Here is a 111,007-nt window from a genome sequence, read left to right on the forward strand (position 1 = left end):
GGTGTAGGGGTCGTCGGCTCGTACGGGCGTCAGGTCGTCGTAGACGAAGCGCTCGTCGGCGATCATCGCGTGCACGTCGGCGTGGGCCGCGACCTCGTGCTCCAGCCAGGCGGTCATCGTGGGCCACGGCGATCCCTGCGGATCCCGGTCCGGCGTCCGCAGCCACGCCGACTGCAGGCCGTGTCGCGGCGGCAGCGGGGAACGTGGGGGCACTGCCTGATTCTAGGCGTGACACCCCGGCGGTCACCGATTCCCTGAGGACAGCGCCGCCAGCTCGCGGTTTGAACCGACGACGCCTAGGACCAACGGTGGCTGCAGCGCAGTAGTTGTCCCTACCCCTGTGTACCCGGCTGCCTCGCTCCGAATCACCCCGCCCCCGATCGTGGAAGAATCGCAGCATGGTGAGTGACTTCTCCGGCGACCAGTACAACGTCATCGCCCGGTCCCTCAGCGCGGCGCTCGGGGCGACCGCGACGATCGAGGAGGCCACCGCGACGGCGCTGGCGATCGTCACCAACTGCGATCACGCGGGGATCGCGGTCGTGTCGAAGGGTCGCAAGATCGAGACGGTGGCGCCGACGGACAAGACGGTGATCCGCGCCGATCAGCTGCAGTACGACGTCAACGACGGCCCGTGCCTGCAGAGCATTCGTGAGCAGGAGACGGTCTACTCCGACGACCTGCGCGTCGACACGCGGTGGCCCCGGTGGGCTGCTGAGGCGACGACCGAGCTCGGTATCCGCAGCATTCTCTCGCTCCAGCTCTTCGTCGGACCCGACTCGATGGGCTCGTTGAACCTGTACTCCCAGAGCCCTCAGGCGTTCGGGACCGTCGACCGGGTGTCCGCCCTCGCGCTGGCATCGCACATCGCCGTGGCGATGACTGCGGCGAAGGACAAGGACAACTTCGAGTCCGCGCTGACGCACCGCACCGTGATCGGTCAGGCCGAGGGGATGCTGATGCAGGCCCTGCAGATCACGCCCGCCCAGGCGTTCGCCGCGCTCGTGCGGGTGTCCCAGAGCAAGAACATCAAACTGCACGTGGTGGCCAGCGACATCGTCAGTCGCGGTATCCGGGCCGAGTTGTTCGACTGAGGAACGCGTGGCACCCCGGTACGGTGACCGCCATGCCTCAGGTCACAGCGGAAGTGTGGGTCCCGGTCGAGCCCGACGTGGCGTTCGCCGTCTCGCAGACCACGGGTGAGGTCCGGATGCGGTGGGACCCGTTCATCCGTGAGCAGCACCTGATCGACGCCGACGTGCCGGCGAAGGGCGTCCGGACACACACCCGGGCTCGGGTCGGGCCGCGGATGGTGTCGGAGTACGTCTCCTACCGGCCGCCGACGTCCGTGGGCATGACGATGGTGACCGGGCCGTGGTTCTTCGCGTCGTTCGGCGGCGGTTGGCGCTTCGTCCCCGCGGAGAAGGACGGTCGCGCCGGCACTCGCGCGGTCTGGAAGTACACGTACTCCGTGCGCCCGTCGTGGCTGAAGTTCATCGCCGAGCCGATCGGACAGTGGCTGCTGGGCCGCGAGATCCGGGCGCGAATCGCCGCGTGGGCGCGCGCCTGCGAGGACCCTGTCGTCCTCGACTCGCTCTGAGCGCGTGGATCCTCAGTCGCCGAGATCTGGACCCTCCACCTCCCACCGCAGGGCCTGTCGGATCGCTCCGGGCCGGGCGTACGCTCCGAGAATGAGTGCCGATGAGCTGTTGCCGCCGTTCCCGGCCGACGCGTTCGAGCGTGTCCTGTGCGTCGTGGCCCACCCCGACGACGTCGAGTACGGCACGTCGGCCGCGGTGGCGCGCTGGACCTCCGACGGCATCGAGGTCGGCTACCTACTGCTGACCCGCGGCGAAGCCGGGATGGACGCCCTGTCGCCGGACGAGGCGGCACCGCTGCGCCGGCGTGAGCAGCTGGCGGCGGCGGAGGTCGTGGGCGTCTCGTCGGTCGAGTTCCTGGAATACCCCGACGGGGTGCTGGAGTACTCGCTGGGAATGCGTCGCGACATCGCCGTGGCCATCCGCCGGTTCCGGCCGGACGCCGTGGTGGTCGGGTCGTGGGAGATGGAGTTCGCCGGGGGCATGCTGAACCACGCCGATCACCGCGTGGCGGGTCTCGCCACGGTCGACTCACTGCGCGATGCAGGGAACCGATGGGTCTTCCCCGAGCTGGTGGCCGAGGGCCTCGAGCCCTGCTCGCCCCGGTGGCTGTTGGTGGCCGGGGACGAGGCGCCCACGCACGGCGTCGACGTGACAGGCGCGCCGCTGGAGCGGGGGATCGCCTCGCTCGAGGCGCACGAGCAGTACCTGGCGGGACTGCCGTGGCATCCGCCGCCGCGTGCGCTGATCCCGCGCTTCACCGCCGAGGAGGGACGACGCATGGGCGTGGAGCATGCCCAGCTCTTCCGCGCCTTCGACTTCCAGGCCCCGATGGGAGCGAGCACCGAATGAGCCCACGCGCACTCGTCGTCGGCGAGGCGCTGGTGGACGTGACCCGCACGCCGGACGGCGCCGTCGCCGAGCACCCCGGCGGCTCACCCCTGAACGTCGCCGTGACCATGGGGCGACAGGGCATCGACACCACGTTGGCCGCCCAGGTGGGCGACGACCACTTCGGTGCGCTCATCCGTGACCACCTCGATCGCAGCGGCGTGACGCTCCTGGACGTCGGGCCATCGGGGTCGACGGCCTCGGCGACCGCCATGATCGACGCCGGCGGGGCGGCCACGTACGAGTTCGACCTCCACTGGGAGCCTGATCACCTGCCCGATCCGGCCGACTTCGACCTCGTCCACGTCGGCTCGATCGGCGCGTGGATGGAGCCCGGGGCGAACGCGGTCGCCGACCTGGTGCGCCGGGCGCACGCGCAGGGCCAGGCAGTCGGCTTCGATCCCAACATCCGTCCCACGCTGGGCCCGCCGGTCCCGGTGTTGCGCCAGCGCGTCTTCGACCTCGCGGCGAGCAGCCGCTTCGTGAAGCTCAGCGACGAGGACGCGTCGGTCCTCGCGGACGGCTCCGGCGACCCGGAGTCGGTGCTCGGGAGCTTGGCCACTGCGGGCCCCGCGCTCGCCGCGATGACCCGAGGTGACGACTCGGTCGTGCTCTGCTCGGGAGATCACGAGGTGGAGGTGCCGGTGCCGACGGTCTCGGTCGCCGACACCATCGGGGCGGGGGACACCTGGATGGGAACCCTGCTGGCCGAGTTGGTGCGGCAGGGCTGGGTGGACCGCACCGAGTTCAGTGCCGACGAATTGCGTGAGCTGGGGGAGGCGGCTGTCCGGGCCTCCGCCATCACGGTCTCGCGGCCCGGCGCCGACCCGCCGTGGCGCCGCGAGTTGCTCTGAGGCTGAACCGCTGTACACGGATGCCGCGAGCGGATCGTCGGGCGATGTCCCCTTCGGACTGGTCGGTGTGCTGGGGATCAGGCAGCCCGAGCACCCGTGGGTCAGCGACGGCCCTTCACGAAGTACGCCAGCGGTCCGACCGGTTGGACGAAGGCCCCGACCGCCCAGGCGAGCTTCGGCCCGCGGACGCGCTCCGCCGGGCGCCGCGAGAGGTCCCACAGGACGGCTGTGGTCATGACCGCCTCGGCCGCTCCGGCCAGCCAGATCGCGCGTCGCTGTCCGGTCGTGAGATCCGACCACTTCGTCTTCGACATGTGCCCGATGCTAATCCGGCCCCACTGTTGAAAGTTGGCAAATGGTTGAACGTCGACCTGGGCGCGGTGGTCGTGGCGTGGCACGATGACCGGCACGTCCGTCAGCGGTCGAGAGGAGCGTGTCGTGCGGAAGCGCCGGTGGGCCATGGTGGCGATCCTCGTAGTCTCGACGTGCGGGTGCTCTGGTGCCAGCGAGGAGCCCGAGCGCGGTGGGGAGACCCAGTCGGCGGCGCGGACGGTCGCCTATCTGTCCGACGCCGAGCAGGACGCTCTGGTCCGGCAGGTGCAGCCGATCGTTCCCGGGCTCGTCATCGCATCGGACCGGGTCGCCGAGGCCATGCGGTCGACGTGCATCGCCATTCTCGACAAGGTTCCCCATGTCGAGCTCATGGCGGGGAACCACCTCGTGGCGGGTCTGCAGACCGATCTGAACGAGGCTCAGATCGTCGAGCTGATACGCCTGGCCACCGCGCAGGAGTGGTGCCGGCGCTGACGAGCGATCGACCGCACGGCCGGGGGCGGTGGGTCAGTCGAAGAGCTCGCCCAGCCAGTGGCTCTTCTTCTTGCCCCGGTAACCTCCACGGTCGTCGTACCGGCGGTCGCGATCGTCGTAGGAGGGCCGCGACGCGTACCGGTCGTCGCGCGGCGGGGCGGGCGTGGGAGCGGCGGTGCGAGATGCCTCGACCTCGGCGCGCTCGAGGATCTTGTCCAGCTCGCCACGGTCGAGCCACACGCCTCGGCACTCGGGGCAGTAGTCGATCTCGACGCCGGCGCGCTCACTCATGACCAAGGTCGTCGAATCGTTGGGGCACTTCATGGGTCCTCCTCGGCTGGACAGATTGCGCCCAGCGTAGGACCCCGGTCCGAGCTCGTGCCTAGCATGTGCACGTGCGCGTGCGATCCATTCTCGGGGTTCTGGCTGTCACGGCGATGCTCACCGCTTGCGGAGCAGGCGGCGAACCGGCGGCCGACCGTCCGACATCATCTGGTCCGACAACACCGACTCCGACGGCGTCAACTCCCGCGAGGTTCGAGCCGGCGGAGGCCGATCGCGCCACCGCCGCGGCGGCGGAGGCCCAGCTCAACGCGGCGCTCGACCGGCTGATGGATCGCCCGTTCACCTTCGCGGGCATGGCACCGATCGGCCTCGGCACCGTGAGCACGCAAGGTCAGGTCGACGCCGCCCGCAAGGACTCCGCCACCTCGGTCGTGGTGCCGACGACCGGGCAGGCGTCGGCGGCCACCCTTCCTCCTGCCGAGATCAACCTGGAGTCGCGATTCATCGCCGGCCGTGGCTACGTCGGCGTCCCGAACGTGCCCGGGCAGGGATGTTGGTTCGATGCGGCCAGCCTCCCCGGCGCCGAGGTCGGTGAGCAGTCGTGGATCCCGTACGCGCTGGCCGCGCTCGGGACCGCGTCCGCGCAGGGTTTCGCGGGGGAGAAGCGGGACGTCGTCGTGGTCGAGTCCGATGCCACCAACCTCACGGGCGTCATCCTGGCCAAGGCGGCACGGACCTTGTACGTCGAGGACAGGGTCCCCGTCACCGCGGAGGTGACCCTCGAGGAGGGTCGGATCACCGGGCTGTCCTATGAGCTCCGGGACGCGGTGGAGGCACTCCTCGATGCCGGCGCGTCGCTGCCGGACGACCTGGACCGAGCGGCCCTGCTCGACACGGCCACGGGGAAGGTGGACGTGAGGTTCGCGCCGGGCGTGTCCGCCCCGGTCAAGGCGCCGAAGAAGTCGGAGCTGGTCGACATGAGCAAACCCGACGCCGCCTCGGAGACCTGCCGCGCCGGCTGACCGAGGGCACCGCGCCATCGATTGCCCGGCGCAGCCATTGCTGGCAGCCTGCGGGGATGACCTCCTTCGTCTCGCACACCACGGTCGACTGCACCGACGCCTACGAGCTCTCGCAGTGGTGGAAGCAACTGCTCGGCTACGTCGACATCGAGGACGACCCGAACGAGCCGGGCGACGAGGAGTGCGCGATCCGTGACCCGGACTCCGGTCACGAGATCCTGTTCATCGAGGTGCCCGAGTCGAAGACCGTGAAGAACCGGGTCCACTTCGACCTGCGACCGCGCTCGGGTGATCGCGACGCCGAGATCGAGCGCGTGCTGGGGCTGGGTGCGCGCGAGGTCGAGGACCATCGGGGGATCCACGGACCCGGGACGGGGTGGCTGGTGCTGGCCGATCCGGAGGGCAACGAGTTCTGCATCCTGCGCTCGCAGGCCGAGGTGGCGGCCGCCGCCGACTGAGCCTGATTCCAGCAGTTTTCGAGGGTCGAGGGGTGTTCCGGCGGCGCCCGGCAGGCTTACCGTCGGAGCATGTGCCGAAACATCCGCGTGCTCCACAACTTCGAGCCGGCGACCACCGATGACGAGGTCCGCGAGGCCGCCCTGCAGTTCGTCCGGAAGGTGAGCGGCTCGACGCGCCCGTCGCAGGCGAACGCCGAGGCCTTCGACCGCGCGGTCGACGAGATCGCGCATGCGACCCGCCACCTCCTCGACGACCTCGTGACGAAGGCGCCGCCGAAGACCCGTGAGAACGAGGCTTTGAAGGGGCGCGAGCGGCACGAGAAGCGGATGGAGCGCGAGGTCCGCAACCGGACCGCCTCCGCCTGACTCCTTCCGTCTCCCGCTTGCCGACCACGCGAACGGGCGGACGATGGAGGAGAAGGAGTTGATCCGCCATGACGGTCACGCCCGAAGGTCCGCGCGCGCCGGAGGAGACGGTGACTGCTCCGCCGGCTGCCTCCTCCTACTACCCGGTCCACGTCGAGGGTGACCTCGATCCGCGCCTCAGCCGCGGACTGTGGATCGTCAAGTGGATCCTGCTGATCCCGCACTACATCGTCCTGGCGTTCCTGTGGATGGCCTTCTGGATCACGACGGTCCTGGCGTTCTTCGCGATCCTCATCACCGGACGCTTCCCGCGGTCGTTGTTCGACTTCAACGTCGGCGTCCTGCGCTGGTCGTGGCGCGTGGCCTTCTACGGCTTCCACGCCCTCGGCACCGACCGCTATCCGCCGTTCACCCTGGCCGAGCGGCCCGACTATCCCGCCCGGCTCTGGGTCGACTACCCCGAGCGACTGTCGCGGGGGCTCGTGCTGGTGAAGTGGTGGCTGCTGGCGATCCCGCACTTCGTCGTCGTGGCCCTCCTCCAGGGCACGTGGGGCGGCACCACCCTCGGCGGCGATCGGTATCCGCTCATCGGCCTGGGCCTGATCGGCCTCCTGGTCCTGGTCGCGGCGTTCGTGCTGCTGTTCAAGGGGCACTACCCCCGGCGACTGTTCGACCTCGTCGTGGGCTTGGATCGCTGGCTCTACCGCGTCGCCGGATATGTGTGCCTCATGACCGACCGCTATCCGCCCTTCGCGCTGGACCAGGGGGGACGGGAGCCGGCTCCCACGAACGACCCGACGCCCACCGGCGAGCCCGTGCCGGTGCACACGCGCGCCCGCTGGTCGGCGGGCCGGGCGATTCCGCTCGTCGTGGGCTCCGTGCTGGTGATGACCTCTCTCGTCATCGCCTCGGTCGCCTTGGTGATCACGGTGTTCGACGTGGCCGCGGAGGACGAGGACGGGTTCTGGATGACCCAGCACGAACCGCTGCGGAGCAACTCCTTCGCGATCGCCTCGGAGAGCCTGCGGCTGCACCTGGACGGCGAGGCCGCGCAACTGCCGGAGGCGATCACCGGAGACGTCCGGCTCAACGCCGACAGCGTCACCGGCCGCCCGATCTTCGTCGGCATCGGGCCCTCCGCCGACGTCGATCGTTACCTCGCCGGCGTCGGCCACGACACGCTGGTGGGGTTGGACGACCAGGACGATGAGGCGAAGTACCGCGTCACGACCGGCGGCCCGCCGCAGAGGTCACCTCTGGGCGAGCGGTTCTGGGACGTGCAGGACGCGGGTGTCCAAGACGTGCAGATCACCTGGGCTCCGAAGGACGGTGACTGGACCGTCGTCGTGATGAACGCGGACGGCGCACCGGTGGTCGACACCCGCATCGCCGCCGGCGCCGAGTTCCCGATCGTGGCGGCCTCGGCCGTCGCCCTGTGGGTCACCGCCGGGCTCGCCCTGCTGCTCGGCATAGTGTTGATCGCGGTGTCCATCTGGATCGTGGCCCGAGACCTCGGACGCCAGCCTGACGAGAGGAGCACGACATGAGCGCACTGGTGATCTACGAGTCCTGGTGGGGCAACACCCGCGCCATCGCCGAGGCGGTGGCCGAGGGCATCGGGCCCGACGTGCCGGTCGTCGACGTCATCGACGCGCCCGAGCCCCTGCCGCCGGAGCTGGAACTGCTGGTGCTCGGCGGCCCGACCCATGCCTTCTCGATGAGCCGCGAGGCGACGCGCAAGGACGCGGTCGAGCAGGGTGCGCCCCCGGGCCACGTCACCCGGGGGATCCGCGAGTGGCTCGACGACCAGGAGGGGCGTGACGACCTCGACGTGGCCACGTTCGACACCCGCATCGCCAAGATGCGCAAGCTGCCCGGGTCCGCGGCGAAGGCGGCCGCCCGGTCGGTCAAGAGGCACCACCTGGGGCGGCTGATCGACGAGGAGAGCTTCTTCGTCGACGCCGTGGAGGGGCCGCTCCTCGACGGCGAGGTCGACCGGGCTCGCGACTGGGGCGCCTCCATCCTGAGCCGGCACGGAGGACTGTCGCCGGGGGTGTGACGAAGCGCATCCCTCCTGGGTGGAACGCCTGGGGCTGTTGGGACGTTCTTGCTGGTGTGAGCGATCTGTTGAAACTGACCCCCGAAGCCCAGGACCTGCTGTTCCGTCAGGCCCGCACCGCCAACACCTTCACCGACGAGCCGGTGAGTGACGAGCAGGTCGAGGCGATCCAGGACCTCGTCAAGTACGGCCCCACGGCGATGAACTGCCAGCCGCTGCGTGTCATCCTCGTTCGCAGCGACGACGCGCGCGCCCGGTTGCTCAAACACATGTCCGAGGGCAACCGTGAGAAGACCGCCACCGCTCCGCTCGTGGCCGTCCTGGCCGCCGACACGAACTTCAACGAGAACCTGCCCCAGGTCTTCCCTCACGCCGAGGGGGCGAAGGACTGGTTCCCGGACCCCGAGGCCCGGGAGGCCATGGCGCGCCTCAACGCCGGCCTGCAGATCGGCTACTTCCTGATGGGCGTGCGCGCCGCGGGACTGGCCGCCGGCCCGATGACCGGCTTCGACGCCGCCGGCATCGACGAGGACCTGCTGGCCGGCACCGGCTTCACGTCGATGGTCGTCGTCAACATCGGCCACCCCGGCGAGAACGCCTGGTTCGACCGCCTGCCGCGCCTCGAGCACGAGCAGGTCGTCACCACCCTCTGAGTCCCGGACTCAGGACAGCGGGGGAGCATCCACCGCGTCAGGACCGTGCCCGCGCCGGGTGACCTCGGCGCGGGCGCGGTCGATGCCGCCGTGCTCGAGCGCGGCGACGTCGGACTCGCCCTCCCAGACGACGACACCGCGACGCCGGACCGTGACGCGCATGTGGGCACCGAGGTGCTCGATCGCGCCGGGCACGTTGCGTCGTTCGAACGGCAGCGGCACGGGGAGGACGTGAGCGTGGGCGAGACTGCCCGACCCCTCGACGTCGATGCTCCACTGGGCGCTGCGCCCGTGCAGTGACCAGCGCTCGTCCGTCACGTCGGCGTGCACCGGCGAGACGACCGGATCGCCGAGCCGGACGAGTCGCCCGCCGGGTAGCAGGACGACGAGCGCGGTCACGGTCGTGCGCAGCGGCCCCGCCGTGACCTCGCCACCCGCGAACGCGACGCACACCGCCGGGTCCCCGAAGCCCTGCGCCTGGCCCCACCACCACGAGTCGGGGAAGCCGCCCTTGCCCCAGTTCTTCTCGGCGTAGACCGACCATCCGTCCAGCTCCCAGATGTCGTTCCCGACGGTGACCTCACCGCGCGCCGAGCCGCCCAGGAGCCACGGGTGCCAGTACTGGTTCAGACCCGGGACGGATTGGAAGACGCTGGAGCCACCGACGCTGCGGCGGGGCCACGGCACGGGGTCGTGGATCGCCACGTCGACGCGGGCATCGGGGCCCAGATCGACGTGCAGGCGGTCCGAGGAGCCGCGGAACGCCGTCCCGGAGACGACGCCCAGCCGGCCCTCGTCGGCGTGACCCTCGGGGTGCACCGTCGTGCGCAGGAAACCGCTCGGGTGTGCCGCGAGCCCTAGCGTCGACCACGTCCCGTCGGCCGCCCGGTTCACGCCGTCCAGCGCGATGACCACGCGACCGGTCGCCGGATCGGTGAACCGCCAGAAGTAACCCTCCATCGCGACGCCGTGCGCGGGCAGGGGGTCGCCGAAGGGACGATCGGCGCCGCTCGCCCGGTACGCGCGACGCAGTGAGGTCAGGGTGTCTCGGGCCAGCGGGATCATGTCAGCACTGTGGCAGCCCGTCGCCGGGGGCGCATCGTGGCGCCGGTTCGACACGGGTGGTCCTCGCGCTCTCGCTCCTGCTCCTCTAGGCTCCGGGGAATCCAGTGCGACCAGAGGACGATCGATGAGCGCACTGCGCCGAGCCCGACAGCTGCAGCCCGGCTCCGTCGTGCGCTGGGACAGGCTTGAGCGCGACGCGTTCTCGGCACACCCCGAGGTGCTCGCCGGGCCGAAGGCTGGCAGCTCGGGCCCGCCCAAGCCCCGGGAGTGGCTGTTGCTCGCCCCACTGGGACTCCTCGCCGCGGTGGTGGCCGGCGCCCCCATCTGGGGATACGTGGCGATCGCCGCTGACGGCAGCCGGTTCGCCACCGCAGCACCCGACTCGGACCCCTCGGTGACGATCGCCGTGGCGGGATCCTTCTATGCCTGTGCCCTCGTCGTGGTGCTGTCACACATCGTCATCTGGCTCCGGAACGGACGCCCGAAGGCGCGCATGGACCTGGGATACGTGGGGATCACCGCGGTGCTCGGTGCGATGACGACGCTGTCGGTGTGGCGCCGAGGCACCGCGGGCGGGGTCGAGACGTGGGACCGGTGGATCATCCCCGTCGTCCTCGCCACCGTGGTGAGCGGTGTCCACGCACTCGTCCTGCTCGTGATCAGGCTCCGGCACCAGGCGTCCAGCGCCCTGTCCCTCGAGGCCAGTGACGACCTCGACGCGCGCACCGCCCGGGCGGCCGAGCTCGACGACGCCGAACAGGCGACGATCCGAGCAGATCTCGACGCCGCGATCGCGGACCTCGAGCAGCGCGGGATCATCACCGCCGCCGTCGCCGAACGGGCTCGAGGGGTGGACCTCGGCGCCCTGGCGCTGACGATGAGGACCAGGATCAGGGTCTGAGGCGACCCGCTCCCGCCGCCGCGGCGAAGTGCGCTCGCAACCGCCTCTGACGGTGGGCGAAGAAGGCGCCGATCACGCGTGCCAGCACCGATTCGAGCCCGGGCACCGGCAGCCGGGCCTCGAACGTGACCCGGTCCTGCACACGGGCGCCGCCCGGGACGGGAGTCAGCGTTCGTTCGTGCTCCCACCGACGCATGCTCAGCATCGTGGACCGCTCCAGGAACCGCCGGCCCGATTCCACCTCGACGACCGTCAGGTGGTCGAAGTCGAAGGGGATCACGCCGAAGAGCCGAAGCCAGGCGCGGCCCACGGGCCGACCCAGGGGGATCGTCTCGATCGTCGCGCCGGCGGCACCTCGCGGCATGGTCATCGTCATCCAGGGGCGCATCTCGTGGTTGATGCCGGCGGGCTGGACGACGCGCTCCCACACCGCTGCGGCACCGGCCGGGACGTCCACCTCGTGCTCCACGGTCTGCACGGTGAGGCCTCCACGCCGTCGGGATCGATGTGCTGGTCGGATCCTCGCATGCGTCGTCCGGTGCGAACATGAGGGATGACCAGGCCGACCCCTCGCGTGCTCGCGCGGAGCCTGCTGGTCTTGGTGCTGGTCGTCGGAACGGGGGTCGCCGTGCTCTGGGCGTTGCAACGTCAGCTGATCTACTTCCCGGACGCGTCACCCGTGCCCGCGGCGGCCGACGCCGTGGCGGGTGGGCGTGACGTCACGCTGAGCACCGAGGACGGGCTCGAGCTGGCTGCCTGGTTCGTGCCGCCCGTCGGTGGGGACACGGAGATGGCCGTGCTCTTCGCGCCCGGCAACGGCGGCAACCGCGCCGGCCGGGCCGAGCTGGCCCAGGAGCTGAGCCGGCGCGGACTGGCCGTCCTGCTGATGGACTACCGCGGGTACGGCGGCAATCCCGGCACGCCGGGGGAGGAGGGCCTGGCCGCCGACGCCGACGCGGCGGTGGAGGCGCTCCGGGACCTGGGCTACCCGCCGGCGCGGACGATCTTCTTCGGCGAGTCCCTCGGCACCGGTGTCGTCGCCGCCCTGCAGGCCCGGACCACGCCGGCGGGCGTGGTGCTCCGCTCGCCGTTCACCGAGCTCGCCGACGTCGGCGCCCACCACTACCCGTGGCTGCCCGTGCGGTGGCTGTTGCGGGACCGCTTCCCGGTCGTCGAGCACCTCGCCGCGAGCGACGTCCCGGTCACCGTGATCCACGGCGATCGCGACTCCGTCGTGCCGACGAGCCTCAGCGTGCGGGTGGCCGACGAGACCCGCGTGCTGGCGGAACGACTCGTGCTGACCGGCGACCACAACGATCCCGTGATGTTCGGACCCGAGGTCGCGGACGCGGTCCTGCGCCTGGCCGAGCGCGTGGGGTGAGGGCTCAGCCCATCTTGTCGACCCAGTGGGTCAGCCGGCCGTCCTCGCCGACCTCGTGGAACGCCGGGGGACCGGGCACCGGGTCCTCGCGCAACGCCGCGATGACCTCGTCGGGTCCGTGCAGACGCTCCTCGACCGCGGTCACCCAGACGACGTCGGGGGAGAGGGACGCGGCGAGGCGGTCCCAGTCCCGCCGCTCGATGAGGCTCAGGATGTTCCCGACCGCGGGGACGAACTCAGCCATCACGCACTCCTGCTCGGTCGTGGAGGTGGGCCGGGCGGACCGCCGACTGCACGAACGGTCGCAGAGGGTGGGTCGTCGCGGCAACCGGTCTGGCGCGACTTAGGCCGTGAGCAGTCCGATGCCCAGCGTGGCCAGGCTGACGGCGAGCAGCAGCGCGCCGAGCAGCACGAGCGCGATCCAGCGGTTCGGCTCGGTGCGGCCTCGGCCCATGGATGCGAAGAAGAACCCGCCCGGCATCAGCAGCGCCGAGACGGCGACCCCGCTGCGGGCCAGCCAGGCCCACCCGCCGGTCAGGTCGGTCGCATCGACGAAGGGCTGGCACACGAGAGCCAGGATGAGGAGCACCCCGGCGTGGGCGTGCCCGGCGCGGGCGAACTTCTCCTGGAACGGCGTGACCGACTCGCGGCCGCTGACGATGCGCAGGAGGTAGAGACCGCCGGTTTCGACGGTGACGAGCGCCAGGAGCAGGATCCCGGCCAGGTCGCGGGACTCGGAGGACAGGAACGGCTCCATGTCGATCACCAGTTTCAGATAGTTGTGCTCTCCCATTTATTGGAGACCTTGGCTATCCCATCTGTCAAGATGTCGGTATGCGTCTTGCCGAACTCTCGTCGCGCAGCGGCCTGCCCACCGCCACGATCAAGTACTACCTGCGGTCCGGACTCGTCCCGCCGGGAGAGACCGAGGGCAGCACCTGGGCCCGCTACGACGACACGCACCTGCGCCGTCTGCGCCTGGTCCGCGCGCTGACCGAGGTCGCCGGTCTGTCGCTCGACGAGGTCCGCGTGGTGGTCGCGGCGCTGGACGCCGCGGGCTCGGAGCACGACGCCCGGGGTGCGGCGCAGTGGCCGCTCTCCGCACCCGGTCCGGACGAGCCGACCCCGGAGGCGCTCGACCAGGTCCATGCGCTCATCGCTCGGCACGGCTGGAACATCGAACCCGACAGCCCGCACCGCCGGGTCCTCGCCGCCGCGCTGGACACCGTGGGCGAGCTCGGCATGCCGGCGACGGACGAGATCCTGGACGCCTATGCCGAGGCCGTCGACATCGTGGCGGCCGTCGACGTCCCGTCGGTGATGGCCGAGACCGACCCGATCGTCGCCGCCGAGAAGCTGGTCGTCGGAACGCTCTTGTACGAGCCCGTCCTGACGACGCTGCGCCGGATGGCACACGAGGCGGTGTCGGCAGAGCCGTCGTGACTCAGGTCAGACGCGCGGCCAGCACGGGGACGCCCGCGCCGTCGAGGTCGTCGAGCGCGACCGTGCGCCCCGAGAGCGCAAGAAGCACCGACAGCGCCGGACCGCTCACGACGGGACCGTCGCCCAACTCGAGCTCGGCGTCGGTGGCGGCGACACTGACGGCCGACAGATGGTCCTTGGCCCCACCGAGGGATCCCGGCGTGCGCACCTGCGAGCCGATGGCGCGCAGCACCGCCTCCTGCGGGTAGACGTGCTCGATGCCCAGCGGCCGGCGGATGTCCTCGCCGTGGACGACCTCCTCGACGAGCCGGCTGTCCAGCGGCGCCGGCGGTGTCGCGGTGTTGTCGGCGGCGGCACGAAGCCTGTCGAGGGTCTCGGTCGGCGTCCGGCCCCGGCGCCGCTGGACGCCGCGCTCGTTGAGACGGTGGAAGTCGAACCGGGCACGGACCAGGGCCACGGCGAATCCCCGGCGCGTCGTGAGCGCGCTGTCGACGAGGTGCGCGGCCACGTCGTGGACGGTCCACCCCGGGCAGAGCGAGGGCGTGTCCCACGCCGCGGGCGACACCTGCTCCAGATCGGCGATCAGGGCTCGGCGCTGCTCGTGGACCAGCGGCCACACGTCGGTCATCTGCACTCCTGCGTCTCGGGGGAGGAACATGCCTCACGCTAGACGTCGCCGGGGACGCCTGCGCACGACCAGGTCGCGGGAGTCCCGCAGGGTGCCACGCGGGTGCCAGAGTGGGAGCCATGGCCGACGGTTCCCCTGCGCCCCTCGAGCTCGCTTACCCCTTCGACGGTCGCTGGCAGGCGCGCAACAGCCCGGCGCGACGCGTGCCGAGCCACGGCACCCACCTCATGGGCACGACCTACGCGATCGACTTCGTCGCCGTGGACGAGCAGGGCCGGTCGGCGCCATGGTCGTGGCGGGCGGCGGTGGCCACCGAACCGCCCGAGGCGTTCGTGGGGTTCGGCGCGCCGATCCTGGCGCCCTGTCCGGGCCGGGTGGTGGTGGCCCACGACGGCGAGCCCGACCACGAGGCGCGGCGATCCGCACCGTTCCTGCTGGGCTACGCGCTCACGCAGGCGCGGCGCGTGCGGGCCGGTGCGGCGTCCATCGCGGGCAACCACGTGGTGATCGCGACGGGGGAGGGTGGCCCGTTCGTCCTGCTCGCCCACCTGCGGCGCGGTTCGGTGCGGGTCGCCGTCGGTGACGAGGTGGCCGAGGGCCACGTCGTGGGCGCCTGCGGCAACTCGGGCAACAGCACCGAGCCGCACGTGCACCTCCAGGTGACCGACAGCCTCGCGTGGGACACCGCACGGGGCCTCCCGCTGAGATTCCGCGGCCCGGACGGCCCCACCCTCCCGGCCGAGTCCGAGATCGTCCGGGTCCGCGCGGGAGCGTGACCCGGGGCGTGGCCCGGTCAGTCCTCGGGGAGCCCGGCGAACGACTTCTTCATGTCGTTGTACCAACCGAGCGACTTCTTGGGGTGGCGCCAACGGCCCTTCATCGCGTCGCGCGCCTCCTGATGGGTCGCGTCGCCGGCCTTCTCGGCGTCCTTGAGGTGCTGGTCCTGGGCGGCGATGACGTCGTCGGCGGTCTCGCCGCGGTGCGCGAGCTCGCAGGGGCCGCCGAGCTGGCGACAGGTCATGGTCTTCATGGCTTCTCCTCTTTCCGGTGCCGTGCTGTGTCCTGATGACGATCGGGGTGGGTGAAGTGTGACCGGCCTCAGCCGCGCGGGTCCGCTCCGTCGCGGCGGACGACGTGGGCGAGCACGTCGGGCTCGGCGCGGAACGTGATCGCCGTGACCTGCCCGTCCTCGACGGTGAAGTCGAAGACGACCCTGGCCTGGCCGAGGTGGAACCAGGCCGTGGCGGGCCGGTCCTCGACGAACACCGGGAGGGCGGCGTGGGCGCTGCCGTTGAAGAAGGTCGCCACCTCGTCGCGGCCCTCGATGTGCTCCGGAGTGCCCACGAGGATGGCCGCGCGGTCGGCGGTCACGGTGGCGTCCGGCGCCAGCAGCTGCAGCAGCCGCTCGAACTCCCCGTTCTTCGCCGCGGCCATGAACGCGTCGACCACCTCCCAGTCGGCCAGGCGGTCCTCGGGGGAGGGCTGGCGGACCTTCGCCCGGGCGCGGGACGCCAGCTTGCGCGCGGCCGCGGGGGTCGTGTCCAGCAGCTCCGCGATCGTCGTGAACTCGTAGCCGAACGAGTCGTGCAGCACGAACGCCACGCGCTCGCCGGGACTGAGCCGATCCAGGACGACACTCAGCGCGGCCCCGACGGTGTCGGCCAGGGTCACGTCGTCCGCGGGGTCGCCGACGGTCTCACCGGGATCGAGGTCGTCGACCGGCACCGGGGTGCGCGACCGCAGCCGGTCCAGGCACAGCCGCGTCGTGACGGTCGTCAGCCAGCCGGGCAGGTTCTCGATCTCGGCATCGGTCCCGTGCCAGCGCAGCCACGCCTGCTGCACGATGTCCTGGGCCTCGCTCGCGTCGCCGAGCATCCGGCTCGCGATCCTCACCAGACGCGGCCGCTCGGCCTCGAACCATTCGTCCTGCTGCATGGTCCTCACCCTTCCACGTCCCTTGGTCCTCCCTCTGACGATCGGGACGGCCCTGGTGTGACCGGACGCCGCCGTCGCGGTGAACTTTCGCAAGGCCCCGCACGGGAGCACAGTGGAACCAGGGGGAGGGGGAGAAGGTCATGACGAATCTTCTTCGCTGGGCTGTGGTGGCGATCCTCGTGCTGCACGGGTTCGTTCATCTGCTGGCTGCGGCCCAGCGGTTCGGGTGGGTCGACGACCCCATGCTCGCGCGGTCCCCGGGCCTCGGCGTCCTGTGGCTGGCCGCGGCGATCCTGTTGCTGGCGGCCGCCCTGCTCGCCGCCCTCGGCGCCCCCACCTGGTGGTGGCTGCTGGCGATTGTCGCCGCCGTGACGTCCGAGGCGGCGATCATGACGTCCTGGAGCGTCTCGAAGTCGGGCACCCTGGTGAACGTCCTGCTGATCTTCGTCGCGGTGTACTCGCTGCTGCTGCGCGGGCCGCCCAGCTTCCGGGCCCAGTGGCGGCGGCGGTCCAAGGAGGCGCTCGCCTCGGTGGCGCCCGATCCGAGGCCCTTGACCGAGGACGAGCTGGCCGGGCTGCCCGAGCCGCTGGCGGCGTACATCCGCCGCTCGCTGCGGCACGGGGAGCCGCGGGAGGCGACCCTCCACGCCCGGTTCCACGGCCGGATCCGCAGCGACCCGGACGGCGAGTGGATGCCGTTCCGGGGCCGGCAGGTGAACACGTTCGGCGACCACCCGACACGCACGTTCCTCATGATCGCGTCCCGCTCGGGCGTGCCCGTCACGGTCCTGCACTGCTTCGCGGACGGGCGGGCCACGATGCGGGCCAAGGTGCTGTCCCTGGTCACGGTGACCGACGCGGCCGGGCCGGAGATGGACCGCGCGGAGACGGTCACCGTCTTCAACGACCTCGTGGTCCTCGCGCCGGGCGCCATCGTCGACGCTCCCATCACGTGGACCTCCGTCGGCAAGCGGCAGGTCCGCGGTGTGTTCACCCTGGGAACCCAGAGCGTGTCGGCCGTCCTGACGTTCGACGAGCGCGACGACCTCGTCGACTTCGTCTCGGACGACCGGTCGCGGGCCTCGGCCGACGGCCGCTCCTTCACCCCGCAGACCTGGTCCACCCCGTTGCGCACCCACCGGGACGTGGAGGGCCTGCGGGTGCTGACCCGGGGAGCCGCGCGCTGGCTGGGGCCGGACGGATGGTTCACCTACATCGAGCTCGAGTACGACGAGATCACCTACAACGTGCACGAGGTGGAGACCGGCGCCGCCGCCGGTCCCGCGCTCCAAGGGCTGACGCCGGAGCGCGTCAGTCGGTCCGGGGAGACCGCGCACCGACGGCCGCGACGAGCAAGGTGATGAGCGCCGCGGCCAGGAGTCCGGCGCCCAGATGCCACGTCAGCAGGGCTGCCCCGGTTCCGGCGCCGGCCAGGATGAGCAGCACGGCCGCGGACCGGCGACCGCTGTCGGCACCCGTGCCGCCGCCCAGCACCGAGTCGGCCGCCAGTCCCGTCAGCGTCGAGGTGATCACGACGGTGGTCACGTCCTTGACCCCGATCAGGCGTGCCGTGGCGGCCTGCACCCCCATCGCGGTGCCGAGCAGGGTGCTGAGCGTCAACGCCACGGGCCGGGTGGGCTCGGGGTCGAGGAAGATCGCCACCGACAGTCCCATGATCACCACGCCGACCAGCACCAACAGCACGGTGGTGCGCCTTGACCAGCCCTTGGCTGCGCCCTTGAGCACGCGCCCACCGAATGCCGCGCCGACGAGGAAGCCGATCAGCGCGAGCGCTGGGCCGAGCACCGGCAGGTCCTCGGCGCCCGCGAGGCCCATGCCCAGGATGACCACGTTGCCGGTCATGTTCCCGGTGAACACCCGATCGAGTCCGAGGTATCCGACGGCGTCGATCATGCCGGTCGAGAACGTCAGCGCCAGCATGAGGATGAGGTGCTGGCGCTCGGCGGGCAGGCGTCGGATCACCTCTCGATCATGGTCCACATCGGCGACCGGAGTGTCATCGACGCGTCACGGCGGCGTTACACGACCTGCCTACGCTCGCGGGATGACCGTCCTGCACACCGGCGTCGGCCTGACGGGCAGGACGACCTACCTGCCCGCCTCCCTCGACCATGTCCTGTGGGGTCGGCTGCCGTGCGCGGCCGACCGGCCGGTGCTGACCGTCGATCCGGGTGACACGGTCGTGTTCGACACGATCAGCCACGAGGGGATCCTCGAGGACCAGGGCCGGGACCCTCGCGCGTTCTTCGAGCGGCACGGCGTGGACGTGCTCGACGACGCCGTGGCGCTGGCCCGCGCCGACGTCCCGCGGACCTTCGGGGTGGACGGCCCGCACGTCGTGACCGGACCGGTGGCCGTCCGCGGCGCCCGGGTGGGCGACCTGCTGGCGATGACCGTCGTCGGCGCGGTGCCCCGCGTGCCGTACGGGGTCGTCTCGAACCGTCACGGACGGGGGGCGCTGCCGGGGGAGTACCCCGCCACGGGCGACGTGATGAGCGTGTTCGCCCGCGCCGAGGACGGGTACGGGCACATCGCCTACGGGCCGGACGACGCCCGCACCGTGCGGTTCCCGCTGGCGCCGTTCCTGGGGATCATGGGGGTGGCGGTCGCCGGGGACGCGCGGCCGCACAGCGTCCCGCCGGGGCCGCACGGGGGCAACATCGACATCAACCTGCTGACCGCGGGATCGACGCTCTACCTGCCGGTCCAGGTCGACGGCGCACTCGCGTACGTGGGCGATCCCCACTTCGCGCAGGGCGACGGAGAAGTGGCGTTGACGGCGATGGAGGCCTCGCTGCGGGCCACGATCCGGTTCGACGTCGTCGCTCGCGAGGACGCGCTGCGCGAGTTCGGGGAGGTGGCTGGCCCGCTGGCCCGGACCAGCGAGTTCCTCGTGCCCACCGGCATGGACCCCGATCTCGACGTCGCGGTGCAGAACTGCGTGCGGGCCGCGATCGGCCTGCTGGTTGCGCGGTACGGGATGGATCCGGCGCACGCCTACGCGTACCTGAGCGCCGCGACGGACTTCAACATCAGCCAGGTGGTGGATCTCGTGAAAGGCGTGCACGCACGGATCCGGCTGGAGGACTTCCGATGACCCACGTACTCGGCGATCCCGCGCCGGACGGGTTGCTCGACGCCTTCTGGGCCTATGAGCGCGCCCTGATGTCCGACGACCTCGCGATGCTCGACCGGCTCTTCGCGCAGGGACACGACACCCTGCGCGGCGACGCGGCCGGGCTGCTCGTCGGTCACGACCAGATCAGCCGGTTCCGCGGCGGACGCGGCGGCGCACCGGCCCGCTCGGTGCTGCAGGTGCACGTCCGGTCGCTGAGTCCTGCGCATGCGCTCGTCGTCGCGATCACCGAACTGGAACGCGGGGGCCGCGGTCAGCAGACCCAGGTCTGGCGACGCGGCGTCGACGGGTGGCGGGTCATGGCCGCCCACGTGGCCGTGCCCGCCCCGGCATTCGACTCGCGCGTCTGGCGCGTCGTCGGCGACCCGCTGGCGCGGCCCACGGGCTCGGGGCCGCTCGACGGCGAGACCGTCGCCGTCAAGGACCTCTTCGCCGTCGCGGGACACCCGGTCGGCGCGGGGAACCCGGCGTGGCTGGACCAGGCCCGGGTCGAGCCGTCGGACGCGTGGGCGGTGCGCATGCTGACCGGAGGAGGCGCCGCGGTGCGCGGCATCGCGCGCACCGACGAGTTCGCCTACAGCCTGGCCGGCACCAACGCGCACCACGGCACGCCGCCCAACCCGCGCGCACCGGGGCGGATCGGCGGAGGATCGAGCTCCGGCTCGGCGAGCGCGGTCTCGCTGGGGCACGCGACGATCGGCCTGGGCACGGACACCGGTGGCTCGATCCGCGTGCCGGCGGCCTATCAGGGGCTGTACGGGCTGCGGACGACCCACGGGGCCGTCCCGACGGCAGGGGCCATGGCGCTGGCGCCCGCCTTCGACGCGGTCGGCTGGCTCACGCGGGACGCGGAGCTGCTCGCACGGGTCGGTGGAGTGCTGCTGCCCGACACGGCTCCGCGGCCGGTGCGCGAGGTCGTCGCCGTCCCCGAGCTCTGGGCCCTGGCCGAGCCGGACGTGGCCGACGCCGTCGCGGCGTTCGCCGAGGGCGAGTCGGCCCGGCAGGAGTCGTGGGACCTGACCGATCTGGAGTCCTGGCGCGAGGCGTTCCGCGTGCACCAGGCGGCGCAGGCGTGGGCCACGCACGGGTCGTGGCTGCGGAACCGGCTCGACGTGCTGGGACCCGACGTGCGGAGTCGGTTCGAGGCCGCCGCGCAGGTCACTCCCGACGAGGCGTCCGCCGCCGCCACCGGGGTGGCCGAGGCGCGACAGGCGATCCGCGACCTGGTCGGCGACCGGGTCGTCGTCCTACCCTCGGCGTCCTCGGTCGCCCCGGTCCTGGGCTCGGATCCGGGCCGGGTGCGCGATGCGACGATGCGCCTGACCTGCCTGGCAGGACTCGGGGGCCTTCCCGCGATCAGCATCCCGACCACCACGCAGGAAGGGCTGCCGTGCGGGGTGAGCCTGATCGCCGCGCCGGGCCGCGACCGCGACCTGCTGGCGTTCGCCGTCGATCACGCACAACGTTTACGCCCCTGAAACGATCGTTGCAGCTCGCGTAACACCGCCCACCTAGCGTCAGGGCGCATGGACCTCACCCGCTTCGACGAGGCCGACCCGGCCGCCGCCTCAGCGCTCGTTCGCGCGTGCGCCGCCGTCGAGTCGTGGGTCGACGCCGTCGTCGCGGGCCGACCGTACGGAAGCCTCGACGCCTTGCTCGACCGGGCGGACGCGCTGAGCGCCCGGTGGGGCGCGGCCGAGGTGGAGGAGGCCCTGGCGGACCACCCCCGCATCGGCGAGCGCCACCCCGGCTCGGGTGCCGGCGCCGGCCTGTCGCAGCAGGAGCAGTCGGGCGTCGACCGCTCGACGGACACGGTGGCGCGACTGGCCGAGGGCAATCGACGCTACGAGGACCGCTTCGGCCGCATCTTCCTGGTCCGGGCCGCCGGCCGTGACGCCGAGGAGATCCTCGAGCAGCTCGAGCGCCGGCTGGGCAACGACCCCGACACCGAGCTGGCGGTCACCGCCGGTCAGCTCCGCGAGATCGCCGCGCTGCGGCTGAAGGGATCGTTCTCATGACCACCCTGTCCACCCACGTCCTGGACTCCGCCCGCGGCCGGCCCGCCGCCGCGATCACGGTCACGCTCGACGGCGCCCGGACCCTCGAGACGGACGCCGACGGCCGGATCGCCTTCGACGGCGATCTCGCCGCGGGAGCCCACACGCTCGAGTACGCCACGGGGGACTGGTTCGCCGGTCAGTACCGCGACACGTTCTTCCCGTCGGTCCAGCTGACGTTCGAGGTCGAGCCCGATCGTCCCCACCTGCACGTGGCCCTGCTGCTCGGCCCGTTCTCCTACACCGCCTACCGAGGGAGCTGAGCATGGCGCACGGCGACATCGTCCTGGGACCCAACCAGTACGGCAAGGCGGAGGTCCGGCTGGTCCGGGTCACGCGCGACACCGACGTCCACCGCGTCGAGGACCTCAACGTCACGACCCAGCTGCGCGGCGACTTCGCCGACTGCCACACGGCGGGCGACAACAGTCACGTCGTGGCCACCGACACCCAGAAGAACACGGTCTACGCCTTCGCCCGCGAGCACGGGATCGGCTCGCCCGAGCAGTTCCTGACGACGCTGGGCCGGCACTTCGTCGACGGCTTCGAGCAGGTGACCGGCGGCCGCTGGGAGTCCCAGCTGTACGCCTGGGACCGGATCGCGGTCGACGGTCGGCCCCACGACCACGCCTTCCTGCGTGAGGGACGCGAGGTCCGCACGACGCTCGTGCAGACGGACGGCGCCGACACGTGGGTGCTCGCCGGGTTCGCCGACTGCACGGTCATGAAGACGACGGGCTCGGAGTTCCACGGCTTCCCACGCGACCGGTACACGACCCTGGCCGAGACCGACGACCGGATCCTGGCCACCTCGGTGACGGCGTGGTGGCGGTACACCTCGGCCGACCTCGGTGACTGGAACGAGCGTTACGCGGCGATCCGCGACGCCATGCTCGAGACCTTCGCGGGACTGCACTCGCTGGCCCTGCAGCAGACCATCTTCGCGATGGGTCGTGCGGTGCTCGAGCAGTTCCCGGAGGTCGCCGAGGTCAAGCTCTCGTGCCCCAACAAGCACCACTTCCTCGTCGACCTGGCGCCGTTCGGCCTGGACAACCCGAACGAGGTGTTCTTCGCCGCCGACCGCCCCTACGGACTGATCGAGGCGACCGTCCAGCGCGAGGGCGCCCCGGAGGCGCCCCGGGCCTGGGCCACCGTGGCGGGGTTCTGCTGAGCATGCGGCTCGATGCCATCCGTGGCCGCCAGGTGCTGGTCGACGGTGAGTTCCGGGCGGCGACGCTGCTGCTGCGCGACGGCCGGATCGCGGCGGTCCAGCCGTTCGGCGAGGTGGTCGACGGGGCCGTGCTGGACGCTCCGGACGGCACGTTCGTCCTGCCCGGCGTCGTCGACACGCACGTCCACGTCAACGAGCCGGGTCGCACCGAGTGGGAGGGGTTCCGGTCCGCCACCGAGGCGGCCGCCCGGGGTGGTGTGACGACGCTCGTCGACATGCCGTTGAACGCGATCCCGCCCACCACGACGGTCGAGAGCCTCGAGCTCAAGCGCGGGGCGGCGCAGGGGCAGTCGATCGTGGACGTCGGCTTCTGGGGCGGTGCGGTGCCCGGCAACGTGGCCGACCTCGAGCCGATGTGGGAGGCGGGCGTCTTCGGCTTCAAGTGCTTCCTGTCGCCGTCCGGTGTCGAGGAGTTCCCGCCGCTGGACCGCGACGAGTTCCTGGCCGCGCTGCGCGAGGTCGCCCGGTTCGACGGGCTGATGATCGTGCACGCGGAGGACGCCGCGATCCTCGCGCAGACGCCAGCCCTCTCCAGCCGGTCCTACCGCGACTTCGTGGCCTCGCGCCCGGACGCCTCCGAGGTCGCGGCGATCCGGCAGGTGATCGACGGCGCGCGCGAGACCGGGGCGCGGGTGCACGTGCTGCACCTGTCGAGCGCCCGGGCGCTCGATGTCATCGCCGACGCCAGGGCCGAAGGGCTGCGGCTCACGGTCGAGACCTGCCCGCACTACCTGTGCTTCAGCGCCGAGGAGATCCCGGACGCGGCCCCGGAGTTCGCGTGCTGCCCGCCGATCCGCGACAGCGGGAACCGCGACGCACTGTGGCAGGCGCTGGACGAGGGCCTGATCGACTGCGTCGTCAGCGACCACTCACCCTCGACGGCGGCCGAGAAGAGCCGCGGCGACGGCGACCTGCAGCAGGCGTGGGGTGGCGTCTCGGGGTTGCAGGTCGGGTTCGGCGCGGTCGCCCACGAGGCGGCGCGGCGTGGCATCGGCCCGGACCGGGTCAGCCGGTGGATGTCGCGGAACACCGCCGACCTGGTGGGCCTCGACCGCAAGGGTCGTCTGGAGGTGGGCGCCGATGCCGACGTGGCGATCCACGACCCGGCCGCGACCTGGCACGTCGACGCCGAGCGACTGGCGCACCGCAACCCCATCTCGGCCTATGACGGGATGCGCCTGGACGGCCGGGTCACCAGCACCGTCCTGCGCGGCCGCCTCGTCGCGGGGCACGACCTCGATCCCACGTTCGGGCGCCTGGTGTCCCGACCCGACCTCGGAGACGACCGATGACCAGCCTGCCCGTGAATCCGCCGCCGCGACTGCTGATGGGGCCTGGCCCGATCACGGCGGACCCACGCGTGCTGCGCGCGATGTCGGCCCAGCTGGTCGGCCAGTACGACCCCGCGATGACGGCGTACATGAACGAGACGATGGAGCTCTACCGGCGGGTCTACCGCACCCAGAACAAGCAGACCTTCCTCGTCGACGGCACGTCGCGCGCCGGCATCGAGGCCGCGCTGGTCTCCCTGCTCGAGCCCGGTGACCGAGTGCTCGTTCCGGTGTTCGGGCGGTTCGGTCACCTGCTGGCGGAGATCGGCCGGCGCTGCGGTGCCGAGGTCCACACGATCGAGACGCCCTGGGGCACGGTGTTCACGCCCGAGCTGATCGAGGAGGCCGTGGCGGCGGTGCGCCCGAAGGTGGTGGCCGTGGTCCACGGCGACACCGCCACCACGATGTGCCAGCCGCTCGACGACCTGGGCGAGATCTGCCGGCGCCACGACGCCCTGCTGTACTGCGATGCCACGGCGACCCTGGGGGGCAATCGGTTCGAGGTCGACGCGTGGGGGGTCGACGTCGCGACGGCGGGGTTGCAGAAGTGCCTCGGCGGGCCGGCGGGCAGCGCGCCGATCACGATCGGCGAGCGTGCCGTCCGGGTCATCGAGGGACGGCGTCACGTCGAGGCCGGGATCGCGGAGCCCGAGGACGTCGGGCACGGTGTGCCGATCGCCTCGAACTACCTCGATCTCGCCCAGATCATGGACTACTGGGGCCCGCGCCGGCTGAACCACCACACCGAGGCGACCACGATGCTCTACGGGGCTCGCGAGTGCGCACGGCTGCTGGTCGACGAGGGTCTCGACGTGGCGGTGGAGCGGCACCGCCTGCACGGTGCCGCCATGCTGGCCGGCGTCCGGGGACTGGGCCTGGAGGTGTTCGGCGACGTCGCGCACAAGATGCACAACGTCGTCGCGGTGCACATCCCCGAGGGAGTCGACGGCGACGGCGCCCGCGCGGCGTTGCTGCAGGACTTCGGGATCGAGATCGGGACCTCGTTCGGACCGCTCCACGGCAAGGTCTGGCGGATCGGCACCATGGGCCACAACGCCCGCAAGGACGCCGTGCTGGTCACCCTGGCCGCGCTCGAGCAGGTGCTGCGGGCGGCGGGGGTCCCGGTGACGGCCGGTGGCGGCGTCGGTGCGGCGCAGGAGGTCTACGCATGACGACCGCCGCCGAGGTCCTGGCCCGTTGTGCCGAGCTGGACCAGCACTCCGCACATCCCACGCACCTCGAGCGCGTGCACCTGACGCCCGAGCACGCGGCGGCCAACGCGCTCGTGGCCGGGTGGATGACCCGGGCCGGGCTGACCACGTGGCAGGACGCGGCCGGGAACCAGTACGGCCGGCGCGAGGGCCGTGCGCCGGGGTTGCCCGCGCTGCTGCTGGGCTCGCATCTCGACACGGTGCCGGACGCGGGCTCCTACGACGGGATGCTCGGGGTGGTTCTGGCCGTCGCCGTGGCCGAGCGACTGGGCGATCGGGTCGGGGACCTGCCCTTCGCGCTCGAGGTGGTCGGGTTCGGCGACGAGGAGGGAGCCCGGTTCGGCAAGGCCCTGCTGGGCAGCTGCGCCGTGGCGGGCACGTGGGATCCCGCCTGGTGGCGGCTGCGGGACGCGGACGGCACCACCCTGCGGCGGGCCTTCGCCGACTTCGGGCTCGACCCCGATCGCGTCGGCGAGGCGGCCCGTCGCCCCGAGGAGCTGGTCGGCTACCTCGAGGCGCACATCGAGCAGGGCCCGTACCTGGAGGAGGCGGACGCCTCGCTGGGCTACGTCACCGCGATCGCGGGCGCGCGGCGATTCGTGATCAGCGTCCTGGGCCAGGCCCGGCACGCCGGCGGCACGCCCTACGAGCGACGCAAGGACGCCCTGGTGGGTGCCGCCGAGTGCATCACCGCGGTCGAGCGGCTGGTGCGTCCCTCGGGGTGCATCGCGACCGTGGGCCGGATCGAGGCGCACCCCGGGGCGGTCAACGTCATCGCGGGCCGCGCCGACTTCACCCTGGACCTGCGGGCCGCGACCGACGAGGACCGCGACGCGATGTGGAAGCGACTGGAGGTCGAGCTGCAGGGGATCTGCGACGCGCGCGGTCTCGGACTGACGGTCGTCGAGACCCATCGCGCCCCCGCGATGCCCTGTGCGCCGTGGTTGACCGACGCCATCGTCGAGGGCATCGCCGCGGCGGCCGACCCCGACCCGATGGGGCTGTGGAGCCGGGCCGGCCACGACGCCATGGCGATCGGCGCGGTCACGGACGTGGCGATGCTCTTCGTCCGCTGCCACGACGGGATCAGCCACCACCCGGACGAGGACGTGCGCGAGATCGACGTCGCGCGGGCCCTCGACGCCCTGGAGCGGGCCGTGCTCGCGGTGGCCGAGCGGGTGGAGGGATGATGACCGACACGTCGGACGTGCGCCCCATCGAGTCGCGGATCGCGGAGCGCTACCCGACGCTCTCGCCCCAGGAGCGCCGGGCGGCCGATGCCCTGCTGGACCACCTGGACGACCTGGCGATCTATCGCGCGGCCGAGCTGGCCGAGCTGGCCGGCGTCTCCAAGGCGACGATGAGCCGGCTCTTCCGCCGGCTCGACTACGACGACTTCACGCAGGTGCGCGAGCAGCTGCGCACGATGCGCAGCTCGGGCGTGCCGGTCACGGTCGACGGTGCTCCCTCGGTCGAGCACCACGTCAGGGCCGAGACCGAGCACCTGCAACGGGTGCTGCACACGGCCGAGCCGGCCATCGAGCGCGCGGCGGAGCTGCTGGCGGCCAGCGCGTCGGTCACCGTCGTCGGGCTGCGCAACAGCTACCCGGTCGCGCTCCACCTGGCCCAGCAACTGGGCCAGGCACGCGCGCGCGTGCGTGTCTCGCCGGCGCCGGGTCAGTCGCTGTCCGACGATCTCGTGGGTCTCGGGCCGGAACACGCCGCCGTGGTGGTCGCGTTCCGGCGGCGGCCCCCGCAGGTGCCCGGGCTGCTGCGGCTGCTGCGCGAGGAGGGCACACCGGTCGTGCTGCTCGGCGACCCGTCCGGGCGACGGCTGGCGCGCCACGGCGACGTCTGGATCGAGTGCGGGGCGTCGACCCAGACCGCGTTCGACAGCTACGCGGCGGCGATGAGCGTCGTGGCGGCCCTGTCGGCGCGCGTGCTGGACCGGGTGGGCCCCGATGCCACGGCACGGGCGGCGGCGATCGACGCGTCCTACCGCCTCGTCGGCGAGATCGAGGCCGGGTGACCTGATGGACCTGCACACCGTCGAGACGTTCCGGGCGGCCGGGACCGACCTGCGCCTGGCTCCGGGCGAGACGTGGGTGGCCGGCGGCACCTGGCTGTTCTCCGAGCCGCAGCCCGGTGTGCGCGGCCTGGTCGACCTGACGGCTCTGGGCTGGCCGGCATGGGAGGAGCAACCCACCGGGGTGTCGATCGCGGCCACCTGCACCGTCGCCGAGCTGGTCGAGCGCGCGGAGACGTCCGACCTGCCGGCGTGGGCGGTCGCGCGCCCGTGCGCCGAGTCGCTCGTGATGTCGACCAAGATCTGGGGCGCGGCGACGGTGGGCGGAAATGTCTGCCTCGCGCTGCCGGCCGGTGCGATGACGTCGCTGCTGGCGGGACTGGGTGCCACGGCGGTCGTGCTCGGGACGGCGGGGGAGCGCCGCGAACCGGTGGCCGACCTGGTGCGCGGGGTGCGGCGGACCTCCCTGGCCCCCGGCGAGGTGGTGCGGTCCTTCGAGATCGACCGCGAGGTGCTCGCCCGTCCGGCCGCCTTCCGGCGCTTCGCGCTCACCGACATGGGCCGGTCCGGCGGTGTCGTCATCGGCCGGTCCGTGGGCGACCGCGTCCTCGTGACGATCACCGGCGCGACCCGGCGCCCGTGGGTCCTCGACGTCGATCGCGGTTCCGTCGACGAGGTCCTGGGCCTGGTCGGCCGGTGGTACGACGACCCCCACGGTGCCCCGGACTGGCGCCGGGCCCAGACCCGCCGGTGCGTGCACGAGATCCTCGAGGAGCTGTCATGACCCGCATCAACGGGACCCCCGTCGACACGTCGCCCCGGCCGGGCCAGTGCCTGCGCACGTTCCTGCGCGAGCACGGGGGAACCGAGGTCAAGAAGGGCTGCGACGCCGGGGACTGCGGCGCCTGCACGGTGCTGTTGGACGGGAAGGCCGTGCACTCGTGCGTGACGCCGGCCGTGCGAGCCGTGGGTCACGAGGTCACCACGGTCGCGGGCCTCGGTGCGCCGGATGCGCTGCACGACGTCCAGCGCCGGTTCGTCGACGCGGCCGGGTTCCAGTGCGGGTTCTGCACCGCCGGCATGGTCGTCACGGCCGCGGCCCTCGACGAGGGTCTGGAGGACCGCGAGCCCCGGTGCCGGGCGATGAAGGGCAATCTGTGCCGTTGCACGGGATACCGCGCGATCCACGATGCCCTCGTGGGGAACGTCAACGTGCAGACCCCGCAGGACGGGCAGGCCTTCGGCACGTCGACGCGGTCGCCCGCGGCGGAGCGGATCGTCAGCGGACAGGAGCCGTACACGCTCGACCTCCCGGCCCCCGAGGGCCTGTTGCACGTGGCGGTGCTGGGCAGTCCGCACGCCCACGCCCGCATCGTGAGCATCGACGCGCGCCGCGCGGCCGCGCTCGACGGCGTGCACCTCGTGCTGACGCACCACGACGTCCCGGGCGTCCTGTACTCCACCGGTCGTCACGAGAACCGGCTCGACGACCCGGACGACACGCGGATCCTCGACCCGGTGCTGCGCTTCCACGGGCAGCGGGTCGCGGTCGCGGTGGCCGAGACCGTCGCGCTGGCGCAGGCCGCACTGGCGCTGGTCGAGGTCGAGTACGAGCCGCTGCCGGCCGTCTTCGACCCTGAGGAGGCGCGACGTCCCGGCGCCCCCGTGCTGCACGGTGACAAGGACCCGGCCGAGTCCCGCGTCGCCGACCCGTCCCGCAACGTCGTCGCCCAGTTGCACGACGAGCACGGGGACGTCGAGACGGCACTGGCCTCGGCGCACGCGACGGTGTCGGGCACGTGGCGGACCGGACGGGTCTCGCACGCCCAGTTGGAGACCCACGGCGGCCTGGGTTGGCTGGACGACGACGGCACGCTCGTGGTGCGCACCAGCACGCAGGTGCCGTTCCTGGTGCGGGCCGAGCTGGCCCGGTTGTTCGACCTGCCGGCCGAGCGGGTGCGGGTCATCGCCGCCCGCGTCGGGGGCGGCTTCGGCGGCAAGCAGGAGCTGCTCGTCGAGGACCTGATCGCGCTGGCGGTGCTGCGCACCGGGCGTCCGGTCCAGTACGAGCTCAGCCGTGAGGACCAGTTCACGATCGTGCCGTGCCGACACCCGATGCGGGTCGAGGTCGCGCTGGGCGCGGACGCCGACGGCCACCTGGTCGCGATGAAGCTCGACGTCCTGACCGACACCGGTGCGTACGGCAACCACGCGATCGGCGTGATGTTCCACGGCTGTCACGAGTCGGTGGCGCAGTACCGCTGCCCGAACAAGCGGGTGGACGCCGAGGCGGTCTACACGAACCAGCTGCCCTCAGGTGCGTTCCGCGGTTACGGGCTGGGTCAGGTGATGTTCGGACTCGAGTCGGCGATGGACGAGTTGGCGCGCGAGCTGGGGATCGACCCGCTCGAGCTCCGTCGCCGCAACGCCGTCGTGCCCGGCGATCCCTTCGTCGTGACGTCGGCCGAGCAGGGCGACCTGCAGTACGGGGGCTCGTACGGCCTGGACCAGTGCATCGACCTCGTGGACGAGGCGTTGGCGTCCGGACGAGGCCTCCCGGCGCCCGCGGGATGGCCCACCGGCCGCGGCGTCGCCATGGCGATGATCGCGACGATCCCGCCGCGCGGGCACTTCTCGCACGTCACCGTCTCGGTCGACCCGTACGGCGTCTACACGGTGGCGGTGGGCACGGCCGAGTTCGGCAACGGCACCACGACGGTGCACGTCCAGCTCGTCGCGACCGAGCTGGGCACGACGCCCGACCGCGTCCGGGTGCTGCAGAGCGACACCGCGTCCTCCGGCTACGACACGGGCGCGTTCGGGTCCACGGGCTCGGTGGTCGCGGGTCGCGCCGTGCAGACCGCGGCCGAGCGCCTGCACGCGGAGCTCCTGACCCTCGCGGCACGGGCCGCGGGCGTCGACAGCGGCCACTGCGCGATCCGTCGAGACGGAGTCCTGCTGCCGGACGGGACGCTCGTGCCGTTCGCGCGGATCGCGCCCGAAGGGCTGACTGCCGACGGCAGCCACGACGGCACGCCGCGGTCGGTCGCGTTCAACGTGCACGGCTTCCGGGTCGCCGTCGACCCGGCCACGGGCGAGGTCCGGATCCTGCAGTCGGTGCACGCCGCCGACGCGGGTGTGGTCATCAACCCCGAGCAGCTGCGCGGCCAGATCGAGGGCGGCGTGGCGCAGGGGATCGGCTCGGCGCTGCAGGAGGAGATCGTGGTGGACGACGGGATCGTGGTCACCCGGACCTTCCGCAACTACCGCGTCCCGCAGATGGCCGACGTCCCGCACACCGAGGTGCTCCTGGCCCAGACCGTCGACGCACTCGGCCCGCGAGGGGCGAAGTCGATGAGCGAGGCGCCCTACAACCCTGTGGCCCCCGCGCTGGCGAACGCGATCACCGAGGCGATCGGCGTGCGGCCGAGGGAGCTGCCGATGACCCGGGACCGGGTGTGGCGACTGGCGCAGCAGGTCAGCGGTGCAGGGGACCGCCGGTCCGACTGAGCGGGAGACCGGTCGCCCCGTGCTGGACGGCGAGGACCTCGGCGAGGATGGCCACGGCCGTGTGCTCGGGCGTCGAGCCGCCGAGGTCGAGCCCGATCGGCGAGCGCAGCCGCGCGATCTCGGCGGTCGTGGCCCCCAGCTCGCGGAGCGCCTCGACCCGGCGCTCGTGCGTGGCGCGCGAGCCCATCGCGCCGACGTACCCCGCGCCGGCACGCAGTGCGGCGAGGATCGCGGGGGTGTCGTGCCCGAGGTCGTGCCCCAGGACGCAGATCGCGTCGTCGGGCGCCCAGCCCCGCTCGGCGATCCACGCGCCGGGAGGGCCGACGACGACCGCGGTCGCGTCGGGGAAGCGCTCCTTCGTCGCGAACGTGGCGCGGTGGTCCAGGACGGTCACGGCGAAGCCGGTGCGCGCGGCCAGGGCGCCCAGTGCCACACCGAACTCGACCGCGCCGACGACGACGAGGTGGCGTGGCCGGCGCACGGAGAGCGTCACCACCGGGTCGTCGGCGCAGCCCCGGCCGAGGGCGTCCAGCGACAGGGTCGCGTCCAACCCGGCGGCGGCGCGCTCGACCTGGTGCCAGGCCGCGTCGTCGAGCGCGGCGACGTCGCTGATGAGGACCTCGACGGTGCCCCCGCACATCAGGCCCGGCTCCAGCCAGTCGCCCACGCCGTAGCGGCGCCGTCGGGCCGGTCCGCCCGCGAGGACCTGCTCGCACTCCGCCACCAGGTCGGCCTCGACGCACCCGCCCGAGACGCTGCCGGCGACGCGACCGGTGTCGTCGACGGCCAGGGCGGCGCCGACGCCCCGCGGGGCGCTGCCGTCCACGGCGACCAGGGTGGCCACCGCGACCCGGCGGCCCTCGGCCGACCAGGCTCGAAGGGTGGTGGCGATCTGCAGCATGGGGCGACACTAAGAGACGCGTGTTTCATGCGGGGGACGGCGACGAAACGGACAGGAAACACCCGCTTGCGACGATGACCGTCCGCCCCGTCCCGAAGGAGCTCCATGACGCGACAGCACGACATCCGGTGGTTGGGGACGGCGATCGACCTCGCCGTCGAGAACGTCGACGCCGGCGGCGGGCCCTTCGCCGCCCTGGTCGTCCGCGGGGACGAGCTGATCGCGACGGGCCGGAACCGGGTCACCCCGGACGTCGACCCCAGCGCCCACGCCGAGGTGGTCGCGATCCGTGCCGCGTGCCGCGAGATCGGCGATTTCTCGCTGGCAGGACTGACCTTGTACACGTCGTGCGAGCCGTGTCCGATGTGCCTGGCGACCTCGCTGTGGGCCCGGGTCGACCGGGTCGTCTACGCCGCCGACCGTGACGACGCGGCGCGCGGCGGCTTCGACGATCGCGAGTTCTACGACCTGTTCGCCCGGGATCGGTCGACGTGGCCGACGGCGGTGGTGGAGGCCCGTCCGGCCGACGCCGAGCGACCGTTCACCACGTGGCTGTCCAAGGCCGACCGCGTCCCTTACTGACCGCCGAGGATTAACGCCCACGTAATCGGCTGCGTCGAGACGTGAAACGAACCGCTCATAGCGTCACGGCCTGACACGGGGGTTTCGTCGCAGCGGTCGAACAGGTCGCTCGGACTAGGGAGTTCACACCATGAAGATGTCGTTCCGTCGAGGTCATGGCGCGCGGTGGGCCGTCGCGCTGTCGGCCGCAGCACTCACTCTGGCCGCGTGCGGCTCCGACTCCGAGGACTCGGGTTCGGGTTCGGGTGGAGAGGCCGACTTCGGCGCGCTGACCGTGCAGCTGTCGTGGGTCAAGAACGCCGAGTTCGCGGGTGAGTTCATGGCCGACTCCAAGGGCTACTTCGCCGACGCCGGCTTCTCCAGCGTGAAGCTCAACGCCGGCCCGGGCGCGACCGAGAACCTGGTGGCGTCGGGCAAGGCCGACTTCGGCCTGACGAACGCCGTGACCGCCGCCCAGGTGATCACGCAGGAGGACGCGCCGCTGAAGATCATCGGCACGACCTACCAGAAGAACCCCTTCACGATCCTGTCGCGCAAGGACACGGGCAACATCGCGACCCCCGCCGACCTCAAGGGCAAGAAGATCGGCGTGCAGGCCGGCGGCAACGAGATCCTGTTCAAGGCGCTGCTGTCCGCGAACGACATCAAGGAGGACGAGGTCACGATCGTCCCCGTCGAGTACGACCCGGCGCCGCTGGTCAACAAGGAGGTCGACGGGTTCGTCGCGTACCTGACCAACGAGTCGATTCTGGTCGCGTCGCAGGGCATCGAGGTCACCAACCTGCCCTTCGCCGACAACGGGCTGCCGTTCGTCGCCGAGTCGATCATCGCGACCGACCAGACCATCGAGGAGGAGCCCGAGATGGTCAAGGCGTTCCTCGAGGCCGAGATCAAGGGCTGGAAGGACGCGTGCGCGGACCTCGAGGCCGGCGCGAAGCTCGCCGTCGACGAGTACGGCAAGGACCTCAAGCTCGAGCTGCCCAAGGAGATCGAGCAGAACACCGTGCAGTGCGAGGACCTCATCAACACCGACGAGACCGCGACGAACGGCATCTTCACGATCAGCGACGAGTTGCTGGCCGAGAACCTGAAGTCGCTGGCCGGTGCCGGCATCGACGTCGAGGCCGACGAGGTCTTCGACCTGTCGCTGCTGGACGAGCTCTACGAGGAGAAGCCCGACCTCAAGGGCTGACGGATCGATGAGCACGCCCGAAGTGCTGGCCGCGTCCGGTGCCGTGGGAGCCGATGGCTCCCTCGGCACCGGCGTCCGCCTGCAGAACCTGACCAAGACGTTCACGATGGGGCGCAAGAGCGTCACCGCGTTGGACGACGCCACCCTCTTCACCGACCGGGGCAGCTTCCTGTCGCTGCTGGGACCGTCGGGCTGCGGCAAGTCCACGATCCTGCGCATCCTGGCGGGTCTGGAGAAGCCGACCAGCGGCACGGCGCTCGTCGACGGGAAGTCGCCGCTGGAGCTGCGTCGCAACCACGAGCTGGGCATCGCCTTCCAGGACTCGGCGCTCCTGCCGTGGCGCAGCGTGCTGTCGAACGTCCGGCTGCCGTTCGAGGTCTCGGGCCGCACGGCCGACGAGGCGCTCGTGGCCGAGCTGATCAAGCTGGTCGGGCTCGAGGGGTTCGAGAAGGCCAAGCCGGCGCAGCTCTCGGGCGGCATGCGCCAGCGCGTCTCGATCGCCCGGGCGCTCGTGGTCAAGCCCTCGGTGCTGCTGCTGGACGAGCCGTTCGGTGCGCTCGACGACATGACACGCCAGCGGCTCAACATCGAGCTGCTGCGGATCTGGACCGAGAAGCCCGCGACGACGCTCATGGTCACGCACGGCATCTCCGAGGCGATCTTCCTGTCCGACCAGGTCGCGGTGATGAGCGCGCGCCCCGGACGGGTCGTCGAGGTCATCGACGTCGACCTGCCCCGCCCGCGCGTGCCGGAGATGATGCGCACGCCCGAGTTCCACGCGCTGCACGACCGGGCCTCGGAGCTGCTGTTCGGAGCGCACGGAGTGGCCGCCGATGGCCAGTGAGTCCCGGACGAGGACCGTCCTCACCGGCTCGATCGGTCTCGGGGCGATCGTGCTGGTGTGGGCCGTGGCCGCCGCGACGGTGTTCGCGGACAAGGCGATCCCGACGCCGTGGGGCGTGATCACCGGGTTCGCCGACGACGGCTTCGAGTTCTACCGGAGCAACTTCACCGGCACGGTGACCGAGGCGGCCATCGGCTTCTTCTGGGGCAACCTGATCGCCTTGGCGCTCGCGGCCGTGGTGCTGCTGGTGCCGCTCTTCGAGAAGGTCGTCACGCAGATCGCGGTGATCAGCTATTGCGTCCCGGTCGTGGCGGTCGTCCCGATCCTCTACATCATCCTGGGGCCGCCGGAGACGCCCACCGATCCGTCGCCCACGGCGGTCGTCCTCGCGGGTGTCTCGGTGTTCTTCACGACCGTCGTCGGGGCGGTGCTCGGCTTCCGGTCCGCCGACCCGACGAGCCTCGACGTCGTCAGCGTGTACGGCGGCGGACGCTGGAAGCAGATGACGAAGGTGCAGCTCATGTCGGCGGTGCCGGCGATCATCTCGGCGCTGCAGGTCGCTGCGCCGGCGGCGTTCCTCGGCGCGATCCTGGGCGAGTACATCGGCGGCCTCGACCGCGGCGTCGGGCCGGCGTTGGTCAACGCCCAGCAGAGCCTCGACGTCGAGCGCGCCTGGGGGATCATGTTCGTCTGCGCGCTGGTCGCGGGTCTGGCCTACGCGATCCTGGGCCTGGTCGGCCGGATCTTCGCCTCGTGGTCGGCGGGGACGTCGATCCCGGGTTCCTCGTGGCTCCGGGGAGGGACGGCGTGAGCGCGGCGGCTCCGGTCCGCGAGAGCGTCGCGCTGACGATCGGTCGCGGGGTGGCCCGCGCTCTCGGCAACGCCCTGCTGGTCGTCGTCATGGTCTACCTGCTGTGGATCCTGGTCGTGGGGCTGGTCGACAACCCCTTCGTGGCGAAGGGTCCCGGCGACGTCGCCGAGTACCTGATCACCGGCGACGACGCCGCCCAGCACCGCTCCGAGGTGATGGAGCAGCTGATGGTGACGCTGCGCGACGCGGCGATCGGATTCACCGCGGGCATGCTCGCGGCAATCCTGCTGGCCGGCGCGATCGTGCTGTCGCGTGGCGTCGAGTCCACGGTCATGCCGGTCGCGATGATCCTGCGCGCGGTGCCGCTGATCGCCCTCGCGCCCGTGATCCGGCTGATCTTCGGCCGGGGGATCTCGACGGTGGCGGTGATGAGCGGCATCGTCGTGCTGTTCCCGGCGCTCGTCGGCATCGTGTTCGGGCTGCGCTCGTCGAGCAAGCAGATGCACGACGTCGTGCAGGTCTACGGCGGCAGTGAGCGCGACGTCCTGTTCAAGGTCTCGTTCCCGTCGGCACTGCCCTCGCTCTTCGCGGCGATCCGGATCTCGGTGCCGGGCGCCATCACCGGCGCTCTGATCGCCGAGTGGCTCGCCACCGGGAAGGGCATCGGGTACGCCGTGGTGTCCGCGGCCGGGCAGTCCAAGAACAACGAGGTCTGGGCGCTGGTCATCGTCGTGACGCTCGTGTCGCTGCTGCTCTACACGCTTGCGCAGGTGCTGGAGACGTTCGTGCTGGCGCGGTACGGCAAGGACGCGGGCCGTGCCTGACCGGTCGGTCGGCATCGTGCTGGCCGCGGGGGAGGGGCGCCGGTACGGCATGCCCAAGGCGCTCGCCCGAGCGTCCGACGGGAGGCCGTGGTGCGCGCGGGCGGTCGACACCCTGGTGGAGGGCGGCTGCGACGAGGTGGTCGTCGTCCTCGGGGCGATGGCCGAGACGGCACTGCACCTGGTCCCTGCGCACGCCGAGGTGGTGCTGGCACGGGACTGGGCGGACGGTCCGGCCGCGTCCCTGCGTGCCGGGCTCGCCGCGTGCGGTGCCGAGGTCGCGGTCGTGACCCTCGTGGACCTCCCGGATCTGACACCTCGGTCCGTGGCGCGCCTACTGGCAGGAGCGGACGTCACGACGGTCGCCCGGGCGACCTACGGCGGACGGCCCGGCCATCCCGTGGTGATCGGCCGGCAGCACTGGCCGGTGTTCACCGACGACCGACGGCCCGGCGAGGTGCTGGCCGCGCTGGGCGCGGCGTCGGTGGACTGCAGCGCACTCGGCGGCGGTGACGACATCGACCACCGCCCCCGAGATTTGCTCTGAGTCTCACCTTTCATCTCCCGCGAAAGGTGGAATGCGGAGCACATCTGGGGACGTCAGCTCTCGGGATCGGGGATGAACTCGCGCACCTCGAGGACGCAGCGGCACGCGGCCGCGAACGTGGCCGCCCACTCCAGGGCGTCCTCGAGCGACTCGACGTCGACCACGCCGAGGCCCGCGAGGTGGCTGTGGCGTTGGGGGTCGGGGCCGTCGGCGACCGTGCCGTCCGGGTAGACGACGGTCGAGAGCTCGTGGTGCATCAGCCCGCCGCCCAGGACCCAGGCGTCGGCCGCCCGGGCCTGCTCGACCGCGGCATGGGCCGCCGCGACCACCGCGGGGATCTCCTCCTCCGGGATGTCCATCGCGCCCTCGGCGAACGAGATCAGGAACTTGGACATGCTCAGTCCTTCCGATCGTCCCCCGCCGGCCGGTTCGGGCCGCTACCTCCAGTGTGGACCCGCGAGCGGTCGACCAGCCGTCCTCGCAGTGTTAGACCTGAGGGATGGACGAAGGCACACGCAGGCGCCGAGGGGCCGGCGCCGCGGTCACGGGACTGGCAGCAGCGGCGCTGGGCGGAGTGGCGGTGCACGACCTGACCCAGCGCAAGCACGCGCTGTTGCGGAACTTCCCGGTGATCGGTCACTTCCGCTACTGGGTCGAGACGGTCGGTCCCGAGCTGCGCCAGTACATCGTGACCAGCAACGACGAGGAGCGGCCGTTCTCGCGGGACCAGCGCCGCTGGATCTACGCCAGCTGCAAGGGCGAGAACAACTACTTCGGATTCGGCACCGACAACGACGTGGAGCACAGCTCGGGCTACCCGATCATCAAGCACCGCACGTTCGCCGGTCCGGGCGCCAGCACGTCGCGGCACGGCAGCGAGGGCGTCCCCCTGCCGTCCGCCAAGGTGCTGGGCGGCCCGCGTGGCCGGCGCCACGCCTTCCGGCCGGCCTCGGTCGTGAACGTCTCGGGGATGAGCTTCGGGGCGCTGTCGGACCCGGCGATCCAGGCGCTCAACGAGGGCTCCGCCCTGGCCGGCTGCACGCAGAACACGGGGGAGGGGTCGATCGCGCCGGCGCACCGCCACGGCGGCGATCTCGTCTTCCAGATCGGCACGGCGTACTTCGGCTGCCGTGACGAGCAGGGCCGCTTCGACCTGGGGCGGCTGGTCGACCTGGTGCAGTCGGCACCGGTGCGGGCCATCGAGATCAAGCTCTCCCAGGGCGCCAAGCCCGGACTGGGCGGGATGCTGCCGGGGGCGAAGGTCGACGCGACGATCGCCCGGATCCGCGGCATTCCCGAGGGGGTCGACTGTGTCTCGCCGAGCCGGCACACCGCGTTCGACGACGTGGACTCGATGCTCGACTTCGTGGAGACGATCGCCGACGCGACCGGGCTGCCGGTGGGGATCAAGTCGGCCGTGGGCAACCTGGGCTTCTGGGACGACCTGGTCGAGCAGATGGTCCCGCGCACCCGCGGTGTCGACTTCCTCACCATCGACGGCGGCGAGGGCGGTACAGGGGCCGCGCCGATGATCTTCGCCGACTCGGTGGCGTACCCGTTCCGGATCGCCTTCACCGAGGTCTACAAGCGGTTCGCGGCCGCCGGGCTGACCGACGACCTGACGTTCATCGGGGCCGGGAAGCTGGGCCTCCCCGAGAACGCCCTGGTGGCGTTCGCCCTGGGTGCCGACCTGGTCAACGTGGGCCGCGAGGCCATGTTGTCGATCGGCTGCATCCAGGCGCAGAAGTGCCACACCGACCACTGCCCGGTCGGAGTGGCCACCCAGAACCCGCGCTATACCCGCGGGCTCGACCCGACGCTCAAGAAGCACCGGCTGGCCGGCTACGTCCTGGCGCTGCGCCGCGACCTGCTCAAGGTCGCCGAGGCCGTCGGCGTCGTCCATCCGGGCCTCATCACGGCCGACGACATCGACATCCTGGACGGCCAGCGCTCGAAGGTGTCCCTGCGTGAGCTCTACGGCTACGAGCCCGGCTGGGGTGAGCTCGGCAAGGGCGTGCGGCAGGAGCTGTTCGACGTCATGGCGACGTTGGGCGAGGACCAGGCGTCATGAGCGCCGGCGGACGGCGTCGCCACGCCGGGCTCAGGACGCGGCGTCGAGCGAGCGGTAGGCGTCGATGAGCTGGTCGATGGCGCGCCCCAGGTAGTCCGCCAATTCGAGGGCGGTCTCGTCGCTGCGGCCCTGCTCGAGGTGGGAGCAGATCGTCCGCCAGGAGCTGCCCACCGAGGGGATGACCTGGGTGCGGTCCAGGTGCCGGCGTCGGGCCTGATCGTCTTCATGGACGATCATCCGGTCACGGGCGGTACCCGGTTCATCCGTCTCGCGCCGGACCTCGCCGCGACTGCCGGCCCGACTCAGGGATGACACGGACCGACCTTGCAAAAGCGCTCGCGGGTGCCTCGTCCGGTGATTAGGGTTGATTGGCCCAAGCCTGTGACCGATCGGGGGGAAGTTACTTGAGTGAAGAAGCCTGGCATGAGGCTCGCCTGATCCCGACGAGCGGCATCAATGGCGCTCAGGAGCAGGAGAAGCGAGCGACGTCGGCACTGCTGGCAGTGATGGGCGCGGTTCCCGAGTTCTCCAAGGCCCTACTCAGCCCACTGGGCGCCCCGGCCCGTGTGCCTGCGACCTACATCGAGGTCCCTTTCGACCTGTCGGGGAAGAAGGTCATTCCCGACGGACTCATCCGCGTGACCCGGGGGAGCAAGACCTGGACCGCCCTGGTGGAGGTCAAGACGGGGAAGAACGAACTACAGACCGAGCAACTCGACAACTACCTCGACGTCGCCCGGGGTGAGGGTTTCGATGCGCTCATCACGATCAGTAACGAGGTTCCGTCGTTGCCGGGCGTGCATCCGACACCCGTCGACAAGCGCAAGCTTCGCAAGGTGCAGATCTTCCACTGGTCGTGGTCCTACGTCCTGTCCACCGCGATTGTCCAGAAAGAGCACCGCGGCATCTCCGACCCTGATCAAGCGTGGATTCTCGGTGAGCTGATCCGGTATCTGGAACACGATCGGTCCGGCGCATTGGAATTCGACGACATGGGTCCCAATTGGGTCTCCATCAGGGATGCGGTGGCCGCAGGGACACTGCGCGCCAATGACAAGGTGGCTCCCGAGGTGATCGCCCGGTTCGATGCGCTGTTGCAGTATCTCGCGCTCCGCTTGGGCCGTCGGCTCGGTATCGATGTGTCGCAGGTAGTGGACCGCAAGAGCGCGACCAATCCCACCGCGTACTTGGCGGACCGTATGAATGACCTCGCAGCCAACGGCACCCTGACAGGTTCACTCCGGATCCCGAATGCTGTGGGGCACCTCGTGGTGACGGCCGACCTTCGCGCCAATCTCATCACCAGCCACGTCGAGCTCGATGCGCCCAAGGAAGGACGACAGACCACACGCGTGAACTGGTTGCTCCGCCAGCTGCGAGATGCGCCCGACAGTGCACGGGTGGAGTCCTTCGCCGTACGCTCCCGAACCGGAAACGCGGAGCTCCTGTCGGTGGCACGGGAGGATCCGAAGTTGCTCGCCCCGGATCCCTCGAAGGAACTTCGTTCGTTCCGCGTCGCCATGGACTCGAAAGCCGGCGCCAAGCGTGGCAGTGGCCAAGGCAGCTTCATCGATTCCGTGGTGAAGTCCGTCGATCAGTTCTACGGGGAGGTCATGCAGAACCTGAAGGCGTGGACCCCGACGGCCCCGAAGATGCGCCCAGAAGTCCCCGCTGCGGAAGACGGTCTGCGGTCCGTATCGCTCTCCTCTCAGGATGGCCCTGCGTCCAGTGCTCCCTGATTTCCGATGGGAATGGCGGAAAGCACGAGGCTCTGGCGCGCGTGAGTGGCCGCGGAGCATGAGGATTCGTCGCGCCATGCCGGTGCTCACCACGAACGACCCCGCGGTTGCCCGTGAGTTCCACGTCCTGTCTGGGCTTCCGGGTCGCCATGGACGAGGACGGGATGAGGATTTGACAGGGCTCGGGGTCGTCGGTGTCGACAGCGGACGACCGGGGGGTTAGACCTGAGGTATGGCAGCGAGGAGCGTGGGCTCGCTCAGCGGAGTGGCACTGGAGGGCCGAGACCCGGCCGCCCTGGCCGCGTTCTACAGCGCCGTCACGGGCTGGCCGATCCTGCACTCCGACGAGGACTGGTACTCGATCGGTGCGCCGGACGGGGCGTTCCACCTCTCGTTCCAGCTCGCTCCCGAGCACGAGCCGCCGGCGTGGCCGGACCCCGCGTCCTCCATGCAGGCCCACCTGCACGTCCGCGTCGACGATCTCGATGCCGCCGAGGCGCGCGTGCTGGAACTCGGCGCGACCCGGTTCGCGCACCAGCCGAACCCCGACGGATCACGGGTCTTCGCCGATCCCGCGGGCCACCCGTTCTGCCTCTGCGGCTGAGACCATGAAGATCCGTCGCGCCATTCCCGTGCTCACCACCGACGACCCTGCCGCCGCTCGCGCGTTCTACGAGTCCTACTTGGGCTTCCGGGTCGCGATGGATGAGGACGGGATGCTGATGTTCTCGTCTCCCAGCACCCCGACGACGCAGGTCATCGTCACGTATCCCAGCCCGACCGCGGTCGACCCGGAGGCGGCCACGGTCGACGTCTCCGTGGAGGTCGATGACGTGGACGAGGCCCACCGCGCCGCCCTGGACGCCGGCTGGGAGGTCGTGCGCGAGCTGCGCGACGAGCCGTGGGGGATTCGCCGGTTCTTCGTCCGCGACCCGACCGGTCGCGTCATCAACGTCGCCGCGCACCTCCAGGAGCCGGGCGTCCCCTGAGACAGTCCCGTGAGTCAGACCAGGACGAACCGCAGGCACACGATCGGAGTGTCGTCCTCGACGGGCGTCCCCTCGGCCGCCCAGAAGCCGCGATGCCCGTCCCGCCACTCCTCGAGGTCGGCGTCGCCCTCGCCCTCTGCGGCGGCGAACTCCCAGGGCACGTCGATGAACGGCACGATCTGCAGGTCCGTGATCTCGACCGTCGCGATCTGGTCGCCCAGGTCGTCCAGCAGTGCGAGCCGTTCGCCGACGTGCTCGAGCTCTTCACCCTCGGTCTCGTACTCCGACAGCAGCCCTGCCGTGGCCCGCTTCTGCCCCGCCAGGACCAGGCCGTTCAGTCGCTCCCGCATCCGACCGGGCGTCCCCAGCTCGAGTCCGCGCAGCGCTCCCACTCGTGGCCAGCTCATCGTCGTCTCCTGACTGCTGTCAGCGCCGTGCCGACGCACACTCGATGCAGGTGCGCGCCACGGGCCGGGCCTCGAGCCGCGCTGCCGCGATCGGTCGTCCGCAGCTCTCGCACACTCCGTACGATCCCTCATCGAGGCGCGATTGCGCGTCGTCGATCTCGTCGAGGTGCCGGCGGGCCTGCTGCAGGAGCGAGTCCACCTGGGACCGCTCGAAGGCCACGGTCGCCCCGTCGGGGTCGTGCTCGTCGTCGGCGTTGGAGTCCTTGGACGCCTCGACGACGGCGTCGAAGTCCCGGCTCAGGCTCGCCAACTGCTGCACCGTTCGCAGCCGCTCCGTTTCGAGTCGTTCACGATCCTCGACCGTCATGTCGGACCTCCGTTCGTCGACCGGCATCGCCTCCCCATGATCCCCGCCGTGCCAAGGCCAGGGGTTCCGCGACGGCCGGCAGACGACGACACTGCGGGTATGGACACGTGTGAGCTGGATCCGGCCTGCCGGACCTTGATGGGGATCGTCGAGGACATCGAGGACGGGCACCTCGACCGGCCCACGCCCTGCGAGGGCGTCTCCGTGGGACAGCTGCTCCAGCACATCGTCGGGTTGACCCTCGCCTTCCGGGCCGCTGCCGACAAGGAGTTCGGCCCGTTGACCGACACGAGCCCGGACGCGGGCGGCTGGCCCGACCTCGAACCGGGCTGGCGCGATGCTCTGCGCGAGCAGGTGCCGCAGTTGGTGAAGGCGTGGTGCGCGGACTCGGCCTGGGAGGGCATGACGCGGGCCGGGGGAGTGGATCTGCCGGGCGCGGTGGCCGGTTTGGTGGCGCTCAACGAGGTGGTCCTGCACGGCTGGGACCTCGCCCGCGCCACGGGCCGGGAGTACACCCTCGACGCCCCGACGGCCGCCGCCTGCCTGGAGTTCGTGGAGGAGTTCGATCCCGCAGGGACGCCGGGCATGTTCGGGCCCGCGGTCCCGGTCGCCGAGGACGCGACCGTCCTCGACCGGCTGGTCGCCCGGGCCGGACGCGATCCGCACTGGGCGCCCGCCTGACACCTCAGGCGCGCAGGATCTTCTCCATCGCCTTGCCCTTGGCCAGCTCGTCGACGAGCTTGTCGAGGTAGCGGATCTGCTGCATGAGCGGGTCCTCGACGTCCTCGACGCGGACGTGGCAGACGACGCCGGTGATGAGGGAGACGTTCGGGTTCAGGCGGGCCTGGGCGAAGAACTCCTCGAAGGTCGTCCCCTCGTCGAGGTGGCGGCGCAGAGCGGCGTCGTCGAATCCGGTGAGCCACTCGATGATCTCGTCGACCTCGGCGCGCGTGCGCCCCTTGCGCTCTGCCTTGGCCACGTAGAGCGGGTACACGTCGGCGAAGCTGGTCGTGAAGATCCGGTGCATCCGGCGAGTGTAAGCCCGATCAGCGACGCGAGGCAGCCTCGTTGTAGGCGGAGGCGAAGGCGCCGAAGTGCTCGAGGAACCGTGATCGCTCGTTCTCCGGCAGGCACTGGAGGGCCTGCTCCAGCAGGGCCAGGTGATCCTGCAGGTCCTGCGTGAACTCGTCCATCGTCTCGTCGACGGGCAGGAACTGCCACGCGTTCTGGCCGGGTTCGCGGAACCGGCGCACGTGACCGGCCTTGAGTGCACCGTTCACCTGCCGGTTCACCGTCGACTGCTCGAGGCCGAGCTCGTCGGCGATCTCGCGCAGGGTGCGCGGCCTGCCGTCGGAGAACATCCACAGCAGCCGCTGGTCGGCATGGTTGAAGCGCAGGCTGTCGGCGGCTCGGCGGCCCCGCTCGATCCTCGCGATCGCCGCCAGAGCGCCCCAGGCCGGGTTGGCGCGGGCGGCGGCCTGCGTGAGGGACGTCATGCGTGCTCCGATGGGACGAGGGCGTCGACATGTGTAGTCTACATATCCGCTGCGTGTGTAAGTTACACATCGCTGTTCGGACAGGACGACCTCTCCATGCACTCTCCCTCTGCCGTCGACGCGCCCGTCGAGACCCGGTTCCCGCCGATCGCGGTGATCCTCGTGCTGTGCTTCGGCAGCCTCGCCGGCGCGCTGATGCAGTCGCTCGTGATCCCGATCCAGAGCGAGCTTCCCCAGTTGCTGGACACGGCACCGGGCAATGCTTCGTGGGCTGTCACGGCCACGCTCCTCGCGGCCGCGGTGACGATGCCCGTGACCGGCCGGCTGGCCGACCTGTACGGCAAGAAGAAGGTCATGGTGGCCTCGGCGGGCATCCTCGTCGTCGGCTCGATCGTCGCCGCCCTGTCGAGCTCGCTCGCGCCGTTCCTGGCCGGGCGCGCCCTGCAGGGCATGGCGATGGGATACATCCCCGTCGCGATCAGCATGGTGCGCGAGGTCGCCCCCGTCGAGAAGCGCGCCACCGCCACCGCCGCCGTCAGTGCGACCCTCGGTGTGGGCGGCGCCCTCGGCCTGCCGCTGGCCGCGTGGATCGCGCAGGACTACTCGTGGCACGCGCTGTTCTGGTTCTCGGCCGTGCTGGCCGCCGTGGTCTTCGTGGCGACCCTGGTCGTCATCCCCAGGGTCCACGACGAGCACCCCGCCAGGATCGACGTCGTCGGCGTCATCGGGCTGGCCGTCGGTCTGGTCTCCGCGCTGATCGGCGTCAGCAAGGGCAGTGAGTGGGGCTGGTCTGACGGCCGGACGATCGGCGCGATCGTCGGCGGCCTCGTCGTCCTGCTGCTGTGGGGCTGGTTCGAGCTGCGTCACCACGATCCGCTGGTGGACCTGCGTACGAGCGCGCACCCGCCGGTGCTGTTCACGAACCTCGCCGCCGTCCTCATCGGCTTCGGCATGATGGCCCAGTCCATCGTGCTGCCGCAGCTGCTGCAGATGCCCGAGGAGACCGGCTTCGGCCTGGGGCAGACGATCCTGCAGGCCGGCCTGTGGATGGCTCCGGGCGGCCTGATGATGATGTTCTTCGCCCCGGTCTCGAGCCGGCTGATCACCTCCGTCGGTGCGCGGATCACGCTCTCGGTCGGTGCGACCGTCATCGCGGTCGGCTACCTCGTCACGCTCTTCCTCATGAGCGCCCCGTGGGAGCTCATGCTCGGCTCGCTGGTCGCCTGCGCCGGTGTCGGCATCGGCTACGCCGCCATGCCCACGCTGATCCTGGACAACGTCCCGGAGTCGGAATCTGGCTCGGGCGTCGGACTCAACGCGCTGATGCGCTCGGTCGGCACCACGATCGCCGGCGCGGTCATGGCGGCCGTGCTGACCAGCAAGACGGTGGACTTCGCGGGTGTGGCGATCCCGGACAAGGGGGCCTTCCAGCTCTGCTTCATCATCGGCGCGGGCGCGGCCTTCGCCGGCGCGATGGTCGCGCTGCTGGTGCCTCGTCAGGGCAGCAGGGCCTGAGCGAGGGTCGCGCCGGAGTTCCAGATCAACAACACCTGGCGACGCAACCACCGCTACCGGCCGCTTGCGGCGTGACTCAGGGTCCCGTCGCGCCGAGGCGTCGGTGCTCGGCCCACGTGCGGTCGCGCAGCTCGATCGCGTCGGCGCACGCCTGCAGGAAGCGCTGCGTCGCGACGCCCGGCGTCGTGTCACCCAGGTAGTACTCGAGCAGCTCACGGCGGGCGGTGGCCGTGGGGTCCGCGGTCAGGTGCTCGGTCACGACGGCCGCCACGTCGGCGCCCTCGTCCAGCAGGGGCAGCGTGTCCATGAGGCGCGACGGCGGCACGGGCACCCGCGGGCGCGTCACCAGCACCGGCTTGCCACTGGGCAGCCAGTTCAGGGTGACCGCAGAGACGTCGGTGACCAGCAGGTCGGCGTCGGCGAACGACCGCTCCAACGGCACGTCGGTGTCGACGCGGTCGGCCCGGGCGCGGACGGCGGCGTCGGCCTCGCCGTAGGCCGGGTCGATGACACCGTTGAGCGGATGCGGCCGGTAGATCACGCGGTACGTGCCGGTCAGCGCGTCCATGATCGCGGCGCCGTGCGTCAGCAGGGACCCGTACGAGACGGACGGCTGCGAGGCCTCCCAGGTGGGCGCGTAGAGCACGGTGCGCCGGTGTGGATCGGGGGAGGGGACCGGAGCGGGCGCGTCCAGCTGCGGCTGGCCGATGAGCACCGAGTGGGCCGGAGCGTCGTAGAGCATCACCCCGGCGCTCGTCCGGTCCAGGGCGGCCTGACCGGCCAGGAAGCAGAAGTCGTACGCCTTGACCTGGTTCGAGACCGACACGCCCTTGTCGCTGTCGCCGTGCCCCAGGTAGACGTGCACCAGCGACGTGAACCGCAGGCACTCGAAGTTGATCGGGTCGTGGTTGACGTACAGCGCCAGCTTCACGTCGCTGAGGGCCAGGATCTCGTCCAGTTGGCCGTACCGGGCCAGCGTCACGCAGTCCAGACCGGACTCGGCGCGGACGATCGCCGCCGTGCGCGAGTCCTTGAAGACGGCCACCACGCCGTGCGCGGCGTCGAGCGCCTGCAGGGCCGTGAACCACGGTCGCAACTGGTACAGGGCGTCGGCACCGTTGGGGAAGTAGACCAGCACGGTCTGCCGGAACGGGCGGCCGAGCCGGTCCTCGTCGGTGCGCTTGTCGGGCATGCCGACGGGCAGGAAGCGCGAGCGGCGGATGCGGCCGATGGCCCACTGGCGCAGCCGGGGGACCAGGCCGACCCGCGAGTCAGCCACGGACGAGTCCCGGCCTCAGGACGTTGTCGACCATCGAGAGCGCCGACGCGATCGCCATGTGCATGTCGAGGTACTGGTAGGTGCCGAGCCGGCCACCGAAGTGCACGCCGCTCTCGCCGTCGACCAGGTCGCGGTAGGCCTTCAGCGCCGTGCGGTCGTCGGCGGTGTTGACCGGGTAGTACGGCTCGTCGTCGGTGCCGGCGCGCGCGAAGCGGCTGAACTCGCGCATGATGACGGTGGCGTCCGACGGGTAGTCCCGCTCGGGGTGGAAGTGGCGGAACTCGTGGATCCGCGTGTAGGGGATCTCCTCGTCCGCGTAGTTCATCACCGGCGTGCCCTGGAAGTCGCCGATCGGCAGCACCTCGGACTCGAAGTCCAGCGTCCGCCAGCCCAGCGGGCCATGGGCGTGGTCGAAGTAGCGGTCCACCGGGCCGGTGTAGACGATCGGCAGCTGCCCGACCGTGGCGGCCTTGTTGAGCGGCTGGCCCTCGTCGAAGAAGTCGGTGTCGAGGCTGACGGTGATGTTCGGGTGGTCGGCCATCCGCTCGAGCCACGCCGTGTAGCCGTCGGTGGGCAGGCCCTCGTACCGGTCGTTGAAGTAGCGGTTGTCGTACGTGTACCGGACCGGCAGTCGCGTGATGATGTCGGCCGAGAGCTCGGTCGGATCGGTCTGCCACTGCTTGGCGGTGTACCCGCGGATGAACGCCTCGTACAGCGGGCGCCCGATCAGGCTGATCGCCTTCTCCTCGAGGTTCGCCGCCGCAGCGGCACCGCCCGAGAACGCCGTGCCGGCCTGTTCGGTCACCCACGCGCGAGCCTCGGCCGGGCTCATCGCCGACCGGTTGAACTGGTTGATCGTGCCGAGGTTGATCGGCAGCGGGAAGACCTCGCCCCGGTACGTCGAGTAGACGTGGTGGCGGTAGTCGGTGAAGGTCGTGAAGCGGTTGACGTAGTCCCAGACCCGCTCGTTGGAGGTGTGGAACAGGTGCGCGCCGTAGCGGTGCACCTCGATGCCCGTCGTGGGCTCGGCCTCGCTGTAGGCGTTGCCGCCCACGTGCGAGCGCCGGTCGATGACGTGCACCTTCAGGCCGGGGTCGTTCGCCAGCTGCTCGGCCACGGTCAGGCCGAAGAAGCCGGACCCGACCACCAGGACGTCAGTCATCGGCGCCGCCCGTCAGCGCGGGCATGGGCCGCCACGAGCGGTCGGCCCAGATCTTGCGGCCGTCGCGCCAGCCGTTCACCAGGGACATGAAGCCCTTCGCCGAGCGCTCGACCACGACCAGCCGCACGACCTCCTTGGCGAAGGTCAGGAAGGTGCCGAGTGCGAAGCCGAGGCGGTTGAGCCGGCCGTGCTCCTCGAAGTAGCGGCCGACGTACGCCCGGTTGCGCATCACGTGGTACTTGGCCAGCGGGCTGGAGTCGTTGAGGTGCCGGATGCCGAGGCTGACCTGCTTCTGCTCGCGCTTCTTCTGCAGGACGAACTCGTCGACGTAGACGACCTCGGTCTCGAGCGAGGCCAGCCAGGCGTAGATGGCGTCGTCCCAGGAGATGAAGAACCGCGGGTCGGGCAGGCCGATCCGGCGCACCACGTCGGCGTGCACGAGCATGCCCTCGAAGGTGCCGGAGTTGGTCAGCGCGTAGCCGTCCGTGTTGAAGGTCTTGATCGAGTAGGGCAGCGGGACGCCGAGGAACTGGTTGAACTTCGCCTGCCAGTAGAACGGGGTGCCGTCCACGTCGTAGCGGCGGCCGTGAATGACCTTGAACCGCTCCATCCAGGGGGCGAACCGCTCGAGGGCGTCCGGCAGGATCTCGACGTCGTCGTCCATCAGCCAGACCCACTCGGCACCCAGCTCGAGGGCCACCTTGGTGCCCTCGCTGAAGCCGCCGGCGCCGCCGGTGTTGGTCTCCATGCGGTGGTTGACCAGCACGCCGGGAGGGAACTTGGACTCCCAGGCGGACACGACCTGCTGGGTGTCGTCGGTACTGGCGTTGTCGACGACGATGATGCGATCGGGTGCCGTCGTCATCGTCGAAGCGCTCTGCAACAGCTCGTCGAGCAGGGCAGATCGGTTGAACGTGACGATGGCGATCGCCAGGGGGCCGGTCGTCGAACTCACCACGACAGGCTATCTGCCGCGGTGCACGATGAGTGAATCCGGCCGACGCGTCGGCACGCCGGTGCCGATCTCAGCGGTACATCGCACGCTCGGCCTCGGAGCGGGCGACGAACGCGGTGACCGCCTCGCGGAACGCCTCGAGCGTGCGCTGCTCGGGCGGGCCGAGCAGGTAGGTCGCCAGCTTCGAGCGGTACTCGGCCAGCTGGTCGGGACCACGGCCGGTGACGACGTCGATCAGCTCGTCGACGCCGCGCGCCTCGCGGTCGAGGATCGTCGCGGCGGCGCTGGACGGGAACTGCTCGCGGAACTGCTTGGTCGAGAGCCCGGTGTGGTTGAACACCGCGTAGGGCTTCTCGCCGGCGAGCCAGTCCGAGAGGACGCTGGAGATGTCACTGACCAGGGCGGTGGACTGGTTCATCCATTCGGTCAGGGAGCCGCTGGACACGACGCGGTGGTCGATGCCGGTGCGCAGCTTCGCCTCGTTGAGCCGGCGGGCGATCGACGCGTGGGCGGCGCGGTACTTGGCGTCGCGCTGGCCCGTGAACGGGTGCGGCTTGTAGACGACGCGCACCGAGCCGTCCGCCAGCAGGGCGTCGATCAGCTTGACGCCGATCGCGCGCAGCGAGGAGTACTCCTGCAGCTGGTTCACGCCTTCCCACGTCGGCGCGTAGAGCACCGTCGGGATCTCGGTGTCGCCGATGCGCGGCGTGGGCTCGATCGCGTGCACCTGGGGGCGCCCGACGAACCGGAACTGCGCCTCGGGGATGTTGATCCCGGACCGCCGGTACCGGTCGGCGCCGGCCTCGCCCGCGACCCACAGCTCGTCGTAGACGCGCGAGAACGGGTTGTTCGAGGCGCTCTTGTCGCTGTCGCCGTGCCCGATGAAGGCGCTCATCATGGTCGGCAGCCGCAGCAGGTGGATGTTGTTGCCCGTGTTGCTCGGGTACAGGGCGACCCGGGCCGACGAGAAGTCGAGCATGAGCAGCTCGCTCGGCGCCGGCAGCGACAGGGTGGGCAGCGTCGAGGGCGCCATCTTCTCGAAGAGCGGGTGGTCGCGCAGGATGACGAAGACGCGCTGGTCGAGGCTCTCGAGCGCCTCGATCCAGGTGTTGATCTGGTAGGCCGCGGTGTCGGGGCCGGAGAGGTGCACGACCACCTCGGGCTGGTACTCGTCGATGAACTCCTGGACGGCCGACAGCTGCGGCGTGAAGCCCGTCGCGCGCTTGGCCGCGCGCATGCGCCAGCTGTCCAGGAACTCCGGCACGGTCCCGGCCATGAGGGCGCCGAAGGCGACGGCGCCCACCAGCAGGACGTCGTACCAGGCGGCTCCGAAGAGGGCCGGCATGACGGCGGCGAGCTCGACGGTGGCCACCAGCACGGGACGGCTCGTCGGCTCCTCGTCGATGCGCGTGGCGCCGGGGATGTGGCGGGTGCGCATCGGCTTGAGCGGGCCGATGCGGCGGTACTCCGCGTGCAGGGCGCGGGCGCACAGGCCCGTGACGACGAGCAGCGCGACGGCGACGAAGGAGTAGAGGGCCGCGCGGTCGTCGAACCGCGAGGACGCCGCGACCGCCACGAGGGCGCGCAGGGCGAACCGCAGCGGGGGACCGGCCGAGGCCTGACGCAGCAACAGCGTGGTCGTCGGCGAGCGCCGCTCGAGCCACCACTCCGAGACGATCGAGACCAGCAGCGTGATGACGGCGGCGAGGTCCTGGCCGAGGGCCACGAGCAGCAGCGCCAGGATGATCGTGCCGTTGACGAGCAGCAGGCCCGGAAGCTCCGAGCTCCGCCCCAGTCGGGCCACGAGCGCACGCAGGAAACTCGCCGGGGAAGCCATGGCGGCAATCTACCGGGTCGCTCACGCGCAGCCGGTGTACCGTCGGGGCGTGCCCTGGCGCCGCCGTTATCGCCTCCCGGCGTCGATCGCTCATCCCGTGCGATTGCTGCCGCTGGCCTTCTTTTCCCTGATCGTGATCGGCACGTTGTTGCTGTTGATGCCGTTCGCGCGCGAGGGCGAGCACGATCCCTCGTTCATGGATGCGCTCTTCACTTCCGCCTCAGCCGTCACGGTGACGGGCCTGGCCACGGTCGACACCGGCACCTACTGGTCGCCGATCGGGCAGGGGATCATCGTCGTGCTCGTCGAGATCGGCGGCATCGGCATCATCGCGATGACGACCGTGCTGGGACTGTTCGTCGGTGGCCGCCTCGGACTGCGCACCCGGCTAGCCGCCCAGACCGACATGCACGTCGTGAGCCTGGGCGACGTCGGCCCGCTGTTCCGCCGCGTGGCCGTCACGATGCTGCTGTTCCAGGGCCTCACGGCCATCGTGCTGACCCTGCGCTACTACCTGCACTACTTCGACTCGTTCGGCTACTCGCTGTGGCACGGCGTGTTCGACGCCGTCATGGCGTTCAACAACGCGGGCTTCTCGCTGCACGCCGACAGCCTCACGGGCTATGCCGGCGACTACGCGGTGATCCTGCCGATCTCGGTCGCCGTGTTCGCCGGCGGCGTGGGGTTCCCCGTCCTGGCCGAGCTCTACAAGGAGTGGCGCTCGCCCAAGACCTGGACGATCCACACCCGCCTGACCGTGTGGGGCTCGCTGTTCCTGCTGGTGGTCGCCTCGACGCTGTTCATCGCGGCCGAGTGGAACAACGCCGCGACGATCGGCGGTCTGAGCCCGATCGACAAGTTCATCACGGGCATCGAGGGCGGCATCATGCCCCGCTCCGGCGGGTTCAACAGCTTCGACTGGGGCAGCGTCGAGCCCGTCACCCTCAACACCGCGATCATCATGATGTTCATCGGCGGCGGCAGCGCCTCGACCGCCGGCGGCATCAAGGTGACCACGTTCCTGCTGCTGGGCTACGTGATCCTGGCCGAGATCCGCGGTGAGGAGCAGGTGCGCATCGGCTCGCGCTCGATCAGCCCGCGCACCATCCGGACGGCGCTGAGCATCGCCCTGATCGCCGTGGGCCTGGTGGCCATGGGATCGATGCTGCTGATGATCTTCTCCGGGGTCTCGTTCGCGGAGGGACTCTTCGAGGCGACCTCGGCGTTCGGCACCGTCGGGCTGTCGACCGGGCTGACCCCGCTGCTGAACGTGCCGGGCCAGCTGGTCCTGATCTTCTTGATGTTCATCGGCCGAGTGGGCACGATTACGGCAGCCTCTGCCTTCGTGCTGCGGCGCCGCCAATCCAGGTATCACCTTCCCGAGGAGCAACCGATCATTGGCTAACAACGACCCCCTCAGCGCACCCGTCCTCGTCGTGGGACTGGGCCGGTTCGGCTCCGCCGTCGCGCGGTCGCTGGTCCGGCTGGGCCACGACGTGCTCGGCGTGGACGAGGACCCCAACCTGGTGCAGCGCTTCGCCAGCGAGTTCACCCACGTCGTGTCCGCCGACACCACCGACAGCGAGGCCCTCAAGCAGATCGGTGCCGACCAGTTCGACCGCGCCGTCGTGGGCATCGGCACCGACATCGAGGCCAGCGTCCTGACGGTGCTGAGCCTCGTGGAGCTCGGCGTCTCCGAGGTGTGGGCGAAGGCGATCAACGCCAAGCACGCCCGCATCCTCGAGCGCGTCGGTGCCACGCACGTCGTGCGACCGGAGTCGGCCATGGGCGAGCGGGTGGCCCACATGGTCACCGGCGCCATGATCGACTACATCGAGTTCGACGACGGCTTCTCGATCGCGCGCACCCGCGCGCCCAAGCTCGCCGCCGGACGCACGCTGCTCGAATCGCAGCTGCGCGCCCGCTTCGGCGTGACGGTGGTCGGGGTGAAGCGTCGCGGCGAGGACTTCACGTACGCCCGGCCCGAGACCTCGATCGAGACCTCGGACGAGCTGATCGTCTCCGGCCCGACGAAGAAGGTCGAGAGCTTCTGCGCCCTGAGCTACACGTAGCCCGCGTGGGGCGCCCGTGCCCTGCGGATAACCTTGACCGGTGAGCAACCAGGACACCCAGGAGGGTGCGGCACCCGAGGGCGCCGCACACCGGTACACCAGTGACTTCGCCGGCCGCATCGAGACGGCATGGCAGGACCGCTGGGAGACCGAGGGCACGTTCGAGGCGCCCAACCCGGTCGGCGAGCTCGCCCTGCCCGGCTCCGCGCACAACGCGCACGGGCCCAAGTTCTTCGTGATGGACATGTTCCCGTACCCCTCGGGCGCGGGCCTGCACGTCGGTCACCCGCTGGGCTACATCGCCACCGACGTCATCGGGCGCTTCCGCCGGATGAAGGGCGACAACGTCCTGCACGCCCTGGGCTACGACGCCTTCGGCCTGCCCGCCGAGATCTACGCCGTCCAGACCGGCCGCCACCCGCGCGAGACGACGCTGGAGAACATCGCCAACATGCGGCGCCAGCTGCGCCGACTGGGCCTGGCGCACGACAACCGCCGCTCGTTCGCCACGATCGAGCCCGAGTTCGTCCGCTGGACGCAGTGGATCTTCCTGCAGATCTTCAACTCCTGGTACGACGCCGAACAGGGCCGTGCGCGGCCGATCGCCGAGCTGATCGAGGAGCTGGGCACCGACGACCCCGCGGTCATCGACCAGTACCGGCTGGCCTACATCGACGAGTCGCCGGTCAACTGGTGCCCGGGTCTGGGCACCGTGCTGGCGAACGAGGAGGTCACCGCCGACGGCCGCAGCGAGCGCGGCAACTTCCCGGTCTTCAAGCGCAGCCTGCGTCAGTGGAAGATGCGGATCACCGCGTACGCCGACCGGTTGATCGACGACCTCGAGCGCGTCGACTGGCCCGAGCCGGTCAAGCTCATGCAGCGCAACTGGATCGGCCGCTCGCACGGCGCGAAGGTGCGCTTCGAGTCCGCCGCCGGCCCGATCGAGGTCTTCACGACGCGGCCCGACACGCTGTTCGGCGCGACCTACATGGTGCTGGCGCCCGAGCACCCGATGGTCGACGAGCTGGCCGCCGAGACGTGGCCCGAGGCCGTCGACGAGCGGTGGACCGGCGGCGCCCCCGACCCGATCGCCGCGATCGACCAGTACCGTCGCACCGCGGCCGCGAAGTCCGACGTCGAGCGTCAGGAGAACAAGGAGAAGACCGGTGTCTTCATCGGTTCCTTCGCCACCAACCCGGTCAACGGCGAGGCCGTGCCGGTGTTCATCGCCGACTACGTCCTGATGGGCTACGGCACGGGCGCGATCATGGCCGTGCCCGGCCACGACGAGCGCGACTTCGAGTTCGCCACCGAGCTGAGCCTGCGCATCACCCCCGTGGTCGAGTCGCCCGAGGACGTGGTCCTGCCGTGGACCGGCGACGGCGTCGCGATCAACTCCGACAACCACGACATCTTCGGCGACGAGGGCGTCAGCCTGGACGGCATGGCCGTCGACGAGGCGAAGCGCGCGATCATCGCGTGGCTGGAGCAGCGCGGCGTCGGCGAGGGCACCACCACCTACCGCCTGCGCGACTGGCTGTTCAGCCGCCAGCGCTACTGGGGCGAGCCCTTCCCGATCGTCTACGACGAGGACGGCCGCGCCATCGCGCTGCCCGAGTCGATGCTGCCGGTCGACCTGCCCGAGGTGCCGGACTACTCGCCCAAGACGTTCGAGCCCGACGACGTCACGAGCATGCCCGAGCCCCCGCTGGCGCGCGTGCCCGAGTGGGTCGAGGTCGAGCTCGATCTCGGCGACGGCCCGAAGCGCTACCGCCGCGAGACGAACACGATGCCCAACTGGGCCGGCTCCAGCTGGTACGAGCTGCGGTACACCGACCCGACGAACACCGAGGTCCTGGCCGATCCGCGGAACGAGAGCTACTGGCTCGGCCCGAAGACGCCTGGCGGCGCCGGCGGCGTCGACCTGTACGTCGGCGGCGTCGAGCACGCCGTCCTGCACCTGCTGTACGCCCGCTTCTGGCACAAGGTCCTGTTCGATCTCGGCCACGTCAGCGGCGAGGAGCCCTTCCAGCGCCTCGTGAACCAGGGGTACATCCAGGCCTACGCCTACACCGACGAGCGCGGGGTCTACGTGCCGGCCGAGCAGGTCGAGGAGCGCGACGGCCAGTACTTCTTCGAGGGCAAGCCCGTCAACCGCGAGTACGGGAAGATGGGCAAGAGCCTCAAGAACTCCGTCACGCCCGACGAGATGTACGAGGCGTACGGCGCCGACACCCTGCGCGTCTACGAGATGTCGATGGGTCCGCTCGAGCAGTCGCGGCCGTGGGAGACCCGGGCCGTCGTCGGCTCGCAGCGCTTCCTGCAGCGGGTCTGGCGCCTGATCGTCGACGAGGAGACCGGTGAGGTCGTCGTCGACGACAGCGAGCCCGACACCGCCGCGCTGCGTGCCCTGCACCAGACGATCGCCGGCGTCACCGAGGACATGGCCGAGCTGCGATTCAACACCGCGATCGCCAAGCTGATCGAGCTGACGAACCACCTGACCAAGGAGTCGGTGCGCTCGCGCTCGGTCATCGAGTCGCTCGTGCTCATGCTGGCGCCGTTCGCCCCGCACGTGGCCGAGGAGGCGTGGTCGCGGCTGGGCCACGACCAGACGCTCACGTACGAGACCTGGCCCACCGCCGACGAGCAGTACCTCGTCGAGGACCTGGTCACGTGCGTCGTGCAGATCCAGGGCAAGGTCCGCGGCAAGCTGGAGGTCCCCGCCGACATCAGCGACGAGGACCTCACCGCCCTGGCGCTGGCCGAGCCCAACGTCGTCCGCACGATCGACGGCCGCGAGATCCGCAAGGTCATCGTGCGCGCGCCGAAGCTCGTCAGCGTCGTCGTCTGAGCCCTCGAGATTTGCCCCCGATTCCACCTTTCACCCGGGGTGAAAGGTGGAATTCGGAGCATTTCACGGCTCGTGCCTGGCGGACCTCGCGGCCGCAGGGCGGTACGCCGAGGACGTCCACCGACGCCGACTCACAGCACCCGGCACGCAGTAGGGTTTCGGCCATGACCGTGGCCGTGGTGACCGACTCGACCGCTTCGCTCGACGCCGACGACGCCGCCCGCGAGGGCATCAGCGTCGTCCCGACGACGGTCATCATCGGGGCCCGGGTCTACACCGAGGGCGTCGACGTGACCTCGCAGATGATCGCCGACGCACTGACGCAGAACGTGCCGGTCAGCACGTCGCGCCCGTCGCCCGAGACGTTCCAGGCGGTGTACCGCGCGCTGGCGTCCACCGGGGTCGACGCGATCGTCTCGGTCCACATCAGCTCCAAGGTCTCCGGCACCGTCGACGCGGCGCGGCTGGCGGCCGACCGGGTCGACATCCCGGTCCACGTCGTCGACACCCTCCAGGTGGGCCTGGCCACCGGGTTCGCCGCCGGTCAGGCCGCGCGTGCGAGCGCTGCCGGCGCCACGGTCGAGGAGGTGGCCGCCGCCGCGCTGGAGTCGGCTCGGTCGTCCCGCGTGCTGCTGTACGTCGACACCCTCGAGTACCTGCGCCGGGGCGGCCGGATCGGCCGGGCCGCGGCGCTCATCGGCTCGGCGCTGGCGGTCAAGCCCATCCTCACGATCGACGACGGGGAAGTCACGCCGCTGGAGAAGGTGCGCACCTCGTCCAAGGCGCTGGCCCGGCTCGTCGCCCTGGGGGTCGAGGCCGCTCGCTCCCATCCGGACGGCTACGACATCGGCATCCTGCACCTGGCCAGCGAGACCGTGGCCACGTCCGTGGCGGAGTCGCTGGCGCAGGAGCTGGACCGTCCCGCGATCGCGATCGACGAGGTCGGTGCCGACATCGGCGCCCACGTCGGGCCGGGGATGATCGCGGTCACCGTCAGCGCCCGCTGACGGTCCACACCCCGCCTCCGCCCCGGCGTCTGTCCACAGCCGCGCCGCGGGAGGTTCCGTCGGGAAGGCCGACTTCCTAGGGTCGCGGCATGGTCCCCGTCCCGCCCGAGACCCGCGCCCAGGTCGCCCGGCAGCGGCTCGCCGAGCTCGCCGCGACGTTCGACGCCACCCTGCCCGACCCGCAGGACCAGACGAGCGCCGGCCGGCGCCGCAAGCCCGAGCCCGCGCGCCGGCGCCTGCGTCCGGTGCACGTGCGCTTCGCGGGCGTCACCGCCGGGCTGGCGGCCGTCCTCACGGTGTGGTGGCTGCTCGCCGGCCGCCCGCAGGAGACGGCGGTACCGCCGGCGTCGACCGTCGAGGTCGCGGGCACGGAGGCGTCGGCCCCCGCCACGGGTGAGCTGGTCGTCGACGTGGCCGGCAAGGTGCGTCGGCCCGGCATCGTCACGTTGCCGCCCGGCTCGCGCGTCCATGAGGCGATCGCGGCGGCCGGTGGGGTGAAGGGCCGGGTGGACACGACGGCGCTCAACCTGGCACGCGTCCTGAACGACGGCGAGCAGGTGGTGGTCGGGTCGGCACCTCCGCCTGCGGCCGCCGCTCCGGGCGCGTCCTCGGGATCGGCCGCCGCGCCCGGGGCCCCGGCGGGGCAGGTGAACCTCAACACCGCCGACCTGGTGGCCCTCGACACACTGCCGGGGGTCGGACCGGTCACGGCCGAGGCGATCGTGGCGTGGCGCGACGAGAACGGACCGTTCCGCTCGGTCGAGGACCTGCTGGACGTCAAGGGGATCGGCGAGGCCACGCTGGCCGAGTTGCGTGACCGCGTCACGGTCTGACCTGCGGGTCGTCCCGGCCGCCGTGGCGGTGTGGGGGACGGCCGCCGCCCTGTCCCACCTCCGGCCGTGGTGGGCGTTCGTGGTGGTCGCCGCGGCCGCCCTGGTCGGGGCGTGCGGTTGGCGTCGTCCCGCCCTTGCGTTCCCCGCTGCGTGCCTCGTCCTGGTGGCGGCCTGTTGCGGATGGCGCGCCGCCGCCGTGGAGGCGTCTCCCGTCACCCGGTTGGCCGAGCGGGGCGCCGTCGTCCGCGCCGAGGTCGTCGTGCGCGAGGACGGCCGCGCCTACGACGGCCGGGCCGGACCGGGCGTCGTCGTGCCCGTGACGGTGCGGATCGTCGAGTCGGGGGAGCGGACCTGGCGGGTCCGCGTGCGGGCGACGGCCTTCGTCGACGGGTCGCCCGATGCCTTCGTCACAGGCACCCGGCTGGCCGTCCGGGCCGACCTGGAGCCGGCGGACGGCACCGACGAGGCTGCCGTCCTGCGCCTCCTGGACTGGCGGGTCATCGGCGGCGGGCCGTGGTGGTGGCGGTCGTCCGAGGTGGTCCGCGACGGGATCCGCGGGGGCGTCGATCATCGTGACGACCAGCCCGCCGCGCTCGTGCCGGCGCTCGTGGCCGGGGACGACGCGCGCCTCTCGGAGCAGACGAAGCAGGAGTTCACCCGGACCGGTCTGACCCATCTGCTCGCGGTGTCGGGCGCCAACCTGACGATCGTGCTGGGCGTCGTCCTGTTGGGGTTACGTGCGGCGGGGGCCTCCCGGCGGGTGCTGCTGCTGGCCGGGGCGCTCACGGTGGTCGCGTTCGTCCTCGTGGCGCGTCCCGAGCCGAGCGTGCAGCGCGCCGCGGTGATGGGCTCGGTCGCGCTGGCGGGTCTGCTGGTCGGCCGGACCGGCGCGGGCCTGAGGGCGCTGGCGTGGGCGGTGATCGTCCTGCTCGTGCTGGACCCGTGGCTGGCCGCCCGGCCCGGCTTCGTCCTGTCCGTCTGCGCGACGGCGGGCATCATCGTCCTGGCGCCCCCGCTGGCTCGGCGCCTGGCCTGGCTGCCGGAGCCCGCCGCGCAGGCCGTCGCGGTCCCGGTCGCGGCGCACCTGGCGTGCCTGCCGGTCGTGGCCTCGCTCAGCGGCGAGGTCTCGCTGGTGGCGGTGTTCGCCAACGTCGTGGTGGCCCCGGCCGTGGCGCCCGCGACCGTCGCCGGTCTGGCCGCCGGTCTCATCGACCTCGTCGTGCCGGCGGTCGCCGTGGTTCCCGGAACCGTCGCCTGGGCGTCGGCGTGGGTCATCGTCGAGGTCGCCCGGGTCGGGGCCGCCGCCCCCGGCGCCGCGATCACCTGGCCATGGCCGGCCTGGACGCTCGTGCCGGTCGCGGCCGTGACCGGCGTGGTCCTGTGGCACCTGGCGCGGCGACCCGCCCTCGCCGTGGGGGTGACATTGGGCCTGCTGGTGGCCGTGCTGCGTCCTCCCACGCCGGGTTGGCCGCCGGAGGACGTCGTGGTGGTCGCGTGCGACGTGGGTCAGGGCGACGCCTTCGTCGTGCCGACGGCACCGGGCGAGGCCATCGTGATCGACGTCGGCGAGGAGCCGGCGCCCATCGACCGCTGCCTGACCGAGCTCGGCATCGACCGGATCGCGCTGCTGCTGTTCACGCACGGCGACGCCGACCACGTCGACGGCTGGCGCGGCGCCGTGCGCGGCCGGCGGGTCGACGTCCTCGCCGACGGACCCTCGGGCGGGCCCGCGGTCCCGGCCGGCCGTCGCGTGCGGCTGGTGTCGGGGGGACACGTCACCGTGGGCGCGGTCGGGCTGGAGGTGCTGTGGCCCCGCCGCGACGCCGACCGGGTCCCGGCCGAGGTCCGCAACGACGCCAGCGTCGTCGTCCGTGCCACGGTGCGGGGACACCGGGTGCTGTTCACCGGCGATCTGGGGGAGGAGGCCCAGCGTGGCCTCGCGCGGCTGCATCCCGACCTGGCGGCCGACGTCCTCAAGGTGGCCCACCACGGCAGTGCCGACCACTGGCCCGAGCTGGTCGAGCGCGTCGGGCCGTCCGTGGCCCTGATCGGGGTGGGGGCCGAGAACCCGCACGGACACCCCGCTCCGGCGGCCCTGTCGACGCTGTCCGACGCGGGCGTCGCCGTGTGGCGCACGGACCGGTCCGGCACCGTCGCGGTGGTCGAACGCGACGGGGCGCTCGCGGTGTCGGCGCGGTGACCTATTCTCGGGACGTGGCGAACCCGTTCGGCAAGGTCTGGCTGATCACCGGCAACTCCGAGTTCCTCTCCGACCGGGCACGGCGCCAGGCGGTCGAGCAGATCCGCGCCGCCGCGCCCGAGGCCGAGGTCGCCCACGCGGTGGCGTCGTCGCTCGCCCCGGGCGAGTTCACCGCGCTCACCAGCGCCTCGCTGTTCAGCACGGCCGCGGCCGTCGTGCTCACCGACCTGCAGGACCTGGGCGAGGCGGTGGCCGCCGAGCTGCTGCAGTACGCCGCGGCCCCGTCGGACGACACCGCCGTCATCCTGATCCACGGTGGGGGAGCCAAGGGCAAGGGCCTGCTCGACAAGCTGCGCAAGCTGCCTGCCGTCTCCGAGGTCTCCCAGCAGGCGCCGAAGTACGAGCGCGACCTGGTGGCGTGGGTGCGTCAGGAGTCGCGAGCACTCGGTCGGTCGATCGACGAGGAGGGCGCCTCGGTGCTCGTCGCGGCGGTGGGCTCCGACCTGCGGTCGCTGGCCGCGGCGGTCGACCAGCTCGTCACCACCCTGGCCGAGGGCGAGAGCCTCGACGCCACGGTCGTCCGGCGCTACTTCGGCGGCCGGGCCGAGGTGCGCGGCTACGAGATCGCCGACGCCGCCCTCGACGGCCGGCTCGACCTCGCCCTGGAGCGGGCCCGGTGGGCCGAGGCCGCCCGGGTGGCGCCGCTGCTGATCACCGCCGCCCTCGCCTCGGGCCTGCGTCAGCTGGCGCGTGTCGTCACGGCCGACCCCGGCCTGCGCGACGCCGACCTCGCCCGCGAGATCGGTGCCCCGCCGTTCAAGATCCGGGCACTGCGCCAGAGTGCGCGCGGCTGGAACGAGACCTCACTGCGCCACGCGCTCGACGCGGTGGCCCGGGCCGACCTGCAGGTCAAGGGCGGCTCGGCCGAGCCCGGTCACGCGGTCGAGCAGATGATCATCGACGTCGCGGTGGCCCGCTCGCGCAGCTGAGCGACCCGCGTCCGGGCACGCGAAAAGACCCCGCACCCATCGGGTGCGGGGCCTTGTCAGCGGCTCAGAGAGCGGCGGCCTTCTTGGCGATCGCGGACTTGCGGTTCGCGGCCTGGTTCTTGTGGATGACGCCCTTGGACGCGGCCTTGTCGAGCTTCTTGGCGGTGTCGGCGGCGAGGTTCTTGGCCTCGTCGGCGTTGCCGGCCTCGACGGCCTCCTGGAAGCGGCGAACCGAGGTCTTCAGTGCCGAGCGCACGGACTTGTTGCGCTCGCGAGCGGCCTCGCTCTGCCGGTTGCGCTTGATCTGCGACTTGATGTTCGCCACGGCAAACCTGTTCTTTCGTCGTTCCGGTGATGAGAAGTCTTGGTCGTATCCGAGCCCCTCGTACGGTGGGCTGGACACGCAAGGAGCAACTCTACCAGCGCATGGCCGTGCGCCTCAAATCGCAGGGCCCGGATAGGGTTCTGCTCGTGGAAACCTTGTACACCGTCATCGTCGGCCTGCACATCCTCTCGTGGCTCGGAGCGCTCGCGCTCATCGATCCGCGCGCCGGCGTGATCCGCAAGGGAGCCGCCCACGCCGTCGCCACCGCGCTGGTCACCGGCATCATCCTGGTCGGCCTGGGCGAGTCCGTCGCGTCGCTCGACAAGGACTACAACCACATGAAGATCGGCATCAAGCTGCTGGTCGCGGTCGTGGCGACGGTCTACGCCTTCGTGCAGACCAACAAGCCCACGCCGAACAAGGCCGCCGGCATCCTGTTCGGCCTCGTCGGCCTGAACATCCTGCTCGCCATCCTGTGGTGACCTCTTGACGATGACCGCACCCGTGCTCACGGGTGCGAGAATGGACGCATCATGACGCGCCCCACTCCCGCCCCGAGCCCCGGTGCCACGCCGCCCGAGCTGCTGCGGAACTTCTGCATCATCGCGCACATCGACCATGGCAAGTCGACGCTCGCCGACCGGATGCTGCAACTGACCGGTGTCGTCGACGAGCGCGCCGCCCGTGCGCAGTACCTCGACCGCATGGACATCGAGCGCGAGCGCGGCATCACGATCAAGAGCCAGGCCGTGCGGATGCCGTTCACCAAGTCCGACGGCGACGACGACGGCACGACCTACGTGCTCAACATGATCGACACCCCCGGGCACGTCGACTTCACGTACGAGGTCAGCCGATCGCTCGAGGCGTGCGAGGGCGCGATCCTGCTGGTCGACGCGGCGCAGGGCATCGAGGCCCAGACGCTGGCGAACCTGTACCTGGCGATGGACGCGGACCTGCACATCATCCCCGTGCTGAACAAGATCGACCTGCCCGGCGCCCAGCCCGAGAAGTACGCCGCGGAGATCGCCGGCATCATCGGCGGCGAGCCCGACGACGTGCTGCGGGTCTCGGCCAAGACCGGCCAGGGCGTCGAGGCGCTGCTGAACCTCATCGTCGACGAGGTGCCCCCGCCGCAGGGCAACCCCGACGCGCCGCCGCGCGCCCTGATCTTCGACTCGGTCTACGACACGTACCGCGGCGTCGTCACCTACGTCCGGGTGTTCGACGGCAAGCTCAGCCACCGCGACAAGATCAAGATGATGTCCACCGGCGCCGTGCACGAGATGCTCGAGGTCGGCGTCATCAGCCCCGAGCCGGTCAAGGCCGATCATCTCGGCGTCGGCGAGGTCGGCTACCTGATCACGGGCGTGAAGGAAGTGCGCCAGAGCCGCGTCGGCGACACGGTCACCTCGGCCACCAAGCCCGCCGAGGAGGCGCTCGGCGGCTACCAGCACCCGAACCCGATGGTCTTCTCCGGCCTGTACCCGATCGACGGCGACGACTTCTCGACGCTGCGCGACGCACTGGAGAAGCTGCAGCTCAACGACGCCGCCCTGGTCTACGAGCCGGAGTCCTCCGGCGCGCTGGGCTTCGGCTTCCGCATCGGCTTCCTGGGGCTGCTGCACCTGGAGATCGTGCGCGAGCGGCTCGAGCGCGAGTTCAACCTCGACCTCATCTCGACGGCGCCGAACGTCGTGTACCGCATCGAGATGGAGGACGGCAGCGAGCGCGTCGTCACCAACCCCAGCGAGTACCCGAACGACGGCAAGATCGCCAAGGTCTACGAGCCCGTCGTGTCCGCCACGATCCTGGCGCCGACCGACTACATCGGCACGATCATGGAGCTGTGCCAGTCGCGCCGCGGCAAGCTCGGCGGGATGGACTACCTGTCCGAGGACCGCGTCGAGATCCGCTACACGCTGCCCATGGGCGAGATCATGTTCGACTTCTTCGACGCGCTGAAGTCGCGCACGAAGGGCTACGCCTCGCTCAACTACGAGCTCTCGGGCGAGCAGGCCGCCGACCTGGTCAAGGTCGACGTGCTGCTGCAGGGCGAGGTCGTCGACGCGTTCAGCGCGATCGTCCACCGCGACAACGCCTACTCCTACGGCGTCTCGCTGGCGGGCAAGCTCAAGGAGCTCATCCCGCGCCAGCAGTTCGAGGTGCCGATCCAGGCCGCGATCGGCGCGCGCGTCATCGCCCGCGAGAACATCCGCGCGATCCGCAAGGACGTGCTCGCCAAGTGCTACGGCGGCGACATCAGCCGCAAGCGCAAGCTGCTGGAGAAGCAGAAGGAGGGCAAGAAGCGCATGAAGATGGTCGGACGCGTCGAGGTCCCCCAGGAGGCGTTCATCGCCGCCCTCTCCACCGGCGAGACCAAGCAGGCCTGACCCGCTCCGGCCCCCGCCCCCACCCCCACTTTTGGAAGTGGATCCACGTTATTTCGGGCGGACATGGTGGATCCGGTTCCAAAAGTGGTCCCGTGGGCGCCCGCGTTCGCTAGCCCTTCGGGTTGCGGCTGAGTTCCTCGAGTGCCCACGGGACGAAGCGCGGCGGCGGACCGCTGTGCCCGCGTGAGACCAAGGCACGCCAGACCCGACCGATCAGGCCGGCCGGGTGGTCCAGGTCGCTGGAGACGACCACGATCACGAGCCATCCCTCGGCCTCGAGTCCCTCGCGGCGAGCGATGTCCTTGCGCCGCTGTGCGGCACTCCGCTCGTGGTACCAGCCGTCGTACTCGAGCACGATGCGGTGCCGCGGAAGCACGAGGTCGCCGCAGCCGAGGTGCGTTCCGCGCGGATCGAAGATGTCGAGATTGACCTCGAACTCCGGTAGGCCCGCGATCGCGAGAAGCAAGCGCAGATCGGTCTCCCGGAAGGAGCGCACGCGCTCGCGCAGCAGGTCGAGGTTGGCACGAGACCGTCGCACACCGGGAAGGTGCCGCGTCCAGGCGTAGTGCGCGAAGCCCTCGGCGGTCATCTGGTCGGCGGCGATCAGGGCATCTGCATACCGCACGATGTCGCGGTGGCTGAGCATGATGGCCGCGTCCACGAGGCAGCGATGTGCCGACAGAACGCGGACGCCGTCGATGTCCACGGGACGCAACGGCGCCTGACGGCGGTGCAGCGTGACTGAGCGCAGGTCGCGGCGGTGCGGCGTGTTCGTCGACCAGTGCCGCAGACTCGTATCGATGTCGAGGCCGTGGAGTTGCAGCCCCGTCACGTGACTCACCGCGGCATCCCGGGGCAGGACCAGGAGGTCGGCCCGGAGCAGGAAGCGCAGGTCCCGGGACTCCTCAGCCACCGCCCACACGCCGCGACCCGGGTGGATCGCCTCGAAGCGGCGCCCTTCGAGCATCCGTCGGGTCACGCCGAGTGCGGCGGCCTCGCCGGTCGTGAACGGCCGCCCACGCAAGGACTCGGGAATCGGCCGCACGAACCGAGCCTCGACCGCCGAAGCTCACCGGACCAGTCCCCGCCCCGAGGCTGGGGACAGCAGCACGGTCCCGCCCGCGGGTGGGGACGAACGCGCCAGCGTGCCCACTTTTGGACGTCATTTCACCTTATCCCGGACGGAATACGTGGATCGGCTTCCAAAAGTGGGCACGGGGTCGGCGGAAGGCGGGCGCGCGCGGTGGGCGAGCGTTCACGCACGCTTCACCTGGATCTTGTTCCACGGTTCGCCCGGTCCGATTGCCTCGGACCATGACTCACATCGGGGGACGAGCAGCCCGCAGCCTGCTCGCACTGACCACGACCGGCGCGCTCCTGGCCGGTACCGCCGCCGCGGCCCAGGCCGCACCGGAGCCGCGACCGACGCAGCGCACGACCACCGTTCCCACGCTGGTCGCCCGCGCGACGCTGTCGGCCGACCACCTGGCTCCCGGCCCGCCGTCGGGCGCCAAGGCCACGGCGGCCAACGGCCGCACCGGCCCGTTCGATGGCCAGGTCGTCCCGGGTTTCTCGGCGATGATCGAGAACCGCGACGGCACGTTCTGGGCGCTGCCGGACAACGGCTTCGGGTCGAAGGCGAACTCGGCGGACTTCCTGCTGCGGATCTACCGGATCACGCCGCAGTGGGAGACCGTGCGGGGAGGGCCCGGCCGGATCCGGCTCGACCGGTTCGTGTCCCTGCGTGACCCGCACCGCCGGGCGGGCTTCCCGATCGTCAACGAGGACACGAGGGAGCGCCTGCTGACGGGAGCCGACTTCGACGTGGAGTCGATCGTCCGGGCGAAGGACGGCACGTTCTGGATCGGGGAGGAGTTCGGTCCGTTCCTGCTGCACGTCGACGCGACCGGCGTGCTGCTCGAGCCTCCGGTGCCGCTGCCGGGCGTGCAGTCCCCGTCGCACCCGACTCCCGCCGGCGCAGCGAACCTGCCGAACAGCAAGGGGTTCGAGGCGATGGCCGCCAGCGCCGACGGCCGCTACCTGTACCCGATCCTCGAGGGGGCCCGGACCGACGACGCGCAGCCCAGGCGGCGCTGGATCCACGAGTTCGACACGCGCGCGAAGCGTTACACCCCGCGTCGGTGGGCCTACGAGTCCGACACGGACGCCTCCCTGGTCGCGGACGCCTTCACGGTCGGCCGTCACGAGCTGCTGGTCGCGGAGCGTGACGACTTCGAGGGGGAGCAGGCGGTCGTCAAGCGGGTGTACCGGGTCGACCTGGACCGCCGCGACCGCGACGGCTTCGTCCAGAAGGAGCTCGTGCTCGACGCGCTGAAGATCGCCAACCCCGCGCGGATCGGCGCGGGTGACGGGTACGGCACGGGCGATCCGTTCTCGCTACCCGTGCAGTCCTTCGAGACGATCGTGCAGCTGCGCGACGGGCGGCTGTTGATCGGGAACGACAACAACTTCCCCGGGAACGACGCCCGCGTCCCCGGCGAGCCCGACGACACCGAGATCGCGGTGGTCGAGCTGAGGCGCCAGCGGGTGTCCGCGAACGGTGCGCTGGTGGTCGCCCACCGCGGGGCCTCCGGGCATCGGCCGGAGCACACGCTGGCCTCCTACGCCGAGGCGATCCGCCAGTGCGCCGACCACATCGAGCCGGACCTGGTCTCGACGAAGGACGGCGTCCTGGTGGCGCGGCACGAGAACGAGATCGGCGGCACCACGGACGTCGCCGCGCGGGCCGAGTTCGCCGGCCGGCGCACGACCCGGACGATCGACGGGAGGGCGATCACCGGCTGGTTCACCGAGGACTTCACCCTGGCCGAGTTGCGGACGCTGCGCGCGAAGGAGCGCATTCCGGCCCTGCGCCCCGCCAACACGGCCTTCGACGGGCTGTACCCGGTGCCGACCCTGGACGAGGTGCTCGACCTCGCCCGTCGCTCGCGCACCTGCGACGGCCGGCCGGTGGGGGTCTATCCCGAGACGAAGCACCCGACGTACTTCGACTCGATCGGCCTCTCGCTCGAGGAGCCGCTGGTCGAAGGGCTGCGCCGCGCCGGGCTGGACCGGCCCGGCGCCCGGATCGTGCTGCAGAGCTTCGAGACGCAGAACCTGCGCGAGCTCGACCGGCGGAGCCGGGCCCGCATCGTCCAGCTCGTCGACTGCGCGGGCGCGCCGTACGACCTCGTGGCCGCCGGGGACCCGCGCACCTATGCCGACCTCGTCAGCCGGAAGGGCCTGCGGGCGATCAGCCGGTACGCCGACGGTGTCGGGCTGTGCAAGGACCGCATGATCCCGCGCACCGCCGACGGTCGGCTGGGCCGGCCGACGCGGGCGATCACCGATGCGCACGCGGCGGGGCTGACGGTGCACGGGTGGACGTTCCGCCGGGAGAACCAGTTCCTGCCCGTGGAGTTCCGCCGTGGCGCCGATCCGGCCGGGATCGGTGATCTGGCGGGGGAGATCCGAGCCTTCCTCGCGGTGGGGATGGACGGGTTCTTCACCGACAACCCGGGGGCGGGGGCCGCGGCCGTCGCGCGCTGATTGCTACAGCGCAAGGCGAAAGGCTCAAGTCCTCGTCTGGACGGCCCATGGGCGCTAGGGTGACCTGAATCACACTTCGCCCCACGTCCCCGGGAGAACTTCATGGCAGTGTCCACCGCCGACCAGCTCACGATCGTCGAGAACCGCGCCCGGAACGTGGGTGAGCTCTTCTTCGGCAGGGTCGAGGCGTCCGGGCCGCGCGAGGCGTTCCGCTACCCGGACGCCGACGAGAACTGGATCTCGATGACGTGGAGTGAGACCGGTGACAAGGTCTCCAAGATCGCCGCGGGGCTCGTGGACCTGGGCATCGAGCCCGAGCAGCGCGTCGCGATCGCCTCGGGCACGCGGATCGAGTGGATCCTCTCGGACCTCGCGGTGAACGCGGCCGGCGCGGCGACGACCACCGTGTACCCGACCTCGAGCACCGACGACGTGGCCTACATCCTGTCCGACAGCGACAGCCGCGTCGTCTTCGCCGAGGACGACGAGCAGGTGGCCAAGCTGCGCGAGAAGCGCTCCGAGCTGCCCAGCGTCTCGCGCGTCGTCGTCTACGACGGCGAGGCCGACGGCGACTGGGTGATCACCCTCGACGACCTCATCGAGCGCGGCGAGAAGTACCTGCTCGACCACCCCGACGTCGTGCGCGAGCGCATCGCCGGCACCGAGCCGGAGTCGCTCGCCACCTTGATCTACACGTCGGGCACGACCGGGCGCCCCAAGGGCGTGCGCCTGGTCCACGACTGCTGGACGTTCGAGGGCGCCGCCGTCGCCGCCCCGGGATCGCTGTCCGAGTCCGACCTGGAGTACCGCTGGCTGCCGATGGCGCACTCGTTCGGCAAGGTGCTGCTGACCGCTCAGCTCACGATCGGCTACCCGTGTGCGGTCGACGGGCGCGTGCCCAAGATCGTCGACAACCTCGCGGTCGTCCGCCCCACGTTCATGGGCGCAGCCCCGCGCATCTTCGAGAAGGCCTACGGCCGCGTCGTCGGCATGATGGTCGAGGAGGGCGGCGCGAAGCTCAAGCTGTTCCGCTGGGCCGAGAAGGTCGGCCTGCAGGTCTCGCGCCTCCAGCGCGCCGGCAAGCCGATCCCGGTGGGCCTGAAGATCCAGCACCGCATCGCCGACAAGCTCGTCTTCAGCAAGATCCGCGACCGCTTCGGCGGGCGCGTGCGCTTCTTCATCTCCGGCGCCGCGGCGCTGTCGACCGAGATCGCCGAGTGGTTCCACGCCGCCGGCGTGCTGGTCATGGAGGGCTACGGCCTGACCGAGACGTCGGCCGGCGCGTTCGTCAACGATCCCGACGACTTCAAGATCGGCACGGTCGGCCGGGCGTTCCCGGGCACCGAGGCCAAGATCGCCGCCGACGGCGAGGTCATGATCAAGGGCCCCAACGTCATGCGCGGCTATCACAACCTCGAGGGTGAGTCGGCCTCCGCGCTGACCGAGGACGGTTGGCTCGCGACCGGCGACATCGGCGAGTTCGACGCCGACGGCTTCCTGCGCATCACCGACCGCAAGAAGGACCTGTTCAAGACCTCCGGCGGCAAGTACGTGGCCCCTTCGCACGTCGAGGGCACGTTCAAGGCCGTGTGCCCGCTGGCCAGCCAGATGGTCGTCCACGGCAACGACCGCAACTTCTGCTCGGCCCTGATCACGCTCGACCCGGACGCGGCCGAGGCCTGGGCCGAGAGCCACGGCATGGCCGGTGCGTCCTACGCCGAGATCGCCGCGTCGGACCAGATGCAGGCCGAGATGGCCGGGTACGTCGACGAGCTCAACTCGCGGCTCAACCGCTGGGAGACGATCAAGAAGTGGGCCCTGCTCGACCACGACCTGTCGATCGAGTCCGGTGAGATCACCCCGAGCATGAAGGTCAAGCGCCGCGTCGTCGAGGAGCGCAACGCCGACCTGCTCAACAGCTTCTACGTCGAGGCCTGATTCGGGGCCGCGTACTCTGGGAGCGTGGCGTTCGGCATCTATCTGCACGTGCCGTTCTGCTCTGTGCGGTGCGGCTACTGCGACTTCAACACGTACACCGCCGACGAGCTCGGCGGACCCGACGTGATCGGCGCGTCCAGGGCCACCTACATCGAGGCGGCCCTGGCCGAGTTGTCGCTCGTCCCCGAGCGCACGGTCGACACCGTGTTCGTCGGGGGCGGCACGCCGTCGCAGGTTCCGGCCGGCGACCTCGTGCGGTTCCTGCGCGCGGTCGACCACCGCCTGGGCGTGGCGCCCGGTGCCGAGGTGACGACCGAGGCGAACCCCGACAGCGTCTCGCCGCAGTCGCTGGCCGAGCTGCGCGAGGGCGGGTTCACCCGGATCTCGTTCGGCATGCAGTCGGCCGTGCCCCACGTCCTGTCGGTGCTCGAGCGCACCCACGATCCCGAGCGGGTCCCGCAGGCCGTCGCCTGGGCGCGCGAGGCCGGATTCGAGCAGGTCAGCCTCGACCTCATCTACGGCACGCCGACCGAGTCGATGGACGACTGGCGGCACTCCGTGGAGTCCGCGCTGGCCATGGAACCCAACCACATCAGCGCCTACGCCCTGATCGTCGAGCAAGGCACGGCCTTCGCGCGCAAGGTCCGCCGCGGCGAGGTCGTCATGCCCGACGACGACGAGACCGCCGACAAGTACCTCCTGGCCGACGACCTGATGGCGGCCGCCGGACTGCACTGGTACGAGCTGTCCAACTGGGCCCGGGACGAGGCCGCGCAGTGCCGGCACAACATCGGCTACTGGAACGGTGGCGAGTGGTGGGGCGTCGGTCCCGGAGCCCACTCCTTCGTCGGCGGTGAGCGCTGGTGGAACGTCAAGCACCCGGCGGCCTACGCCCAGCGGCTGACCGCGGGGGAGTCGCCGCGCGCCGACGGCGAGCGCCCGGATGCCGAAGCGCGGCACCTCGAGGACGTCATGCTGCGGATCCGTCTCGCCGAGGGCATCGAGACCGCGTTGCTGGGCGGCGCCGATCGGCTGGTCGACGCCGGCTGGCTGACGCCGGTCGGTGACCGCATGGTGCTCACCCGCACCGGGCGCCTCATGGCGGACCGGGTCGTCCTGGAGGCGGTCGAGGCGCTCGGCTGAGCGCGGACCGGCCCCGATTCGGCTACGTTCAACTCCATGGGCGAGGCGGGCACGACGACGCATCACTCCACCGTCACCAAGGTCGGCCGCCCGGTCCTGACCGCGATGGTGATCGGCTCCATGGTCGGCGGCGGGGTCTTCTCACTGCCGGGCGGCTTCGCAACGACCACCGGCGTGGCCGGCGTGCTCATCGCGTGGACGCTGGCCGGCACGGGCATGCTCATGCTCGCGTTGTGCTTCCAGAACCTGGCCCTGCGCCGACCCGAGCTCGACGCCGGCGTCTTCGTCTACGCCAAGGCCGGCTTCGGCGACTACGTCGGCTTCAACTCCGCGATCGGCTACTGGGCCAGCGGGGTGGCCGGCAACGCCTTCTACTGGGTGTTCATCACCGCGACGATCGGTGCGTTCCTGCCGGGGTTCGGCAGCGGCGGCACGCTGCTGGCGGTCGCCGTCTCGACGGTCGGGGTGTGGGTGTTCCACTTCCTCATCGCCCGCGGCGTGCGGGACGCGGCGGTCGTCAACCGGATCGTCACGATCTGCAAGCTGGTGCCGATCCTGGTGTTCGTGGTCGTGCTGGCCACGCAGTTCGACCCGGAGGTGTTCCGCGCCAACTTCCTCGCCCGGGACGAGCTCGGCTCGCTGACCGACCAGGTCAAGAACACGATGATCATCACGACGTTCGTGTTCATCGGGGTCGAGGGCGCCAGCGTCTACTCCCGCCACGCCCAGCGCCGTGAGGACGTGGGCACCGCCACCGTGCTGGGCTTCCTGAGCGTCCTGGCGCTGTTCGCCCTGGTGACGATGGTCTCCTACGGGGCGTTCGACCGGTCCCGGATCGCCCAGACGCGAGAGCCGTCGATGGTCGGCCTGTTCGAGGGCGTCGTCGGACCGTGGGGCGAGTGGTTCGTCAGCGCCGGCGTCGTGGTGTCCGTGCTCGGTGCCTACCTGGCGTGGACGCTGATGGCGGCCGAGGTCATGCACGCTCCCGCCCGGGCGGAGGACATGCCAGCCGCGCTGGGGCGCGAGAACGACCACGGCACGCCGGTCGGCGCGCTGTTGGCGACCACCGTGGGCGCCCAGGTGCTGCTGGGCCTCACGCTGCTGATCAGCGACTCGCTGGACTTCATGCTGGCGCTGAGCACGTGCATGGTGCTGGTGCCGTACCTGCTGGCCGCCGCCTACGCGCTCAAGCTCGCCGTCACGGGCGAGACCTACGAGCACGACGCACGCCACCGGCGACGGCACGCCGTCATCGCCGTGCTGGCCGTGGCCTACGCGATCTTCCTCTTCGTGGCGGCCGGGCCGCCCTTCCTGCTCCTGTCGTGCTTGGTCTACGCGCCGGCAGCACTGCTGTACGTCCGGGCGCGCACCGAACGTGGCCGACGGATCTTCACCCGGGCCGAGCTCGTGCTCTTCCTGATCATCTGCGTCGGCGCGATCGCCGGCGTCTACACGCTCGTGACCGGCGGGATCGACGTGTGACCCGCCACCACCGGAAGGACCTCCGATGACCCAGCCGTCCGACGCCTACGGCGTCCACTCCGAGGTGGGCCGGCTCCGCAAGGTCCTGGTCTGCGAGCCGGGGCTGGCCCACGAGCGGCTCACGCCGTCCAACTGCAAGGACCTGCTGTTCGACGACGTGCTGTGGGTCGAGCACGCCCAGCGCGACCACGCCGACTTCGTGGCGATGATGCGAGCGCGCGACATCGAGGTGGTCGAGCTGCACGACGTGCTCGCCCAGACGATGGCCGACCCCGCCGCGCGCACCTGGCTGCTGGACCGCAAGATCGTCCCGAACGAGGTCGGCATCGGGCTCGTGGAGGAGACCCGGGCGTACCTCGACGGCCTCGCGGCGGCCGACCTCAGCCGCTACCTCATCGGCGGCCTGTCGACCCGCGAGCTGCCCAGCGACCTCTCTGCGGGGTACCGCGCCCTCGTCCGCCAGGCGCACGGCGGCCACGAGTACCTGATGCCCCCGCTGCCCAACACCCTCTACACCCGCGACACGACCTGCTGGGTGCACGGTGGGGTGACGCTGAACCCGCTCTACTGGGCGGCGCGCAAGGACGAGACGCTCCTGATGAAGGCGATCTACGAGTTCCACCCGGAGTTCGTGGGATCGACCGTGTGGTGGGGCGACCCGGAGATCAACTGGGGCACCGCCACCGTGGAGGGCGGCGACGTGATGGTGCCCGGCGGGGGCGTCGTGCTGATCGGGATGAGCGAGCGCTCCTCGCGGCAGGGCATCACGCAGCTGGCCAAGGCTCTGTTCGAGCAGGGCGCGGCGGAGCGGGTCATCGTGGCGGGGATGCCGAAGCTGCGGGCGGCGATGCACCTCGACACGGTCTTCACGTTCGCCGACCGTGACATCGTGACGGTCTATCCCGAGATCGTGAACACGATCCATGCCTTCACGATCGTGCCCTCGGACGTCGCACCCGGCATCGAGGTGATCGATCACGACGACACCCCGTTCCTCGAGGTGGTGGCGAAGGCCCTGGGGGTGGGGAAGTTCCAGGTCGTCGAGACCGGCGGCAGCGAGTACGACATCCAGCGCCAGCAGTGGGACAGCGGGAACAACCTCGTCGCGCTCGAGCCGGGCGTCGTGGTGGCCTACGACCGCAACACCCACACCAACTCGCTGCTGCGCCAGGCCGGGCTCGAGGTCATCGAGATCGTCGGCGCCGAGTTGGGGCGCGGCCGCGGTGGCGGCCACTGCATGACGGGTCCGCTGATCCGCGACGCGGTGGACTGAGCCCTACGCCGGCTGGGTGACGAAGTCGATGAGCTCCTCGACCCGGCCGAGGAAGGCGGGCTCGAGGTCGGTCCAGGAGTCGACGCGTCCGAGGATCGCCTTCCAGGCCCGGGCGATGTCGGCCTGCTCGGCGTGGGGCCAGCCGAGGTGGGCGCAGACGCCCTTCTTCCACTCGACGTGGCGCGGGATCGTGGGCCACGCCTCCATCCCGAGGCGCTGCGGCTTCACCGACTGCCACACGTCGACGTAGGGGTGGCCGACCACCAGCAGGTGCGGCACGTGCTTGACCTCGTCGGCGAGACGCTGCTCCTTCGAGCCGGGCACGAGGTGGTCGACCAGGACGCCGAGGCGCCGCTTCGCGGTGGGCTGGAAGTCGCGCACGATCGCGGCCAGGTCGTCGATCCCGCCGAGGTACTCGACCGCGACGCCCTCGGCGCGCAGGTCGTCGCCCCACACCTTCTCGACGAGCTCGGCGTCGTGGCGACCCTCGACGAAGATGCGGCTGGGCAGTGCCACCTTGGCGCGGGTGTCGGCGGCCAGGCGCGATCCCGAGGCGGTGCGGGTGGGCGCGGTGGCGGCCTTCGGGGTCGGCGCGACCAGGACGACGGGCTTGCCCTCCATCAGGAAGCCAGGCCCCAGCGGGAAGACCTTGCGGCGCAGCCGGCGGTCCTCCAGCTCGACGGTGCCCAGGTCGCGCTCGACGCGCGTGATCTCGCCGACGAAGCCGCTGGAGGCCTCCTCGACGACGAGACCGAGGTCGGCGGCCAGCTCGGTCGAGCGGCCCCGCTTGGGCTTGCGCCAGTCGCCGGACAGGACGTCGGAGCCGTACCGGTCAGCCATGCCCGAACCACACGCCGAGCAGTCGCTGGTGGAACGCCTCGATGTCGTCCTTGGACCCGCTGTCGAGGGTGTCGTCGACGATCAGGCCGATCGCCAGGTCGACGGCGGCGGGCCAGGAGTCCGGAACGGTGTCGGGGACCTCGTCGGTGACCAGGGCGCCGAGGGCGACGTCGGGGGAGTGGCCCGGACGCGTCACGACCATCACCAGCTCGCCACCGGCGGGACCGTGGCCCAAGTGGGAGACCTCGACGAACGTCTCGCCCACGGACGTGGCCCACACCGAGGCCATCGTCCCGCCACGGGACTCGTGCTCGACGGTGGTGCCGTCGGGCGCCGTGACGGCATAGGGGGTGTAGATCAGGACCTCATCGGCGTCGACGACCTCGATCGAACCGTCGTCGCGCACGGACACCTCACTCACCCCGACAGATTGCCATGTCGGCGAGGGGTTCGTGCAGGCGCACCGCCGTGTGACTCGCCGGTAGACTGGCACTGACCCGGGTCGAGTGCCAGCAGTGTGGAGGTGACAGCGTGATCGAGGACCGCCGTCTCAACGTCCTGCGTGCGATCGTCGAGGACTACGTCGCGACGCAGGAGCCGGTCGGATCGAAGGCCTTGGTCGAGCGCCACCGCCTCGGCGTCTCGTCCGCCACGATCCGCAACGACATGGCCGCCCTGGAGGACGAGGGGTACCTCACCGCTCCGCACACCAGCGCCGGCCGCATCCCGACCGACAAGGGTTACCGGATGTTCGTCGACCGGCTGGCCGAGGTGAAGGCACTCTCCGTCGCCGAGCGCCGCGCGATCGAGACCTTCCTGTCCGGCGCCATCGACGTGGACGACATCGTCATGCGCAGCGTCAAGATCCTGGCCCAGCTGACCAACCAGGTCGCGATCGTGCAGTACCCGTCGCTGACCCGCTCGACCGTGCGCCACGTCGAGCTCGTGGCCCTCGAGGGCTCGCGCGTCCTCATCGTCGTCATCACCAGCAGCGGTCGCGTCGAGCAGCGCATCGTCGAGCTGGTCCAGACCCCGGGCGACCAGCTGCTCGCCGACCTGAAGTCGCGCATCGTGCGCGCCACCTTGGGCGAGCGGCTGCCGCAGGCCTCCCTGCACCTGGCCGACCTCATCGACACGTTCGACGTCGACGACCGCCCGGTCGTGTCCTCGATCGTCACGACCCTGGCCAACACGTTCTCCAACGAGCGGTCCGACGAGCGGGTCGCCGTCGGCGGCACCGCGAACTTGGCCCGGTTCGGCGCCGACTTCGACACCGCCATCCGGCCCGTGCTGGAGGCGATGGAGGAGCAGGTCGTCCTGCTGCGTCTGCTCGGCGAGGCCACGACCGGTCCCCACGTGCGCATCGGTCGCGAGACGGGCCGCGACGACCTGTCCGGGACGGCCGTCGTCGCCAGCACGTACGGCCCCGATGGCGAGTCCTACGCCCAGTTGGGCACGATGGGACCGACCCGCATGGACTATCCCGCCACGATGGCCGCCGTCGGCGCCGTCGCCCGTTACGTCGGCCGCATCCTCGCCGACGGCTGAGCGCCCACCTCGCGACTGACTGCGAAAGAGAAGAGATCTTGGACTACTACGAACTGCTCGGCGTCTCCCGCGAGGCCACCCCCGAGGAGCTGAAGAAGGCGTACCGCCGGCTGGCGCGCCAGCTGCACCCGGACGTCAACGACGCTCCCGATGCGTCCGAGCGCTTCAAGGAGGTCACGACGGCCTACGAGGTGCTGTCGGACCCGCAGAAGCGGTCCGTCTACGACCGCGGCGGCGACCCGCTGTCCGGCGGCGGGATGGGCGGCGGCTTCGGCCAGGGCTTCAGCTTCGACGACATCATGGACGCGTTCTTCGGGCAGACGTCGTCGCGTGGTCCGCGGTCCCGGGTCCAGCGCGGTCAGGACGCGCTGTTGCGCCTCTCGGTCAGCCTCGCCGAGGCGGCGTTCGGCGTCACGCGTGAGATCAAGGTCGACACGGCCGTCACGTGCGAGGTCTGCGACGGCTCCGGTGCGAACGAGGGCTCCGAGCCGGTCGCGTGCGGGACGTGCCACGGACACGGCAGCGTCCACCACGTGCAGCGCTCGCTGCTCGGCGACATCCGCACCTCGCGTCCGTGCCCCACGTGCCACGGCTACGGCACCGTCATCCCCGACCCGTGCCGCGAGTGCGGCGGCGAGGGTCGCGTGCGGTCGCGTCGGAGCCTGCAGGTCACCGTGCCGGCCGGTGTCGACGACGGGAACCGGATCCAGCTGGCCGGCGAGGGCGAGGTCGGCGCCGGTGGCGGACCGGCCGGCGACCTCTACATCGAGATCAAGGTCGCGCACCACCCCGTCTTCACCCGCCAGGGCGACGCGCTGGTCTGCCAGGTCACCGTTCCGATGACCGCTGCGGCGCTGGGCACGCGGATCGACCTGCCGACGCTCGACGCCGAGCGTGAGGACCTCCCCGACCTCGAGAAGTCCGTCGCGATCGACGTGCCCGCGGGCACCCAGTCCGGTGAGACGATCGTCACCCGTGGCTTCGGGGTCCCGCGGCTGCGCGGCTCGGGTCGCGGCGACCTCACGGTCCAGGTCGTCGTCGAGACGCCGCGCGACCTCGACGCCGCGCAGCGTGACCTGCTCGAGCAGCTCGCCACCGCGCGCCAGGAAGAGCACATCGACCCGGTCGTCAGCCACAGCTCCCGCGGCGTCTTCAGTCGCCTGCGCGACGCCTTCAAGTGACCTCCCCGCCCCGAGATTTGCTCCCAAACTGACCTTTCAGAGCTCCTGAAAGGTCAGTTGCGGAGCAAATCTCGGGAGGTCGCTAGAGTCGGCGCATGGCTGCTGAATGCATCTTCTGCAAGATCGTCGCGGGCGAGATCCCGGCCGACGTCGTCGCCGAGAGCGAGCACACGCTGGCGTTCCGCGACATCAACCCCAAGGCGCCCGTGCACGTGCTGGTCGTGCCGAAGGTCCACCAGCGCGACGCCGCCGCGCTCGCGCAGGCCGAGCCGGCGATCGCCGCCGAGCTGCTGGCCCAGACGCGGGCCATCGCGGCGCAGGAGGGGTACGAGGACTACAACCTGGTCTTCAACACCGGTGCGAACGCCGGCCAGACCGTCTTCCACGCCCATGCCCACGTGCTGGCCGGGGTCGACGTCTCCAAGCTCTTCCTGGCCTGAGCCGACGTGGCTGCGTCGACTGCGTCCGAACCGTAGACTGGAGGGGTATGACACAAGACATCTCCGAGGCCCGGCACACGGTCACGATCCCCGCCTCCGTCCCCCTGGTCTCCCTGTTCGGTCCGGCCGACGAGTTCCTGCGTCTGATGGAGTCCGCCTTCGAGGCGAAGATCCATGCCCGTGGCAACGAGGTCACCCTCATCGGCGAGCCCGCCGAGATGGCGCTCGTCGAGCGTCTCCTCGACGAGCTCGTGACGATCCTGCGCACGGGTCAGGCGCTCAACGCCGAGACCGTCGAGCGCAGCATCACCATGCTGCGCACCGAGACGCAGGAGCGCCCCGCCGACGTGCTGAGCCACAACATCCTGTCGAGCCGGGGCCGCACGATCCGTCCCAAGACGCTCAACCAGAAGAAGTACGTCGACGCGATCGACGAGCACACCATCGTGTTCGGCATCGGGCCCGCCGGCACCGGCAAGACCTACCTCGCGATGGCCAAGGCCGTGCAGGCGCTGCAGGCCAAGGAGGTCACCCGCATCATCTTGACCCGGCCCGCGGTCGAGGCCGGCGAGCGGCTGGGCTACCTGCCCGGCACGCTCAGCGAGAAGATCGACCCGTACCTGCGTCCGCTCTACGACGCGCTGCACGACATGCTCGATCCCGAGACGATCCCCAAGCTGCTGACGTCGGGCGTCATCGAGGTCGCGCCGCTGGCGTACATGCGCGGCCGCACGCTCAACGACGCGTTCATCATCCTCGACGAGGCGCAGAACACCACCGCCGAGCAGATGAAGATGTTCCTGACCCGTCTGGGCTTCGGCTCCAAGATGGTCGTCACCGGCGACGTCACGCAGGTCGACCTGCCCGGTGGCGCCACGAGCGGCCTGCGCATCGTGCAGCAGATCCTCGGCGAGGTGCGCGACGTGCACTTCAGCCGGTTGACGAGCAACGACGTGGTCCGCCACAAGCTGGTCGGCCGCATCGTGGCCGCCTACGACGACTACGAGGCGAAGGGCCGGCCCGCCGCCGAGTCCGCCGGGGGAGCACATGACCGTCGACGTTCTCAATGAGTCCGGCGTCGAGGTCGACGTCGCCGACCTGACGTCGCTGTGCCGGTTCGTCATGCGCCGCATGCGCCTGCACCCGCAGACCGAGATGACCCTGCGCCTGGTCGACACCGACACCATCGCCGTGCTCAACGAGCAGTGGATGGGCAAGCAGGGCCCCACCGACGTCCTGTCGTTCCCGATGGACGAGCTGACCCCCGGCGACGGTGACGGTGACCGCGGGGAGGCGGGCTACCTGGGCGACATCGCCCTGTGCCCGCAGATCGCCGAGCAGCAGGCGCCGGCCGCGGGTCACGAGCGCGACGACGAGATGGCCCTGTTGACCGTCCACGGCATGCTGCACCTGCTCGGGTACGACCATGCCGAGCCGCAGGAGCATGCCGAGATGTTCGGCATCCAGGGCCGGCTGCTGCTGGAGTGGGCCGACCCGGCCCTGCGGGAACCGTGAGCCGATGACCGGCACCGGCGCCCTGTTGCTGGCTGTCGTCCTCGTCTTCCTCGCAGGTCTGCTGGTGGCGGTCGAGGCCGCGATCTCGACCTTCTCGCGCGCCCGCGCCGACGAGCTCACCGAGGAGGGCGTCAGCGGCGCCAAGCGACTCGCGCGCATCCTCGAAGACCCCGCGCCCTACCTGAACTCGGTCCTGCTGCTGCGCATCGTCTCCGAGACGGCCGGCGTGGTCCTGGTGGCCGCGGTCGTGGCCGACCGGGTCGCGGGCTACTGGCACAACGTCCTGATCGCCGGCGGCATCATGTCCGTCGTCTCGTTCGTCGCGATCGGCGTCGGGCCGCGCACCCTGGGCCGCCAGCACTCCGAGAAGATCGCCGTCGCCTCGGCCGGGCCCGTCATCTGGCTGACGGTCCTGCTGGGACCGGTGCCCCGGCTGCTGATCCACCTCGGCAACGCGCTGACCCCCGGCCGTGGCTTCGCCGAGGGCCCGTTCGCCTCCGAGGTCGAGGTCCGCGAGCTGGTCGACCTGGCCGCCGCCTCGTCGGTCATCGAGTCCGGTGAGTCCAAGATGATCCAGTCGGTCTTCGAGCTGGGCGACACGATCGTGCGCGAGGTGATGGTCCCGCGCACCGACCTGGTCTACATCGAGAGCCACAAGACCTTGCGCCAGGCGATGTCCCTGGGCCTGCGCAGCGGCTTCTCGCGCATCCCGGTCACGGGCGAGAACCTCGACGACGTCATCGGCATGGCGTACCTCAAGGACATCACCAAGCGCGTCTTCGACAACCACGCCGCCGAGACGACCGAGAAGGTCGACTCGATCTGCCGCCCCGTGGTCTTCGTGCCCGACACGAAGCCCGCCGACGACCTGCTGCGCGAGATGCAGGCCCAGCGCACGCACGTGGCCATCGTCATCGACGAGTTCGGCGGCACGGCCGGACTGGTCACGATCGAGGACATCCTCGAGGAGATCGTCGGCGAGATCACCGACGAGTACGACGACGAGCCGGACGAGCGCGAGCAGTTGGCCGACGGTGCGTGGCGGGTCAGCGCGCGCTTCGACGTGGACGATCTCGAGGAGCTCTTCGGCATCCCGGTGCGCGACGAGGACGTCGACTCGGTGGGCGGCCTCATGGCCAAGCACCTGGGCACGGTGCCCATCCCCGGAGCGGTCGTCGAGGTCGACGGACTGCGTCTGGAGGCACAGGCGCCGGTGGGTCGACGCAACCGGATCGGCCGTGTGGTCGTGTCCCGCGTCGAGCCGCTCGACGTGACCGCCGACGCCTGAGCGTGAGTCCCGGGCGGTACATTCGAGGCATGGATCTTCCCCCAGAGGACGCGAAGCTCGTGACGCTCGCCCGGACCTCGCGAGCCCGTCTCGACGTCGCCCAGGGGGCCGCCGTCCGCGACCTCGACGGTCGCACCTACGCCGCCGCGACGGTCAACCTCGACACCCTGACGATCTCGGCCGTCGATCTGGCCGTCGCCATGGCGGTGTCCTCGGGCGCCAAGGGCCTCGAGGCCGTCGCGCTCGTGACCGAGGGCGACGTGCCCGTCGGTCTGGACGCGGTCATCGAGTTCGGCGGCGTGGGCGTCACGGTCGTGGTCGCCGATCCGAAGGGCACGGTCGACACGGTGCTGACCACATGAGCACGCCCGAGGGATTCCGCTCCGGCTTCGCCTGCTTCGTCGGCCGGCCGAACGCGGGCAAGTCGACCCTGACGAACGCCCTGGTCGGCGGCAAGATCGCCATCACGTCGTCGCGCCCGCAGACCACGCGCCACGCCATCCGCGGGCTGGTCAACCGCGAGAACGCGCAGCTCGTCCTGGTGGACACCCCCGGCCTGCACAAGCCGCGCACCCTGCTGGGCCAGCGGCTCAACGACCTGGTCCGCACCACGTGGGCCGAGGTCGACACCGTCGGCATGTGCCTGCCCGCGAACGAGAAGATCGGCCCGGGCGACCGTTACCTGATCAAGGAGATCGCCGCGCTGCGCCGCAAGCCGGTGTTCGCGATCGCGACCAAGACCGACCTGGTGTCGCCGGAGCGGCTGATCCAGCACCTGTCCGACATCGCCGCGGCCGGCGAGGAGGCCGGACTGACGTGGCGCGAGGTCGTGCCGGTGTCCGCCGTCTCCGGCGAGCAGGTCGACCTGCTCGCCTCGCTGCTGATCGACACCCTGCCGCAGGGCCCGGCGCTGTACCCCGAGGGACAGCTGACCGACGAGCCCGAGGCCACCTTGATCGCCGAGATCATCCGTGAGGCGGCGCTCGAGGACGTCCGTGAGGAGCTGCCGCACTCGTTGGCCGTGGTCGTCGAGGAGGTCGTCCCGCGCGAGGACCGCCCGGCCGACCGGCCGCTGCTGGACGTGCGCGCCAACGTCTACGTCGAGCGCGACAGCCAGAAGGGCATCATCATCGGCAAGAAGGGCGCCCGGCTCAAGCAGATCGGGATCGACTCCCGCGGCCAGATCGAGCGGCTCCTCGGCACGCCGGTGCACCTGGACCTGCACGTCAAGGTGGCCAAGGACTGGCAGCGCGATCCCAAGCAGCTGCGCAAGCTCGGCTTCTGAACCCGGCCGGACTCAGCGCGGCGCGTGCTGCCGCAGGCGCTCGCTGATCCGGTCGAGCAGGGGCGAGTCGAGCTTCCAGCGCTGCCAGTACAGCGCGACGCGCGTGGTCGAACGCCCCAGCCGGGCCAGGGCGCCGGCCTCGATCCCGGCCGTCGCCTGGTCGCGAGGCAGCAGGCCCCAGCCCAGGCCGGCCTCGATCGCCGCCCGGAAGTCGTCCGAGGACGGCACCTCGTGCACGACCCGCGGCTCGGCGTCGGTGTGCCGCCGCAGCTCCTCGTGCTGCAGCCGGTCCTTGCTGTTGAACACGACCATCGGCAGGGCCGCCCGGTCGGGGCGTCCGCCGAACCGGTCCAGCAGGCGGGGGTGGGCGACGGGCAGGTAGTGCATCGTGCCCAGCGGCGTCACCGAGCAGCCCTGGACGGGCGCCGGGTCGCTCGTGATCGCGCCGACGACCTCGCCGCGGCGCAGCAGGTCGTGGCTGTGACCCTCGTCCTCGACCCGCAGCTTCAGTGCGACGTCGCCCCAGGCGGCGACCTCGGCCAGGACCGGACGGAACCACGTCGCGAGCGAGTCGGCGTTGACCGCCAGGGCCAGGTCGGTCGGTCCGTCGTCGGTGAGGGCCTCGGCGAAGACCAGCTCCAGCTGTCGACCGAGTCGGACGAGTGCGGTGCCGGCCTCGGTGGGCGTGCACGGCGAGCCGCGGCCGACGAGCACGCGGCCGACGGCGTTCTCGAGGGCTCGGACGCGCTGGCTCACGGCGCTGGGCGTGATGTGCAGGCGCTGGGCCGCAGCCTCGAAGGAGCCGTGATCGGCGATCGCGACGAGGGTGGCCAGCTGGGCGGGGGAGAGGTCCACCCGTCCAGTGAAGCATCTCTTCACGATGTTCAGAATGATTCGTTGGACTTCACCCGGGCCCGGGCCTAGCGTCGACCACGTGCTGCACGCTCTCGTCACCGGGATGGTGACCGGTCTGTCCCTCATCGTCGTCATCGGCGCCCAGAACGCCTTCGTCCTGCGCCAGGGGATCAGGCGGGCCCACGTCGTCCTCGTCGTCGCGATCTGCGCGACCTCGGACGTGGTCCTGATCCTGGCCGGTGTCGTCGGCATCGGGGCGATCGTCGACCGCGCGGGCTGGGTCATCGACGTCGTCACGTGGCTCGGCGTCGCCTTCCTGGTCTGGTACGGCATCGCGTCGATCCGGCGGGCGAGCCGCCCGGAGCGGCTGGAGGCCACCGGACGCACCGTGGGCCTGCGCCGGGCGGTCGCGCTGCAGGCACTGGCGCTGACGTGGTTGAACCCGCACGTCTACCTCGACACCGTCGTCCTGCTCGGCTCGATCGCGCAGACCCACGGGCCCGTCGACCGCTGGTGGTTCGCGGCGGGCGCGTGTCTGGGCAGCGTGGTGTGGTTCTCGTGCCTGGGCCTGGGCGCCACGAAGCTGGCGCCGTTGTTGGCTCGTCCGCGCGCCTGGCAGGTGCTGGACCTGCTGATCGGCGTCGTCATGTTCGTCATCGCCGCGAGCCTGATCTGGTGAGTTTTGTCCGGTTCTTGCACGATGGGGTCCGTGGACCCCGTCGAAGCACTGCGTGAGACCGCGTTCTGGCTCGAGCGAGAGCGAGCCTCCAGCTATCGCGTCGAGGCCTTCCGCAAGGCCGCCGCCGCCCTGGGCGACCTGCCGCCCGAGGAGATCTCCGAGCGGGCGCGGACAGGCGCGCTCGGTCGGATGAAGGGGCTCGGTCCCCGCACCACCACGGTCGTCGAGCAGGCCCTCTCCGGCGAGGTCCCGGCCTATCTGTCAGACCTGCGTGAGCGGAACACCGAGCCGCTGGCCAGCGGCGGCACCGAGGTGCGGAAACTGTTGCGCGGCGACCTGCACAGCCACTCCGACTGGTCCGACGGCGGCAGCTCGATCGAGGAGATGGCCGGCGCGGCGGCCTGGCGTGGCCGCGAGTACCAGGCCATCACCGACCACTCACCGCGCCTGACCGTCGCCAACGGTCTCAGCCGCGAGCGGCTGGAGATACAGCTGGAGGTCATCGCCGAGGTCGACGCCCGTCTCGACGACCTCACCTTGCTGACGGGGATCGAGGTCGACATCCACCTCGACGGCTCCCTGGACCAGGACGACGACCTGTTGGGCCGGCTCGACGTCGTGGTCGCCAGCGTCCACTCCAAGCTCGCGATGGACGCGCCCTCCATGACCCGGCGCATGCTGGCCGCCGTGGCGAACCCGCACACCGACGTGCTGGGCCACTGCACGGGTCGTCTGGTCGAGGGCGGTCGCGGCACGCGTCGCCAGTCGCAGTTCGACGCCGAGGAGGTCTTCCGGGCCTGCGCCGATCACGGCGTGGCGGTCGAGATCAACTCGCGGCCCGAGCGCCAGGATCCGCCGGACGAGCTCATCGACCTCGCGAACGAGCTGGGCTGCCTGTTCGCGATCGACACCGACGCGCACGCGCCGGGGCAGCTGGACTTCCTCGACCACGGGGCGGCCCGGGCCGCCGCCCGGGACATCGACCCCGACCGGATCGTCACGACGTGGCCGCTCGACCGGCTGCGGACCTGGCTGGACCGCTCGCGCTGACCCTCAGTCCATCAGCAGCGCGGCCAGCGTGCCGCCCAGCTCGGTCGCTGCGGCCAGGTGCGGCTCCACGTCCCCGGTGAAGACCAGAGGGCTGGCCGCCGGCGTCCACTGCAGGCCCGTCGTGATCGACTCCATGGCGCGCTCGGCGCCGGTCGTGTCGTAACCGCCCCGGATCCAGTACGAGAACGGCCGCTTGGCGGTGGGCTCGCGCACGTCGTCGTAGACGGTGTCGAAGAAGTGCTTGAGCGCACCCGAGAGATAGCCCAGGTTCGCGCTCGTGCCCAGCAGATAGCCGTCGGCCGCGAGCACGTCCTCGACCGTCGCCTCGAGGGCGGGCCGCACGACGACCTCGACGCCTTCGATGGCGTCGTCGCGGGCCCCGGCCAGCACCGCGTCGCCGATCAGGGACAGGCGCGGGGTCGGGCAGTGCTGGACGACGAGGAGGCGAGCCATGGCGCCACCGTATCGCCGGACTTTGTCGACGACGTGCCCGACGTTGCTCGGTGTGCCTACGATCAGCGCATGGACTTCGCCGCAGCAGCACAGTCCGTTCTCGACAACGTCGCCACGGTCATCGATGGCAAGCAGCACGCCATCGAGACAGCTCTCGTCGTGATGCTGGCCGAGGGACATCTGCTGATCGAGGACGTCCCCGGGGTGGGCAAGACGGCCCTCGCGCGTGCCCTGGCCCGCTCGGTCGACTGCTCCGTGCGCCGCATCCAGTTCACCCCCGACCTGCTGCCCTCGGACGTCACCGGAGTCTCGGTTTTCAACCAGGCGGTGTCCGAGTTCGAGTTCAAGCCCGGCTCCGTCTTCGCCAACATCGTGATCGGCGACGAGATCAACCGGGCCTCGCCCAAGACCCAGTCCGCGCTGCTCGAGGCGATGGAGGAGCGCCAGGTCTCGGTCGATGGCACGACGTACCCGCTGCCGGCGCCGTTCATGGTCGTGGCCACCCAGAACCCGTTCGAGATGGAGGGCACCTACCTGCTGCCCGAGGCCCAGCGCGACCGGTTCATGGCCCGGATCTCCTTGGGCTACCCCGACGCCGACGCCGAGTTGGCGATGCTGCGCGACCGCGACCTGAGCGATCCGGCCGCCCTGCTCCAGCCGGTCGTGATGGCCGACGACCTGCAGCAGATGATCATCCACGTCCGCGCGGTCCACGTCGCCGAGTCGGTCGAGCGCTACATCGTCGCGTTGGCTCGAGCCACCCGCGAGTCCGGCGACCTGCGGCTCGGCGCCAGCCCGCGCGCGACGCTGCAGCTGGTCCGGGCCGCCAAGGCCCTCGCGGCCCTGCGCGATCGCGAGTTCGTGCTGCCGGACGACGTCGCCGAGCTGGCCCCACTGGTCCTGGCCCACCGCCTGGTCCCCCTGCGCGGAGGCGGCTCGACCGATGAGGTCGTCGCGGACGTGCTGCGCCGGGTCCCGGTCTGACGATGTGGCTCACCGGTCGGTCCGTCGCCCTCATCGCCACCGCGGCGCTGAGTCTGTCGCTGGCGTTCCTGGCCGGGATCCCCGCCCTGCTCTACGTCACCGGCCTGTGCGCCGGGCTCGTGGTGGTGGCGCTGCTGCTGGCGGTGCTGGCCCGTCCCCGGCTCGAGGTCAGGCGCACGATCGAGCCCGCCATCGTCGAGCCCGACGAGCCGGTCGAGGTCGTGGTGGACCTGGCGGTGCGCTCGGGCGTCCCCGTCGTGACCGGCCGGTGGCGCGACCGGGTGCCGAGCACGGTCCTGGGCACGGCCACCGGAACCGTCCCGGTCGCGCAGGGGTCCCGGGTCCGGATCGCGTACGAAGTGCGCGGGCGACGCCGGGGCAGCCACGAGGTCGGTCCGTTCTCGGTGGTGGTCGGTGACGCGTTCGGCCTGGTCGAGCGATCGCTGAGTGCGGGGGAGCGCGACCGGTTCGTGGTCCTGCCCAGGCGCCGGGCCCTGGACGTCCGGGGCGGTCCGGCCGGCACCACGGAGGGGACGACCCGCCTGCGCGCGACCTCGGGCCTGGGCCAGGACGACGTCATCGCGCGGCCCTACCTGCCGGGCGACGCCCTCAAGCGGTGGCACTGGAAGGCCACGGCGCACCACGGCGAGCCCATGGTCCGCCAGGAGGAGTCGCAGATGCGGCCCACGATGCTGGTCGTCCTCGACGCGGATCCGCGGGTGCACGACCACGCGGGCTTCGAGTGGAGCGTCTCGGCGGCGGCCTCGGTCGTGGCGCACTACGGCGAGCGCGGCTTCGACGTCGACCTGGCCTGCGGCCCGTCCCTGGTCTCGCTGGAGTCCGGTCACGGGGTGCAGGACGCCCTCGTGACCCTGGCCCTGGCCGAGCCGGACACCGCGCCCCTGATCGTCCCGAGCCGCGAGCGCACCACCATCGTCCTGAGCGGAGCGCTCGACAGCGCGGCCGCCACCCGACTCGTCGCGGCGGTCCCGTCGCGCGACACGATCGCCTTCGTCGCCCGCTCCACCACGGCCGAGGCCCGCTCGGTGCTGGTCGCCGCCGGCTGGCACGTCGTCGTCCGCGACTCCGGCGACGACCTCGCCGCGACGTGGGAGACCGCGATGGGGGTGACCTCGCGATGAGTCGGTCACGCGTGGACGAGTTCGGCGACACGATCGTCGTCCTGGTGGCCTCGGCGGTGTTGCTGGCCGGATTCGCGCCGCTGCTGGACGGGTACCGCTGGGCGGTCACGGTGCTCGCGGTCCTGGTGCCGGTCGCAGCCGTCACGGCCCTCGTCCGGTTGCGCGGGCCCGCGTGGGGCACGCCGGTGGCGGCCCTGACCGGTGCGCTGATGCTGGTCTGGGTGTTCGTCCCGGGCACGACCGCCTTCGGCCTGCCGACCCCGCGGTCGTTCACCGCCCTGGGCGGCCTCCTGGGCCGATCGCGTTCGGTGATCCTCGAGGAGGTCGCGCCCATCGCGCCGCCGGACTCGATCGTGCTGCTGCTCGCGGCGACCTTCCTCGTCACCTTCGTCCTGGCCGACGCCGTCGCACGGCAGACGTGGCGCGTGCCGCTGCTGGGCCTGTTGTGGACGACGATGCTGGTCGTCCCCAGTGTCATCTCGATGCAGATGCCGCAGTGGCCGGTGTTCCTGGGCGTGGCCGCGGCCTGGCTGTGGCTGTGGTGGTCGGAGTCGCCGCACGTCGGTCACCTGCCCACGCGCGCCGCCGCTCTCACCGGTGCCGGTGCGCTCCTGGTCGCGCTGGCCCTGCCCGTGCTCGGCCCGGACATCGAGCCCACCTCGAGCGACTTCGGCGTGACCGAGAGCGAGGTCTTCGGTGCGGGCATCAACCCGATGATCGAGCTCGGACAGAACCTGCGGCAGTCGAAGGCGCGGCGCGTGCTGACGTACACCTCCGACGCCGGCGAGGGGCAGTACCTCAAGGTCGCGACCTTGCGTCAGTTCACCGGCCGCACGTGGGGTCCGAGCCCCGTGCTGGGCGACGCCGACATCGAGGGGATCGACGACCTGGCCGAGGACGTCGAGACCCGCGAGATCTCGACGCGGGTCCGCATCGACAGCCTCCGCTCGAACCTGCTGCCGGTGCCGTACCCGGCCACGCGGGTGCGCGGGCTCGAGGGGCAGTGGCGGTGGCTCCGCGACGGCAGTACCGTCCGCGGCGAGGGCCGCACGACCACCGAGGACCAGCGGTACACGGTCAGCAGCGTCGACCGCCAGCCGACGGCCGAGCAGGTCCGGGCGGCGGGTCCGGCCGGACCGAGCCTGGACGTCTACCGCACCCTGCCGCGGGCGGTGCCCGACACCGTCGACCGTCTCGCGCGGGCGAGGTCAGCGAACGCACGCACCGACTACGACCGGATGGTCGCATTGCAGGACTGGCTCCGTGGGGACTTCTCGTACTCGGTGGAGTCTCCCGTCGAGGACGGGTACGACGGCAACGGCCTGGACGTGATGGAGGAGTTCCTGCGCAAGAAGTCGGGCTACTGCGTCCACTTCGCCTCCACGCTGGCCGTCATGGGCCGCGTCGTCGGGGTGCCGACGCGGGTCGCGGTGGGCTACGCCCCGGGTGACAACCTGCTGAGTCGCACGACCGAGGGCACGACCTACGGCGTCGACTCCGACGACCTGCACGCGTGGACCGAGGCGTACTTCCCCGGCATCGGCTGGATCGGGTTCGACGCCACCCCGGGCGTCGGTGACGCGACCGAGTTCGCCGAGGAGACCCAGCCGCAGGACGCACCGGGCTCGGACGCCGAGGTGCCCGAGAGCAGCGGCGGCTCGGAGCAGAGCCTCGATCCGGGTGACGATGACACCACGGCACAGGCCGAGGAGGCGCCGGCGGCCTCGTGGAGGCCGGCGCTCGTGGCGATCGTGGTGCTGGCCGTCCTGGGCGCCGTGCCCGCCGTCGTCCGCCAGGTGCGCCGGCGCCGCCGCTGGACCGCCGGGCAGTCGGCCAGCGAGCCGCTGTGGAGCGAGATCGCCGACACGGCGCGCGATCTGGGCATCGACCCCGACCCGGCCGAGACGCCGCGCGGGTTCGCCCGCCGGTTGGGCACGTACGGGGTGGACGTGACGGCCATGGACCGGGTCGTGAGCGCGGTCGAGCAGGACCGCTACGCCGGCACCGTCACGACGAGGTCGCACGTGGGGGAGGCGCAGCAGGTCGTCGAGTCGCTGCAGGCGTCCCGCGGGCGCCGGGCCCGGTGGCTGGCCCGGATCGCCCCGCGGTCGCTGCTGCGCTGAGTCAGTCCCAGACGGACAGGTCGGGCCCGCGGGGCACGATCTGCGTGGGGTTGATGTCGGTCTGCACGACGTAGTAGTGCTGCTTGATCTGCTCGAAGTCGGTGTTCTGGCCGAACGCCGGCTGGTGGTACAGGTCGCGGGCGTAGCGCCACAGGTTCGGCAGGTCGATCAGCTGGTTCCGATTGCACTTGAAGTGGCCGTGGTAGACCGCGTCGAAGCGCGCGAGGGTCGTGAAGAGGCGGACGTCGGCCTCGGTGATCTGCTCGCCCATGAGGTAGCGGCGGTCGGCCAGCCGCTCCTCGAGCCAGTCCATCGCCGTCCACAGCCGCTCGTAGGCGGCGTCGTAGGCCTCCTGGGAGCCGGCGAACCCGCAGCGGTAGACGCCGTTGTTGACCTCGGTGAAGACGCGCAGCATCACGTCCTCCATCTCGTCGCGGACGTCGGCGGGCCACAGGTCCGGGGCGTCCGGCGCGTGCAGGTCGCGCCACTCGAAGAACAGGTCGTGGGTGATCCAGGGGAAGTCGTTCGTGACGACCGCGCCGGTGGCGACCTCGACGATCGCCGGGACCGTGATGCCGCGCGGGTAGTCGGGGTAGCGGGCGAAGTACGCGTCCTGCAGGCGCTCGATGCCCAGCACCGGGTCGACGCCGCCGGGGTCGAGGTCGAACGTCCAGCTGCGGGCGTCGTGCGTGGGGCCTGGCAGGCCGACGCTGATGGCGTCCTGCAGGCCCAGCAGGTCCCGGACGATGAGCGCGCGGGTCGCCCAGGGGCAGGCCTTGGCTGCGATGAGGCGGTAGCGGCCGGGCTCGACGGGCCAGGTGGGCGCGTCGGCGACGGGCGGCTTGCCGGTACCGGCCCGGTCGTCGACCGGCGCTCCGCCCGTGCGGGTGATCCGGTCGGGGATGTAGTTCATGTCGCGGTCGAAGGCGGCGCCGGCCTTGACGTACGAACCGGACGTGGAGAGGGGGGAGTCGTCGGCCATGCTTCGACCCTAGCCACCGAGCCCGGACCGCGCCCCGAACGCCGGTGATACGCTGACGCCATCATGCGGATCGTGAATCTTCTCGAGTCGAGCCTGCTCCGCGGGCTCCTTCGTCGCCGCGCCGAGGTCCACTGAAGGTCGGACCCCTCGGCGCGGAGTTCGGCGTTTCCGACCGCTGACCACCGCTCGACGTCGAGCCCCCGAGGAAAGATCCTTCCGTGAAGAACAACCCCGTCTCGCCCCAGCAGCCCTCACCGATGCCGTTCGGGCGCTACCAGCCGTTCACTCCCGTCGACCTGCCGGACCGCACGTGGCCGAGCCAGCAGATCACCCAGGCGCCCCGGTGGCTCTCCACCGACCTGCGCGATGGCAACCAGGCCCTGATCGACCCGATGACCCCCGCCCGCAAGCGCCGCATGTTCGACCTGCTCGTGCGCATGGGCTACAAGGAGATCGAGGTCGGCTTCCCGTCGGCCAGCCAGACCGACTTCGACTTCGTCCGCTCGCTGATCGAGGGCGACGCGGTGCCCGAGGACGTCACGATCTCGGTCCTGACCCAGGCCCGCGAGGACCTGATCGAGCGCACCGTCGAGTCGCTGGTCGGGGTGCCGCGTGCCAACGTCCACCTGTACAACGCCGTCGCGCCGCTGTTCCGCCGCGTCGTGTTCGACGTGAACCGTGACGAGTGCCGCGCCATCGCCACGCGCGGCACCGAGCTGGTGATGAAGTACGCCGAGCAGCTGCTGGGCGACACCGCGTTCGGCTACCAGTACAGCCCCGAGATCTTCACCTCCGCCGAGCTGGACTTCAGCCTCGAGGTCTGCGAGGCCGTCATGGACGTGTGGCAGCCCGAGGGGGACCGCGAGATCATCCTCAACCTGCCCGCCACCGTCGAGATGGCCACCCCGAACACGTACGCCGACCAGATCGAGTGGTTCGGTCGCAACATCAGCCGCCGGGACGCGGTCGCGATCTCGCTGCACCCGCACAACGACCGGGGCACGGCCGTCGCCGCCACCGAGCTGGCGATGATGGCCGGCGCCGACCGCGTCGAGGGCTGCCTGTTCGGCCACGGCGAGCGCACCGGCAACGTCGACCTGGTCACGCTGGGCATGAACCTGTTCAGCCAGGGGATCGACCCGCAGATCGACTTCTCCGACATCGACGAGGTCCGTCGCACGGTCGAGTACTGCACCAACCTGCCCGTGCACCCGCGCCACCCGTACGCCGGCGACCTGGTCTACACGGCGTTCAGCGGCTCGCACCAGGACGCGATCAAGAAGGGTCTGGAGGACCTCGACCGCCGCGCCGCCGAGCAGGGCGTGCCGGTCTCGGAGATGACCTGGGAGGCGCCCTACCTGCCGATCGACCCGCACGACGTGGGCCGCACGTACGAGGCCGTCATCCGCGTCAACAGCCAGTCCGGCAAGGGCGGGGTCGCGTACATCATGAAGTCCGAGCACCAGCTGGACCTGCCGCGCCGCCTGCAGATCGAGTTCAGCCGCGCCATCCAGTCGATGAGCGAGGGTGAGGCCGGCGAGATCCAGCCCGAGGAGATCTGGGGCGCGTTCACGCGCGAGTACCTGGAGCGCGACGAGCCGTACGCGCTGACGCGGTACAGCTCGGTCACGAGTGAGGACGGCAACGACGAGCAGGTCGTCGACCTCGTCGTCCGCGGGGAGGAGCGCTCCTTCAAGGGCGAGGGCAACGGGCCCGTGGCGGCGTTCGTCGACGGCATGCGCCAGGCCGGCGCCGACATCCGGGTGCTGGACTACAGCGAGCACGCTCTCAGCTCCGGCGGCGACGCGAAGGCCGCCGCGTACGTCGAGTGCGAGATCGCCGGCGAGGTCGTGTGGGGCGTGGGCATCCACGAGAACATCGTCACCGCCTCGCTGCACGCCGTCGTGTGCGCCGCGAACCGGGCCGAGGCCACGACGATCCCCACCCACTGAGTCCCGACGGACCACCGGCCCGCCAGCAGCGCTGGCGGGCCGGTGGTCTGTCCACGGGGCAGGTCACTTGATGGTGCCGGTGCCCTCGCCCTCGATGCCCTTGTCGTGGATCAGCTCACCCTCGGCGTCCACCGGGACGACGCGCGCCTGGAAGGTGATCTTCGAGCCCGCCTGGTGGTGGAAGTTCTCGCCGTAGGAGTACTGCTGGCCCGCGCCGAGGGTGTAGACGCCCGACTCCTGGAATCCGCCGGGCTTGATGGCGGCGCTGTTGATGCCCTGCGCCTCGTAGAGCGCGAAGTCGGTGATGCCGCCCATGCCCTGGGCGTACTGCCAGTCCTCGTAGCGCGGCGAGATGCTGACCAGGGACGCGCCCAGGTCGACGGCGTCGCCCTTGTTGGTGACGACGTAGTTGACGAACACGATCGGGTCGCCCTTGGCGATCAGCGGCTTGTTCGTCTTGGGGTCGACCCACATGCCCTGCTTGGGCGCCGGCGCGGTGCCGACCTGGTAGACGTCGACCGTGATGTCGCCGGCCTCGAAGCTCGAGATCTTGTCGCCCTTCGTGACCACCGGGTTCGCCCAGTCGGGCTGGTCGCCCGACGCGGCCTCGGCGTCGGCGGACGCGGAGGGCTCCTGGGACGGCGCCTCGGACGCGGCGGAGGTCGTCTCCTCCTTGGCGGGCTCGTCGTCGGAGCCGCCGCAGGCGCTCAGCGTGAGCAGTGCGGTGGTGGCGGCGGCGGCGAAGGCGGCCTTGATCGGTCGAGCGGTGTGCACGGTATTTCCCCCTGTGAATGTTGGTGACAGTGTGTCTCAAGTTACCCGTGGTGCACCGAAATTGCCTCCGTTTTGCTGTGGCGCACGCCACATCGAGGGCCGGGGGATGAGGGCCGGTCAGTCCAGCCGCAGTGCGTCGGTCACCGCGCGCAGCAGGGGGCGGTCGCGCTCGCCCGAGCGGACGACGGCGCGGATCTCACGGCCCAGGCGCCCGCCCGCGGGCACGGCGACGTGCAGGCCGGGCCGGTCGACGTCGATCGCCAGCCGCGGGAGCATCGTGACGCCCTGCCCGGCGGCGACGGCCTGCGACAGCAGCTGCAGGTCGTCGGTCTCCCAGCGCACCTGCGGCTCGAATCCCGCCTGACGGCAGGCATAGCGGACAGCCTGTCCGCACGCGGCCTCCGCGGGCGGCATGACCCAGCGCTCGTCCGCGAGGTCGGCCAGCGTGGTGCCCACCGCGAACGGCTCGCGGCCGATCAGCACGAGGGGCTCGCGGTGGACGGTGGTGGACGTGACTCGCGACGGGAGCGCCATGGGGGCGTGCTCGTAGACGTCGACGAGAGCCAGCTCGATGCGACCCTCGTGCAGGGCGGCCAGGCTGGACTGGGGCTCGGCCACCGTGACGGTCGTGTCGATGCCCGGGTGCTCGGTGCCGAGCCGGGCGAGCGCGGGCAGGATGAGGGCCTGCGCCGCCGAGGCGATGGTCCCGATGCGCACCCGGCCGACGAGCAGGTCGTCGAACCCGTCGATGTCGCCGCGCGCGGCCTCCAGCAGGCGGACCAGGGCACGGCCGCGCTCGGCCAGGACCTCGCCGGCGGCCGTCAGTGCCACGCCGCGGGGGAGTCGTTCGAGCAGGGGCACGCCGCACTCGCGCTCGAGGGTCGTGAGTTGCTGCGAGACCGCCGACGCGGTGATCGCGTTCGACCTCGCGGCACCGGCGATGGACCCGTGGTGGGCCACGTCGACCAGCAGCCGCAGGCGCGTCGGATCGGGCAGGTCCTTCACGACGAGACCTCCTTGAGGCATAAGCACAACTTATGGTGGACAGTGTGCCCCATCAGGCAGGACGATGGAACCGTGATGATCGAGAGCGTCGCCGTGTTCGGCCTGGGCAAGGTGGGGGAGCTGGTCGCGCACCTGCTCGCCCGCGCGGGTTTCGAGGTCGTGGGATTCGACTCCCGTGAGCGTGAGATCCCGTCGTTGCGGACCAGCGTGCTGGACGTGACCGACGCGGACGCCCTGCGCGAGTCCCTCGGCCGGGTCGACGCGGTCGTGTCGTGCCTGCCGTACCACCTGAACATCGCCGTGGCCGAGGCCGCGCACGACACCGGCGCGCACTACTTCGACCTCACCGAGGACGTCCCGACCACGAACCGCGTCATCGAGCTGGCGAAGGACCGGGCCGAGAGCGCCTTCGTGCCGCAGTGCGGACTGGCGCCCGGACTCATCGGGATCGTCGGCGCCAGTCTGGCGGCGACGTTCGACTCGATCCGCAGCATCGAGCTCAAGGTCGGCGCACTGCCGCAGAACCCCACCGGGCTGCTGGGCTACTCCTTCAACTGGTCGGCCGAGGGCGTCGTCAACGAGTACCTCAACGACTGCGAGGTCGTGCGCGCCGGCGAACGGCGGATGGTCCCGGCCATGACCGAGACGGAGCGCGTCCTCATCGGTGGCATCGAGCTCGAGGCGGCGCTGACGTCCGGCGGCCTGGGCACGATGTGCCAGACCTACGAGGGCCGCGTCCAGCGCCTCGACTACAAGACGATGCGGTACCCGGGCCACTTCCGCCAGATGCAGTTCCTGTTCGAGGAGCTGAACCTGCGGGACGAGCGCGAGCTGGTGGGCCGGATCCTCGTCGACGCGAAGCCGCCCGTCAACGACGACGTCGTCTACCTGCACGCCGCCGTCGAGGGGGTCTGCGAGGGTCAGCCGTTCCGTCGCAACCACGTCCGCGCGTACCGGCCGATCGACATCGACGGCCAGACGTGGCGCGCGATCAGCTGGACCACCGCGGCCAGCGCGGTCGCCGTCGTCGAGCTCGTGGCGGGTGGCCGGCTCCCCGCGAGTGGCTTCGTCCGCCAGGAGGACATCTCGCTGGACGACCTGCTGGGCACACACTCCGGCCGACTCTTCGAGACCCATGGAAAGGTCGATGCATGAGCATCACTGAGCACGTCACCGAGATCTTCGAGCGGATCGGCGCCCCGGTCGGGTTCAGCGGCGACGGCGAGATCGTCTGCTGCACGCCGATCGACGGCTCCGAGCTGGGCCGGCTGACCGCTGACACCGCCGCCTCCGTCGCCGACAAGGTGGGGGCGGCGCAGGCCGCCTTCGAGCAGTGGCGCACCGTGCCCGCGCCGGCGCGCGGCGCGTTCGTCCGCGAGCTGGGTGAGCTGCTGCGTGAGCACAAGGACGATCTCGGCGCCCTCGTCACGATCGAGGCGGGCAAGATCGTCTCGGAGGGCCAGGGCGAGGTCCAGGAGATGATCGACATCTGCGACCTCGCGGTCGGACTGTCGCGCCAGCTGCACGGTCTCACGATCGCCAGCGAGCGTCCCGGCCACCGCATGATGGAGCAGTGGCACCCGCTGGGGGTCGTGGGTGTCATCAGCGCGTTCAACTTCCCGGTCGCCGTGTGGTCGTGGAACGCCGCGCTGGCGTTCGTGTGCGGCGACAGCGTCGTGTGGAAGCCGTCCGAGAAGACGGTGCTGACGGCTCTCGCGTGCCAGGCGATCGCCGCCGAGGCCGCACGCCGCACGGGCGCGCCCGAGGACCTGCTCCAGGTCGTCGTGGGTGCCCGTGAGGTCGGCGAGGCCCTGGTCGACGACCCGCGCGTGCCGCTCGTCTCGGCGACCGGATCGACCCGCATGGGCAAGGAGGTCGCGCCGCGCGTCGCCGCCCGACTCGGCCGGACCCTGCTCGAGCTCGGTGGCAACAACGCGGCCATCATCGCGCCCAGCGCCGACCTGGACCTGGCCGTCCGCGGCATCGTGTTCTCCGCCGTCGGCACCGCCGGACAGCGCTGCACGTCGTTGCGCCGCGTCATCGTCCACGAGTCGATCAAGGACGACCTCGTCGCCCGCCTCGTGGCGGCCTACGAGACGCTGCCGATCGGCTCGCCCCTGGACGGCGGCACGCTCGTGGGCCCGCTGATCGACGCCTCCGCGGCGTCGGGCTTCGAGAAGGCGATCGACCAGGCCCGTTCGGACGGCGGCACGGTCCTGACCGGTGGCACGCAGGCCGACGGGGTCGAGGGCGGCCACTACGTGCACCCGGCGATCGTCGACATGCCCGCCCAGACCGACATCGTCAAGGCCGAGACCTTCGCGCCCGTGCTGTACGTGCTGACCTACCGCGACCTCGACGAGGCCATCGCGCTGCACAACGGCGTCTCCCAGGGCCTGTCCAGCGCGATCTTCACGATGGACGTCCGCGAGGCCGAGCTGTTCGTCTCGGCGACCGGCTCGGACTGTGGCATCGCCAACGTCAACATCGGCACCTCGGGTGCTGAGATCGGCGGCGCCTTCGGTGGCGAGAAGGAGACCGGCGGCGGGCGCGAGTCCGGATCGGACGCGTGGCGCAACTACATGCGCCGGGCGACCAACACGATCAACTACTCGACCGAGCTGCCGCTGGCCCAGGGCGTCGACTTCGGCTGACCCCGGCGGGGTGCCGTCCCGAGAAGGGACGGTGCGCTGGGGCAGAATGGGACGGTGGGCACCTATCGCGACACCGGTGTCGTCCTGCGCACCCAGAAGCTGGGCGAGGCCGACCGCATCGTCACGATGCTCACGCGCGGCCGCGGGGTCGTCCGGGCCGTGGGCCGGGGCGTCCGCAAGACGTCCAGTCGCTTCGGTGGCCGGCTCGAGCCCTTCATGCACGTCGACGTCCAGTTCGTCGAGGGACGCACGCTCGACATCGTGGCCCAGGTCGTCACGATCGATCCCTTCGCCTCCCATCTCGGCGAGGACTACGGCGCCTACACCGCCGGCACCGCCATGCTCGAGACGGCCGAGCGGCTCGTGTCCGACACGGCCGAGCCGTCGGTGCCCCAGTACCAGCTGCTCGTCGGCGCCCTGCGCGCCCTGACCGAGCACCGCCAGCCCCCGGGCGTCCTGCTGGACTCCTTCCAGCTGCGCTCGCTGGCGATCGCCGGCTACGCCCCCTCGTTCGACGGGTGCGCCCGGTGCGGGCTGGAGGGGCCGCACCGCCACTTCCACGCCGGCTCGGGCGGGATGCTGTGCGACGCCTGCCGCGTGCCCGGTTCCTCCGTCCCGGCGGCCACGACGGTCGCCCTGCTGGCGGCCCTGCTCGTGGGTGACTGGAACTCGGTCGCCCTGGCCGACGACCGCACCCGGCGCGAGGCCGGCAGCATCGTCGCCAACTACCTGTCCTGGCACCTCGAGCGCGGACTGCGCTCCCTGGCTCACGTGGATCGCTGATGCCCCGACCCCCCACACCGCACCCCTCGGGTGCCACCGCCCCGCGCCTCGCCCCCGAGCAGGTGCCCCAGCACGTCGCGATCGTCATGGACGGCAACGGCCGGTGGGCCAAGGAGCGCTGCCTGCCGCGCACCGAGGGCCACAAGGCCGGCGAGGCAGCGCTGTTCGACGTCGTCGAAGGCGCCATCGAGGTGGGCGTCAAGGCCGTCAGTGCCTACGCCTTCAGCACCGAGAACTGGAAGCGCTCGCCCGAAGAGGTGAAGTTCCTCATGGGCTTCAACCGCGACGTCATCCGCCGGCGCCGCGACGAGATGCACGAGCTCGGCGTCCGCGTCCGCTGGGCGGGCCGCCGGCCGCGACTGTGGCGCAGCGTCATCCGCGAGCTCGAGGCCGCCGAGGAGCTGACGAAGGACAACACCGTCTGCACCCTGACGATGTGCGTCAACTACGGCGGCCGCGCCGAGATCGCGGACGCGGCGGCCGCCCTGGCGCGCGACGTGAAGGCCGGCCGCGTCAACCCCGACAAGATCACCGAGGCCACGTTCGCGCGGTACCTCGACGAGCCGTGGATGCCCGACGTCGACCTGTTCTGGCGCACCTCGGGTGAGCAGCGCACGAGCAACTTCCTGCCGTGGCAGTCGGCCTACGCCGAGCTCGTCTTCAGCGACATCGCCTGGCCCGACGTCGACCGGCGTGCCCTGTGGGCGGCCGTCGAGGAGTACGCCACCCGCCAGCGGCGCTACGGCTCGGCCTGAGCCGACATCGTCCAGCGGGTCCCGGTTGATCGGGTCTCGAGTGGGTACCTCCGGTCGTGCTGACGCAGACGGAGGGACACACATGTTCGACGCACTGGTGATCGGCGGGGGACCGGCCGGCCTGCAGGCTGCCCTGACCCTGGGGCGCATGCGCCGCAGCGTGGTGCTGATCGACTCGGGGCGGTACCGCAACGGTGCGGTCGAGTACGCCCACAACTTCGTGACCCACGACGGTCGTGCCCCCGACGAGTTGCGCCGGCTCGCTCGCGAGGACCTCGCCAAGTACACGACGGTCGAGCTGCGCGAGGGGACCGTGGCCACACTCCGAGAGACCGACGACGGGTTGGTCGCCGAGTCCGACGCGGGGTCCATCGAGGCGCGCACGGTCGTCCTCGCGACCGGGATGAGCGACGAGCTGCCCGACGTCCCGGGCCTGGCCGAGGCCTGGGGCGCGGAGGTCGCGAGCTGCCCGTTCTGCCACGGCCACGAGTACGCGGACCGCCCGATCGGGATCCTGGGCGACGGGCCGCACGTTGATCAGCTGGCGGCGATGCTCGCTCCCATCGGCTCGGAGGTCATCACCTTCGGGCACGACGACCTCGCCAAGGTCGAGCAGACCGAGAAAGGGCTGCTCGCCCACCGCGCCGACGGTGACGCGGTCGAGCTGGCAGGACTCTTCCTGCACCCCAGCACGTCGCAGGCCGCTCCTTTCGCCGACCAGCTGGGGCTGGACATCCTGCCCTCGGGCTGTGTCCGGGTCGACGTGCTGAACCGGACGAGCCACCCCCGGGTGTTCGCCGCCGGCGACCTCGCCCACGTCGAGGAACTGCCCGTGCCGATGCCCTCGATTCTCGCCGCCGCGGCAGCGGGCCAGGCCGCCGGAGCGAGCGCGGTGCGGTACCTCGCCGATCCGGGTGCCGAGACCGAGTCGAACCCGTTCACCGGCGACTGACGCTTCCTGACGGTCGAGGCGGTCGCGTCGGGCGGTGCCGCCGACGCTCGGTAGTGTGGAGGCCATGCGCGTGGCCCGATTCGCCGGCGACGACGACCCCCGTTACGGGGTCGTCGGAACCGATGGCGACACACCGATCATCGCTCCTCTCAAGGGAGACCCCCTCTACGCTCCACTGGAGCTGACCGGCGAGAAGCTGCCGTTGGAGGACGTGCGCCTGCTGGCGCCCGTCATCCCGCGCAGCAAGGTCGTCTGCGTCGGCAAGAACTACGTGGCGCACGCCGCCGAGATGGGTGGTGAGGTGCCGCAGGAGCCGCTGATCTTCCTCAAGCCCAACACCTCCGTCATCGGCCCCGGCGAGCCGATCTTCTACCCCAAGCAGACGCAGGACCTGCACTTCGAGGGCGAGCTGGCCATCGTGATCGGCCGGATCTGCCGCAACCTCAACGCCGAGGACGCCCCCAAGGTGATCTACGGCTACACGGTCGCCAACGACGTGACGGCCCGTGACCTGCAGTCCAAGGACGGGCAGTGGGCCCGCGCCAAGGGCTTCGACACCTTCTGCCCGTTGGGCCCGTGGATCGAGACCGACTTCGACCCGTCGAACGTGCGCGTGCGCACGGCCCTCAACGGCGAGACCAAGCAGGACGGGAACACGTCGGACATGGTCTTCGACGTTCCCTCGATCCTGCAGTACGTGACCAGCTTCATGACCCTGTTGCCCGGCGACGTCATCCTCACCGGAACCCCCGAGGGAGTCGGCCCCATGCAGGCCGGCGACCACGTGGCCGTGACGATCGACGGCCTGGGCACCCTGACCAACCCGGTGGTGGCCGATGACTGAGACCCGATGGACGACCGCGACCGGCAGCGACGTGGTCGCACGCTTCTGCCCGTCCCCGACGGGCAACCCGCACGTGGGCATGGCGCGCACGGCGTTGTTCAGTTGGGCGTTCGCCCGCCACAACGGCGGCCGGTTCGTGTTCCGCATCGAGGACACCGACGCCAGCCGTGACTCGCAGGAGTCGTACGACCTGCTGCTCGACGTCATGCGGTGGCTGGGCCTGGACTGGGACGAGGGCGTCGAGGTCGGCGGCCCCAACGGCCCGTACCGCCAGAGCCAGCGCATGGACGTCTACGCCGACGTCGCGCAGCGCCTCATGGACGCCGGGTTCGCCTACAAGGCCTACGACACCGCCGAGGAGCTGGAGGAGCGCCGCAACGCCGCCCGCGCCGCCGGTCGTCCGAGTGGGTACGACGGGCTGCACCGCGACCTCACACCCGAGCAGCAGGCCGCCTTCGAGGCCGAGGGCCGCCAGCCGGTCATCCGGTTCAAGATGCCGCAGCGCGACTGGACCTTCGACGACCTCGTGCGTGGCGAGATCACGTTCGGCGCCGAGAACGTCCAGGACTTCGTGATCGTCCGGGCCAACGGTCAGCCGCTCTACACGCTGACCAACCCCGTCGACGACGCGCTCATGGGCATCACCCACGTGCTGCGCGGGGAGGACATCCTGTCGTCCACGCCGCGTCAGATGGCGCTGTACGAGGCGTTCGCCGAGATCGGCGTGGGCAGTGGGTTCACGCCGCGGTTCGGCCACCTGCCGTACGTCATGGGCTCGGGCAACAAGAAGCTGTCCAAGCGCGACCCCGAGTCGAACCTGCTGGGCTACCGCGACCAGGGCTTCCTGCCCGAGGGCCTGCTGAACTACCTGGCGCTGCTGGGCTGGTCGATCGCCGAGGACCGCGACATCTTCTCGCTCGACGAGATGGTGGCCGCCTTCGAGATCGAGCGGGTCAACCCGAACCCCGCGCGCTTCGACCTCAAGAAGTGCGAGGCGATCAACGGCGACCACGTGCGCATGCTGTCGCCGGAGGTCTTCGTGCAGCGGTTGTTGCCGTACCTGCCCCAGGGCGTTGACGTCGACCTCGTCACCGCGGCGGCGCCGCTGGTCCAGGAGCGCAGCAACCTGCTGACCGAGGCCGCCGACATGCTCGCCTTCCTGTTCGCCGGCGACGACTTCACGGTCGATCCCGACGACGCGGCGAAGCAGCTCAACGAGGACGGTCTCGAGGTCGCCAAGGCGGCGCGTGAGGCGCTCGCGGGTGTGGGGGAGTGGACCACCGAGTCGATCGAGGCGGCGCTGCGGCAGGCGCTCATCGAGGAGCGCGGGCTGAAGCCGCGCCTGGCCTTCGGTCCGGTGCGCGTCGCGGTGACGGGCAAGCGCATCTCGCCGCCGCTGTTCGAGTCCATGGAATTGCTGGGACGCGAGGCTTCTCTGGCGCGTCTCGACGCGGTCCTGTGACCGATGCGCGGGCCCGGTTTGGGCCCGCGCGAGGGTGTCCGGTAAAGTGATCTCTTGGTTCGGAGAGGTACCGAGAGGCACTGATCCGATACCCCCATGGGGTATGGTGTAATTGGCAACACAGCGGTTTCTGGTACCGCCATTCTAGGTTCGAGTCCTAGTACCCCAGCGAGAACGCTCGCAGAGCAATCTGATAGCGTTACTCACTGCTGGCCCCGTTGTGTAGCGGCCTAGCACGTCGCCCTCTCAAGGCGGTAGCGCGGGTTCGAATCCCGTCGGGGCTACCAGCATGAACGGCCCGTGATTCCAAGGTTTAATCGGAATCACGGGCCGTTTCTCATTCCCCCGCCAAGGCGCTGGGGCCACACTGGGGCCACATCCCGCGGATCTACTGGCACGTGGAGTGGGAGAACTTCCAGCTACCGCTGCACCAAGCCCCTAGGCTGACGCCAGAGATCCGGGAAGGTACTGACGCGTGGGAACTATCGAAGAGGTGCTCGCAGGGCTCAATGGGAAGTTCTGGACGTACGCGGACTCACGGTCGTTCCTGCCAGAGCCTGAGTACGGCCACCTTCGGCGTGAAGGGGGCTGGTGCCGGGTCGACTTGCTCGATGAGTCTCCTACCTCGTCCTTAGACCCAATCGAAGTCCCGGAGGCGCTGTTCGTCCAGACCTCCGATGGCTTGCTGCTCCTTCAGGAGTTGGCGTTCGCCTGGCAGTCGAGGAATACCAAAGCCTCGCGATGGGGCGATCATGGATGTCGTTCGCTGACTGGTCTATGTACTGGACACTCGCCGATCCGGACCTGATCACTGACCAGAGTTCAAAAAAGCGGTGGTGCTTCCGTGGGCCGATCTACTTCAAGAGCGTTGACGAGGAGATCAAGCAGTACTCGTACGTGATCACAGGACGCACGTCTCGGCGTATCATCACTGCGTTCCACGGCTTCTCGAAAGCTAACAACTGCAAGGGCTCACGCGCATACACAGGAGGGCGCTGATGGCGGCTGAAAGCAAGGACTCAGATTCCGGCTTCTCCGTCGACGACGTGCTCGACGTGCTCGGTGGCGTCGCCGAGTGGTCGGACGACGGCTCCACCGTGGTCGTACGAGACTCGTCGTGGGACGGCCGAACCTTCGAGGTGCGCCTTCCGGGCGCGGTAACCTACCTCGCGAGCTTCGCTTCCGGGCCGCTCGATGCGCGTCCGGAAGCGAAAAGTGATGCGATCTCCTACTTCGACCTCGACATCCTGGAGTTCGCCGGAACCACTCGCAGGGACGGTGACCCGATCATCATCGATGAGTCCGGTCCGCGGTTGACCATCAACGTCCCCAACGTGTACCCGCCCGGGGTGTTGGAGGGCACGGCTGAGATCTTCGCGATCGATCCGAGTCAGGACTAGCCTCTACCGTGAGCTGCCGAGGGTTCCGTTTCGAGCCGCTGAAGCTGAGCGTCGAAACGCGCTGGGGCCACACTAGGGCCACACGTGGCCACGAAATCACTCGATTCAGTCATCGACGTCCGACGTGCGAATGTGCGACTGACCTGCGCAAACGTCACTTTTCAATGACCTTCGTACGCGTCTTGAACGAACTCTCAAGGCGGTAGCGCGGGTTCGAATCCCGTCGGGGCTACCAGCGAAAAGGCCCCCGATCCTCGGATCGGGGGCCTTTCTCTTTGCCGGCGTTCAGGTGAGACGGGGAGTTCCGGAGCGCCCGGTGACCTCGGGACTCCCCGATGAGGCTCAGCAGTCGGCGATCTCGCGGCAGCTCTCGCTGTCGGGGTCCAACGCCGCGGCCGTGATGGCACGCGCGGCATCGGCCAGGGCCGCCAACTGCTCGTCGGAGAGCGTGTCGATCACGAGCCGGCGCACCTCGCGCACGTGCCCCGGTGCGATGGTCTCGACCTGGGTCATGCCGTCGTCCGTCAGTCGGGCGCGCATGCGGCGGCCACCGGGCTCCGTGCCAGGGAAGCGCTCGACCCAGCCGTTGCGCTCGAGTCGGGTGAGCGCGTGGGAGAGGCGCGACAGGGAGCAGCGGGCGCGGGTGGCCAGATCGGACAGTCCCAGCTCATGGTCGCGCGATTCCGACAGGGCGGTCATCACCTGGTACTCGTACGAGTTCAGCCCGGCGTCGCGCTTGAGCTGCGCATCCAGGGCCGGCGGCAGGATCGCGAGCAGGTCGATCAAGGCCCGCCAGTGGTCCTGCTGCTCGTCCGACAGCCACGGGACGTCGTCCGCGGCGGCTGTGGTGGGGGCGATTTCAGTGGACACGTCTCCGATGGTACCCCGGGTTGAATGTTCAAGCCAGAGCACGTAGGCTCCACTTGAACATTCAAATCAATGAGGAGAACCCCATGACCCTGCTCCGTGTCGACGCCAGCATCCAGGGCGAGATGTCCGCCAGCAGCGCGCTGGCCGATCTCGTCGTCGACGAGTTCGTCGCCAGCCACCCGGGGGTGCCGGTCGTGCGGCGTCATCTGGGCCAGCACCCGCTGCCCGCCGACGTCTGGGCCACGGCTCACGCCGCCGGGTTCACGCCCGAGGACGAGCGAAGCGAGCACCAGCGGGAGGCTCTCGCGATCGCCGAGGAGGTCGCGGGGGAGCTACGCGAGGCCCAGGCCGTCGTGCTGGCGCTGCCGCTGTACAACTTCGGCATCTCCCAGCACGCGAAGACCTGGATCGACGTCGCGCTCGCCGGTGGACCGCAGGGCACGCGACTGCTCGAGGGCAAGCCCACCGTCCTGGTCACCACCCGAGGCGGCGCCTACGGCCCCGGCACCCCGCGCGAGGGCTGGGACCACAACACCGACTTCCTGCGGCGGATCCTCGTCGACATCTGGGGAGCGGACCTGACCGTGATCGAGCGCGAGTTCACCCTCGTCGGTGTCAACCCGGCTCTCGACGAGTTCACCGAGACCGCGACCCAGATGCGCAAGACCGCAGAAGAGGCGGCGGTCGAGGCCGGCGCAGCTCTCGCCGCCCGCCGCGCGGCCTGACCGAACGGAGATCCGACATGGTGCACGAACACGCGATCCGCCTCGGCGTCGAGCTCGACGGCCGCGGCGACCCCGCGGCCGCCGTCGAGCAGGCGGTCGCGGCCGAGCGACTGGGCTACGACCTGGTCGTCGTCGCGGACGGCGGGGCGGGGTTCGCCGATGCGTGGACCATGGCGACGTGGATCGCCGCCCGCACCGAGCGCATCGCGCTGGTGCCGGTGACCGATGACGCCACCCGGCCAGCCACCGTGCTGGCGAGGGCGACCGCCGGTCTGGACCTCCTGTCGGGCGGGCGGGTGACGCTCGGCCTGTCCGGCGACGACCCTGAGGCGGTGGCCGACGCGGTCGCCGTCGCGCGCCGGATGTGGGACCCGTCCGCCCCGGCGGTGCATCGCGAGGGCCGCCATCGCGTCGCCGAAGCGGAGCCCGGGCCCGCACCGGCGCACGAGGTCCCGGTCTGGGTGTCCGGTGACGATGCCGGTCTGCTCGACGTCGCCGGACGCGTGGCCGACGGCTGGATCGGGCACCTCGGCATGGAGGTCGATCCGCTCCTGGCTCGTCTCGATGCCCTGCATCGGCACGCGACCGACGCGGGTCGGGACCTCCGCGAGCTCCGGCGCGTCGTCACGGCGTTCGACCGGGAGACACTCACCGCCGAGCAGTGGGTCGAGAGGTTGCGGCCGCTCGCCGAACACGGCGTCACGACGTTCGTCCTGCGCGTGGGGGAGTGGGCGCCCGTCGAGCGGCTCGAGTGGTTCGCTGACGAGGTCGTGCCGGCTCTGGAGGAGTCGGCTCGCCGAGCGGTCGCCGCGGGGCTCGTGGCAGCGCGACCGCTGCGTCGCGCCACGGTGCGCGCCCATCGGCGTCCCGGCATCGACTACGACGGTCTGCCGGAGTCCTTGGCCGCCGGAGCCGTTGAACCCGGCGATCTCCGCTACTCGGGCGTCCGCTCGACCTACCTGCGCGGTGGTCGGCCGGGACTCGTGCTGCGTCCGCGCTCCGTCGCCGAGGTCGTCGACGCCGTGGCCTTCGCGCGGCGCCACCGCGACGTCCCGCTGGGCGTCCGCAGCGGCGGCCACGGGATCAGCGGCCGCTCGACCAACGACGGCGGCCTGGTGATCGACGTCGGCGCCCTGAACCAGATCGAGGTCCTCGACGCCTCCCGTCGGCTCGTCCGCATCGGACCCGGGGCCAGGTGGAAGCAGGTCGCGCGAGCGCTGCAGCCCCACGGCTGGGCGCTCAGCTCCGGCGACTACGGCGGGGTCGGCGTGGGCGGACTGGCCACCGCCGGCGGCATCGGGTTCCTCGGGCGCAAGCACGGCCTGACGATCGACCATCTGCGCGCCGTCGAGATGGTGCTCGCCGACGGCTCCGTCGTGCGCGCCACCGAGCAGGAGAACGCGGAGCTGTTCTGGGCCGCCCGCGGCGCCGGGGCGAACTTCGGGATCGCCACGGCTTTCGAGTTCGTCGTCGACGAGGTCCCCGCGGTGGGATGGGCCCAGCTCGGATTCGAGGTGGCGGACCCGGCCGCGTTCCTGGCCGACTTCGGCCGCGTCACGAAGGCGGCGCCTCGCGAGACGACACCGTTCGTGGTGTTCGGCAGATCCGGGATCGCCCACGTGATGGCGATGGTCGACTCCGGTGATCCGGACGTGATCGTGTCGCAGCTGCAGCCGTTCGCGCAGATCGCGCCGATGGTCCAGCAGCAGGTCGTGATCGCCCCCTACGCCGACGTGATGGACATGTACCCCGACACGCCGCACCAGGCCGCGGGAGAGCCGATCGCGCGGTCGGGACTGGTCGACGACCTGACGCCCGAGGTGGCTGCCGCCAGCGCGCGGCTGATGAACAGCGGCGCCGTCTACTTCTTCCAGATCCGCAGCATGGGCGCCGCGGTGTCCGACGTCGCGCCGGATGCGACGGCCTTCGCCCATCGGGGAGCTCGCTTCCAGATCACCGCGATGGGTGCCGACGACGCGTCCCTGGACCGCGCCTGGGAGCAACTGGCGCCGTACCTGAACGGGACCTATCTCAGCTTCGACACCCGCGTCGGCCCCGATCGGGTCGCAGACGCCTTCCCGCCCGCGACCCTCGCTCGCCTGCGATCGTTGAAGCGCGAGCTCGACCCCTCCAACCTGTTCCGCGACAACTTCAACGTCGCGACACCCCTCACCGCCGGGAGCGCCTCATGACCGACTATGGACACGACCTGTTGTTCGGCACGTTCGTCACGCCGACCAACCACCCGCCGCACCAGGCCGTCGAGCAGGCGGTGGTGGCCGAGCGCGCCGGACTGGACCTGGTGACCTTCCAGGACCATCCCTACGTGGCGCGGTTCCACGACACGTGGACGCTGATCGCCTACGCCGCCGCCCGCACCGAGCGGATCCACCTGACGGCGAACGTCACGAACCTGCCGCTGCGTCCTCCCGCCGTCCTGGCCCGCAGCGTCGCGACGGCAGACCTGCTGTCCGGCGGGCGCATCGAGCTCGGCCTGGGCGCCGGTGGCTTCTGGGACCCGATCGAGGCGATGGGCGGACCGCGGCGCACGCCCGGCGAGTCGATCGTCGCGCTGGGCGAGGCCATCGACATCATCCGGGGCATCTGGGACACCGAGACGCGCGGGGGACTGAGCTACGAGGGGCAGCACTACGTCCTCGCGGGCGCGAAACGCGGCCCGGCACCCGCGCACCAGCCCGGCATCTGGGTCGGCGCGTACAAGCCTCGGATCCTGCGCCTGACCGGCCGGCTCGCCGACGGGTGGTTGCCGTCGCTGCAGTACCTGCCCGGTGGTGTCGCCGACCTCGCCGAGATGAACGAGCGCATCGACGGCGCGGCCGAGAGCGCCGGTCGGAGCCCGCGCGACGTCCGGCGGATGCTCAACATCGTGGGCCGGTTCAGCACGACCAGCAGCGGCTTCCTCGACGGCCCGCCGGAGCAGTGGGTCGAGGAGCTGGTCGACACGACGCTGACCTACGGGACGACCGGCTTCATCCTCGCGTCCGATGACACGGCCACCACCGAGCTGTTCGCCCACGAGGTGGCCCCGGCCGTCCGCGACGAGGTGCGCAGGGCGCGGGCTAGCTCGGGTCGCACGTCGCCAGCATCTCGGTGAGCGCGCGCGCCTCGCTGCGATCGACCGCCAGCTGCCAGCGGTGCTTCACGTCGATCCAGTGGGTCGCGTAGGCGCACTGGAACGGCGCCTTCGGCCGCCAGGCCGCGGGGTCGCTCGAGCCCTTCGAGGCGTTGGTCGGGCCGTCGGAGGCGAGCAGGACCTCGAGGTCGTTGGCGAACCGCTCGCGCCGCTCGGCCGGCCACGCGTGAGCACCGGACACCCATGCCTCGGCGAGGGGGACGACGTGGTCGATCTGGATCGCCTGCGCCTGGCGCTGGTCCTTCAGGTCGGTGAAGGTGAGCTGCGTGCCGCTGTACGGGTCGACCCACGTGCCGGCCAGCACGTCGTGCGGGCACGAGCGTTGAGCCTGCACGACGGTCGTGCCCGGGACGGCATCGCGCAGCAGCACGTCGTCGCGCTGGTTGCAGCCGTTGCCGTCGACGTCCTTCCACGCGGTGCCGAACTCGCGGCGTGAGTAGTCCGGAACTCCGGCGGGGCGTCGTTCGGCGACGCGCAGGGCCGGCAGCTGCTCCCGCGCGGTCGACGGCGAGTACGACGGGGCGGGCGCCACCGCCTCGGTGTCGTCGAAGGGGTCGCTCGCCTGCTCGAGCAGGTCACAGCCGGCGAGCGGCAGGAGCAGCACGGCGAGGATCGCAGCTCGGATTCTCACGGGAGTCACCCTGTCAGGCGGCGCCGACCGTTCCGGCGGGTGGGAGGTGCCCGCGTGCGCGAGTGCTCTTGCTACGGAGAGACGCCCTCGGTCACGGCTCCGGAGGCGCTGGCCGACAGCACGGCACCGGCGACCGCGAGTGCCTGGTTGCGGATGTCGGGGACGGCCGTCGACTCCCACAGTTCGCCACGGCGCAGGGCACCCAGGACCCAGATCGGCGCCTGCGGCCGGCCGGACGAGCTCACGAGGCGACCGCCGCGCGTGCGAAAGCCCATGCCCGCGGTGGCGGGGACGGCGAGGCTGCCGTCGGGGCGGGACCGCAGGAGGTCGTCGAGCAGCGGGTCGTGGAGGTTACGGACGTCGGTGTCGGGCCCGGTGGCGTTCACGACCCACCCGACGTCGCGCACGCTGCCGTTCGAAAGGTGCACGCGCAGCCCGTCGTCCAGGGCCTCGGCGTCCGTCACCCGGGCCGCCGACGTGGTCAGCCGGCCGCCGACGTGCAGGTCGTCGATGCGGCGCGCGCTCGGCGCCGGGATGCGGTGCCGGACCCGGTTCCACTCGCCGGCGTGGTCGCGCAGGAACCTCAGCCGGTCGGCATCGTCGAGCCGTCCCCAGAGGTCCTGAACGAGATGGCGCAGGCCGTCGACGCCGGGGCGCCAGTCGCCGGTCAGCCGTTCGGCATCGGCCAGATGGGCGCGGACGTGGGACACGATGGTGTCGAGCCCGTGGCCCCACTCGCTGATGTCGGGGACGGCGGGCGCCTGCGGTCCGTCCGCGTGGCGGCGGGGCATCTCACCGCTGCGGCTCACGGCGTGGACGCAGCGGTCGCCGCGGGCGTTCGTGGTGACGGTCGAGGCGATGTCGACCATGGTCAGGCCGGTGCCGACGATCAGGACGTCGGGCAGGGACGCGACGTCGTAGCGCACCTGCTCTAACATCCCCGGTGCCCACGGGTCGGCCAGGAATCGCTCGCTGTCGCGCAGCGCCGGGGGCGCCCAGGCCACCGAGGGAGCCGGGAGGCCGGTGCCGATGACGAGGGACTGCGCCGTGACGGTGCTGCGGTCGTCGAGGGTCACCGTGACGCCGCCGGGGTGGGGCTCGACCGCGACAGCGCGACGGCGCAGATGGCGCAGGGTGACGCGGGGCCCGGCGTCCGCCAGGGCACTCGAGAGCGTCTCGGCCACGTAACGGCCCCAGGCGGCGCGAGGGGCGAACTCGTGCGGGTCGACCTCGGCGCCCGTCGTCGCCGCGCGCCACTGGGCGAAGTGGCCGGGATCGTCCGGGAGGGCGCTCATGCCCGACGCCGGGACGTTCAGCAGGTGGGTCGGGTCGGTCGTGCCGAACGCCGTGCCGGTTCCCAGCTCCGGGGCGGGGTCGATGACCACCAGATCCACGCCGTGCGTCGCCTCACGCGCGAGGTGCAACGCCGTCAGGGAGCCCGCGGCACCACCACCGACGAGGACGACGGTGGGACGGATGGGCGGGCGTCCGGGCATGTTGTCAAGTAAACCGCACGACTTACAGATATTCGGTGCGGGCCGCGCCCGCGTGACAGGCGACACCGTCCACCCGCACGGCAGACCCACGTGGCGAACGGGAATGGAACGCACGCCGCGGACACTGATCCGCACATGACCTCGACGACCTCGGTTCGAGCGCCCGCGCGCCCCGCCGTGACCCTCCCGACGCCCCGGCTGGCCCTGTTCGCCCTCATCGCCGCGGCCTCGCCCCTGGCGATCGACCTGTACCTGGCCAGCTTCCCCGCGATCGAGGAGGACCTGCGCACCAGTCCGGCGATGGTGCAGCTGACGCTGACCGCCTACATCGCCGGAGTGGCGATCGGCCAGCCGATCTGGGGACCGCTGTCAGATCGGTTCGGTCGTCACCGTCCGCTCGTGATCAGCAACGCCCTGACCCTGGCCGCCTCCGTCGCGGTGGTGCTGTCGCCCACCATCGAGACACTGATCGGGGCGCGGTTCGTCCAGGCGCTGGCCGCCTCGGCGGGGATGGTCGTCGTGCGCGCGATGATCTCGGACCTCACCGAAGGGCTGGAGGGCGTGCGGGCGCTGGCCCTGATGATGACCGTCCATGCCGTCGTGCCCGTCGTCGCACCGGTCCTGGGCGGGGTGCTGTCCACGGTCCTGCCCTGGCGCGGGGTGCTGAGCGTGTTCGCCGGGTTCGTGGCACTGCAGCTGGTGGCCTCGGTGCTGCTCGTGCGCGAGACGCTGCCGCACCACCGGCGTGCACGGCGGCTGTCCTACCTCGATCTGGCTCGGGTCATGCGCCGCGGGCGTTTCGTCCTGCACGCCACGACCGTGGGCCTGACGGTCGGAGCCGTGATGAGCTTCATCGCCGCCTCGTCGTTCGTCTACCAGGACGTGCTGGGGCTGTCGCCACTCGCGTACGGGGCGAGCTTCGGCCTCAACGCCTGCGGCATGGTCGGCGCCGGACTCGTGTCGGCCCGGCTCGCGCGCAGCGGCGTGCAACCGGTCCGGACCATGTCGGTCGGCTTCGTCGGCGCCCTGTCCGCCGGGGTGGCGATGGTCGTCGTCGCCGCGTCGCCGATGCCCGTCCTGCTCGTCGGGCCGGTGATGGTCCAGGTGTTCTTCCTCAACCTGGTCATGAGCAACGGCATGGGCCTGGCCATGGCCCAGACGCAGGGTCTGACCGGTGCGGGCTCGGCGATGCTCGGGTTCTGGATGTTCGCGATCAGCGCCCTGGTCACGCCGATCTCCGGGTGGCTCGCCGGGTCGCGCCCCGAGGTGGCGATGGCCGCCGTCATGGCCGTGCTGACGGCGGCGGCAGCGGCGGTCTTCGCGTCAGGACTCAGGCTGGCGCGTTGACGTGCAGGCCCGCGTGATGGGCCAGGAGGTCGAACAGGGCGCGGGCCGACGGGGTGGGCCGGGCGCTGCGACGCCGCAGCATCACCATCCGGATGACGGTCTCCTCGTCCTGGATCGGCCGGAACGCCAAGGTGCCGTTGGCCTCCAGGGGGTCGTCGTGCAGGGCGAAGTCGGGCATCAGGGACACGCCGATCCCCGACGACACCATCTGCTTGCAGACGTCGGCGCTGTCGGCGGTGTGCCACGTCAGCGGCGGTGAGTCGCCGAACACGCGCTGGGCCACGCGGTGCATGAGGTAACCGGCGCGGGCCCCGACGAACACCTCCTGGCGCAGGTCGTCGACGGACACGCGCTCCTGCCGGGCCAAGGGCGCGCCGCCGGGCAGCACGGCCACCGGGCGGCCATGGACGAGCTCGGTCGCCACGAGCTCGGGATGGACGTCGTCGCCGGGCAGCAGGCTGATCAGGCCGATGTCGAGCGAGCCGTCGCGCAAGCCGTCGTTCACCTCCTCGTGCCGCAGCTGGCGCAGGTCGACGGAGGTGTGCTGGTGGTCGACCTCGTGACTGCGCATCGCCGGCAGCACGATCGCGGTCACGCCGAAGTACACGCTGCCGACGCGCACCGGGCGGTGGAACTGGGACTCGCCGCGCGCGGCGGACCGCAACCGGTCGACGGAGTCGAGGACCTCGAGGATCCGGGGGAGGAGTTCGCGCCCCGTGGCGTTGATGCGCGTGCCGGAGCGGTGCCGGTCCAGCAGCGTCACGCCCAGCTCGCGCTCGAGCTTCGTGACCGCCTCGCTCAGCGCCGGCAGGGACACGTGGAGGTGCTCGCCGGCCCGACGCAGCGAGCCGTGCTCGCCGACGGCACGGACGTACTCCAGTTGCTCCAGACGCATGGCTTCCTCCCGATTCCCCGGTGACGCTACGTGATCGGCAGGGCCGTTCACGTGATCTCCCGGTGCGTGAGACGGCCCCGGACGGGATCGGCGCGTCCCTAGCGTCGTCGACCAGTACCCGCCCTCCACGAGACAAGGCACCTCGCATGAACCACCCCCGCAGCCATCGCTCCACCCGCACCCTGGTCGTCGCCGCCACCGTCGCGCTCGCCGCGGCCGGCCTGACCGCCTGTGGCAGCGCCGGCGCGGACTCGGAAGGGGAGGAGACCACGATCCGCTACCAGAGCTACGCCGGGGCGGTCGACGCCTTCCTGCTCGCCGACGCCCTCGGCGAGTTCGAGGGCCTGACGCTCAAGCGGGTCGGCGACGTCACCGGCGGCCCGCAGGCGCTGCAGGCCCTGGTCTCGAACCAGACCGACATCGGCGGATCGGCGTTCTACGGCGCCATCGCCCAGTTGGTGGCCACCGGGGCGCCGATCAAGGCGGTCATCCCGTTCTACG

Annotated in this window: 115 protein-coding genes and 2 tRNA genes (2 of these 117 only partly in view); 82 read left to right on the forward strand and 35 right to left on the reverse strand. The window is 71.1% G+C overall.

The genetic code is table 11. The annotated features are described in order from the left end of the window. On the reverse strand, positions 1-117 hold the 5' portion of the coding sequence (locus H9L21_RS04575; RefSeq protein WP_195849051.1) for a pseudouridine synthase. It extends 702 nt beyond the left edge of the window; the window shows 117 of its 819 coding nt (coding positions 1-117); it begins with the start codon at positions 115-117; its stop codon lies beyond the left edge, outside the window. Between the two features lie 281 nt (positions 118-398). On the opposite strand from H9L21_RS04575, the gene H9L21_RS04580 reads away from it, so the two are divergent. The 4 genes from H9L21_RS04580 to H9L21_RS04595 all read left to right on the forward strand — a co-directional run bounded on the left by H9L21_RS04580 (position 399) and on the right by H9L21_RS04595 (position 3,343). Next, entirely contained in the window at positions 399-1,094 is a 696-nt protein-coding gene (locus tag H9L21_RS04580) for a GAF and ANTAR domain-containing protein (RefSeq protein WP_154595501.1), read from the forward strand. Between the two features lie 32 nt (positions 1,095-1,126). Beyond that, positions 1,127-1,600: an SRPBCC family protein gene (locus H9L21_RS04585; RefSeq protein WP_154595500.1), complete on the forward strand. Its 474-nt coding sequence runs from the start codon at positions 1,127-1,129 to the stop codon at positions 1,598-1,600. A 91-nt stretch (positions 1,601-1,691) separates the two neighbouring features. Further along, positions 1,692-2,450, forward strand: coding sequence for a PIG-L deacetylase family protein (locus H9L21_RS04590; RefSeq protein WP_154595499.1), 759 nt, complete (start codon positions 1,692-1,694; stop codon positions 2,448-2,450). Further along, entirely contained in the window at positions 2,447-3,343 is an 897-nt protein-coding gene (locus tag H9L21_RS04595) for a carbohydrate kinase family protein (RefSeq protein WP_154595498.1), read from the forward strand. Before H9L21_RS04590 ends, H9L21_RS04595 begins: the two co-directional genes overlap by 4 nt. Positions 3,344-3,444: 101 nt before the next feature. Here H9L21_RS04595 and H9L21_RS04600 read toward each other — a convergent pair whose 3' ends face one another. Further along, positions 3,445-3,657, reverse strand: a complete 213-nt coding sequence (locus tag H9L21_RS04600) for a PLD nuclease N-terminal domain-containing protein (protein WP_154595497.1) — start codon at positions 3,655-3,657, stop codon at positions 3,445-3,447. Between the two features lie 85 nt (positions 3,658-3,742). Between H9L21_RS04600 and H9L21_RS04605 the strand changes: the two genes are divergently transcribed. Further along, positions 3,743-4,150 carry a hypothetical protein gene (locus H9L21_RS04605; protein ID WP_154595496.1) on the forward strand — a complete coding sequence of 136 codons (408 nt, stop codon included), beginning with the start codon at positions 3,743-3,745 and terminating at the stop codon, positions 4,148-4,150. A gap of 33 nt (positions 4,151-4,183) precedes the next feature. Here the strand turns inward: H9L21_RS04605 and H9L21_RS04610 are convergent, their stop codons facing one another. Then, positions 4,184-4,441, reverse strand: a complete 258-nt coding sequence (locus H9L21_RS04610) for a TFIIB-type zinc ribbon-containing protein (protein WP_439647305.1) — start codon at positions 4,439-4,441, stop codon at positions 4,184-4,186. Positions 4,442-4,545: 104 nt separating this feature from the next. Here H9L21_RS04610 and H9L21_RS04615 point away from each other — a divergent pair, with 104 nt between their 5' ends. The 6 genes from H9L21_RS04615 to H9L21_RS04640 all read left to right on the forward strand — a co-directional run bounded on the left by H9L21_RS04615 (position 4,546) and on the right by H9L21_RS04640 (position 8,993). Beyond that, positions 4,546-5,457 carry a hypothetical protein gene (locus H9L21_RS04615; RefSeq protein ID WP_154595494.1) on the forward strand — a complete coding sequence of 304 codons (912 nt, stop codon included), beginning with the start codon at positions 4,546-4,548 and terminating at the stop codon, positions 5,455-5,457. 56 nt (positions 5,458-5,513) lie between these two features. Continuing rightward, a complete protein-coding gene (locus H9L21_RS04620) occupies positions 5,514-5,915 on the forward strand; it encodes a VOC family protein (protein ID WP_154595493.1) in 402 nt (133 codons plus the stop codon). A gap of 69 nt (positions 5,916-5,984) precedes the next feature. Beyond that, entirely contained in the window at positions 5,985-6,281 is a 297-nt protein-coding gene (locus H9L21_RS04625) for a DUF2277 domain-containing protein (protein ID WP_154595492.1), read from the forward strand. A 68-nt stretch (positions 6,282-6,349) separates the two neighbouring features. Next, positions 6,350-7,828, forward strand: a complete 1,479-nt coding sequence (locus tag H9L21_RS04630) for a DUF4389 domain-containing protein (protein ID WP_154595491.1) — start codon at positions 6,350-6,352, stop codon at positions 7,826-7,828. Further along, positions 7,825-8,340: a flavodoxin family protein gene (locus H9L21_RS04635; protein ID WP_154595490.1), complete on the forward strand. Its 516-nt coding sequence runs from the start codon at positions 7,825-7,827 to the stop codon at positions 8,338-8,340. The genes H9L21_RS04630 and H9L21_RS04635 overlap by 4 nt, the downstream gene beginning before the upstream one ends. Before the next feature lie 56 nt (positions 8,341-8,396). Further along, complete coding sequence (locus tag H9L21_RS04640; RefSeq protein WP_222865853.1) at positions 8,397-8,993, forward strand: malonic semialdehyde reductase; 597 nt, start codon at positions 8,397-8,399, stop codon at positions 8,991-8,993. A gap of 9 nt (positions 8,994-9,002) precedes the next feature. Here H9L21_RS04640 and H9L21_RS04645 read toward each other — a convergent pair whose 3' ends face one another. Further along, positions 9,003-10,058 (reverse strand): tocopherol cyclase family protein, encoded by a 1,056-nt coding sequence (locus tag H9L21_RS04645; RefSeq protein WP_154595489.1) that lies wholly within the window; start codon positions 10,056-10,058, stop codon positions 9,003-9,005. Between the two features lie 124 nt (positions 10,059-10,182). On the opposite strand from H9L21_RS04645, the gene H9L21_RS04650 reads away from it, so the two are divergent. After that, positions 10,183-10,959 (forward strand): hypothetical protein, encoded by a 777-nt coding sequence (locus H9L21_RS04650; RefSeq protein WP_154595488.1) that lies wholly within the window; start codon positions 10,183-10,185, stop codon positions 10,957-10,959. Here H9L21_RS04650 and H9L21_RS04655 read toward each other — a convergent pair. Beyond that, positions 10,949-11,428: an Rv1443c family protein gene (locus H9L21_RS04655; protein ID WP_187411804.1), complete on the reverse strand. Its 480-nt coding sequence runs from the start codon at positions 11,426-11,428 to the stop codon at positions 10,949-10,951. The two genes, H9L21_RS04650 and H9L21_RS04655, sit on opposite strands and share 11 nt — an antisense overlap. 84 nt (positions 11,429-11,512) lie before the next feature. On the opposite strand from H9L21_RS04655, the gene H9L21_RS04660 reads away from it, so the two are divergent. After that, positions 11,513-12,340: an alpha/beta hydrolase gene (locus H9L21_RS04660; protein WP_154595487.1), complete on the forward strand. Its 828-nt coding sequence runs from the start codon at positions 11,513-11,515 to the stop codon at positions 12,338-12,340. A 4-nt stretch (positions 12,341-12,344) separates the two neighbouring features. On the opposite strand, the gene H9L21_RS04665 is transcribed toward H9L21_RS04660, so the two are convergent. Beyond that, positions 12,345-12,584 carry a nuclear transport factor 2 family protein gene (locus H9L21_RS04665; RefSeq protein ID WP_154595486.1) on the reverse strand — a complete coding sequence of 80 codons (240 nt, stop codon included), beginning with the start codon at positions 12,582-12,584 and terminating at the stop codon, positions 12,345-12,347. Between the two features lie 99 nt (positions 12,585-12,683). Continuing rightward, positions 12,684-13,133: a hypothetical protein gene (locus H9L21_RS04670; protein ID WP_230081292.1), complete on the reverse strand. Its 450-nt coding sequence runs from the start codon at positions 13,131-13,133 to the stop codon at positions 12,684-12,686. A gap of 41 nt (positions 13,134-13,174) precedes the next feature. Between H9L21_RS04670 and H9L21_RS04675 the strand changes: the two genes are divergently transcribed. Beyond that, positions 13,175-13,783 carry a MerR family transcriptional regulator gene (locus H9L21_RS04675; protein ID WP_154595485.1) on the forward strand — a complete coding sequence of 203 codons (609 nt, stop codon included), beginning with the start codon at positions 13,175-13,177 and terminating at the stop codon, positions 13,781-13,783. Between the two features lies 1 nt (position 13,784). Here the strand turns inward: H9L21_RS04675 and H9L21_RS04680 are convergent, their stop codons facing one another. Beyond that, positions 13,785-14,411 (reverse strand): maleylpyruvate isomerase family mycothiol-dependent enzyme, encoded by a 627-nt coding sequence (locus H9L21_RS04680; RefSeq protein ID WP_154595484.1) that lies wholly within the window; start codon positions 14,409-14,411, stop codon positions 13,785-13,787. 119 nt (positions 14,412-14,530) lie between these two features. Here H9L21_RS04680 and H9L21_RS04685 point away from each other — a divergent pair, with 119 nt between their 5' ends. Then, positions 14,531-15,187 (forward strand): M23 family metallopeptidase, encoded by a 657-nt coding sequence (locus tag H9L21_RS04685; RefSeq protein ID WP_154595483.1) that lies wholly within the window; start codon positions 14,531-14,533, stop codon positions 15,185-15,187. Between the two features lie 17 nt (positions 15,188-15,204). Here the strand turns inward: H9L21_RS04685 and H9L21_RS04690 are convergent, their stop codons facing one another. Beyond that, entirely contained in the window at positions 15,205-15,441 is a 237-nt protein-coding gene (locus H9L21_RS04690) for a DUF1059 domain-containing protein (RefSeq protein ID WP_154595482.1), read from the reverse strand. A gap of 68 nt (positions 15,442-15,509) precedes the next feature. Beyond that, on the reverse strand, positions 15,510-16,346 hold the full coding sequence (locus H9L21_RS04695; protein WP_154595481.1) for a sigma-70 family RNA polymerase sigma factor: 837 nt from the start codon (positions 16,344-16,346) through the stop codon (positions 15,510-15,512). 140 nt (positions 16,347-16,486) lie between these two features. Between H9L21_RS04695 and H9L21_RS04700 the strand changes: the two genes are divergently transcribed. After that, positions 16,487-17,707 carry a DUF6544 family protein gene (locus H9L21_RS04700; protein WP_154595480.1) on the forward strand — a complete coding sequence of 407 codons (1,221 nt, stop codon included), beginning with the start codon at positions 16,487-16,489 and terminating at the stop codon, positions 17,705-17,707. On the opposite strand, the gene H9L21_RS04705 is transcribed toward H9L21_RS04700, so the two are convergent. Next, entirely contained in the window at positions 17,658-18,329 is a 672-nt protein-coding gene (locus H9L21_RS04705) for a YoaK family protein (protein WP_255467333.1), read from the reverse strand. The genes H9L21_RS04700 and H9L21_RS04705 overlap by 50 nt on opposite strands. Before the next feature lie 82 nt (positions 18,330-18,411). Between H9L21_RS04705 and H9L21_RS04710 the strand changes: the two genes are divergently transcribed. The 11 genes from H9L21_RS04710 to H9L21_RS04760 are packed head-to-tail and all read left to right on the forward strand — an operon-like array spanning position 18,412 to position 30,869. Beyond that, the gene (locus H9L21_RS04710) at positions 18,412-19,464 is read left to right on the forward strand and encodes an acetamidase/formamidase family protein (protein WP_154595479.1); all 1,053 of its coding nucleotides are present in this window, start codon (positions 18,412-18,414) and stop codon (positions 19,462-19,464) included. Then, positions 19,461-20,981: an AtzH-like domain-containing protein gene (locus tag H9L21_RS04715; protein ID WP_154595478.1), complete on the forward strand. Its 1,521-nt coding sequence runs from the start codon at positions 19,461-19,463 to the stop codon at positions 20,979-20,981. The genes H9L21_RS04710 and H9L21_RS04715 overlap by 4 nt, the downstream gene beginning before the upstream one ends. A 48-nt stretch (positions 20,982-21,029) precedes the next feature. Beyond that, on the forward strand, positions 21,030-21,521 hold the full coding sequence (gene uraD, locus H9L21_RS04720; protein WP_154595477.1) for a 2-oxo-4-hydroxy-4-carboxy-5-ureidoimidazoline decarboxylase: 492 nt from the start codon (positions 21,030-21,032) through the stop codon (positions 21,519-21,521). Further along, positions 21,518-21,823 (forward strand): hydroxyisourate hydrolase, encoded by a 306-nt coding sequence (gene uraH, locus H9L21_RS04725; RefSeq protein WP_154595476.1) that lies wholly within the window; start codon positions 21,518-21,520, stop codon positions 21,821-21,823. The genes uraD and uraH overlap by 4 nt, the downstream gene beginning before the upstream one ends. Before the next feature lie 2 nt (positions 21,824-21,825). Next, a complete protein-coding gene (gene pucL, locus H9L21_RS04730; protein ID WP_154595475.1) occupies positions 21,826-22,731 on the forward strand; it encodes a factor-independent urate hydroxylase in 906 nt (301 codons plus the stop codon). Between the two features lie 2 nt (positions 22,732-22,733). Further along, a complete protein-coding gene (gene allB / locus H9L21_RS04735; RefSeq protein WP_154595474.1) occupies positions 22,734-24,083 on the forward strand; it encodes an allantoinase AllB in 1,350 nt (449 codons plus the stop codon). Next, the gene (locus H9L21_RS04740; RefSeq protein WP_222865854.1) at positions 24,080-25,294 is read left to right on the forward strand and encodes a pyridoxal-phosphate-dependent aminotransferase family protein; all 1,215 of its coding nucleotides are present in this window, start codon (positions 24,080-24,082) and stop codon (positions 25,292-25,294) included. The genes allB and H9L21_RS04740 overlap by 4 nt, the downstream gene beginning before the upstream one ends. After that, positions 25,291-26,523 (forward strand): allantoate amidohydrolase, encoded by a 1,233-nt coding sequence (locus H9L21_RS04745; RefSeq protein ID WP_154595473.1) that lies wholly within the window; start codon positions 25,291-25,293, stop codon positions 26,521-26,523. The genes H9L21_RS04740 and H9L21_RS04745 overlap by 4 nt, the downstream gene beginning before the upstream one ends. Next, a complete protein-coding gene (locus H9L21_RS04750; RefSeq protein ID WP_154595472.1) occupies positions 26,520-27,362 on the forward strand; it encodes a MurR/RpiR family transcriptional regulator in 843 nt (280 codons plus the stop codon). Before H9L21_RS04745 ends, H9L21_RS04750 begins: the two co-directional genes overlap by 4 nt. 4 nt (positions 27,363-27,366) lie before the next feature. Beyond that, positions 27,367-28,143 (forward strand): FAD binding domain-containing protein, encoded by a 777-nt coding sequence (locus tag H9L21_RS04755; RefSeq protein WP_154595471.1) that lies wholly within the window; start codon positions 27,367-27,369, stop codon positions 28,141-28,143. Continuing rightward, positions 28,140-30,869, forward strand: coding sequence for a molybdopterin-dependent oxidoreductase (locus tag H9L21_RS04760; protein WP_154595470.1), 2,730 nt, complete (start codon positions 28,140-28,142; stop codon positions 30,867-30,869). Before H9L21_RS04755 ends, H9L21_RS04760 begins: the two co-directional genes overlap by 4 nt. Here H9L21_RS04760 and H9L21_RS04765 read toward each other — a convergent pair. After that, positions 30,838-31,770, reverse strand: coding sequence for an XdhC family protein (locus H9L21_RS04765; protein ID WP_154595469.1), 933 nt, complete (start codon positions 31,768-31,770; stop codon positions 30,838-30,840). The genes H9L21_RS04760 and H9L21_RS04765 overlap by 32 nt on opposite strands. A 105-nt stretch (positions 31,771-31,875) precedes the next feature. On the opposite strand from H9L21_RS04765, the gene H9L21_RS04770 reads away from it, so the two are divergent. The 6 genes from H9L21_RS04770 to H9L21_RS04795 all read left to right on the forward strand — a co-directional run bounded on the left by H9L21_RS04770 (position 31,876) and on the right by H9L21_RS04795 (position 36,567). Further along, positions 31,876-32,352, forward strand: coding sequence for a nucleoside deaminase (locus H9L21_RS04770; RefSeq protein ID WP_154595468.1), 477 nt, complete (start codon positions 31,876-31,878; stop codon positions 32,350-32,352). Positions 32,353-32,482: 130 nt separating this feature from the next. Then, entirely contained in the window at positions 32,483-33,544 is a 1,062-nt protein-coding gene (locus H9L21_RS04775; protein ID WP_154595467.1) for an ABC transporter substrate-binding protein, read from the forward strand. A gap of 7 nt (positions 33,545-33,551) precedes the next feature. Further along, positions 33,552-34,388: an ABC transporter ATP-binding protein gene (locus H9L21_RS04780; protein WP_154595466.1), complete on the forward strand. Its 837-nt coding sequence runs from the start codon at positions 33,552-33,554 to the stop codon at positions 34,386-34,388. Continuing rightward, positions 34,378-35,199 carry an ABC transporter permease gene (locus H9L21_RS04785; RefSeq protein ID WP_154595465.1) on the forward strand — a complete coding sequence of 274 codons (822 nt, stop codon included), beginning with the start codon at positions 34,378-34,380 and terminating at the stop codon, positions 35,197-35,199. Before H9L21_RS04780 ends, H9L21_RS04785 begins: the two co-directional genes overlap by 11 nt. Then, positions 35,196-36,023: an ABC transporter permease gene (locus H9L21_RS04790; protein ID WP_222865855.1), complete on the forward strand. Its 828-nt coding sequence runs from the start codon at positions 35,196-35,198 to the stop codon at positions 36,021-36,023. The genes H9L21_RS04785 and H9L21_RS04790 overlap by 4 nt, the downstream gene beginning before the upstream one ends. Further along, positions 36,016-36,567 carry a nucleotidyltransferase family protein gene (locus tag H9L21_RS04795; protein ID WP_255467334.1) on the forward strand — a complete coding sequence of 184 codons (552 nt, stop codon included), beginning with the start codon at positions 36,016-36,018 and terminating at the stop codon, positions 36,565-36,567. Before H9L21_RS04790 ends, H9L21_RS04795 begins: the two co-directional genes overlap by 8 nt. Positions 36,568-36,620: 53 nt before the next feature. Here the strand turns inward: H9L21_RS04795 and H9L21_RS04800 are convergent, their stop codons facing one another. Then, a complete protein-coding gene (locus H9L21_RS04800) occupies positions 36,621-36,962 on the reverse strand; it encodes a YciI family protein (RefSeq protein ID WP_154595464.1) in 342 nt (113 codons plus the stop codon). A gap of 104 nt (positions 36,963-37,066) precedes the next feature. Between H9L21_RS04800 and H9L21_RS04805 the strand changes: the two genes are divergently transcribed. Beyond that, positions 37,067-38,638, forward strand: a complete 1,572-nt coding sequence (locus H9L21_RS04805) for an FMN-binding glutamate synthase family protein (RefSeq protein WP_154595463.1) — start codon at positions 37,067-37,069, stop codon at positions 38,636-38,638. 30 nt (positions 38,639-38,668) lie between these two features. Here H9L21_RS04805 and H9L21_RS04810 read toward each other — a convergent pair whose 3' ends face one another. Beyond that, positions 38,669-38,953, reverse strand: a complete 285-nt coding sequence (locus H9L21_RS04810; protein WP_154595462.1) for a hypothetical protein — start codon at positions 38,951-38,953, stop codon at positions 38,669-38,671. An 89-nt stretch (positions 38,954-39,042) separates the two neighbouring features. Here H9L21_RS04810 and H9L21_RS04815 point away from each other — a divergent pair, with 89 nt between their 5' ends. The 3 genes from H9L21_RS04815 (at position 39,043) to H9L21_RS04825 (ending at position 41,366) form a co-directional block, all read left to right on the forward strand. After that, positions 39,043-40,377, forward strand: coding sequence for a stress response protein (locus H9L21_RS04815; protein WP_154595461.1), 1,335 nt, complete (start codon positions 39,043-39,045; stop codon positions 40,375-40,377). Positions 40,378-40,609: 232 nt separating this feature from the next. Beyond that, positions 40,610-40,981 carry a VOC family protein gene (locus tag H9L21_RS04820; RefSeq protein WP_154595460.1) on the forward strand — a complete coding sequence of 124 codons (372 nt, stop codon included), beginning with the start codon at positions 40,610-40,612 and terminating at the stop codon, positions 40,979-40,981. A gap of 4 nt (positions 40,982-40,985) precedes the next feature. Further along, the gene (locus H9L21_RS04825) at positions 40,986-41,366 is read left to right on the forward strand and encodes a VOC family protein (RefSeq protein ID WP_154595459.1); all 381 of its coding nucleotides are present in this window, start codon (positions 40,986-40,988) and stop codon (positions 41,364-41,366) included. Between the two features lie 14 nt (positions 41,367-41,380). On the opposite strand, the gene H9L21_RS04830 is transcribed toward H9L21_RS04825, so the two are convergent. Both H9L21_RS04830 and H9L21_RS04835 read right to left on the reverse strand, forming a co-directional pair. Further along, positions 41,381-41,773: an ASCH domain-containing protein gene (locus H9L21_RS04830; RefSeq protein WP_154595458.1), complete on the reverse strand. Its 393-nt coding sequence runs from the start codon at positions 41,771-41,773 to the stop codon at positions 41,381-41,383. A gap of 19 nt (positions 41,774-41,792) precedes the next feature. Further along, positions 41,793-42,140, reverse strand: coding sequence for a TraR/DksA family transcriptional regulator (locus tag H9L21_RS04835; RefSeq protein WP_154595457.1), 348 nt, complete (start codon positions 42,138-42,140; stop codon positions 41,793-41,795). Between the two features lie 99 nt (positions 42,141-42,239). Between H9L21_RS04835 and H9L21_RS04840 the strand changes: the two genes are divergently transcribed. After that, a complete protein-coding gene (locus H9L21_RS04840; protein ID WP_154595456.1) occupies positions 42,240-42,821 on the forward strand; it encodes a TIGR03086 family metal-binding protein in 582 nt (193 codons plus the stop codon). Positions 42,822-42,825: 4 nt separating this feature from the next. On the opposite strand, the gene H9L21_RS04845 is transcribed toward H9L21_RS04840, so the two are convergent. Both H9L21_RS04845 and H9L21_RS04850 read right to left on the reverse strand, forming a co-directional pair. Further along, entirely contained in the window at positions 42,826-43,167 is a 342-nt protein-coding gene (locus tag H9L21_RS04845) for a DUF2200 domain-containing protein (RefSeq protein WP_154595455.1), read from the reverse strand. A 19-nt stretch (positions 43,168-43,186) separates the two neighbouring features. Then, positions 43,187-43,636, reverse strand: a complete 450-nt coding sequence (locus tag H9L21_RS04850; RefSeq protein WP_154595454.1) for a MarR family transcriptional regulator — start codon at positions 43,634-43,636, stop codon at positions 43,187-43,189. A 96-nt stretch (positions 43,637-43,732) separates the two neighbouring features. Here H9L21_RS04850 and H9L21_RS04855 point away from each other — a divergent pair, with 96 nt between their 5' ends. After that, a complete protein-coding gene (locus H9L21_RS04855; RefSeq protein WP_154595453.1) occupies positions 43,733-45,151 on the forward strand; it encodes an MFS transporter in 1,419 nt (472 codons plus the stop codon). Positions 45,152-45,227: 76 nt separating this feature from the next. Here H9L21_RS04855 and H9L21_RS04860 read toward each other — a convergent pair whose 3' ends face one another. From H9L21_RS04860 to H9L21_RS04875, 4 genes are all read right to left on the reverse strand, one after another. Next, the gene (locus H9L21_RS04860) at positions 45,228-46,430 is read right to left on the reverse strand and encodes a CDP-glycerol glycerophosphotransferase family protein (protein WP_154595452.1); all 1,203 of its coding nucleotides are present in this window, start codon (positions 46,428-46,430) and stop codon (positions 45,228-45,230) included. Then, positions 46,423-47,592 carry a UDP-galactopyranose mutase gene (gene glf / locus H9L21_RS04865; RefSeq protein ID WP_154595451.1) on the reverse strand — a complete coding sequence of 390 codons (1,170 nt, stop codon included), beginning with the start codon at positions 47,590-47,592 and terminating at the stop codon, positions 46,423-46,425. Before glf ends, H9L21_RS04860 begins: the two co-directional genes overlap by 8 nt. Further along, the gene (locus H9L21_RS04870) at positions 47,585-48,547 is read right to left on the reverse strand and encodes a glycosyltransferase (RefSeq protein WP_222865856.1); all 963 of its coding nucleotides are present in this window, start codon (positions 48,545-48,547) and stop codon (positions 47,585-47,587) included. Before H9L21_RS04870 ends, glf begins: the two co-directional genes overlap by 8 nt. 70 nt (positions 48,548-48,617) lie before the next feature. Next, positions 48,618-50,384 (reverse strand): CDP-glycerol glycerophosphotransferase family protein, encoded by a 1,767-nt coding sequence (locus H9L21_RS04875; RefSeq protein WP_154595450.1) that lies wholly within the window; start codon positions 50,382-50,384, stop codon positions 48,618-48,620. Between the two features lie 49 nt (positions 50,385-50,433). Between H9L21_RS04875 and H9L21_RS04880 the strand changes: the two genes are divergently transcribed. The 7 genes from H9L21_RS04880 to holA all read left to right on the forward strand — a co-directional run bounded on the left by H9L21_RS04880 (position 50,434) and on the right by holA (position 60,339). Beyond that, complete coding sequence (locus H9L21_RS04880) at positions 50,434-51,789, forward strand: TrkH family potassium uptake protein (RefSeq protein ID WP_255467337.1); 1,356 nt, start codon at positions 50,434-50,436, stop codon at positions 51,787-51,789. After that, the gene (locus H9L21_RS04885) at positions 51,782-52,456 is read left to right on the forward strand and encodes a potassium channel family protein (RefSeq protein WP_154595448.1); all 675 of its coding nucleotides are present in this window, start codon (positions 51,782-51,784) and stop codon (positions 52,454-52,456) included. The genes H9L21_RS04880 and H9L21_RS04885 overlap by 8 nt, the downstream gene beginning before the upstream one ends. Positions 52,457-52,496: 40 nt before the next feature. Further along, on the forward strand, positions 52,497-55,310 hold the full coding sequence (gene leuS / locus H9L21_RS04890; protein WP_187411806.1) for a leucine--tRNA ligase: 2,814 nt from the start codon (positions 52,497-52,499) through the stop codon (positions 55,308-55,310). Between the two features lie 164 nt (positions 55,311-55,474). Beyond that, entirely contained in the window at positions 55,475-56,317 is an 843-nt protein-coding gene (locus H9L21_RS04895) for a DegV family protein (protein WP_154595447.1), read from the forward strand. Positions 56,318-56,406: 89 nt separating this feature from the next. Continuing rightward, positions 56,407-57,150 carry a ComEA family DNA-binding protein gene (locus H9L21_RS04900; RefSeq protein WP_154595446.1) on the forward strand — a complete coding sequence of 248 codons (744 nt, stop codon included), beginning with the start codon at positions 56,407-56,409 and terminating at the stop codon, positions 57,148-57,150. Continuing rightward, on the forward strand, positions 57,131-59,350 hold the full coding sequence (locus tag H9L21_RS04905) for a ComEC/Rec2 family competence protein (RefSeq protein ID WP_154595445.1): 2,220 nt from the start codon (positions 57,131-57,133) through the stop codon (positions 59,348-59,350). The genes H9L21_RS04900 and H9L21_RS04905 overlap by 20 nt, the downstream gene beginning before the upstream one ends. A gap of 14 nt (positions 59,351-59,364) precedes the next feature. Further along, positions 59,365-60,339 (forward strand): DNA polymerase III subunit delta, encoded by a 975-nt coding sequence (gene holA, locus H9L21_RS04910; RefSeq protein WP_154595444.1) that lies wholly within the window; start codon positions 59,365-59,367, stop codon positions 60,337-60,339. 64 nt (positions 60,340-60,403) lie between these two features. Here the strand turns inward: holA and rpsT are convergent, their stop codons facing one another. Continuing rightward, positions 60,404-60,664, reverse strand: a complete 261-nt coding sequence (gene rpsT, locus H9L21_RS04915; RefSeq protein ID WP_187411807.1) for a 30S ribosomal protein S20 — start codon at positions 60,662-60,664, stop codon at positions 60,404-60,406. A 146-nt stretch (positions 60,665-60,810) separates the two neighbouring features. Between rpsT and H9L21_RS04920 the strand changes: the two genes are divergently transcribed. Next, the gene (locus H9L21_RS04920) at positions 60,811-61,146 is read left to right on the forward strand and encodes a hypothetical protein (RefSeq protein ID WP_154595443.1); all 336 of its coding nucleotides are present in this window, start codon (positions 60,811-60,813) and stop codon (positions 61,144-61,146) included. A 51-nt stretch (positions 61,147-61,197) separates the two neighbouring features. Beyond that, complete coding sequence (gene lepA, locus H9L21_RS04925) at positions 61,198-63,057, forward strand: translation elongation factor 4 (protein WP_154595442.1); 1,860 nt, start codon at positions 61,198-61,200, stop codon at positions 63,055-63,057. A gap of 109 nt (positions 63,058-63,166) precedes the next feature. Here lepA and H9L21_RS04930 read toward each other — a convergent pair whose 3' ends face one another. Further along, entirely contained in the window at positions 63,167-64,102 is a 936-nt protein-coding gene (locus H9L21_RS04930; protein ID WP_154595441.1) for a hypothetical protein, read from the reverse strand. Between the two features lie 269 nt (positions 64,103-64,371). Here H9L21_RS04930 and H9L21_RS15590 point away from each other — a divergent pair, with 269 nt between their 5' ends. From H9L21_RS15590 to H9L21_RS04955, 5 genes are all read left to right on the forward strand, one after another. After that, complete coding sequence (locus H9L21_RS15590; RefSeq protein ID WP_154595440.1) at positions 64,372-66,606, forward strand: esterase-like activity of phytase family protein; 2,235 nt, start codon at positions 64,372-64,374, stop codon at positions 66,604-66,606. 102 nt (positions 66,607-66,708) lie between these two features. Beyond that, positions 66,709-68,544, forward strand: coding sequence for an AMP-dependent synthetase/ligase (locus tag H9L21_RS04940; RefSeq protein WP_154595439.1), 1,836 nt, complete (start codon positions 66,709-66,711; stop codon positions 68,542-68,544). A gap of 24 nt (positions 68,545-68,568) precedes the next feature. Beyond that, positions 68,569-69,687, forward strand: a complete 1,119-nt coding sequence (hemW, locus tag H9L21_RS04945; protein WP_187411808.1) for a radical SAM family heme chaperone HemW — start codon at positions 68,569-68,571, stop codon at positions 69,685-69,687. A gap of 36 nt (positions 69,688-69,723) precedes the next feature. Then, positions 69,724-71,169, forward strand: a complete 1,446-nt coding sequence (locus H9L21_RS04950; protein ID WP_154595438.1) for a basic amino acid/polyamine antiporter — start codon at positions 69,724-69,726, stop codon at positions 71,167-71,169. 25 nt (positions 71,170-71,194) lie between these two features. Then, the gene (locus H9L21_RS04955) at positions 71,195-72,442 is read left to right on the forward strand and encodes an arginine deiminase (RefSeq protein ID WP_154595437.1); all 1,248 of its coding nucleotides are present in this window, start codon (positions 71,195-71,197) and stop codon (positions 72,440-72,442) included. A 3-nt stretch (positions 72,443-72,445) separates the two neighbouring features. Here the strand turns inward: H9L21_RS04955 and H9L21_RS04960 are convergent, their stop codons facing one another. Together H9L21_RS04960 and H9L21_RS04965 are read right to left on the reverse strand one after the other, a co-directional pair. Beyond that, positions 72,446-73,282 carry a DUF3097 domain-containing protein gene (locus H9L21_RS04960; protein ID WP_154595436.1) on the reverse strand — a complete coding sequence of 279 codons (837 nt, stop codon included), beginning with the start codon at positions 73,280-73,282 and terminating at the stop codon, positions 72,446-72,448. Continuing rightward, positions 73,275-73,703, reverse strand: a complete 429-nt coding sequence (locus H9L21_RS04965; RefSeq protein ID WP_154595435.1) for a hypothetical protein — start codon at positions 73,701-73,703, stop codon at positions 73,275-73,277. Before H9L21_RS04965 ends, H9L21_RS04960 begins: the two co-directional genes overlap by 8 nt. Positions 73,704-73,813: 110 nt before the next feature. Here H9L21_RS04965 and hrcA point away from each other — a divergent pair, with 110 nt between their 5' ends. The 8 genes from hrcA (at position 73,814) to era (ending at position 80,539) form a co-directional block, all read left to right on the forward strand. Then, the gene (gene hrcA / locus H9L21_RS04970) at positions 73,814-74,830 is read left to right on the forward strand and encodes a heat-inducible transcriptional repressor HrcA (RefSeq protein WP_187411809.1); all 1,017 of its coding nucleotides are present in this window, start codon (positions 73,814-73,816) and stop codon (positions 74,828-74,830) included. A gap of 38 nt (positions 74,831-74,868) precedes the next feature. Then, positions 74,869-76,011, forward strand: a complete 1,143-nt coding sequence (dnaJ, locus tag H9L21_RS04975) for a molecular chaperone DnaJ (RefSeq protein WP_154595433.1) — start codon at positions 74,869-74,871, stop codon at positions 76,009-76,011. Positions 76,012-76,106: 95 nt separating this feature from the next. Next, positions 76,107-76,451: an HIT domain-containing protein gene (locus H9L21_RS04980; RefSeq protein ID WP_154595432.1), complete on the forward strand. Its 345-nt coding sequence runs from the start codon at positions 76,107-76,109 to the stop codon at positions 76,449-76,451. A gap of 47 nt (positions 76,452-76,498) precedes the next feature. Next, positions 76,499-77,521, forward strand: a complete 1,023-nt coding sequence (locus H9L21_RS04985; RefSeq protein WP_154595431.1) for a PhoH family protein — start codon at positions 76,499-76,501, stop codon at positions 77,519-77,521. After that, a complete protein-coding gene (gene ybeY, locus H9L21_RS04990) occupies positions 77,499-77,966 on the forward strand; it encodes an rRNA maturation RNase YbeY (RefSeq protein WP_154595430.1) in 468 nt (155 codons plus the stop codon). The genes H9L21_RS04985 and ybeY overlap by 23 nt, the downstream gene beginning before the upstream one ends. Before the next feature lie 4 nt (positions 77,967-77,970). Next, positions 77,971-79,254 carry a hemolysin family protein gene (locus tag H9L21_RS04995; RefSeq protein WP_154595429.1) on the forward strand — a complete coding sequence of 428 codons (1,284 nt, stop codon included), beginning with the start codon at positions 77,971-77,973 and terminating at the stop codon, positions 79,252-79,254. Positions 79,255-79,283: 29 nt separating this feature from the next. Then, the gene (locus H9L21_RS05000; protein WP_154595428.1) at positions 79,284-79,616 is read left to right on the forward strand and encodes a cytidine deaminase-like protein; all 333 of its coding nucleotides are present in this window, start codon (positions 79,284-79,286) and stop codon (positions 79,614-79,616) included. After that, positions 79,613-80,539 carry a GTPase Era gene (era, locus tag H9L21_RS05005; RefSeq protein ID WP_154595427.1) on the forward strand — a complete coding sequence of 309 codons (927 nt, stop codon included), beginning with the start codon at positions 79,613-79,615 and terminating at the stop codon, positions 80,537-80,539. Before H9L21_RS05000 ends, era begins: the two co-directional genes overlap by 4 nt. Positions 80,540-80,551: 12 nt before the next feature. Here era and H9L21_RS05010 read toward each other — a convergent pair whose 3' ends face one another. Further along, the gene (locus tag H9L21_RS05010) at positions 80,552-81,394 is read right to left on the reverse strand and encodes a LysR family transcriptional regulator ArgP (RefSeq protein WP_222865857.1); all 843 of its coding nucleotides are present in this window, start codon (positions 81,392-81,394) and stop codon (positions 80,552-80,554) included. 79 nt (positions 81,395-81,473) lie between these two features. Between H9L21_RS05010 and H9L21_RS05015 the strand changes: the two genes are divergently transcribed. Beyond that, complete coding sequence (locus H9L21_RS05015; RefSeq protein ID WP_222865858.1) at positions 81,474-82,073, forward strand: LysE/ArgO family amino acid transporter; 600 nt, start codon at positions 81,474-81,476, stop codon at positions 82,071-82,073. Positions 82,074-82,094: 21 nt separating this feature from the next. Next, entirely contained in the window at positions 82,095-83,123 is a 1,029-nt protein-coding gene (locus tag H9L21_RS05020) for a PHP domain-containing protein (protein ID WP_154595424.1), read from the forward strand. 3 nt (positions 83,124-83,126) lie between these two features. Here H9L21_RS05020 and H9L21_RS05025 read toward each other — a convergent pair whose 3' ends face one another. Beyond that, a complete protein-coding gene (locus H9L21_RS05025; protein ID WP_154595423.1) occupies positions 83,127-83,576 on the reverse strand; it encodes a flavodoxin family protein in 450 nt (149 codons plus the stop codon). A gap of 69 nt (positions 83,577-83,645) precedes the next feature. Here H9L21_RS05025 and H9L21_RS05030 point away from each other — a divergent pair, with 69 nt between their 5' ends. Genes H9L21_RS05030 through H9L21_RS05040 form a run of 3 tightly spaced genes read left to right on the forward strand, consistent with a single transcriptional unit; the run spans position 83,646 to position 87,825 of the window. Further along, entirely contained in the window at positions 83,646-84,560 is a 915-nt protein-coding gene (locus H9L21_RS05030) for an AAA family ATPase (RefSeq protein ID WP_154595422.1), read from the forward strand. Between the two features lie 2 nt (positions 84,561-84,562). Beyond that, entirely contained in the window at positions 84,563-85,702 is a 1,140-nt protein-coding gene (locus H9L21_RS05035) for a DUF58 domain-containing protein (protein ID WP_154595421.1), read from the forward strand. Next, positions 85,699-87,825, forward strand: coding sequence for a transglutaminase TgpA family protein (locus H9L21_RS05040; RefSeq protein WP_154595420.1), 2,127 nt, complete (start codon positions 85,699-85,701; stop codon positions 87,823-87,825). Before H9L21_RS05035 ends, H9L21_RS05040 begins: the two co-directional genes overlap by 4 nt. Before the next feature lies 1 nt (position 87,826). On the opposite strand, the gene H9L21_RS05045 is transcribed toward H9L21_RS05040, so the two are convergent. After that, entirely contained in the window at positions 87,827-88,807 is a 981-nt protein-coding gene (locus H9L21_RS05045; protein WP_154595419.1) for a glutathione S-transferase C-terminal domain-containing protein, read from the reverse strand. 257 nt (positions 88,808-89,064) lie between these two features. Between H9L21_RS05045 and leuA the strand changes: the two genes are divergently transcribed. Beyond that, entirely contained in the window at positions 89,065-90,759 is a 1,695-nt protein-coding gene (gene leuA, locus H9L21_RS05050) for a 2-isopropylmalate synthase (RefSeq protein WP_154596263.1), read from the forward strand. A 63-nt stretch (positions 90,760-90,822) separates the two neighbouring features. Here leuA and H9L21_RS05055 read toward each other — a convergent pair whose 3' ends face one another. Both H9L21_RS05055 and H9L21_RS05060 read right to left on the reverse strand, forming a co-directional pair. Next, positions 90,823-91,533 (reverse strand): hypothetical protein, encoded by a 711-nt coding sequence (locus H9L21_RS05055; RefSeq protein WP_154595418.1) that lies wholly within the window; start codon positions 91,531-91,533, stop codon positions 90,823-90,825. A gap of 117 nt (positions 91,534-91,650) precedes the next feature. Then, entirely contained in the window at positions 91,651-92,538 is an 888-nt protein-coding gene (locus H9L21_RS05060; RefSeq protein ID WP_187411811.1) for a LysR family transcriptional regulator, read from the reverse strand. Between the two features lie 75 nt (positions 92,539-92,613). Between H9L21_RS05060 and H9L21_RS05065 the strand changes: the two genes are divergently transcribed. The 10 genes from H9L21_RS05065 (at position 92,614) to H9L21_RS05110 (ending at position 101,388) form a co-directional block, all read left to right on the forward strand. Then, complete coding sequence (locus H9L21_RS05065; RefSeq protein ID WP_154596262.1) at positions 92,614-93,693, forward strand: saccharopine dehydrogenase family protein; 1,080 nt, start codon at positions 92,614-92,616, stop codon at positions 93,691-93,693. Beyond that, on the forward strand, positions 93,690-95,192 hold the full coding sequence (amaB, locus tag H9L21_RS05070) for an L-piperidine-6-carboxylate dehydrogenase (RefSeq protein ID WP_154595416.1): 1,503 nt from the start codon (positions 93,690-93,692) through the stop codon (positions 95,190-95,192). The genes H9L21_RS05065 and amaB overlap by 4 nt, the downstream gene beginning before the upstream one ends. A 54-nt stretch (positions 95,193-95,246) precedes the next feature. After that, positions 95,247-95,975, forward strand: a complete 729-nt coding sequence (gene recO / locus H9L21_RS05075; protein ID WP_187411812.1) for a DNA repair protein RecO — start codon at positions 95,247-95,249, stop codon at positions 95,973-95,975. Beyond that, positions 95,975-96,730: an isoprenyl transferase gene (locus H9L21_RS05080; RefSeq protein WP_154595414.1), complete on the forward strand. Its 756-nt coding sequence runs from the start codon at positions 95,975-95,977 to the stop codon at positions 96,728-96,730. The genes recO and H9L21_RS05080 overlap by 1 nt, the downstream gene beginning before the upstream one ends. A gap of 82 nt (positions 96,731-96,812) precedes the next feature. Further along, positions 96,813-97,682: an NAD(P)/FAD-dependent oxidoreductase gene (locus tag H9L21_RS05085; protein WP_154595413.1), complete on the forward strand. Its 870-nt coding sequence runs from the start codon at positions 96,813-96,815 to the stop codon at positions 97,680-97,682. Positions 97,683-97,746: 64 nt separating this feature from the next. Then, entirely contained in the window at positions 97,747-98,526 is a 780-nt protein-coding gene (locus tag H9L21_RS05090; protein WP_154595412.1) for a fumarylacetoacetate hydrolase family protein, read from the forward strand. Beyond that, a complete protein-coding gene (gene gltX, locus H9L21_RS05095) occupies positions 98,519-99,988 on the forward strand; it encodes a glutamate--tRNA ligase (RefSeq protein WP_154595411.1) in 1,470 nt (489 codons plus the stop codon). The genes H9L21_RS05090 and gltX overlap by 8 nt, the downstream gene beginning before the upstream one ends. 97 nt (positions 99,989-100,085) lie before the next feature. Next, positions 100,086-100,157, forward strand: a tRNA-Gln gene (locus tag H9L21_RS05100). 42 nt (positions 100,158-100,199) lie between these two features. Next, positions 100,200-100,275 (forward strand) — tRNA-Glu (locus tag H9L21_RS05105). 711 nt (positions 100,276-100,986) lie between these two features. After that, positions 100,987-101,388 (forward strand): hypothetical protein, encoded by a 402-nt coding sequence (locus tag H9L21_RS05110; RefSeq protein WP_154595410.1) that lies wholly within the window; start codon positions 100,987-100,989, stop codon positions 101,386-101,388. A gap of 342 nt (positions 101,389-101,730) precedes the next feature. Here H9L21_RS05110 and H9L21_RS05115 read toward each other — a convergent pair whose 3' ends face one another. Next, positions 101,731-102,258, reverse strand: coding sequence for a MarR family winged helix-turn-helix transcriptional regulator (locus H9L21_RS05115; RefSeq protein WP_222865859.1), 528 nt, complete (start codon positions 102,256-102,258; stop codon positions 101,731-101,733). Positions 102,259-102,341: 83 nt separating this feature from the next. Between H9L21_RS05115 and H9L21_RS05120 the strand changes: the two genes are divergently transcribed. The 3 genes from H9L21_RS05120 to H9L21_RS05130 are packed head-to-tail and all read left to right on the forward strand — an operon-like array spanning position 102,342 to position 106,098. Further along, complete coding sequence (locus tag H9L21_RS05120) at positions 102,342-102,983, forward strand: FMN-dependent NADH-azoreductase (protein ID WP_154595409.1); 642 nt, start codon at positions 102,342-102,344, stop codon at positions 102,981-102,983. 17 nt (positions 102,984-103,000) lie between these two features. Next, on the forward strand, positions 103,001-105,175 hold the full coding sequence (locus H9L21_RS05125) for an LLM class flavin-dependent oxidoreductase (RefSeq protein ID WP_154595408.1): 2,175 nt from the start codon (positions 103,001-103,003) through the stop codon (positions 105,173-105,175). Next, positions 105,172-106,098 (forward strand): LLM class flavin-dependent oxidoreductase, encoded by a 927-nt coding sequence (locus H9L21_RS05130; RefSeq protein ID WP_154595407.1) that lies wholly within the window; start codon positions 105,172-105,174, stop codon positions 106,096-106,098. Before H9L21_RS05125 ends, H9L21_RS05130 begins: the two co-directional genes overlap by 4 nt. Here the strand turns inward: H9L21_RS05130 and H9L21_RS05135 are convergent. Both H9L21_RS05135 and H9L21_RS05140 read right to left on the reverse strand, forming a co-directional pair. Continuing rightward, positions 106,064-106,768, reverse strand: coding sequence for an HNH endonuclease family protein (locus tag H9L21_RS05135; RefSeq protein ID WP_187411813.1), 705 nt, complete (start codon positions 106,766-106,768; stop codon positions 106,064-106,066). The two genes, H9L21_RS05130 and H9L21_RS05135, sit on opposite strands and share 35 nt — an antisense overlap. 71 nt (positions 106,769-106,839) lie before the next feature. Then, positions 106,840-108,264 (reverse strand): FAD/NAD(P)-binding protein, encoded by a 1,425-nt coding sequence (locus tag H9L21_RS05140; protein ID WP_154595405.1) that lies wholly within the window; start codon positions 108,262-108,264, stop codon positions 106,840-106,842. Positions 108,265-108,399: 135 nt separating this feature from the next. Between H9L21_RS05140 and H9L21_RS05145 the strand changes: the two genes are divergently transcribed. Continuing rightward, positions 108,400-109,611, forward strand: a complete 1,212-nt coding sequence (locus tag H9L21_RS05145) for a Bcr/CflA family efflux MFS transporter (RefSeq protein WP_154595404.1) — start codon at positions 108,400-108,402, stop codon at positions 109,609-109,611. Here the strand turns inward: H9L21_RS05145 and H9L21_RS05150 are convergent. Next, the gene (locus tag H9L21_RS05150; RefSeq protein WP_154595403.1) at positions 109,595-110,506 is read right to left on the reverse strand and encodes a LysR family transcriptional regulator; all 912 of its coding nucleotides are present in this window, start codon (positions 110,504-110,506) and stop codon (positions 109,595-109,597) included. The genes H9L21_RS05145 and H9L21_RS05150 overlap by 17 nt on opposite strands. A 146-nt stretch (positions 110,507-110,652) precedes the next feature. On the opposite strand from H9L21_RS05150, the gene H9L21_RS05155 reads away from it, so the two are divergent. Continuing rightward, a protein-coding gene (locus H9L21_RS05155) for an ABC transporter substrate-binding protein (RefSeq protein ID WP_154595402.1) crosses the window boundary here: on the forward strand, positions 110,653-111,007 show its start. The gene runs 677 nt beyond the window's last position; the window shows 355 of its 1,032 coding nt (coding positions 1-355); the start codon lies at positions 110,653-110,655; its stop codon lies beyond the right edge, outside the window.

The sequence above is a fragment of the Aeromicrobium senzhongii genome, from assembly GCF_014334735.1.
Lineage (GTDB): Bacteria > Actinomycetota > Actinomycetes > Propionibacteriales > Nocardioidaceae > Aeromicrobium > Aeromicrobium senzhongii.

Excerpts from the sequence above, each read along its gene's own strand:
- H9L21_RS04580 (WP_154595501.1), top strand. The coding sequence starts at position 399 with ATGGTGAGTGACTTCTCCGGCGACCAGTACAACGTCATCGCCCGGTCC.
- H9L21_RS04585 (WP_154595500.1), top strand. The coding sequence starts at position 1,127 with ATGCCTCAGGTCACAGCGGAAGTGTGGGTCCCGGTCGAGCCCGACGTG.
- H9L21_RS04590 (WP_154595499.1), top strand. The coding sequence starts at position 1,692 with ATGAGTGCCGATGAGCTGTTGCCGCCGTTCCCGGCCGACGCGTTCGAG.
- H9L21_RS04595 (WP_154595498.1), top strand. The coding sequence starts at position 2,447 with ATGAGCCCACGCGCACTCGTCGTCGGCGAGGCGCTGGTGGACGTGACC.
- H9L21_RS04600 (WP_154595497.1), bottom strand. The coding sequence starts at position 3,657 with ATGTCGAAGACGAAGTGGTCGGATCTCACGACCGGACAGCGACGCGCG.
- H9L21_RS04605 (WP_154595496.1), top strand. The coding sequence starts at position 3,743 with ATGACCGGCACGTCCGTCAGCGGTCGAGAGGAGCGTGTCGTGCGGAAG.
- H9L21_RS04610 (WP_439647305.1), bottom strand. The coding sequence starts at position 4,441 with ATGAGTGAGCGCGCCGGCGTCGAGATCGACTACTGCCCCGAGTGCCGA.
- H9L21_RS04620 (WP_154595493.1), top strand. The coding sequence starts at position 5,514 with ATGACCTCCTTCGTCTCGCACACCACGGTCGACTGCACCGACGCCTAC.
- H9L21_RS04625 (WP_154595492.1), top strand. The coding sequence starts at position 5,985 with ATGTGCCGAAACATCCGCGTGCTCCACAACTTCGAGCCGGCGACCACC.
- H9L21_RS04630 (WP_154595491.1), top strand. The coding sequence starts at position 6,350 with ATGACGGTCACGCCCGAAGGTCCGCGCGCGCCGGAGGAGACGGTGACT.
- H9L21_RS04635 (WP_154595490.1), top strand. The coding sequence starts at position 7,825 with ATGAGCGCACTGGTGATCTACGAGTCCTGGTGGGGCAACACCCGCGCC.
- H9L21_RS04645 (WP_154595489.1), bottom strand. The coding sequence starts at position 10,058 with ATGATCCCGCTGGCCCGAGACACCCTGACCTCACTGCGTCGCGCGTAC.
- H9L21_RS04650 (WP_154595488.1), top strand. The coding sequence starts at position 10,183 with ATGAGCGCACTGCGCCGAGCCCGACAGCTGCAGCCCGGCTCCGTCGTG.
- H9L21_RS04660 (WP_154595487.1), top strand. The coding sequence starts at position 11,513 with ATGACCAGGCCGACCCCTCGCGTGCTCGCGCGGAGCCTGCTGGTCTTG.
- H9L21_RS04665 (WP_154595486.1), bottom strand. The coding sequence starts at position 12,584 with ATGGCTGAGTTCGTCCCCGCGGTCGGGAACATCCTGAGCCTCATCGAG.
- H9L21_RS04670 (WP_230081292.1), bottom strand. The coding sequence starts at position 13,133 with ATGGGAGAGCACAACTATCTGAAACTGGTGATCGACATGGAGCCGTTC.
- H9L21_RS04675 (WP_154595485.1), top strand. The coding sequence starts at position 13,175 with ATGCGTCTTGCCGAACTCTCGTCGCGCAGCGGCCTGCCCACCGCCACG.
- H9L21_RS04680 (WP_154595484.1), bottom strand. The coding sequence starts at position 14,411 with ATGACCGACGTGTGGCCGCTGGTCCACGAGCAGCGCCGAGCCCTGATC.
- H9L21_RS04685 (WP_154595483.1), top strand. The coding sequence starts at position 14,531 with ATGGCCGACGGTTCCCCTGCGCCCCTCGAGCTCGCTTACCCCTTCGAC.
- H9L21_RS04690 (WP_154595482.1), bottom strand. The coding sequence starts at position 15,441 with ATGAAGACCATGACCTGTCGCCAGCTCGGCGGCCCCTGCGAGCTCGCG.
- H9L21_RS04695 (WP_154595481.1), bottom strand. The coding sequence starts at position 16,346 with ATGCAGCAGGACGAATGGTTCGAGGCCGAGCGGCCGCGTCTGGTGAGG.
- H9L21_RS04700 (WP_154595480.1), top strand. The coding sequence starts at position 16,487 with ATGACGAATCTTCTTCGCTGGGCTGTGGTGGCGATCCTCGTGCTGCAC.
- H9L21_RS04710 (WP_154595479.1), top strand. The coding sequence starts at position 18,412 with ATGACCGTCCTGCACACCGGCGTCGGCCTGACGGGCAGGACGACCTAC.
- H9L21_RS04715 (WP_154595478.1), top strand. The coding sequence starts at position 19,461 with ATGACCCACGTACTCGGCGATCCCGCGCCGGACGGGTTGCTCGACGCC.
- uraD (WP_154595477.1), top strand. The coding sequence starts at position 21,030 with ATGGACCTCACCCGCTTCGACGAGGCCGACCCGGCCGCCGCCTCAGCG.
- uraH (WP_154595476.1), top strand. The coding sequence starts at position 21,518 with ATGACCACCCTGTCCACCCACGTCCTGGACTCCGCCCGCGGCCGGCCC.
- pucL (WP_154595475.1), top strand. The coding sequence starts at position 21,826 with ATGGCGCACGGCGACATCGTCCTGGGACCCAACCAGTACGGCAAGGCG.
- allB (WP_154595474.1), top strand. The coding sequence starts at position 22,734 with ATGCGGCTCGATGCCATCCGTGGCCGCCAGGTGCTGGTCGACGGTGAG.
- H9L21_RS04740 (WP_222865854.1), top strand. The coding sequence starts at position 24,080 with ATGACCAGCCTGCCCGTGAATCCGCCGCCGCGACTGCTGATGGGGCCT.
- H9L21_RS04745 (WP_154595473.1), top strand. The coding sequence starts at position 25,291 with ATGACGACCGCCGCCGAGGTCCTGGCCCGTTGTGCCGAGCTGGACCAG.
- H9L21_RS04750 (WP_154595472.1), top strand. The coding sequence starts at position 26,520 with ATGATGACCGACACGTCGGACGTGCGCCCCATCGAGTCGCGGATCGCG.
- H9L21_RS04755 (WP_154595471.1), top strand. The coding sequence starts at position 27,367 with ATGGACCTGCACACCGTCGAGACGTTCCGGGCGGCCGGGACCGACCTG.
- H9L21_RS04760 (WP_154595470.1), top strand. The coding sequence starts at position 28,140 with ATGACCCGCATCAACGGGACCCCCGTCGACACGTCGCCCCGGCCGGGC.
- H9L21_RS04765 (WP_154595469.1), bottom strand. The coding sequence starts at position 31,770 with ATGCTGCAGATCGCCACCACCCTTCGAGCCTGGTCGGCCGAGGGCCGC.
- H9L21_RS04770 (WP_154595468.1), top strand. The coding sequence starts at position 31,876 with ATGACGCGACAGCACGACATCCGGTGGTTGGGGACGGCGATCGACCTC.
- H9L21_RS04775 (WP_154595467.1), top strand. The coding sequence starts at position 32,483 with ATGAAGATGTCGTTCCGTCGAGGTCATGGCGCGCGGTGGGCCGTCGCG.
- H9L21_RS04780 (WP_154595466.1), top strand. The coding sequence starts at position 33,552 with ATGAGCACGCCCGAAGTGCTGGCCGCGTCCGGTGCCGTGGGAGCCGAT.
- H9L21_RS04785 (WP_154595465.1), top strand. The coding sequence starts at position 34,378 with ATGGCCAGTGAGTCCCGGACGAGGACCGTCCTCACCGGCTCGATCGGT.
- H9L21_RS04800 (WP_154595464.1), bottom strand. The coding sequence starts at position 36,962 with ATGTCCAAGTTCCTGATCTCGTTCGCCGAGGGCGCGATGGACATCCCG.
- H9L21_RS04805 (WP_154595463.1), top strand. The coding sequence starts at position 37,067 with ATGGACGAAGGCACACGCAGGCGCCGAGGGGCCGGCGCCGCGGTCACG.
- H9L21_RS04820 (WP_154595460.1), top strand. The coding sequence starts at position 40,610 with ATGGCAGCGAGGAGCGTGGGCTCGCTCAGCGGAGTGGCACTGGAGGGC.
- H9L21_RS04825 (WP_154595459.1), top strand. The coding sequence starts at position 40,986 with ATGAAGATCCGTCGCGCCATTCCCGTGCTCACCACCGACGACCCTGCC.
- H9L21_RS04830 (WP_154595458.1), bottom strand. The coding sequence starts at position 41,773 with ATGAGCTGGCCACGAGTGGGAGCGCTGCGCGGACTCGAGCTGGGGACG.
- H9L21_RS04835 (WP_154595457.1), bottom strand. The coding sequence starts at position 42,140 with ATGACGGTCGAGGATCGTGAACGACTCGAAACGGAGCGGCTGCGAACG.
- H9L21_RS04840 (WP_154595456.1), top strand. The coding sequence starts at position 42,240 with ATGGACACGTGTGAGCTGGATCCGGCCTGCCGGACCTTGATGGGGATC.
- H9L21_RS04845 (WP_154595455.1), bottom strand. The coding sequence starts at position 43,167 with ATGCACCGGATCTTCACGACCAGCTTCGCCGACGTGTACCCGCTCTAC.
- H9L21_RS04850 (WP_154595454.1), bottom strand. The coding sequence starts at position 43,636 with ATGACGTCCCTCACGCAGGCCGCCGCCCGCGCCAACCCGGCCTGGGGC.
- H9L21_RS04855 (WP_154595453.1), top strand. The coding sequence starts at position 43,733 with ATGCACTCTCCCTCTGCCGTCGACGCGCCCGTCGAGACCCGGTTCCCG.
- glf (WP_154595451.1), bottom strand. The coding sequence starts at position 47,592 with ATGACTGACGTCCTGGTGGTCGGGTCCGGCTTCTTCGGCCTGACCGTG.
- H9L21_RS04875 (WP_154595450.1), bottom strand. The coding sequence starts at position 50,384 with ATGGCTTCCCCGGCGAGTTTCCTGCGTGCGCTCGTGGCCCGACTGGGG.
- H9L21_RS04895 (WP_154595447.1), top strand. The coding sequence starts at position 55,475 with ATGACCGTGGCCGTGGTGACCGACTCGACCGCTTCGCTCGACGCCGAC.
- H9L21_RS04900 (WP_154595446.1), top strand. The coding sequence starts at position 56,407 with ATGGTCCCCGTCCCGCCCGAGACCCGCGCCCAGGTCGCCCGGCAGCGG.
- lepA (WP_154595442.1), top strand. The coding sequence starts at position 61,198 with ATGACGCGCCCCACTCCCGCCCCGAGCCCCGGTGCCACGCCGCCCGAG.
- H9L21_RS15590 (WP_154595440.1), top strand. The coding sequence starts at position 64,372 with ATGACTCACATCGGGGGACGAGCAGCCCGCAGCCTGCTCGCACTGACC.
- H9L21_RS04940 (WP_154595439.1), top strand. The coding sequence starts at position 66,709 with ATGGCAGTGTCCACCGCCGACCAGCTCACGATCGTCGAGAACCGCGCC.
- H9L21_RS04950 (WP_154595438.1), top strand. The coding sequence starts at position 69,724 with ATGGGCGAGGCGGGCACGACGACGCATCACTCCACCGTCACCAAGGTC.
- H9L21_RS04955 (WP_154595437.1), top strand. The coding sequence starts at position 71,195 with ATGACCCAGCCGTCCGACGCCTACGGCGTCCACTCCGAGGTGGGCCGG.
- H9L21_RS04960 (WP_154595436.1), bottom strand. The coding sequence starts at position 73,282 with ATGGCTGACCGGTACGGCTCCGACGTCCTGTCCGGCGACTGGCGCAAG.
- H9L21_RS04980 (WP_154595432.1), top strand. The coding sequence starts at position 76,107 with ATGGCTGCTGAATGCATCTTCTGCAAGATCGTCGCGGGCGAGATCCCG.
- H9L21_RS04985 (WP_154595431.1), top strand. The coding sequence starts at position 76,499 with ATGACACAAGACATCTCCGAGGCCCGGCACACGGTCACGATCCCCGCC.
- ybeY (WP_154595430.1), top strand. The coding sequence starts at position 77,499 with ATGACCGTCGACGTTCTCAATGAGTCCGGCGTCGAGGTCGACGTCGCC.
- H9L21_RS04995 (WP_154595429.1), top strand. The coding sequence starts at position 77,971 with ATGACCGGCACCGGCGCCCTGTTGCTGGCTGTCGTCCTCGTCTTCCTC.
- H9L21_RS05000 (WP_154595428.1), top strand. The coding sequence starts at position 79,284 with ATGGATCTTCCCCCAGAGGACGCGAAGCTCGTGACGCTCGCCCGGACC.
- era (WP_154595427.1), top strand. The coding sequence starts at position 79,613 with ATGAGCACGCCCGAGGGATTCCGCTCCGGCTTCGCCTGCTTCGTCGGC.
- H9L21_RS05020 (WP_154595424.1), top strand. The coding sequence starts at position 82,095 with ATGGGGTCCGTGGACCCCGTCGAAGCACTGCGTGAGACCGCGTTCTGG.
- H9L21_RS05025 (WP_154595423.1), bottom strand. The coding sequence starts at position 83,576 with ATGGCTCGCCTCCTCGTCGTCCAGCACTGCCCGACCCCGCGCCTGTCC.
- H9L21_RS05030 (WP_154595422.1), top strand. The coding sequence starts at position 83,646 with ATGGACTTCGCCGCAGCAGCACAGTCCGTTCTCGACAACGTCGCCACG.
- H9L21_RS05035 (WP_154595421.1), top strand. The coding sequence starts at position 84,563 with ATGTGGCTCACCGGTCGGTCCGTCGCCCTCATCGCCACCGCGGCGCTG.
- H9L21_RS05040 (WP_154595420.1), top strand. The coding sequence starts at position 85,699 with ATGAGTCGGTCACGCGTGGACGAGTTCGGCGACACGATCGTCGTCCTG.
- H9L21_RS05045 (WP_154595419.1), bottom strand. The coding sequence starts at position 88,807 with ATGGCCGACGACTCCCCCCTCTCCACGTCCGGTTCGTACGTCAAGGCC.
- leuA (WP_154596263.1), top strand. The coding sequence starts at position 89,065 with ATGCCGTTCGGGCGCTACCAGCCGTTCACTCCCGTCGACCTGCCGGAC.
- H9L21_RS05065 (WP_154596262.1), top strand. The coding sequence starts at position 92,614 with ATGATCGAGAGCGTCGCCGTGTTCGGCCTGGGCAAGGTGGGGGAGCTG.
- amaB (WP_154595416.1), top strand. The coding sequence starts at position 93,690 with ATGAGCATCACTGAGCACGTCACCGAGATCTTCGAGCGGATCGGCGCC.
- H9L21_RS05080 (WP_154595414.1), top strand. The coding sequence starts at position 95,975 with ATGCCCCGACCCCCCACACCGCACCCCTCGGGTGCCACCGCCCCGCGC.
- H9L21_RS05085 (WP_154595413.1), top strand. The coding sequence starts at position 96,813 with ATGTTCGACGCACTGGTGATCGGCGGGGGACCGGCCGGCCTGCAGGCT.
- H9L21_RS05090 (WP_154595412.1), top strand. The coding sequence starts at position 97,747 with ATGCGCGTGGCCCGATTCGCCGGCGACGACGACCCCCGTTACGGGGTC.
- gltX (WP_154595411.1), top strand. The coding sequence starts at position 98,519 with ATGACTGAGACCCGATGGACGACCGCGACCGGCAGCGACGTGGTCGCA.
- H9L21_RS05110 (WP_154595410.1), top strand. The coding sequence starts at position 100,987 with ATGGCGGCTGAAAGCAAGGACTCAGATTCCGGCTTCTCCGTCGACGAC.
- H9L21_RS05120 (WP_154595409.1), top strand. The coding sequence starts at position 102,342 with ATGACCCTGCTCCGTGTCGACGCCAGCATCCAGGGCGAGATGTCCGCC.
- H9L21_RS05125 (WP_154595408.1), top strand. The coding sequence starts at position 103,001 with ATGGTGCACGAACACGCGATCCGCCTCGGCGTCGAGCTCGACGGCCGC.
- H9L21_RS05130 (WP_154595407.1), top strand. The coding sequence starts at position 105,172 with ATGACCGACTATGGACACGACCTGTTGTTCGGCACGTTCGTCACGCCG.
- H9L21_RS05140 (WP_154595405.1), bottom strand. The coding sequence starts at position 108,264 with ATGCCCGGACGCCCGCCCATCCGTCCCACCGTCGTCCTCGTCGGTGGT.
- H9L21_RS05145 (WP_154595404.1), top strand. The coding sequence starts at position 108,400 with ATGACCTCGACGACCTCGGTTCGAGCGCCCGCGCGCCCCGCCGTGACC.
- H9L21_RS05150 (WP_154595403.1), bottom strand. The coding sequence starts at position 110,506 with ATGCGTCTGGAGCAACTGGAGTACGTCCGTGCCGTCGGCGAGCACGGC.